The sequence below is a fragment of the Actinopolymorpha pittospori genome (assembly GCF_014873875.1).
GTDB classification, from domain to species: Bacteria; Actinomycetota; Actinomycetes; order Propionibacteriales; family Actinopolymorphaceae; genus Actinopolymorpha; species Actinopolymorpha pittospori.
The window spans coordinates 9838707-9950750 of record NZ_JADBEM010000001.1; the positions used below are offsets into that span (position 1 = coordinate 9838707).

Here is a 112044-nt window from a genome sequence, read left to right on the forward strand (position 1 = left end):
CAGCGGGGAGATGATCGACCGGGGCGACCACCGCGAGGCGCTGTTCTGGATGGCCGTCACCTACGGCAAGTGTCTGATGGTCCTCGACCACGGCGGCTCCGCGGCCGCCCTGGAGCGCTTCGAACAGGGCAACACGGAGTTGCTCGCCGACCTCGGTCTCCGCTCCTACGCCGACTGCCAGCGCAGGATCGCGGAGATCGAGGGCCTCCTTCCCCACATCGAGAAGGTCGCGGAGCAGATCATCGCCGCGCATACCGAGATCAAGGACTAGTGCCCATGCAGCCCGGAGGACCTGAGATCACCAGACTCACCCGCACCGCGGCGTCCGAGGCGGTGTCGGATCTCGGCTGGCGTTACGTGCTGGGCACCCTGTTCGCCTGGGTGCGGGTCGAGACTTTCGCACGGTCCGTCGAGGTCGCCGCGTGGGTGGTCGAGGCCGCCGGTGAGCACGCGGACGACCATCTGCGCATCGACCTGCGCCGGGACCGGGTGGTCCTGATGCTCCAGACGTCCTCGGTGGCGGCGGTGACGTCGCGGGACGTGGACGTCGCGCGGCTCATCTCGGCTGCCGTACGGGATCGTGGGCTCCGCACCGAGTCCGGCGACGACACCGTCCGGTCGGTACAGGCCATCGAGATCGCGATAGACGCGATCGACATCGCGGCGGTCCGGCCGTTCTGGAAGGCGGTGACGGGCTACGTCGACGAGCCCGGTCGGTCGGGGCCGACCGACCCGCTGGTCGACCCGATAGGTCAGGGGCCGGCGATCTGGTTCCAGCGGATGAGCGCGCCGCGCCCGCAGCGTAACCGGATCCATCTCGACGTCTCCGTCCCGCATGACGAGGCGCCCGCACGGATCGCCGCCACGCTCGCGGCAGGCGGCGTCCTCATCGACGACGAGGCCGCCCCGGCCTTCTGGGTCTTTGCCGATGTCGAGGGCAACGAGGCGTGCGTCACCACCTGGCAGGGCAGGGACAACTGATGCGTTCGCGGGTGACGTGCCGGCGGGTGGGCTGATGTGGACGACACGGGTGACGGGATTCGCGCTGGTCGAGAATGCCGGCGCGCTGCTGATGCTACGGCACCAACGCCTCGGCGTCACCCGGTGGGAGATACCCGGTGGGCACGTGGACGGCGCCGAGAGCGTCGAGGAGGCCGCGGCGCGCGAGACGTTCGAGGAGGCCGGCCTGGCGGTGGAGGTCGGTCCCCTCGTCGCCACCTGCCTGCACGAATGGCCCGAACGTCACCACCGTCGCCTGATCCTCACCTTCGCGGCGTGGCCGAAGGATCCGCTCGCCCCTCTCGTTCCGCTGCTGACGGACGGGATCAGTGCGGTCGCCTGGCTGGACCCGACCCGGTTGCCGCGTTCGCAGGTGTCACCGCTCCTGCATCCCCTGCTCGACGACTGGCCAGCGATCCTGGCGGCAGACGACCGTCCGCCGCCCTTCCTTCGGGCCCACCACGTCCTCGATGCCGACGGCAACTGGCAACCGGCGATCCTGCCGACGTCATAGCCCGCCAGCCTCCGCAAGGCTGAGTTGACACGATGCTTTCTCTCGTGCGGGAGCACCGACGATCAGGACATGAGCGCGAGTTCCGCCTCGACGGCGTCGACGGTCTCCTCGACGGTGAGAACGCCGTTGTCGATCACGTGGGCGGGCCGGCTCCGGCGTACGCACCACTCGAAGTCGTCGTAGTTACCGCGAAGGCGCTCCTCCTCCAGGAAGGGCTGCCGGTTTCGCGTCCTGTTCCGGTCCACGCAGACGGCGAAGCTGGGCAACAACACCACACGTTGGATGGGGAGCTCGGCCCTGGCCTTCTCCCACGGGTCGCCAGGACCTGGCGGCGCGTAGACGTCGACGACACAGTCGACTCCATCGGCCAGATAGACACCGGCCATGGCCATCGCCAGCTTCGTACCCAGGTTCCACTGGCGTTCGGTCTCCGCCGTCCAGCCATGCTCAGGGCGTGCCACACCGGCCCGGATCAACAGACGTATCGCGTCCACGTCGATCGCGGCTCGGGGCGAGCCGCCGCGCGCCGCCCAGGCGGCCGCGGCCGTGGACTTTCCTGAACCGGCCGGTCCCGTGAGCAGAAGAAGCGTCGGTGGCACGGAGTCTCCTCTTGTGTAGGGAGCAGCTACCCGCGCCAGATCATGACACGAGCATCTGTGTCGCCACCTCACCTTTTGGTCGGTCCGGACGCCCATGTCGGTGGGCTGGGCCATACTCCGGGGATGCAGACTCACCCGTCCATGCCGCGTCTCGTGATGTGCGACGACGCTGAGCTGGCCAAGGTGGTCGGCGCGGAAGTGGCCAGCCGGACGACGATCCACGCATGGCCGCTGTCGTGGGTGCAGCGGCTGGAGTTCACCGACGGCCGAACCTTCGCGTACAAGTCCCAACTCCCGCCGACCGTCGAGCCCGAGTTCTACCAAGCGGCGACCTCTCCACTCCTGCTCGGGCATCGCGTCCTGGACCGCTACGCCGACTGCCGGACCATACTGATCGACTGGCTGGACGCGCCCGGAGTCAACGATGCGCACCAGACCGAGGACCAACTCCTGCACCGCGCACGGGAGGTGGTGAATCAGATCGGCGAGATCGCGGGGGACCTCCCCGTCTATCTCGATCTCGGTACGCCGCAGGCCTGGGCCTCAGCTGTCGAGGGCACCCTGGCGAAGCTGCACGAGCTCGTCGTCAACCGGCGCTTCCCGTCCACCGACGTCAGCATGGTCGAGAAGTTGGCGGACTGGGTCGCCTCGCCGCCGGTGCTCGCCAAGATCACCGAGTCCCCGCGCCTGATACACGGCGACCTCAGGGCTGACCAGATCTTCGTCACCGACGCCGGCTACCGGATCGTCGACTGGCAACGCCCGGTCATCGCGCCGCCGGAGGTCGACCTGGTGTCCCTTCTGACCGATCTGGGGATCGACCCGAGGCCCCACGTCGACGCGAGCACCCGTGGCATCGAGAGGTTCGTCCTTCTGCACTGGGCGGTGGTGGCGCAGTACGACCTCTTTCCCACCCTCGACGGGTCGCTGTTCGACGAGTGGTCCTCGTCCGCGATCAGAGCGATCCTGGGCCTGAAGGAAGAGCAGCGCCGATGAGACTTCGATCCCGGTGAAGCGCTCCATTCCCTTGTTCTCCCTCCCCCTCGACGTCGGCGCATCCGCCGCGAGGGTTGCCGGTTGCCGGCTGCCAGGAGAACCCACCAGGATGGCGGGGTGCATCCTGTCGACGAGCCGATCGAGGTCGTGGCCGCGCGGTCGGAGTGGCTGGCGGAAGGCCGGGCGCTTCGGCACGATCTGTGTGCCGCACTGGGAGTGGCGCCGGCCACCGTTGAGCACATCGGTTCGACGTCCGTCCCAGGGCTCGCGGCCAAGCCGGTGATCGATCTGATGGTGGGATGCGCCGAGACCGAACGGCGCGCAGTCGCCGAGCAGATCACCGATCTGACGGGTTACGAATACCTACGCGGCCACGGCGCGCCGGGGCGAGAGTATCTGCGGCGACGGACCACGCTCCCCTGGTCCAACGCCCACGTCGTCGAGCTGAACGGCGACCTCTGGCGTGACAACCTCGCCTTGCGAGACTTCCTGCGAAGTGCCCCTGAAGCGGTGCAGGAGTACGCCGCCGCCAAACGACTCGCGGCCGAAGGGACGGGATGGCTGCGGGCCTACTCGGCAGCGAAGGCGGACACGGTGGTGGCACTCCTCGAGCGCGCCAGACACTGGGCGCGCGCACAGGGCCATGCCCGAAGCTGACCGCCCTTCGGACGACCGGCTGGTCGTCCTCGTCAACGGCCTGCCCGGGGCGGGGAAGAGCACCCTGTCGCGCCCCCTGGCCCACCTGCTCGGGCTGCCACTGTTCAGCAAGGACCTGATCAAGGAGACGTGGGCGGACATCCTCGGAGCCACTCCACCGGACGGGCGATCGCAGCGGGAGTGGAACGCACTCTTCGGAGCGGCCGCGAGCCAGACCATGTGGAACCTCCTCGGCACGTCTCCCTGCGGCGGCATCGTGGACAGCCCGCTGCCCGCCGGTATGCGTCACCACGTCGAGGCTGGCCTCGCGAACGCGGAGGTGGCCCGACCGCTGGAGATCTGGTGCGACGTACCGCCGGAACTCGCCCGGAGACGACGCGAGGAACGCTGGCCTTCCCAGCACCCCATCCACGGAAGGCTTCCGCGGACCCCCACGAGGAGGCACGTCCAGGAGCCCGATCCGGCCGGGGCGCAGAGCGGGCCGCTCGGACTCGGCCCGGTGCTCCGCGTCGACACCAGCGGACCCGTCGACGTCCAAGCCGTCGCCTCCTGGTGTCGCGGGCAGTAGGCCGAGCCGACCCCATCCCGAGCGCAGCCCCGTCACCGAGGCCGCATAGGTTGAGAGCCCACTCGTGCACGAGAGGACGGGAGCGTATGCCGGAAGGCATCGACCACCAGGTTTCCCACGAGCGTCGCCTCGGCGTGTTCGCCGAGTTGGACGGCCGCCACGGCGCGCGACCGGACCGCGTCGCGTTGCTCGAACTCGCCGCCGCCTACCACGACCGCCGTACGACGCTTCTCGGCCTGGACGACCTGGGCGGGCAACTGACGAAGGTCTACGCCATCGAGGCACCCGGCCGGACGGTCACCCTGGACACGTGGGAACACGCCCTCCACCTCGCGACCGACCAGCTGTGCCAGGACCTCGACATGGGCTCGCTCGGCCTCGGCTGCGTGATCCTGCATGCCGGCGGCGACGGCGACTACGTACTCGTCCACAGCTGGGTCGAGGGGTACATGTCACGGCTGGCGATCTTCACCGGACCCGTCCGAACCCCGACGTCGCTGCGTCCGGCCGCCGTCGGGCTGGCGCCGTGCGTGTGGGAGGCGGCCGTCCTCGCCCACGAACGGGACGCGTACGTCCGGCACGTCCTCGCGGGCAGCGGACCACTCGACCAGCGGCTGCGCGCCTGGAGTTCCGACGCTTTCGCCGTGTCACCCAGCGACAACTAGACCTAGTCCTGCCAGTACGACTCTGGCGGCTGCAGAACGCAGAACTCGTTGCCGTCCGGGTCGGCGAGCACGTGCCAGAGCCAGCCCGACTCCTCGATCGGTTGGTCCGTCACCAGCGTCGCGCCCAGTGCCAGGACGCGATCGACCTCGGCCGCGAGATCCCGCGTCCGCAGGTCGAAGTGGAGCCGATTCTTGGCACGCTTCTCGTCCGACACCCTCTGTAGCAGGATCTCGCAGCCGGCACCTTCGGGCGGATACACACTCAGGTACGTCGGGCCCGCGGGGCCGGTCCTGACGTACCCGAGTGCGGCGGTCCAGAAGTCCGCCGCCCTGTCGAGGTCCGCGCAGTCGAGCACGACGACCAGGTCGCCGTGAGAGTAAGAGTGTCGCGTCCGAGTCATGGCAGCCACGATCGCAGCCGCCCGCTGGTCACCGCACAACGGGCGGGACCCCGCTGTCGGCAGCCGCCGCGTCAGAGCGCCTTGAAGTACCGCGCGATCGGCAGCAGCGTGTAGCCGGCCTTCTCATACGTACGTCGCGCCGGCGCGTGTCCCGGATCGCCGCCGGTTTCCACGATCGCCATCGTCATCCCGGCGTCCTTGATCCGGGCGAGCGCGAACTCCGTCAACGCGGTTCCGACGCCCTGCTTCTGAGCGTCAGGGTCGACCGCCAGCATGGAGATCTCGCCCGTACGACCGTCCTGGTGGAACTCGATCGCGACGAAACCGACGACCTGCGCGCCGACCTCGGCGACCCACACGTTGCCCACGTGGGAGGCGCAGACGTCCTTGACGGCCTGGGCCTGCCCGGACTCCCAGTCGGGGTGCAGCTGGGCGAAGATCGCCGACCCCAGGACGTTGGCCATGGAGGTGAAGACCGGTCCCCACGCACGGAGCGAGAGCCCGACCACGGGGTCCACGTCCCGATCCTCGAACCGCCGGATGTTCGCGGTCACGTCACGCCTCCCAGTCGGCCGTGCGTACTCGATTCGCGGCGACCCTACCGTCTCGTCGTGGGCCAGGCCGTGTCCCGCCGATTATGGTCAAGCAGCATCCAGCTACGTCAAGATCGTCTTGACGACTACTTGGACCGGGACGTCGGCGTTTCATCGCGCCGACGCTACCCCGGCTCGATATTGCGTTGCCGCCTCGGTCACACGGCTGGGACCATGACCCCAACCATCACGGACGAGTGCGAGAGGAGACCGGCAACCATGAGATGTGCACACGCGACGGTCACCTCCGCGGCTTCCTGCCGCTGAGCTTTCCCTCATCCCCGCTGCGACGCGTCCAACGACGCGATCCGCCGCGGCTCACGCGATTCTTCGCGCTCTGGGCGACCGGCCTCGCCAGCCCGTTTCGTACCGACTGCTTGGCGCGCCCGCCTTCTTCTCCTTTGCACACAGGAAAAGAGTCTCGTCATGACGGTTGCCACGGTCCATCTCACCCTCCGGTGCGGTGTCAGACCGACGGATTCTCGCCTCGTTCCGTAGGCGATCCCAGCATCCAGGCTCCTCCGTAGAACCTGCTGCGGCGGTCTTCTCCGGCGCTGGAGGGACTCCGTCCCTTCTGACGCTCCAGGGAGACGTTCACCGTGCGTTCCAACGCGCGGCGCTGTGGCCTGCCCGCCTTCGGTGGGCAGGCCTGAGATGCGCCCGGCAAAGACGAAGATCAAGAAGTTCCGCATGGATCCGAAATACGTCCACCACAGATCCGAAGGCCTCACCCGTCGACAGAACGCGGGCACCAAGGCTCTGGTCATCGACGATCGGCGAGAGGAGCGCAGGCGGCCGAGCCCGGAGGTCGACGACGACCTCGAATGAAGGTCTATTCTCACCAGCGTGCTGGCCGACCCGATCAAGCTGGATCCCGAGGCGTGGGACGCCTGGGACCCCCCCGACCATCGCTTGCCTGCTTCACGATCTACCCGCGCGCTGGTGCGTCGTGGGCGGATGGGCCCTCGACCTGTTTCGTGGCCACCAAAGCCGGGAGCACGAAGATCTCGAGATCGCGACACCGCTGTGGGACTTCGACCTCATCCGGGAGCGGCTGAAAGCGTACGAGTTCTTCGTCGCCGGCAGGGAGGGCTTCTGGCCCGTCGACGGCGCTGGTAGCGCGTTCTTCGAATATCAGCAGACCATGGTGCGCGACCCGGCGAGCGGCATGTGGCGGATCGATGTGATGCGGATCCCCGACGACGGCAAGAACTGGATCTGCGCAAGTGACCGCCACATCCGCCGCCCGTACGACGAGGCAGTGGCACACAGCGCGGACGGCATCCCGTATCTCCGTCCCGAGTTGGTCCTGCTGTTCAAGGGGCTGCAGACGCGCCCCAAAGATCAGGCGGACTTCGAGGCGACGCTGCCCCTGCTGCCCACCGGGGCCCGGGTGTGGCTCGCGCACGCCCTGACCGAGACGAGGGGCGACGGCCATCCCTGGCTCGCGGCTCTCACCTGACCCTCACACCGTCCGGCGTCATTCGTCGGTCAGAACACCCACCGCTCGGCGTTCCCGCAGGTAGCCGAGGGCGAGTTCGAAGCAGCGCCGCGGCTCTTGCGTGGTGTCCAGCTGGAGCCACGGACCCGCCGGGTACTTCGTGTCCAGCACCGCCGCGCCATTGGCTCGTACCTGGGCCGCGACGGTGCGCTGGGCGGGTGCGTCGGAGGACGAAACGCCGACGTCCACCATCTGGCTACGCAGGCGAGGCCGCGACCGAAGGCGCTGCCGGAGTTCGTCCGTGTCGGGCATGACGCACTCGATGAAGCAGTAGGCCGCGGCACGCCGTTGGGCGATCCGGGTCGTCTCCTCGATGATCCGCTCGAACCGACAGGGGCTGTCGAGGATCACGCTCGTGCCGTTTGCGAGCAGCGAGTCGGCGAGCGACCAGGAGAGTTCGAAGCCCAACCGGCCCGCGACGTCCCACTCGAGGCCGACATCCAACGCTGTCGACTTCATGATGTCCAGGTCGAGGACCGCCGCGCCGGTCTGGCTGGCGAGGTGACCGGCGATCGTGCTCTTTCCCATCCCGCTCTGCCCGGCCATCTGGAGCAGAAACAGCCCACCCGAGCGCTGCCCACCGACCGCACCGTCGTTCTCCCGCGTCATGACCGGCCATTGTCCATGACGTCCTGCCGAAGCGCGGGCCGGGCGTAGAGACCCTGGACGAGTACGACCGTGAACGCCAGCAGCACACCGCAGCCGACCAGCGCCAGCGGGAGCCCGGACAGCCTGGCGACCATGGCGACGGCGAACCCGCACACGATCTCGCCGAAGTATTCCGCCTGGGCGAGGAACGAGTGCACTGTCGCGCGTACGTCGTCACTCGTCTCCCGGTTGACCCAGATGGTGCCGATGACCCGCAGCAGCGGCAGGGCGATGCCCGAGACGAGCAGAACGGCGGCACTACCTGTGACGTCCTCGGGGGCGCCGGCCAGTCCAACCAGTCCGACCGCACCCAGCGCACAGGACAGGACGTACCAGCGCAGCACCGCGCGCGCGTCCTCGATGCGACGCTCGACCATCCGGAAGGCAACCGCACCCACGAGGAGGGTCGCGACGCCGAGGCCGGTGAACCATGCCACCGGGTCAGCGGGGAATCCGAGGTCGACGAGTTGCCGGGGATACATCCGGCCAAAAGCGTCCGCGGCACCGTTGACCAGGAACGTCGCGGCGAAGATGACCAGGATCGCCCGACTGCGGCGCACGAGCGTCGATCCACGGACGAGAATCGACCACGACGCCGACCACCGCCGCCCGGAGGCGGGCACAAAGCGCGCCTCGCGGAAGCGGAACACGACGTACAGGCCGAGCAGCAGCATGGCCACCCCGGCGACCACCATCGCCGTACTCCGCTGCGTCAGCGACGCCAGGCCGGCAAGGGCCACCATCCCGACCGCGGCGCCGGTCAGCTGGGCGCGCCCGGACCGCATCAGCACGGTGGAGATGCGGGCGGGCTCGTTGAGTTCGTCGGTGATCCACGCGACGTCGGCGCCGCTGGCGAAGGTCCAGGACAGGCCCCACAGCATCTGCGTCGCGACCACGAGCCCGGAGTCGGTGACGAGTCCCGTCGCGATCATCGCCGTACCCATCAGCACATGAGAGATGACGAGGGACCACTTCCTGCTGATGGTGTCGGCGACGACACCGGCTGGGACCTCGAAGGCGAGAGCGACGATTCCCTGGCCGACTCCGACGAGTACGAGCTGGGACGCCGAGAGCCCCGCGTCCACGACGAGATAGACGCTGGTGACCAGCCACCAGCCGTTGTGGAGCAGAGCCCGATACCAGATCCACCGCAGGAAGACCGCGACGAGGTCGGGGGCTCCACTCACTCGACGCATTCCTTTCGCAGGTCTTCGGCCGCGACACGTGCCGGAGCGAGAGGATGCGGAACGCGAGCCGACGGGCAGCTCAGCCCGGCGAGCCGCAGGTTACTCGCGTCGACGCCGAGAGCTCACACCCTTTTCGACGCACACGTCACACGTGATCGCGTTCAGCTCAGGCGCTGGAACGCCGACGGCGGTGGTCCGTCCTGGATGCGCCGGCGAATCAGGTCGGCGCACTCTCGCGGCCTGAGCACGGACGTGTCGACCTCGAGGTCGTAGCCGCCGTGGGCGTGGACCGCCTCGTGCCACAGGCTCACCGGGTCGGCGATGGACGTGCTCTCCCGGTAGCCGACACCGCCCCAGGTGGCGCGTCGGCGTTCGAGGGCAACCTCGACCGGACAACGGACGCCCACGAACAGCACGAAGTGGCCTCGCAGCCGATCGGCGCAGTCGCGAAGGATTCCGAGCGGGGCCGAGTAGTGGTCGTGGTGACCCGCGTCCACCACGACGTTCAGACCGAGCCGACTGTGTGCCGCGATGGCGTCGTACATGGCGCGGTACAGCGTCACGACCAGCGGCTCGAGGTCCGGCCGTTCGGCTCCCGGTCGCAACCCGATTCCCGGTTGGAAGCGTTCGGGAGTCATCGCCTTGAACCGGTCGACCCCGAGGTTCATCCACACGCCGTCGAAGCTGTTCTGGATCTCGGTGACGATGCTGGACTTCCCGGCCCGTGGAGGACCGTTGAGGATGACGATCTTGCCCGGAGCGTCCGGTTGTGGCATGCACTGCGTCATGCGGATCCTCTCCTCCGACGACAGGTAGGGCCAGGTCGGGTCCGGTGGAACCTGGGTCGCGTCCTGGGGCGTGTCGTGGCCGAACACGACCTAGCCGAAGCGGGCGACGAAACGGCGCTGCCAGGGCGTCTCGACGGCACGGCGCGCGTAGTGCTCGCGGACATAGGCGACGGCCCGGTGGTTCGGAACTCCGTCGAGGACGGCGAGGCAGGCGAGCGCGGTGCCGGTGCGTCCGAGTCCGCCGTTGCAGGCGATCTCGACACGCTCGGTCTCCGCACGCACCCAGGTGTCGCGGAGCGCGTCCGCAGTCGTGGTGGGGTCGGCCGGGAGCCAGAAGTCCGCCCACCGAAGCCAGCGAAACTCCCAGGTCACCTGTGGCGGCTGACGTCCGAGCAGGTAGAGCGCGTACGTCGGCTGCGGCCCCTGCGGGAGCGGCCGCCTCAGTCCCCGTCCGCGCACGATCCGCCCGGAGGGCAGCCGCAGAACGCCGGCCGTCGAGGGGTCCCACGTCTCCGTCACGTCGCCGAGCCTAGGACACGTCCGCCCCTTCGTTCCCACCGATGAGTTTCGCGCGGCCGCGTCGTCTGCACCGGAGAACGACGTCACGAATCATGAGGAGGCACTCCCTTGCGTACGCTCGCGATCACCCAGAACATCACCGTGGACGGCTCGATCGAGATGCTGGGCGAGTGGTTCGATCCCCAGGGGCAGGGCGAGGTGGACAGCTCGGATCTGCTCGAGGAACTCCACCGCCAGGACCGCGACGCCGACGGGTTCCTCGTGGGACGCCGGACGTTCGAGGACCTACGTGGGTACTGGCCCGAGCAGTCCGAGGACTCCACCGGGATCACCGACTACCTCAACAGCGTCCAGAAGTACGTCGTCTCCACGACGATGACCGACCCGCGGTGGCAGAACACGACGATCCTGTCCGGCGACCCCGTTGACGAGGTTCGCGCGCTGAAGGCGAAGCCGGGCGCGGACATCGTGATCACCGGGAGCATCACCCTCTGCCACACCCTGATCCAGGCCGGGCTGGTCGATGAGTACCGGCTTTTTGTCTACCCCGTGGTGCAGGGGCGCGGGCGGCGGTTGTTCCCGGAGGGTTTCGAGGTGCCGGCGCTCAGGCTCCTCGACGCGAAAATCTTCCGCTCGGGGATCACGTTCTCGCGCTACGCCCCAGCCTGACGCCCCGCCGAGCAGTAAGCAACCTTGGTTGACTACTTCGAGATTAGTCAACTAAGGTTGCTTGCATGTCCGCTGTCGAGACTCCCCTCACTCAGGATCCCGCCGACGGGTTGGCCGCCGTCGCGGCGCTGCGGCGTCTGGCCGACCAGATCGAGGACGCCGCCGTCGAGCAGGCGATGCGGACGGGCTGGAGTTGGCCGCAGGTCGCCGAGGCACTCGGAGTGACGCGCCAGGCGGTTCACAAGAAGCACGCCAAGCGGCTCATCACCGCCGGCGTCACCCTGAGGAGGCGCTGAGGATGATCGCGGCCGGCAAGTTCGTCCAACAACTCATCGAGCAGGGGATCCGGGAAGCCCGCGACGACAGGTCACCCGTGGTCGAGGCCCACCATCTGCTGCTCGCGATCCCGGCCGAGCCGGAAGGCGACCCAGCACGGGCGCTGGCCTCGGTCGGTCTTGACCGCCCGTCGATCCGCGCCGCGCTGGACCACGAGTTCGCGCACAGCCTGCGCACGGTCGGGGTCTCCCTCGCCGACTTCGAGCTGCCGAGGCCGGCCAACTCCCCCGAGCCGCCGAACCAACTCGGAGCGTCGGCCAAGCTCGCGCTCGAACGCGGCTTCGCATCCGCAGCCCGCAGGAAGGAGCTGCGACCGGCGCACCTACTTCTCGGCATCCTGCAAGCCGAGGTTGGCACCGTCCCGCGGGCGCTCGCCCTGGCCGGCGTCGACCGTTCGGAGCTGATGGTCCGCGTCCTGGACACCCTCACCGACACCGGCGACTGACGAGCAGAGGCGGACGCGATGCTGTCAAACGAGCAAGTCGTGCTTGACGTCGCCCGGCTGCGGATGCGGTACGGCACGAAGGAGCTAGGGCAGTCCTGGCGGCACCTGGAGACCGTTGGTGTCCTCGGAGTCTGGGCCGTGCTCGGTCTGGTCGTCGCGCCGCTCGTCCTGGGCCGCATGGCGCGCCGGGAGTCCGGTTCGAGGGTCGCCGAGCGTCGCGAGCGGGCACTGCAACGGGTGGGGTGAGCGAGGTTCGCGTGGGGCGTGCGCCGAGCAGGCTGGACGTCTCGCCTGGCCTGGGCTGGTCTGCGCGGCCCGGGTCGTCAGGACCGGCGTTCGACGAGCTCGATCGGGTTGTCGTCGGGGTCGGCGATCCAGGCGACTCGGAGGGTGCCGAGCCAGTCGTGCGGCTCGGAGAGAACCCGCGCCCCCGCCGCCACCAGCGAGGCGAACGCCGCGTCGGCGTCGTCGGTCCACAAGACGATCTCCATGCCGCGACCGGGTTTGCTCAGGTCGAGGTCGAGTCCGTGGTCGGCAACGGCGGAGGTCACCGCGGCGATGCCGATCGTGAACCCGTCGAGCTTGAGCTCGACGTGCAGCGGAGCGCCTTCGCGGGGCGTCCGGAAGCTCTCCTCGAAGCCGAAGCGGCGGTAGAACTCGACCGAGCGAGCGACGTCCGCGGCGTAGATGTTGACCTGTGGGGTGGAGAACATGCGCGAGACCGTAACAGTGGATTCCGACATTCGCGCCCGTCGTCTCACCTGTTCGTAGCTCCGCCCGCCCGCGGCTTACCCACGTGGTCGGCGTAGGTCGAGGCTAGGCTTCGGGATCATGTTTCCGGTGACGCTGGCAGGTCCTCGTGTCATGCTCCGCGAGTTCCGCGCGGACGACGCTTCGGCCGTCTTTGCCTACGCCTCCGATCCGGTCGTGTCGGCGTACGTCCCGTGGGACACCCACGCCGACATCGAGGTGACGCGAGGGTTCCTGTCCGGCGTCCTCGCGTCGGCAGATGCGGAGGAACGCACACGCTACGAGCTCGCAGTCACCACGTCGGGCGGTGCCGGCCGCGCGGGCGAGGACGGCGAGGAGGCGCGGCTCATCGGTGCCGGTCGGATCTCGGTCCAGGACGCCCGGCACCGGAGGGGAAGCATCGGTTACGTACTCGCTCCGGACTACTGGTCGAAGGGCATCGGCACCGAGGTCGCCCATCTCCTGCTCGCGTTCGGTTTCGAGCGGCTGAACCTGCACCGCATCGAGGCGACCGCCCATCCGGACAACATCGGCTCCCAACGGGTCTTCGAGAAGGTCGGGATGAAGTACGAGGGACGGATCCGGGACCACCTGCTGTTCGGCAACGGCTGGAGGGACTCGCTCAGCTACGCGATTCTCGAAGGCGACCCGCGCCCAGCCGCCGCGACCCGACCGTAGACCCACAAAGCCCGGACGCCTGTCCCGCGAAAGGAATCGGTCATGGCCGAGGAGATCGTGTGGTCGACGACGCAGCCGGCTCTGGAGGTCCCGCATCGCATCGAGCTGGTGCGCTCGACCCTGCTCCCTCCGACTGACCTGGTCTCGTGTGCGTTCGTCCTCGCGGTGGACCGGTCCGCCCGGGTGCTGCTCGCCCATGTCGACCGACCGGGCCGGGGCTGGGACGTTCCCGGCGGCCATCTCGAGCCCGGCGAAACACCACAGGCCGCCGCGATCCGCGAACTCCGTGAGGAGACGGGATTCGCGGTGACCGAAGCGGACCTGTCCGTCGTGGGCTGGACCCGGATCAGCCTGGACGAGCGGCCACCCGCCTACCGCTATCCCTACCCGGTGAGCTTCATGGTCTTCTTCCAGGCTCGCGGCGAGCACGACGGACCACCGACCAGACCAACGCCCGGTTCGGAGTGCACCGCGGCTGCCTGGCTGAGCGCCGCCGAGGTGAGGGCGAGGTGTGCGAACCCGGACTGGCTACCGCTCCTGGGCGTGCCCATCCGGGAGTCCCGGTGAGATCGCTCCGCCTTGGTCCTCTTCAGAGCCGGTCGACCTCGACGACGGCGCGGGCGAACGCCTCCGGCGCCTCCTGCGGCACGTTGTGACCGATCCCCTCCAGAGTCCGATGCTCGTACTTGCCCGAGAACTTCTCGCGGTACGACGTACCGTTGCCGGGCGGTGTGAACGGGTCCACCTCACCGTCCAGAGTGATCGTGGGAACGGAGATGACCGGACTTCGAGCAAGCCGCCCCTCAAGACTGGCATAACGCGGGTCACTTCTGACGAGGCTCAACCGCCAGCGATAGTTGTAGATCACGATCGCGACATAGTCCGGATTGTCGAAGGCCGTGGCCGTACGATCAAACGTCGCGTCGTCGAAATGCCAGGTCGGGGAGTTGAATCTCCAGACGAGCTTCGCGAGCTCGTCCCGGTTCTCCTGGAGTCCGAACCGGCCCCTTTCCGTGGCGAAGTAGAACTGGTACCACCACGCCCACTCGACTTTCGGCGGCAGCGGCTTCTTGTTGGCCTCCAGGTTGGTGATCAGATAGCCGGTGACCGAGACCAGGCCGCTGACTCGCGCGGGCCAGAGCGCCGCGATGATGTCGGCCGTCCGCGATCCCCAGTCGTATCCGGCGAGAACGGCCCGCTCGATCCCGAGCGCGTCCATCAGGGCGATGATGTCGAGAGCGAACACGGACTGTTCGGCGTTCCGAGGCGTACTCCTGGACAGGAAACGTGTCGTACCGTAGCCGCGTAGGTAGGGAACGATCACCCGGTAGCCGCGGTCGGCCAGCAAGGGCGCGACGTCGACGTAGCTGTGAATGTCGTACGGCCAGCCATGCAGCAGAATGGCGACCGGACCGCGTGCGGGGCCAACCTCGACATACCCGACGCTGAGGACGCCGGCGCGGATCCTCCTCAACGGACCGAAGGACGCCGTCCCGCCCGCTCTGGGTGGTCCGAGCGTCGGCGGATCTGTCGGATCGCGCCCGCCCGGAACCGAGGTCGTGCACGCCGAACCGAGTCCGACCAGAGACGCCGCGGCCGCTCCCGCACCCAGCAACTTGCCGAACGTCCGTCGGTCGATCATGGAAGCCGCCCCCTGGAGGCGTCGCGCGCACCCGAGCCACTCAGAGGAAAACAGTGCCCGCTGCGCCCGCTCCGGAACCGGTTTCACCTTGCGCTCCGGTCCGGGGAATCACGTACATCACTGACTCGGCCTGGTCTCCGAAGGACTCGAGGAACCTCCCTCCGATCGCCTCCAGGAATCGGCGGGACGGCTCGTTGTCGGCCCTGGTGTTGGCCGCGATGAGTTCCGCCTCGGGGCGCGCTCGAACACCCACACGAGTAGGGCGTGGACAGCTTCGCGTGCGTACCCTCGTCGCCAGTGCTCCGGGAGGAACCCGTAGGAGACCTCCCAGTTTCCGCTGCGCCGGTCGGCGCCGATACCCAGAAGCCCGATCGGCTCGCCGGTCGCCCGAATGGCCACACAGTACTTCCCGGGCTTGCCTACGAAGTCGGTGTTGCGATGCCGGACCACCCCGGGCTCGAGCGGTCCACCCATGTAGCGGCGTACGTCGGGGTCGGTCCAGATTCGCGTGAGCATCTCGTCATCAGCGGTTTCGACGCTACGAAGGACGAGTCTCGCCGTCACGATCGGGGCGGTCAGTCCCAGGTGCGAGCGGTCCATGTCTGCCATCGCCCAAGTCTTCCGTGCCGTGCGGCTGATCGCGCACTCCAAGCACACACAGCGCCGGGACGGCTGACGCCGAGCACTCTGGCTGTTGCCGGCGCCACGCTCAGGTCTCGACGACGCGGTGCGGCTCATCGGGACCGAGCGGTTCTACTCGCTCCTTGAGTACGTCGAAGGTGTTGCGCACCATGCGGATACTGCCCGACGGATCGGCGTTCCGACTCTCGACCCGGCGCCACGCGGTCTCGTCGTCGCATCGAACGTGATAGAGCCGCCGGTCTGCCCCACACTCCTCGACGACCTTGCGCACCGCGTCGCGATCAGCGCGGCTCCAGAAACCCAGGTCCAAGATCACGTCGAGACCGAGTACGAGGCATCGAGTCCAGACCGGTTGCATCGCGGCCGCGAGCCTGGCATTGACCGTCGCGACGTCCGGCTTGATGGCTTCCTCGTCGTCGCCGAACAAGGTAGTGAGCCACTCGTCGGACGTGAACCGAACCGCCGCGACATCGCGTTCGAGCTTTCTGGCGAACGTCGTCTTGCCTGTTCCGATGTAGCCGTAGATCAGGTGCGCTGTCGCCATGGCCGCCGATGCTAGTCGGGAAGGATCGGCCGCTTGCTACGCGACCAGCCCTCAGCCCGAGGAGATCCAGCACGGTGAGGCGAACCGCTCCCGAGCAAGGGTGCCTATCCTGCCGTGATGGTTGAGATCCCGGCCGCATTCGTACGGACCACCATCGAGCGCGAGGGCGATCCTGGCCGAACCTGGGTGGCGTCCCTGCCCGGCCTGGTGGATGAGTTCCTGCAGCGGTGGGGCTGCATACCCGCGGCACCGATCAGGTTCGGCCAGGTCGGGATCATTCTGCCCGTACAGCGTCATGACGGCGCCCCCGCTGTCCTGAAGATCTCCTTTACTCATCCCGGCAACATGTACGAGGCACACGCCCTCGCCGCCTGGGACGGTCGGGGTGCGGTGCGGCTGTACGAGCGGGACGACGCCAGGTTCGCCATGCTGCTGGAGCAGGCCGAGTGGAAGACGCTCGACGATCTCGGGGACGTCGACCAGGCGACCGCCGTGACAGGACAGCTGGCCCGACGACTGGCCGTCCCGGCGCCACCCGACCTGCCTCGGCTGTCCGATCGGGCGGAGGAGTGGGAACGAACGCTCGGCGAGGACGCCGCGAAGCTGGGCCACCGGCTGTCGCAGCGTGCACTGGGCGCGGCGCTCGCCACCATCCAGGACCTCGGCCGCAAACAGCCCGACACGATGGTTCACGGTGACCTGCACTTCGGAAACATCGTGCGCGCCGAGCGAGAGCCGTGGCTCGTCGTGGACCCCAAGGGATGCGTCGGAGATCTCGCGTTCGACGCATCCAGGGTGCTCGTCCGCGGTGTCGACAGCCTTCGCGAAGCCGACGATCTGGAAGCTGAGCTGAGGCGCCGGCTGGCGATCTTCTCCGACGCGGCCGAGATCGAGCGCGAACGGGCCATCCGATGGCTCCAGGTCGACGCCGCGATGGGTGCCTGTCGGGGCATCGACTACGGCGAGGAAGCCTGGGTCGTCTCATTCCTCGTGCACGTTGCCGAGCTTCTGGCTTGACACCCTGCGGGTCGGCTGAGAGTCGGTGGGCTCTGATGGTCCGGGCGACATCCTGTCACCGGGAACCGCACCCGGCGACCGTCGACGCAGCGCCGCTGGGCCGACGGTAGGGTCCTGCGGTGACGTCGGTCAGGAGGGGGGCCCGGCCGATCTCGTAGCGGCGTTACCCGCACCCGTCCATCTGGCACTGGATGAGTGTCTGCCCGAACATCGACGTGATTCGTGGTCCCTCAGGAGCCAGTTCTGTGCTGACCTCATTGTTGTGGCGGGCAAGATGGCCGGCCGACGCGACGCGGACCTACTACGCGATCACCGGGTTCTCGAGCCTGTTCTGGGTGCTGAACTCCACACTCAGCCTGGTCTATATGGCCACCACTGTCGGGCTCAGTCCCTTGCAGATGGTGCTTGTCGGAACGGTGCTGGAAGCGGTGACCTTCCTCTTCGAGATTCCGACCGGGATCGTCTCCGATCTGTACAGCCGACGCTTGTCCGTGATCATCGGGTACCTGCTCATGGGCGCGGGATTCCTCCTGCAGGGGCTGGTGCCAACGTTCGAGGCGGTCCTGCTCGCCCAGGTCATCTGGGGTATCGGGTTCACGTTCACCTCCGGGGCGGAGGAGGCGTGGCTCACCGATGAGATCGGTCAGGACAACGTCGCACAGGTCTTCACACGGGGCCAGCAGGTCTATCTCGGCACCACCTTGGTGGGTACGCTCGCGGCCGGGGCCCTGGGCCTGATCGACATTCGCGTTCCGCTGGTGGCGTCCGGCGCGGGCTTCATGGTCCTCGCGGTCGGGCTGCTCCTGGTCATGCCGGAACAGAACTTCACCAGGGTGCCCAGGGATGAGCGGGAGACGTTCCGTCACATGGGAAGGACGCTTGCGGACGGAATCGCGCTGGCACGACGGCGTCCCGTGGTGCGATCGTTCCTTCTCGTCAGCCTCTTCGTGGGCCTGTCAAGCGAGGCCTTCGACCGGCTGTGGACGGTACGCGTTCTGGAGGACTTCGACTTCCCTGATTTCCTGGGTACCGACAATCCCGTGGTCTGGTTCACCGCGTTCAGTGTGATCGGCACCTGCATCGCACTCGGCGCATCGCTGGTGGTCAACAAGGTGAGTCCAGCCAGCGTGAACGCGCTCCATCCCCGAGGCATGCTCGCGTTGCTCGCGGCCCTCCAGGTCCTGGGGGTCGCCGGCCTCGCGGTGCTCGGCAACCTCTGGCTCGCACTCGCCGCGATGTGGCTACGGGACGCCGCGGTCGCGCTGTCGATGCCCGTCCAGGCCGCCTGGCTCAACCGCAACGTCGACTCGCGGGTACGAGCGACCACGCTGTCCATGAACAGCCAGGCCAACGCCATCGGCCAGGTCGCAGGTGGCCCACCGTTGGGGGGACTCGCGAATCGCACCTCTGTCTCCACGGCTCTCGTCACGTCCGCGGTGGTGCTCGCCCCGATCGTCGCCATCTATGCCAGGTTGAAGCCGCCCGCAGAGCCGAAGTAGACGAGGCACCGCGAGTGAGGCGCGGCGACCAGGTGCTTGCCGCGCCTTCACCAGGCGCTGGAGATTCTCTGGACGGTACGTAGCCAGGCCCTGATGCCTTCGAGACGGTCCGGCTGGTCCGCCCATCCGTACGACATCGCCAGGCCGTCGAGCACGAGCATCAGCTTCCCGCGCCCGATGGCCTCGACGCATTCAGCGTCGGACAGGCCGTAACCGTGGAAGAACGCCGCCACCCTCGGGTTCTTCATGGACATGGGTCCGCTCTCGAAGAGCTTGATCAGCTCCTGGTGAATCCCGGTTCCGGCCAGGGAGAGACCCCAGTCGAGCACGGTGATCTCGTCCGCGTCGACGACGAGGTTGTCGAGCCGGTTGTCGTAATGCGTGAGGACCGACCTGACCGGCCATTCCTGTGCTTCGCGCACCTTGGACGCCACCGCGGCGAGGTCTGCTTCTGTGACGATCCGCTGGGCCAGGAGCAGATTCAGAACCTTCTCGTCTTCGGGCCTGAACTGTCCGACACACAGGTGAACGCCGAGCCAGCGGTTCAGATAGTCGGTCCAGGTCGCGAACCGGCCCCGGTAGCCACCGGACCCGTCCGGTACGAACATCCCGAACCCCGTCGTCTCGACGAGGTTGGTCTTCCGAATCTCCGCTCCGAGTTGGCCGAACCAGTTGGCCGCGCTCTCCGTAGCGAGCGGGTGCGCCGAGGCGAGCGTGCCGTGGGCGCGTTGGATCAGCGCGTACGGACGAGGGTCGTCCCCGATCGCGAGGATCCTCGGCGTCCGCACCCCGGCATCGGCCGCCCGGGCAGTCAGCCACTGGAGTACGGCATAGTCGTTGCACGACGTGGCGGCGTCGCTGCCGGGGATGACATGGCCCGTCAGGTGCGCGACGCTCTCGCCAGCATCCGATCGGCTGAGCAGGACCGCGACGTCCTTGGTGCCGTAGCAAGCGCTCTGCTCGCCCGCGCCGATGAAGCCCAGATGCGCTGCGGACCAGCCATGGCGCGCCAGGATCTCCCCGGCCTGAACGTACAAACTGTGCTCGCACACCCGGGCGACCCTACCGATCCGGCTCGTACCGCTCCCACCCCATTTCCCCGACCGGCGTCAAACGGGATCCAGCGGATCACTCGGCGCCGGGCGGAATGACATCCCATCCTCCGTGGTGCCAGAGCCACTCGTGGGCGTACCTGTCGAGGAAGGGTGTGTGGTACCAGACGCGCACCCATCGCGGCGCGCGATCCAACCGCGGCCGCATGCCGTGCGGTGGCGTCCAGGTCCAGGCTGGTCGCGTGCCGGCCGGCGCGGTCCATCCTCCGGGTGACGGCGCAGCCCGGGTGGCCCACAGCTTGCGAGCGCGCTCCCCCCTGCGGCGATGCTCCTCACGCGATGGTTCCTCTGCCATGGAGTCATCATCGCTGGTCAGGTACCGGTCGTCGGCCGCTCGGACGGATCGGAGGGGCGCGGTCCCGAAGATGTGGAACCTTTCGTGGGCCTGATCGCATCTAGGGGATGCGATCACATGGGAGGGGGAGTCGGTGGCAGACACCGCGGAGGAGTTCAGCTCCTACGTTGCCGCTCGGCATGGCGCGCTGACGCGCACGGCGTTCCTACTGACGGGGGACCATCACGCGGCCGAGGATCTGGTGCAGACCGCCCTGGCCCGCACCTACCTGGCGTGGAGTCGCATCCACAACCAGACGGCCCTGGACACCTACGTACGACGGACCATGGTCAACGAGCACACCTCCTGGTGGCGGCGGGCCTGGCGCCGTGGGGAGGCGCTGACCGCCGAACTGCCAGACCACCCGGCGACCGATCCACGCGCTGACCCTGACGGGTTGGCCGAGCGGGACGGTGACCTGTGGCGCCTCCTTCGAGCCCTCCCGGCACATCACCGTGCCGCGGTCGTACTCCGCTACTTCGAGGACCTCAGCGAGGCCGAGACCGCCGAAATCCTCGGCTGCTCGATCGGCACCGTCAAGAGCCGCACCCACCGCGCTCTCGCGACGCTGCGTGCCGGACTCACCCCGCCCACAGAACCGGCCGCCGTTCCCGACACCGAGCCCGTCAGGAGGGACGCCCGATGAACCACCACCAGCACGACCAGGACCTCACGGACAACGACCTCCGCGCCGGCCTGACCCGCCTCGCGGCACACGCCAAAACCCACCACGACCCAGCCGCCGATGCCATGCGCCGCGCCCGCTCCCTGCGGTCGCGCCGGCGGGCCACCACGGTCGTCGCCGGCCTGGCCGCGATCGCGGTCGCCCTACCGCTCGGCCTGAACCTCCTCAACCCACGCGGCGACCACACCAGGGTGGACTCCACGACCACGACACCGACACCGACACAAACGCACGGGCCGACGCCAACCCACACGCCGGCGCCCGCTGTCACCCCGACGGCCGGCGCCTCACCGGAACCCACAGCCGGACCTGTCGTGCCCCTCTATGCGCCCAAGGAACTCTGGTCGGACAAGGACTTCGCTGGTCTTCCGCGTGGCGAGGACCCGAAGGTGCCCTGGTACGCCGACGGCGAGATCCACGACGGGGCGACCACCACACCAGTCGACCTTCCGGACTGGACGCCCTTCGAGCTCGTGGATGAGGGCTACCTGGCCAACCGCACTGAGAACGAACAGTGGCGCCTCCAGCTCGTCGGGCTTGACGGCACGCAGAAACTGACCGCGCGAGGCCGAGCTGTCGTGTCAAACGACGGGCGGCAGATCGCCTGGGCGACGCCGGAAGGCACCGTGAACGTCGCCGACGCGCACACCGGCAAGATCCTCCATTCAATCCATGTGGGAAAGGGCGGCCCGGGCGGCTTCCTCGGCAAGCGGGTCCTGCTCACCGTCGGTCCCGAGACGCCGAAGTCTTCGGAGGTACAGGTGTGGGATCCCAGGACCGGACAACTCACAGCGTGGACTGACTTCGCCGACGTCCAGTCCACATACAGGGGCCTTGCGGCGGTGGTACCTAAATTCGCTCAGGGGCCCGTCATAGACCGGGAGGATTGCTCGGCGGTCATCGACACCGACAACGGCAACAGAGAACTGTGGCGGGTCTGCCCGAAGCAGTACGGCGGCGTAAGCATCCGCGGGTTCTCACCCAACGGCCGCTATGCGGTCGTGTGGATCATGAACGAAGGCCAGACTGTGCCCAATTACACGATCGCCGATGCGCGGACCGGCAGGCCGGTTCTCACCATCCTGGGTTACTCCGGGACCATGGAGTGGGAGGACGAGGAACACTTCCTCCTCACTTCCTACAGCAGCCTCCAAGGAGAGCGGGGCATTGTCCGGTGCACCGTCGCGGGCACATGCGAACTTGCCACCCACGGACGGCCCGCAGACAGCCTTTCGTACAAGCTCCCGGGTGACTATTAGGAGGTCTGTCGAGGCCGCAGGCGTCAACCCTGACTTGCGCCAGGATAGGCGCTCATCGGTCCGGCTCTCTCTGCCGGCTGGTCGTGGGCGACGGCTGCGGGTTGTCAGACGTCGAGGGTGACGGCACCGAGCTGGACCAGCATCTTCAGCAGGTTGCCGACGCCCCAGTGGTCGGTGATCTTCCCGTCCACGACCTTCATCACATCCACGGTCTCGAACTCGACGGCCCGCCCGGTTGGCGCGACGCCGAGGACCCGACCGGTCTGCGTACCCCTGTAGATCTTGAAGGTCGTCACCATCCCGTCCTTCGCGATCTGCCACTTGATGTCCGGCGTGAAGTCAGGGAAACCCTCGCGCAGGGCCTGGTAGAGGAAGAGCACGCCGGGCTTGTCGGCGGTGGTGCCAGGTTGGGGGGTGTGGTCGACGAAGTCGTCGGCGAACAGTTCGTCGAACAGCTTCCAGTCGCCCTTACCCTGTACGTCCTCGGTGTTGCGGCGGACCACGGCGATCGCTTCGGCGTCGGTAGTCATGTCTTGAGCTCCAATCATTGTGGGGTTTCGGTCACACCTCGAGCGAAGGCCCGGTGAGGGCACGCTGTGCCCGTCGGCCTGCGATCGAGGCGAAGAGCGCGGAGGTGATGACGATCGCGCCGCCGATGACGTAGACCGGCACGAGGCCGGCGTTGTCGACGAGCAGGCCGCCGACGGCGGACCCGATCGCGATTGAGATCTGCATGTTCGAGACGTTCACGGCCGAGGCGGCTTCCTGGGCGTGCGGCATGGCGCGCAGCATCCAGACCTGAGCGGTGAGCGGGATCAGCCCCCAGATGACGCCCCAGGCGACGACGGCGATGCCGACGGCGACCTTGGTGGTGCCGAGCATGGGCAGGGCGATCAGCGCGACACCGACGCCGGCCGCCGCGAGCGCGAACGTCGCGACACGGCTGCGAGCCACAAGGGGTCCGCCGACCAGAGTGCCAAGGATGCCGCCGGCCCCGTATCCGAACAACAGCGCCGTGACCGCGCCGCCCTCGCCCATGTGCACGTGCTCGGTCAGCAGCGGCGTGATGAAGGTCGAGGCGCCGAACTGGCCGATGAACGCGACCGCGGTGGCGATGATCCCGACCAGTGCGAACGGCGCCCTGAGCACCTGCACGAGGTCGCGTACTCGGGTGTGCTCGTCGGAACTGATGCTGGGCAGCAGGAACAGTTGCGCAACGACGATGACCGCTGCGGCCACGGCGGCCACGGCGAACGTCAACCGCCAGCCCAGCAGGTTGCCGAGCACCTCCCCGGCCGGCAGCCCGACGACCGTGCCGGCGGAGACACCGGTCACGATGATCGAGGTCGCATGAGTACCCGCGCGCGGGCCGACCAGTTTGGGTCCCACCGGGGTCACAACGGTCCAGAACCCTGCGATGGCGACGCCCAGCAGGATCCGGCCGAGCAGTACGACGGCGAAGTTCGGGGCGATCGCCGCGATGGCGTTGGAGAGGGCTACGAGACCACCGAGACCGGCGATCACCTTGCGGCGGTCGATCTTCCCCGCGCGTACGAACATCAGGGGTGCCGCGATCGCCGCGCTCAGCCCCGGCATGAGGACCATCAGGCCCGCCGTCCCGAGCGACACATCCAGACTCTCGGCGATGCGCGGCAGGAACCCGACCGGAATGAACTCGGCCGTCACGATGACGAACGCGCCGAGCGCAACCGACATGACGGCGAGCCACGCCCGTCGGGCCGGCAGCGCTGTCGGCACGGCGCGCTGTTCGCAGGTGGTTGTCATGGTTCGGGCTCCCGGACAGGCACGTAGGCAAACTATCTGCTTGCGCAAGCAAACATATGTCCGTTGTATTTGTTGGGTCAAGCAAATATGATGTGGGTCATGCCCAGTGACACGCCCCGCGTCGAGCCCCTCACTCCGAAGGAGGAGGCCGCGTGGCGCGCGCTCGGGCGCGCCGTGCTGGTCATCCCGCGCATGTTGGACGCGGACCTGCTCTCAGCCCAGGGCCTCAACGTGACCGAATATTCGGTCCTGATGAACCTGTCCGAGGCGCCCGACCGGTCGCTGCGGATGACCGACCTGGCCAACTATGTGTCGATTACGGCAAGCGGGCTGACTCGTGTCGTCGAACGGCTGAGCCGTGACGGGCTGGTCATCAGGGTCAAGGCAGACTCGGACGGCCGCGGCCAGGTCGCCGTCCTCACCGACGCCGGCTTCGCGCGACTGCAGCAGGCTTGGCCGACCCATCTCGCGAGCGTCCGCCGCCACGTCATGGACCACCTCCAGGGCCTGGATCTGGAGGCCTTCGCCACTGCGGTCAACGACATCGCCTGCGCCGAGGTCGGCCCACCGGTCCGGCGCGCCCAGCGAACACCCGGATAGATCGTCTCGACTGAAACAACGCCTACGACGGACTGGCACCAGCGCACCGCCTCGCCGGCGTTGTCATCGACGCGGTCCGTCCGGGCGGCGACGATGGATTCACATCAGAACTGTCGCGACCTGTTCGGCGACCTGGGCAGTCCGCGGCGGGCCGGGCATCCTGCGGTCCCAGCACGCGTGCAGAAGGGCGTGGGCCTGTGCCCAGCGAACCACCCGGTCGCGGTCGAGCTCGGCAGCTTCGGCGAAGATCGCCAAGCGGCGACGGAGTTTGGCACAGAGATCGTCAGTGGGAAGTTGACGCTGGAAGCCGCCGATCACCACGCTTATCGCGTCGTTCGCCGGGTCCCCCGCGACTCCCTTGGGATCGATGGCCAGCCAGGGTTCGCGGGTCCCTCGTCCGACGTTCTTGTAGTGCAGGTCTCCATGGACGAGCGTGTCCGGTTGTTCGCGGCCGAGTTCCCGGATAGTGCCGATTGCCACCTCGACGACCCGGCGCGGCACATGGCCGCTCAGCTGCTCCGACGCATCACGGAGTTCGTGCTCCTGCGCCTCCGCGCGTTCACTGAGTCGTGGAACGTCCGGCGGCGCTGGAACCGCGAGCCGGCGCGTGAGCCGTCCACACACGGCGGCAGCCTCGTCGCCATCGTCGAGATCGACCAAGGTAGTGGGCTCGACCTGCTCGAGAAGCATCGCGAATCGGGCATCGTCGCGCTCGAACAGCAGGACCACCCCACGGCCCGACCAGGTGGCGTAGGCAGTCGGTCCATGCACGTTGCCAGGGTGGGGAAACGAGACCTTCAGGACCGCGGAAGATCCATCGCGACGACGCGCGGGAACGACGACTCCAACCCTGCCGTGCATCACCGGTCCGGTGGGCGCACAGGCCCAGCGCTCGAGAAGCTCCTCGACGAGGCCGGCGAGCGAGGCGATCCATCGCGCACCTTCCACGCCTTCGCGATCCACGATCTCGCGTGCGAACACCTCGGGCACGTCGATCATCAGCGCAGCCTAGACCGTGCTCACCTGTCTTCTCCTTCAGCGCCCGGCACGGCGAGGAATCGGTCGAGGACGGCAGATGAGTTGCCGCTCGACCAGGCAAGCGCCAGATCCCAGGTCGGGAGCTCGTCGCTTATCGATCGGTAGACAACGAGTCCGGGATCCGTAGGTGGGGTTGGGCTCAACAGCAACGAGACACCCAGATTGGCCGCGACCAGCGCGACGATGGTCTGCGCGTCGGCCGCTTCCTGGATGATGCGTGGACTGAAGCCGGCGCTCCTGCAGTGCTCGAGGATCAGCTCGTGTCCGGTCGCGCCTTTCTCGTTGGGATACAGGATGAAGTCATCCTCGGCGAGGGCCGAGAGCGGCACGTGTTCATGGCCCGCCATCGGGTGAGCCGCTGGAAGTACTGCCATCAACCTGTCCTGGGACAGTACGCGGGTTCGTAGCCCGGTCTGTGCCGTCGACGGTTGCTGCGGCCGCAGGATTCCGACATCGAGGTGGCCCGCTCGCAGTGCCGAGACTTGTTGCAGCGTGGTCATGAACCTGGCTTCGAGCCGGACATCCGGGCAGGCCTTGCGGAACTGGCCGACCAGTCGGGGGAAGACCTCGAAGGTCGCCGACTGGACGAAGCCGACCCGCAGAGTGCCCACCTCGCCGCGGGCGGCGCGTCGTGCGTCCTGCGCCGCGACGTCGGCCCGGCGGAGGATCTCGCGGGCGCTGGCCAGGAAGACCTCGCCGGCGGAGGTCAGGGTGAGACGACGGCGGGCCCGGCTGAACAGCTCCACCCCTACGTCCCGCTCGAGTGCCGCGATCTGCCGGCTCAACGTCGGTTGCGCCTGATGCAGCCGGGCAGCGGCGCGACCGACATGCATCTCGTCGGCGACGGCCACGAAGGATCGCAGCTGGTAGAGCTCCATGGGGGCAATGATGCATCAGACGTATGGGATCGGCCCACCACATCGCATTGGACGCATCTGTCGGCACGCCCCTAGGGTCGAGGAACACCGCGACGAGACCGCCGCGACGATCGACCTCAGGAGAGGAATCCCTTGTGGAGCAGCGCTTTCTCGGCCGAACCGGCCTGAAAGTCTCCGAACTCTGCCTCGGCGCCATGACCTTCGGTGGAGCGACCGACGAGCAGACGGCACGTCAGATGCTGGACACGTTCGTCGACTCAGGCGGCACGTTCATCGACACCGCCGACGGCTACACGGGCGGCGCGTCGGAGGAGATCCTCGGTCGATGGATCAAGGAGAGGTCCCGCGACGATCTCGTGCTCGCGACGAAGGTGTTCCACAGGACCGGCTCAGGACCCAACGATCACGGTGGCGGTCGCAAACACATCCTGTCGTCGGTGGAGGCCAGCCTTCGTCGTCTCGGCACCGACTACATCGACCTCTACCAGCTGCACGTCTACGACGACGCCACACCCCTCGAGGAAACCCTGTCCACCCTGAACACCCTGGTGACCAGCGGGAAGGTCCGATTCATCGGAGCCAGTAGCTACAGCGGCTGGCAGCTACAGAAGGCTATCGACCTGGCGCGCCAGCATGGATGGGAGCCGTACGTCTGCCTTCAACCGCTCTACAACCTGCTCGACCGGGAAGTCGAGTGGGAACTGCTGCCCCTGTGCCAGTCCGAAGGCCTCGGGCTGATCGCCTGGAGTCCCCTGCGTACCGGATTCCTCTCCGGCAGGTACCGTCGCGGCACGCCGGCCCCGCTGAAGGACACCCGGATCGAGCACCTGAACAACACCGGCGACCAGATCTGGGCCAACTACGCCACCGAGCGCACGTGGCGCGTCATCGACGTCGTCGAGGATGTCGCCCGCCAGGCAGGAAAGACCGTGGCACAGGTCTCCCTACGTTGGTTGCTCCAGCGACCCAGCGTGACAGCGCCGATCATCGGCGCGCGTACGTTCGCCCACTTCCAGGACAACCTCGGCGCCGTGGGTTGGTCACTCACCGCCGAACAGATGAACCAGCTCACGACCGTGACCGACCAGCGCCTCCCCTACCCCTACGACGTGATCTCCATGTTCAGCCGGCACAGTTGAGTAATCGGTCCGTCCCAGCCCCGTCCATGTCAGTGCAGCCAGGTCACCTTGTCCAGGTCGGTGGTGAACGTGATGGACTGCCAAGCCTCTCTGACGCCTGGGGGCGCATCGATCGTCGGCTGAATGACGACGCGGACCGACCCGAGCGTCCGGACCAGATCCCGCCCTGGCAAAGCGGGGCACCAGTTCTCGTCATCGTCTGCGTCCTCCACACAGAGCGAGACACCGCCCGGACCGGACCCCGAGCTGGTACCTCCCGTGGCCGGAATGTGGGCATGCCGAGCGAGCGCGCGCTCATCCTTGCCCAGGACGAGCTCACGCACGAAACTGCGCGCGTGGTATTCGGCCGTGGCGCTGTAGTCGTCTGGGAGGCCGTACCCAGGCGGCAACTTGCCTGGCAGCGCCATCGGCGGCCCCTCGACCGGGTCAAGCTCCTCGCGGACCTCGTGACGCTCGTCGATCACTGGCCGCGGTGGAGGCGTACCTGTTCCTATGGCGTAGCCCGGGAATGGATCCGTCGTGAGGTCGACGACAACCCAGGCACCGCCAACGATCAGTACGGCGACGGCGCAGAGCATCCACGGCACCTGTGCACGTCGGAACTTCGGCGCCTTCATCGCATCATGATCTCAGCAGCCTGGCCGGCAGGAGCCGTTTCGCAGGCGGGAACTCGACAGCCACCACCTCTACCTGGCCGAATGCAGTCTGGCCTGCGGTTGAGCACACCGCGTCGCTGCGCGGGACCTGGTCTGCGTTTGCCCAGCCCGGTTGGTCTGCCCCCCGGTGTCGCGCCGCGTTCGTCAAGTGCGCTTGCGACTGGCCCCTCGGATGTACGACCGGGGTCTACCCATTCACCCGACGAATAGCTCTACGGACCGATGACCTGCTCGCCGCCGACCGGCACGGTTGAGGCACGTTGTCCACTACGTGGGGAGTGCACATGGCAGCACCAATCTGGGCGCGCTTTGACCGAGTACGAATGACACGCCGGCAAGCACTGGGGGCCGCGCTGGCAGCTGCGGTTGCCCTGCCGGTCGGCGCCGCAAGCGAGGCGCCGGCCTCTGCGGCTGCGGCCAACTCGGGCCCGGTGCGGCTCACACTGCCTTTGCCCACTGGACCGTACTCGGTGGGTACGGTGCCGCTGCACCTCGTCGACCGTTCACGTCCGGATCCCGCGGCTGGTCCGGGGCGTTACCGCGAACTGATGGCCAGCGTCTGGTATCCCGCCGGGAACGTCTGGCGGTATCCGTTGGCACGGTGGATGCCGCCCGCCGCCCTGCGCGCCTACCTCGTGTCCGGTGGGTTCGAGGCCGATGTCGCCGCGGCGCCGGTCACGGCCGGCCACGAGGGCGCCCCGGTGCGACGGACCGGTGGACGCCTGCCCATCGTCGTCTTCTCCCACGGCGCGCACGATCACCGATCCGACACCACCATCGTGGTCCAGGAACTCGCCAGTCACGGGTACGTGGTGGTCACGGTGGACCACACCTACGACGCGTTCAGCGAATTCCCCGACGGTCGGCTCACCGTCCCGTCGCTGGACCCGAACAACGCGTTGGTCCCCTCGGACTTCGCCACGGACATGCGGTTCGTGCTCGACCGCATCGAGGACCTCGCCGCAGGGCACAATCCCGACGTCGAACACCGGTCGCTGCCGCCGGGTCTGTGTGGCGCGCTCGACCTCCACCGAATCGGCATGTTCGGCTGGTCGAAGGGCGGGACGGCGACCGCCCTCGTCATGAACGAGGACCAGCGCGTCCGCGCCGGTCTGAGTTTCGACGGTCCGATGCAGTCGGATCCGCCGATCAGCACCGATCTGGATCGCCCGTTCATGCTGATGACCGCGGTCTTCACCCGGGCCGCGGAGCCGAGTGTGGCCGACTTCTGGTCGCACCTGCGCGGCTGGCGGCTCAACGTTCAGGCCGCCGGCGCGGTCCATTCGTCGTACGGCGACACCCAGGTACTGGTCCCACAGCTGGCCGACGCTGTCGGCATGAGCGACGAGGAGCTTCGGGGCTGGATCGGTACCCTCGATCCGACCCGGGCCATGCGGATCCAGCAGGCGTACCCGCTCGCGTTCTTCGAACTGCATCTGCGGGGGCGACGGGCACCGCTGCTCGACGGCCCGAGCGCGGCCTTCCCGGAGGTCACGTTCGTTCCGTGATGCGCTGGATCGGGTCAGACCTTTTCATCCAGGAGGTCGTCCAGCAGCTGCTTCGGGAGGAGCCGGGCGCAGCCGTCCCAGTACCGAGCCGCCGTGCAGATCCGACCCGGGTGTCTATTCGGGCAGATCCGCGCGAACGCCTCGGCTACCGTCTCCGGTTCCTGTGCGGTCACGATCGATTCCTTCCCCCACAGGAGATCACCAAGCCCTGAGCTCCTCCCCTGCAGCCGACTTGGCTGCGAGTGGCCACAGAAACCCAGCCGCCGACCTAAGGACGTCGACGACGATCCGCCGGACCCTTCGCGCGCGATGTGGCTGATCGCGTTCGAGGCGTCCGCGCTGCACCGGGCTGGGTCAGCAGCGGCGTGAGCAGTTCCATGGCCGCGTCGACCCGGTCCCGTTCCCCGGTCATCAGCACATCCATCAGCAGTCCCCGCGACACCCCGAGAGCCAGCCGGGCCCGGTCGGCCGCCTCGCCGTGGGCGAAGCCGTGCTTCTCGAACAGCTCGGTCAGCGGCTGTTCCCACGCCGCGATCAGCGACTCCCGAAACGACCTGGTCCACGGCCGGTCGTACAGCGCGTGCGCGTACACCTCGAAGAACAGCCGCTCCGCCGCGGCCAGACTCGGGTCGCTGACCCGTCGCCAGAACGCCCAGCAGATGTCGACGAGTTCGCCCGGCTGGCTCGCGACGTCCGCCAGCAGGTCACGCGTCTGCGCCTCGATCCGGCCGACGATCTCGGCGAGCAGGCCCTCTCGGCTGCCGAAGTGGTAGATCAGCATGCGGTGGCTGGTACCCGTCCCCGCCGCGATCTCACGCAGGCTAAGCTCGCTGAACCCGGCCTGGAGAACGTGGGCCACGCAGCGCTCCAGCAGTCGCTCGTGTGCCTCGCCTGGTTCGGTTGCCACAGTCGTCCTCGTCCGTCGTCGTACCTCGGGAACACTACCGCGCGCTCCGACCCGCGCCGAGGCGATGTACCATCTGGTACATCGCACGATGGAGGTACTCGTGACAATCGAGACGACCACGACGAGCAGTGCCAGCCTCGCCGCCACCTGGGCGGCGCTGACCGACGTCAACGACTGGCCGCACTGGACGAAGTCCATGACCTCGGTGGAGCGCCTGGACAGCGGCGACCTGCGGGTGGGTAGCCGAGCACGCGTCAAGCAGCCGGGCATGCCTTCGATGATCTGGCAGGTCGACGACCTGCGCGAGAACGAGGGGTTCAGCTGGGCGGCGACGTCGCTCGGGGTCCGCGTCACCGGTCACCACTGGCTGTCGCGCAACCCGGACGGCACGACCCACATCCGCCTCTCCGTCGAACAGCGTGGGCCGCTCGCCGGGCTGGTCAACGCGCTGACCGGCAGCCGCACCCGGCGGTTCATCGACATGGAGGCGGCCGGGCTGAAGGCTGCCAGCGAGGCGTACGAGTCGAAGGCCGGCTGAGCGGCGACCATGCCACCGAGCCGGTAGCGGACGACGAAGCCGAGCACGGGCTCATCGTTCGGGCTGTCGCTTGTGGGTCTCGGCGCGGTCTGTTGTTCGGCCCCCACTTCCCTGCCGAAGATCCGAGGTCGGGAAGGATGGCTGGATGCGCGGACAGCCTGGGAGGTCCTGACATGGCCAGTAAGTTCACCGAGCTCGCGATCGACTGTGCCGATCCCAAGAGCCTCGCCCGGTTCTGGTGCTCGGTCCTTGGCTATGAGGTGCAGGAAGAGGACGACGAAGTCGTCACCATTGGCTCGCCGATGGCACCTGAGGGCAAGAGCCGCCGTGGCCCGGTGCCACCGACGTTGACATTCGCGCACGTGCCCGAGGGCAAGGCCGTCAAGAACAGGCTGCACCTCGACGTCAACCCAACCGACAGGGAGCAGGCGGAAGAGGTACGTCGCCTCCTCGACCTGGGTGCTCGCCACGCCGACGTCGGCCAGACCGGGGATGAGAGCTGGGTCTGTCTTGCCGACCCGGAGGGGAACGAGTTCTGCGTCCTTGCGAGCCGCCACCCCTGATCGGAGGCCGCCGGACGTCCCTTCATCGCGCTCCTAGAAGCGCGTGCACGTCCGGGGTCTCGTCGGTGCCGAAGTCGGCGAACCGGCTCACCGGCGCCCATTCCCGCGCCCCCGCCGCGCGTTCATTGGTCGCCTTCGCGGTGGACTCGACCGCGCCGGCGCCCAGCAGGAGTCGAAGCGGCGGTTCCTCGAGTTCGACGATGTCGGCGATGATCCTTGCCGCCTTGGCCGGATCGCCTGGCCATTCCCCGAGGTTGGCCTCCCAGGAGCGGTTCGTCGCGCCGCCCGTCTGGTCGTAGTCGGCGCCGGCATGTGCCTGCGCCAGGCAGGTGCCGGCCCAGTCGGTGCGGAACGCGCCGGGCTCGATGATGGTCACCTTCACGCCGAAGGGCTTGACCTCGTTGTGGAGCACCTCGGAGAAACCTTCGACGCCCCACTTCGCGGTCTGGTAGGCGCCCATCCCTGGCGTGCCGCCGACTCGAGCGCCGAAGGTGGAGAACTGGATGAAGTGGCCTCCGCGCTGCCTCCGCATTATCGGCAGAGCGGCCTTGGTCACGTTGATGACGCCGAACAGGTTGGCCTCGATCTGGGCCCGGAACTCATCCTCCGAGGTCTCCTCGATCGCGCCGGATGCGCCGTTGCCCGCGTTGTTCACCAGGACGTCGAGCGTGCCGAACCGCTCGACCGCCTGCCGGATGGCGGCCTGGATGGCGTCGGTGTCGGTGACGTCCAGCGCGACGGCGAGTACCTGGTCGCCGTACTCCCGCTCGAGGTCCGCCAGTTGCTCCGGCCGCCGCGCGGTCGCGACCACCCGGTTCCCCCTGTCGAGTGCTGCCTTGGCGATCTCCCGTCCGAACCCGCGGGAGCTGCCCGTGATGACCCAGGTCCTGGCCATGAATGTCGTTCCTTCGTCTCCGTTCCTCATCTCCCTCGCAACTACCACGGGGTCGAGTCGGTCTGGTTCCTTCGTTCAGAATGGTCGACACAAGCGAGGCTGACGCGAACCACGCGCGTTCAATGAGGTTTCCCGAACGCTTCGTCGTCTTGCGCGTCACGCTGTTCAGCCTGCCCCGCTCGAACACCGATGTCCAAGGTCTTCGCGGCACCGATCGATATCTGAACGGCATGAGCGCTCAGGCCGTGGAGGCCGCGCCATTGCCGCGCGATTCGTGGTTCTCCGCGATGCATGTCGCGCTGAGCCGGTCTCGGCGTCTGTCACGGTGGTCTAGTCTCGACAGAGAGACCCGGACCAGGGTCTCGCTGCTGTGGCGGGCCTCTCGATGGTGCTGAACGAGACAGGGAGTGCCCGTTGGCCAGGGTTGACGTCGATTTCATGGCCGATGGCTGTCGGTGACCGGGATTGCTACCGGACCGGGCGAATCACGTGCGCCTTTGTTGGTCGCGCTTCATGGCGGCGGCTACAACGCGCGATATTACGATTTGCCAGGCCATTCGCTGCTCGATCTCGCTGAGGCGACCGACTTCCAGGTCATCGCCCTGAACCGGCCCGGTTACCGAGGTAGCGAGCGGATTCCCGCAGATGGCATTACCTTCGCCGACAACGCCGAGATGCTCGACCGCGCGATCGACATGTTGTGGCGCCGGGCTCCTGACCAGTGCCCGGGAGTGGTCGTCATCGCTCACTCCGTCGGAGCGGCCATCGCCGTCCACCTCGCGGCGAGGCACCCACACTGGCCGCTGCTCGGCGTCGCACTCAACGGGCTGATCGACTCCCCACCTCAGCGCTTCGTCGACCTGTTCCACGGGACCCCGCCGGGACAGCCGGTCACTTTCACGCCCGAGCAGCGTCGCGGGTTCATGTACGGCCCGAACGACACGATCGACCCCGACATCATCCAGCGAGCCGAGCCCTCCACCGAGCCCGCTCCCCGGGAAGAACTCCTCGAGATCAACGACCGCTGGCCTGCCGACGCACCGGGTGAGACCGCGCGAGTCACGGTCCCGATCCACTGCGCACTCGCTCGATTCGACGTCCTGTGGGAGATGAACCGAGCGAACATCGACACGTTCACGAGACGCTTCACCTCCGCACCCTCGGTCGAGACAACGGTGTTTCCGCGAAGCGGTCACAACATCGACCACCACAGGGTCGGGCGTGAGCTTCATCTGCGACAACTGGCCTTCGCCTGGCAGTGCGCCTTCGACCGTTGAGGACAGGCGGCTCGGGTCGGCTCGAATCGGCTCGCCTCGACGATACGGTTTGCCCGCCCCTCGCCGATCCAGGCGGGCAACTTGGACGGCCCCTGGGACGTCCGCAGGAGTGTCCCGGTCAGAGCAGGTCGTCAGGAGGCCCCCAGATGGGCATAGCTGGATCTCGCCGAGTCTTCGCGACCGCACTGTGCGGGCTGGTGCTCGGAGGTTTGGCCGTCGTCGTCGCACCGTCGGCGTACGCATCATGTGCCGCGCCACCCGTACCCTCACCGCATCGGTTCACCGGCACGGTGATCGCCGTCGAGGACGATGGCTCGCTGGCGACCGTCAGGGCCGACGATGGCCGCGTGGTCACCGTGTTGGGCGGACCCGGCGCACCGGAACGCAATATGTCCAGCTCCATCGACCGCAGTTACACAGTTGGCGGACATTACGAATTCCACCCCAGCAACAACAAGGACCCCTACCAGGACAACATCTGTACCGCCACACACCTCGTGGAGGAGCCGCGGCGCGCACCCGTCGAGCCAAGCGATGACCTGGTTCCGGCGGCACTCTCGACAGACCAGTCCGCGGGGCAAACCAGCTCCGCGCTGCTTGTCGGCGCTGTTGCAGCCCTGGTCGTCATGGCCGGAGGCGCAGTATGGCTGGTGCGGGTGAAGCGGATGCGTCGTCCCGTCTCACACATGTGACGTCGTGAGTTGACCGGCCGTATTCTCACCGCGTGACTGCCGATGGTGCCTGGTGGGATGTCCCGCCGTTGATCGCGGAGGGTGACTTGCCTCCGCTGCCTGCGCGCCTTGTGCGGCTCGAAGGGTTGACCGGACCAACACGGGTGTCGGAGTACACCGAGCGGTTCGGTGCCTGGGAATGGCCCTCGGCATCTGATCTGCCGGAGATCGAACTCCTGCGGAGCCAAGACTGGCACTTGGCCGAGCAGGACATGGTGATCATGCTGTCCATGTGGTGGGCAGAGCACCGAGGTTGGGTCCGAGATCGCACGCCCTCGGTGTGGGGGTCAGTGGAGGAACCGGCCGGCAGGACGCGATGGAAGCCGTGGCGGCGGCGACGCGACGCGCTGTCCATGCTGGTGCCGCAGACCGACGCAGAGAGGGAGTTCGACGTCGATCGGTTGGAGCTGTCTGGGACCTGCGAAGAGGCTGGATTGCCCGTGCCGCCCCAGCGACAGTGGCTGTGGCTGATGCGCTCACCGTTTGTGGATGTCTCCGTACCGCAGATGTACGACGCACTGAGTAGTCACGCCCATCGGCGCGCACGAGAGCGAGGCCTCTCGGACTACTACGACGACAAGTCGATCTTTGTCGAGGTATGCCGCGAGGTGATCGGCTCGGACCGGGCGGCCTTCGAGACCTGGTGGGCACACAACCACCTCTGACTACCGCGCCCCGGTCGATGCGTGCTCACGTGCGGGGATGAGGCGTAGGTGCTCGGCGGCTCGATCGTCGGCGGCAACTTGGCGATCAGAGAACGCCCGGTGGGAGCACATCGAACCCGCCTCGGCGCCACATCCACGCGTAGGCGAACCTGTCGAGGAGCGGTGTCCGGAACCAGATCCGCACCCAGCGAGGCATTCGGTCCGGCCGAGGACCGTGCTTCGGGGTCCAGGACCATCCTCGTAGCTGGCCCGCGGGCACAGTCCATCCGCCTGGCGATGGCATGGCGTAGCGCTTCCAGATCCGACGCATCTGGGCGTCCGACGGAGGCTGCTTCACGCACCAATCGTGCACCGTCGGTAGCCGGATCGGCCAGGTGCTCGAGGTCGTGGGAGCGCGCGGACAACGCGTGCCGGGGTCGCGCGTATGTCTGGTGGCCCGGCTGGCTTCGAGTGGGGAGCTGGCACCGGCTCAGTGCAGCCAGCGGACCTTGTTGAGGTCGGTAGTGAAGTCCACGGTCTGCCATTCATCCGTCTCCGGTACGTCGACCATCGCGTGGACGACGACAAGAACAGGACAACTTGACGTTCGACGCGGAGACCAGACGCCGCGTCGGGACTGGCCGGGTCGCTGCCGACGGGCACGTTGCATGGCTTGTCCGGGTCGTCGATGAGTTGCACACACAGTTGGGCCTGTGGTGGGTCGTGTTCGAAGAGGTCCGGGGTTGATCGGCTCGAAGTTGACCGCCCGGGCGGCTGCGACGTCTTGGCCTGGGCCGGCCCGGACCATTCGGTCGTTGTCGGGGAGGAAGTAGTAGTAGTCCGGGACCGAGTAGCCAGCCGGCAGCTCGACAGGCAGGGCCATGGGCACACCCGCGGCCTGGTCGAGCTTGGCCTGGACGTACGCACGATCGGTCGGGCCTGGTCGTCCGACCCCGAGGACGAAGTAGGCGATCAGTCCGAGCGCGACAGCGACGATGACGGAGACGCCGATCGTTCCGGCCCTCGGGCGGGCGTGATCACCTTCACGGTCGAATGATGGCAGTGGCCCAGCTACCGCGGGGACGGTTTGGGTGAAGCGCCCCGGGTTTCGTGGAGACTCGGTTACTTGGATCCGACCGCTGCGGGGACGGGTGTTTCAGGGTAGTGCTCGGTCGTGAGGCTGGCCCAGTGGTTGGCCTCGAACTCTGCCGGCGGGATCAGTCCGATCTCGCCGTGGAGGCGTCGGTGGTTGAACCAGTCGATGTACTCGGCGACGGCGATCTCGACGTCACCGACGGACTTCCAGCCCCCGCTGGGGCGCATGGCCGGGTTGCGGATGCACTCGGCCTTGAACAGCGAGTTGAACGCCTCAGCCATCGCGTTGTCATACGAATCGCCCTTGGAACCAACCGAGGCGACGGCCTCGGCCTCGGCCAGCCGCTGGGTGTAGCGGATGGCTCGATATTGAACTCCGCGGTCTGAATGGTGGGTGAGCCCGGTGACGTCCTGCCCGGCTCGCTGCCGGGCCCACAGACCCATGTCGAGCCCATCCAGGGCCAGGTCGGTGCGCAGTGAGGTAGACACCTGCCACCCCAGGACCATGCGGGAGAACACGTCGAGCACGAACGCGGCGTAGACCCAGCCCGAGTGGGTGCGGACATAGGTCAGGTCCGCCACCCAGAGCTGGTTGGGAGCCTGGGCGAGGAACTGACGCTTGACCAGATCCTCGGGACGCTTGGTCTCGGCGCCCTCGCTCAGCGTGGTCTTGCGGGTCTTGTCCCGCCTGATCCCGGCCAGCCCCTCGGCTTTCATCAGGCGTTCGACGGTGCACCGGGCGACCAGGGTGCCCTGCCGGTTGACCTCGGCGTGGACCTTGCGGGCGCCGTAGACACCGAGGTTGTCGGTGTGGACCTGACGGATCACGGGCACCAGTTCGGCGTCTCGGATCGCTCTGGCCGAGGCCGGTCTGGTCTTGGCTGCGTAGTAGGTGCTCGGGGCAATCTTGGTCCCGCCAGAGGACAGGACTTCACAGATCGGCTCGACCCCGAACCTGTCGCGGTGGGCGTCGATGTAGTCGACCAGCACCGCTGTCGGCACGCTTACTTGATCTTGCGGTCGAGCTCCGCGGCCGCGAAAAACGCCGACGCCGTTCGCAGGATCTCATTGGCTCGCTTCAGCTCACGGTTCTCTCGCTCCAGGTCCGCGATCCGCTTGGACTCGTCGCTGCTCGTGCCGGGCCGGACCCCGCCGTCGATCTCGGCTTGGCGCACCCATCCACGCAACGTCTCCGGATGCATCCCCAACTGCTCCGCGATCCGAGCGATCGCACCCGGCCGACTCGCCGGGTCCTTACGCGCCTCCACCGCCATCCGGGTGGCCCGCTCACGCAGCTCGTCGCCGTACTTCCTCGGTGCCGCCATGACTCTCATCCTCCATGGATTGAGAGCCTCCACCAGACCCGGGGCGCTTCAGGGACTACCGAAGGCCCGGCCGGGTTGGCCGGTGGCCTGGCTTGGTTCGCGAGGCCGTGGGCGCGCAGCCGGTCCCGGCTCGGCGGGCCCGCGAAGCCGTCTCAGGCCGCGACGGCGGCCTTGCATACGTCGACCAGGTGCCGCCGCTCCCGCTGATACAGGTCGAGTCACACGGACGGCTTCGCCGCGTAGGTCGTGTCGGTGCCGGGGAACTCGCCCTGCTTGTCGACCTTCTCGGTCATGCCCCACACCAGGTCGTCACGCTACAGATCGGCCACGGGCTCGCCAAGCCACGCGACGTGCGCGGCGGTGCGGTGCACCTCCTGCAGCAGCGCCCGATGCGGGTCGCGGCACGGCGGCAGGCCTGCCCCGCGGTCGCCGCAGTACCGACTGTCATGGTCATCGCCGCCGCCGGCCGGTGTCGTGGCCCGTCGGTCACGCGTCGACCTCGGTCCCGAGCGCCCTCATGTGGACGCGGTCGACGTGGTCGAGGAACGCCTGCAGGGCGGTCCCGGTGCCTCCGTTTCAGGTGCTCGACCGCACCCCAGGGCAGCGAGCGCAGGCCCGCGTACTTCGGGGAGTTGTCGATCCAGTCGCTGATCGCCGTGACCTTCGCGGCGGCCGCTTCTACCTGCGAGAGCTTGGCCTGACTGATGTCGTACGCCGCGATGTCGTCGGGGTTGACTCCGGCAGTTGACCCTCCTGGCAAGGCATGTTCGGCTGCCCATCGCGAGCGAGCGGAGCGCCAAGATCATTGCCAACTTATGACATATGACATTACACATCGATCGTTCCGAGCAGGCTACTGTGCCGGAATGGTGATCGACAGGTCGATTCGGCAGACCCGCGTCGTCCCCGGCCATGGACCCGGCCACACCGCCTGAGCTGCACCAGGAGGAAGTCATCTACAGCGTCGAGGACTACGCCCGGGCGGAATCGTTCCTTCCCTGGCAGATGGAGACTCGGGTGCCCGGACAGGTCACCGAGATCGCATGGTTGCCGTCCTCAACCCGGTACCGGTTCAAGTTGAGTACGCTGAAGGGCTGGCGTTACCGGATCGCCGATGCGTCGGCCGGTACCGAACACCAGGATGCGTTTAATCATGAAGGCCTGGCTGCCGCGCTGGCCGAAGCAACCGATGAGGAAGTTGATCCCAATCGCCTGAAGCCGACTCGGATCGACTACCGGGGCGCTGATGATCTTGAGTTCGACTTCAACGATGCCCGGTGGCGTTGGGACGGCAGCGCGCTGCGGCAGTTCAGTGAGGAAGATCAATTCGGGGTGCGCTCCCCGGACGGTACCAAGATCGCCTTCAATCGTGATCATGACCTGTGGGTCCGCGAGGTGGCGACAGGTATCGAGCGCCGACTGACCCGCGGCGGCAAGGAAGGGTCGTTCTACGGCGCCGTTCTGCCGTCCCCGTTGCGCGCGGCCGGACTGCCCGGTGCGGGGCAGCCGTGGAAGGACACCAAAGTCCTGTGGTCGCCCGACAGCAGCCGGCTACTGACCCATCGGGTCGACACCGCGGGCGCCGGGACCGTCACCATGAGCCTGTCGACGCCACTGTCCGGCAGCATTAGACCGGAGGCGGTGGAGTACTTCTATCCGTTGCCCGGCGATGACCCGCTGCCGACGGCGACCTTGATAATCATCGACCTCGCATCCGACGACAGCACCCCGGTTGAGATCCCACCGCTGGAGCTCTACTACTACGGCAGCCCGATCCCGGGTGCCGACAGCAGTTCGCGCAATATGTGGTGGCGGCAGGACGGGTCATCGCTCTACCTGTTGCGGTTGTTCCGCGGTGACCGGCACGCGACCCTGTACGAGATCAGTGCCGACGGTTCGAGCCGTGTCATCGTCGACGAGGAGGCGGAGACGCCGGTCGACTCCAACCTGTCGACCTCGGGTCCGGTGAACCACCGCACCGTCGAGGACCAGGATCTGACGCTCTGGTATTCGCAGCGTGACGGTTGGGGCCATCTGTACACCTACCGCACCTCGACAGGAGCGCAGCTGAATCAGCTGACCTCGGGTGAGTGGGCAGTCGCCGATGTGCTCCACGTCGGCGACGGGTACGTCTACTTCACTGGAGTGGGTAAGGACGTGAGTGAGGATCCGTACATCCGTCGGCTGTATCGCGTACGGCTGGACGGTTCGTCGGGCGAACCGGAGCTGCTGACACCACAGGATGGCAGCCACGAGGTCAGCTTCGCGCCGGACGGCGGCTACTTCATCAGCACCTGGGCGAAGATCGACAGTGCCCCGGTGGCGGAGCTGATCCGTTCCCCTGGGGAGAGCATCGGCGTCATCGCCGAAGTGGACCTGTCCGCGCTGACCGAGTCCGGCTGGCAGTTCCCGGAACGCTTCTCGGCTCCGTCCCGGGACGGCAAGACCCAGGTCTACGGCGTGATCGTCCGACCGACCAATTTCGACCCAGACAAGAGTTATCCGGTGATCGATTCGATCTACGGCGGCCCGCAGATGAACCAGGCTCCGGTGGCGCTGACCGAAGCGGCGCGGATCTGGACGGCACAGGCGATCGCTGAGCTCGGTTTCGTCGTCGTGCTGATCGACGGATTGGGCATGCCGCACCGGTCGAAGGAATTCCGCGACGTCTCCTATCGCAATCTCGGTGATGCCGGCCTGCCGGATCACATCAGCGCGATGTGGGACCTGAAGACCCAGTACCCGAATCTAGATCTCGATCGGGTCGGCATTTTCGGACACTCGGCTGGTGGATACGCCTCGACGCACGCGATCCTGGCACATCCGGAGTTCTACAAGGTCTGCGTGTCAGGTGCCGGCAACCATGATCATCGGACCGACAAGGCGTGGTGGATCGAGCGCTACCAGGGCTGGCCGGTCGGTGATCACTACGTCGAGCAGGCCAACCGGACGCTCGCCGGCCAGTTGCAGGGCAAGCTGCTGTTGATCCACGGCGAGGCCGATGAGAACGTGCCCGTCGCCTCGACACTGTCGCTGGCCGACGCGCTCATCGCGGCCGACAAGGACTTCGACCTGCTGATCCTGCCGAACCGGTCGCACGCCTGCGGCTCAGAGCCGTACGTGATCAGGCGACGGTGGGACTACTTCGTCCGGTACCTGGCCAGACAGGAACCGCCGAGCTACAGCATCCGCAAGTCCTGAGACAGGACCCGGCGGCGCTGAAGACTGACGCCGCCGGCAACTCAACTACTTGTCTGTCGCACTGGATATCGTGGCCTGGATCTGAACGTGCTGCGGCGGATACCGAAGGGCGTATCCGGGGTGCCGATGAGTCTCGAACCGGCTGGTCGCTGCGCGCGCCGGGATGTTTGTGATCGGGGAGTTTCTCAAGCTACTGCAGTGGATTGCGATCGCCTGCATCGTCGCGGCCACAGTCGGTACGACTAGCCTGCTTCGCCGCTCGCGCCCCAGGATCAAAACAGTGCCGTGCTGACGAGACCCTCGGGATCCCTGCGTAGTAGGCGATCAACCCACCATGAGCACCGAACATGGACCGTCACAAGGTTGTCGTCAGATTGAAACATCGAGGTCTAGACAGCCGCAAGGGGCCAGTGTAATGTCACATAACATTCCGAGGTGGTGGATATGACCGGTCCGACAAGCCCAGAGCGCAGCATCAATCCTCTAGCCCTGCTTGGGATTCACGCTTGATCTGTAGGTCGCCCGATTCATGTCATCTCGCAAGCCGAAAATTTCGGCTACCGCTGACGATTGATTGGCGTTCGGTAGAGAAGTCAGGCTGTGATGCCCTCCGGGAGTTGCGAAAGTGGTTAAATACTTAGCGCGCCGCATTGGTGGCTGGTTGTTGATGGCTGTCGTGGCAACCAACATCACATACTTCTTGGCTAATTCCTTTCTTGATCCGCGCACACTGTTTGTCGGTCGGCGGCCACCGCTGACCGAGGAGCAAATCGACACTCTGCTGCAGGCGAACAACCTAAACAGTCACGAGAGCATTTTCCTGCGCTGGTGGACGTGGGCGAAGGACATCGTTCTGCACTGGGACTGGGGTAACAGCCCCACTGGCGATCCGGTGAAGGCCCAAATTGCCTTCCGCATCGGGGTGAGCGCTGAGTTGCTGCTCGGCGCCTTCGTGCTGTACACGATCATCGGGATCAGCCTGGGCATCTACAGCGCATCCCGGCAGTACAAGGTGTCAGACCGCATCGTCCAGGCTATCTCGATCGTTACCTTGAACATTCCGGTCGTTGTGATGTCGCTGGCGATCGTGCTGGTTGCAATCTGGTTCAACCAGAAGGCCGGGGCCCGGGTGTTCTATGTGACTGGGTCGTCGTCAGCCGATGCGCACGGGTTCGGCAAGGTCATCGATCTACTGCAACATTTGACGCTGCCGACGATCTCGCTGGTGATCATCAGTTATGCGGGCACCCAGATGTTGCAACGGTCCTTGCTGTTGGACAACATATCCGCCGACTACGTGCGAATGGCGCGGGCCAAGGGGTTGACCAAGGCGCAAGCGATCCGCAAGCACGCTTTGCGGACATCGTTGACCCCGGTCGCCACCCAAGTGGCTTTCTCGATTCCCGGCTTGTTCACCGGTGCGGTGCTGACTGAGACGATCTTCAACTGGCAGGGCATGGGCCAGTACTTCATCGACACGCTGAACAAGATGAACATCAACGGAGTGGTCGCGGTCGCGGCCTTCGGCGCCCTGATGACGGCGATAGGTGCGGTCCTCGCCGACATCGCCGTGGTCGTCCTGGATCCGAGAGTGCGGGTGCATTGAGATGAGCACCAGTGACGTCGAAGACCACCTCCCGGCGCATGCGCCTACGTCGGAAGGCTCGACAGACGCCGCAGTGAGGATCAAGCGGAAGCGGTTGTCCCGGGGTGCGCTTTACACCCGCCGGTTCCTGCGGAACCGCCCGGCCGTGGCAGGCTTGATCATCTTCGCCGTGATTGTCATATTTTCGGTCTTGGGAGGTTTGCCTGCCAAGCACAGCTATTTGGAGACCGACTTCCTGAATCTTTCGGCAGCGCCATCCTCGAAGCATTGGTTTGGCACGAATGATGCCGGAAATGATCTGTATGCAGAAACGGTTCACGGCCTCCAGCGGTCGTTGATCATCGCACTGGTTGTATCGACCGGCACGACCGTGATTTCTGCGGTCGTCGGTGCCGCTGCCGCATACTTTGGAGGATCTCTCGAGCGCGTGGTGCTGGGCATCATTCACTTCCTGATGGTTGTTCCTACCTTCTTGATCCTGGCTCTTTTCTCGAACCATTCCGGCGGCAACTGGATCGTGATCGCCATCATCATGTTGCTGGTCAACTGGTTCTGGCCCGCCCGCGTCATCTGGACATTATCACTGTCGATTCGCGAACGTGATTACGTCAGCGCGTCGCGCTATATGGGAGTGTCCGGACTGCGCATCGTCGTCCGGCATATCATTCCCAATATCGGCTCGCTGCTCATTATTCAATTCACTCTCGGAGTTGTCGGTGCGGTGATGTCGGAGACCGGACTGTCGTTCATCGGATTCGGTGTCAAGCCGCCGGATGTCTCGCTGGGTGCCTTGATCGGCAGCGGCGCGGACACAGTGTCGAGTGCACCCTGGCTGTTCTACTTCCCGGCAGCCGCCTTGACCTTGTTGACGGTGTCGATGGCGTTGGTCGCGGACGGCCTGCGGGATGCCTTCGATCCCACCTCTGCTGCGGGAGGCCGCGCATGACCGAGACCATGACGGCCGACATGCCGCAGTCCAGTCGGTCCGATGCGCTGCTCGCGGTTCGGGACCTGCGGGTGAGTTTCCCGTCCGAGGCCGGCCGGGTGGACGCTGTCGGCGGCGTCTCCTTCGACCTTCAGCCCGGTCGTACGCTGGGGGTCGTCGGCGAGTCCGGTTCGGGCAAGTCGGTGACTTCCCTGGCGATCATGGGGCTGCTCGACGATGCCGCCTCGGTGCACGGATCGATCAAGCTCGGCGGCCGGGAACTGCTGGGCCTGGACGACCATGCGATGTCTAAGATCCGTGGCAAGGACATCTCGATGGTCTTCCAGGATCCACTGTCCACGTTGACCCCGGTATTCACCATCGGTGACCAGCTGGTCGAGGCACTGACGACTCACAGCACGATGGGGAGGCGACAGGCAGCAGAGCGGGCCGTCGAACTGCTTCGGCTGGTCGGGATCCCGCAACCGGAGAGCCGTTTGAAGTCCTTCCCTCACGAGTTTTCCGGCGGCATGCGGCAGCGGGTCGTGATCGCGATCGCGATAGCGAACAACCCGAAGGTGATCATCGCCGACGAGCCAACGACGGCTCTGGACGTGACGATTCAGGCCCAGATCCTGCAGGTGCTCAAGCGGGCCCAGGAGGAGACGGGTGCGGCGGTCATCATGATCACGCACGACATGGGCGTGGTGGCCAGCGTCGCCGATGACGTCGTCGTGATGTACGCCGGCCGGCCGGTCGAGCATGCCTCGGTCGATGACGTCTTCGCAACGCCGAGGATGCCGTACACGATCGGGCTGCTGGCCGCGATTCCGCGGGCGGATCGTCGTGACCCGCAGTCCCTGGTGCCGATTCAGGGCAACCCGCCGATCCTGATCAACCTGCCGGACCAGTGCCAGTTCGCCGACCGCTGCCCGATCGCGATTGATGCCTGCCGGGGCAAGGTTCCCGAACTCGTGGCGGTGCTGAACAGTCCGAACGATGACAACGGCGAGCGGCGTGATCAGGAGTCGGGACATCAGGTCGCATGTATCCGGGCCGGTGAGATCGAAGGCTGTGGCACGATCGACGGCCGGCCGATATTCCCGGTCCCCGAGATCGCCAGCAGTGACCTTGCACGGGTTCCCCGTGGTGAGCGGAAGCCGGTTCTGGCCGTCGACAACCTGGTGAAAGAGTTCCCGCTGATGAAGGGCGCGGTTCTCAAGCGACGCGTCGGAACGGTCTATGCGGTCAACGGCGTCTCGTTCGACATTCGCGAAGGGGAGACGATGGCGATCGTCGGGGAGTCGGGCTGCGGCAAGACGACCGCCCTGTTGGAGATCATGGAGTTGGCGCCGCAGCGTGGGAGCGACATCCGGATCGACGGTCGCAGCATGACGGGCTTGAGTAAGCGCGAGATCACGGCTGTCCGCCGCGACCTGCAGATCGTCTTTCAGGATCCGATGGGCTCGCTCAATCCGCGATCGACCGTGTTCGACCTGATCGCCGAGCCGATGCGGGCTTTCCGGTATTCGTCCGACGAGGTCGAGACGCGTATTGAGGAATTAATGGATCTGGTCGGCCTCAATTCGGAGCACAGCGACCGGTTCCCAGCCGCGTTCTCCGGCGGGCAGAGGCAGCGGATCGGCATCGCGCGAGCTCTTGCGACCAATCCGAAACTGATCGTACTGGACGAACCGGTATCGGCCTTGGACGTGTCCATTCAGGCCGGTGTCATCAACCTTCTGGAAGAGCTGAAGGCCAAGCTCGGCATCTCGTTCCTGTTCGTGGCGCACGACCTGTCGGTGGTCCGACACATCGCCGACCGGATCGGTGTGATGTATCTGGGCAAGTTCGTCGAGTACGGCGAGGTCGATGCAGTCTTTGAGGATCCACAGCATCCGTACACGGCGGCGTTGCTGTCGGCGATCCCGCTGCCCGACCCGGTGAAGGAACGCACCCGGGAACGAATCCTGCTGACCGGTGACCTGCCGAGCCCGATCGACAATTCCCCTGGGTGCCGGTTCGCCAGCCGCTGCCAGCTCTACCAGAGTCTCGAACCGGATCGCCAGGCACGCTGCCGGAACGAGACGCCGACGCTCAGTGGTGTTGAAGATTTGCATGTCAATGCGTGCCATTGGCGGTGACGAGCTGTCTTCGTGCTGCCACGCCGATGCTGAGAATCACGACGGAGTGCAAGAAGCCGGGTGGCACCGTAGACCCCCGGTTCGTCGGACGGAGGGAGAGAAGAAATGGGCCTTCGCAAAGGGGTCTTCGGCGCAGCGGCCGGTGCGCTGGCCGTGGTGCTGACGCTGTCGGCGTGCGGGGCCAGCGGAAGCAAGGGCGCCGGCAATGGCGACGAGGCCACGAAGAAGCTCGCTAACAAATTCACCGTGGACTGGAATCCGCAGCCGCGGGACAAGATCAAAGATGGTGGGACCGTGACTATCCCAGTCACGGAAATTCCGTCCCAGGAGAACACGATGGCCGTCGGTACAACGACGGCGAGCGCGGCGATCTGGAACTGGTACAACCCCCAGTTGACCTTCCTGACGCCGGAGGGCAAGTGGTCGTACAACAAGGACTACCTGACCGACGTCACGCACACCGAAAAAGGTGGCAACACGGTCGTCACGTACACCCTCAATCCCAAGGCTGTCTGGAATGACGGCACACCGATGAGCTGGAAGAGCTTCGAGCTGACCTGGAAGTCCTGCAACGGGTCGGATTCGAAGTACCAGACGACCGGCGACTGCTCGAACATCACGTCGGTGAAGCAGGGCGAGAACAATCGGCAGGCCGTGGTCACCTACGACGGCCCGTACGCCTGGTGGCAGAGCGGGTTCGGGGCGATTCTGAATCCACACATCACCAACGCGGACGTCTTCAACAATGCCTACCAGAACAAGCTGCAATCAGACTGGGGCGCCGGGCCGTACACAGTGGACAGCGCCAACTTCAAGACCGGTCGGATCACGTTCAAGCGCAACCCGAGGTGGTGGGGAAACAAGGGGAAGCTGGACCGGGTCGTCTATCAACAGATGGAGGAAACCGCCGAGATCAACGCTTTCAAGAACGGCGAGGTCGACATGGCGACGACGGCTACCAAAGACCGGCTGGCCCAGGTCCAGAGTATGTCGGACGTCACCGTCCACCGCTCGACCTCGAACGCCGTCGGCCTGCTCATCCTCAACGCTGATCGTCCTCAGCTGAGAGATGTCAACGTGCGGAAGGCCATCCTGGAAGGGATCGACCGCACGACCTTGGCCAAGATTCAGTACAACGGCCTGGGGTACACCGGCGCGGTCGGCGGATCGTTGATCTTGCTGCCCTTCCAGAACGGCTATTCCGATTCGGTTGGCAACGCCGGGTACAAGTACAGCCCCGATGAGGCGAACAAGCTGCTCGACGCAGCCGGCTGGAAGAAGGGGGCCGACGGCATCCGCGAAAAGGACGGCCAGAAGCTCACACTCCAATTCCCTCTGTCCGGAGACGATCCCAGTACTGTCGCCCAGGGCAAGGCGATCATCTCGATGGAGAAGCAGATCGGCGTCAGTGTCAACATCAAGCAGATCGCCAGCGCGGACTTCATCAAGACGCTCACCGGTCACGGCTGGGACGCGTTCATGTCCGGTTTCTCCATGAGTGACCCGTACGGCGCGAATTACATCTGCTACTTCTACTGCTCCAAGTCCGCTGGCCAGGCAGCCGCAGGCAATAACAGCGCCGCCGGAACCAAGGCCCTGGACACGCAGATGCGGGCACTAGCCAAGATCCCGGATCCGATGAAGCAGACCCAGGCGGCGATGAAACTCGAGTCGGACTGGTACAGGCAGACCTGGGGTGAGCTACCGACCACCAACGGCCCCGCGGTGGTCACGACCAAGAGTGGATTGGCCAACCTCGCACCGGTTCCATTCTTCGGTCTGGCCGCGTACGGATCCGTTCCGGTGGAGAACTTCGGTTGGCAGAAGTAAGGATGTTTGTGATCTTGTAGAGGGGATCGTGTTTGCGGCACGGTGTCCGTGGATGGTTTGTTGGACCTGGCGGCGGACCCGTCGACAGCCTGGCCGCCGAGCTTGAGGACGTGAAGGCGTCCTGCACCGCGAAACCGGAGCGACTGCGTGCGACAAGATCAACGCGCAGGAGACGCCGTTGACGAGCACATCCCAGCTGGGAGCCGCAGTGCCAGAAGATCGCCAGTACCAGGTGCCCGACGGCGAGATCATCGCGTCAATGTCTCGGAGGATCACCATGCCTGACGTCATCGCCGAGTACACGATGCCCGGCATCCATGTGACCGAGCGAATGATCAGCGTCCCGTTGGACTGGAGCCGGCCCGACGGCGAACAGATCACTGTCTTCGTACGCGAGTTGGTCGACCCGCCGCGACGCCGGGATGACCTTCCGCTGCTGGTGTATTTGCAAGGCGGTCCCGGCGGCAAGTCACCGCGACCTGTGGATCGGTCCGGGTGGCTCGGGGTCGCGTTGGAGCGCTACCGCGTCGTATTACTTGATCAGCGTGGCACCGGGCGCAGTACACCGATTGATGCCGTGACGATCCAACGGCGCGGTTCGGCTTTGGAGCAGGCGGAGTACCTCACCATGTTCCGGGCCGACTCGATCGTCCTGGACGCCGAGGCCGTACGCACCAAGATCTATGACGGACGGCGCTGGGCGACTCTTGGACAGAGCTTCGGCGGCTTCATCACGCTCACCTACCTGTCCTTTGCCCCGGAAGGGTTGGCTGCCTGCTACGTCACCGGTGGCATCCCGGGAGTGCCGCCGGTCGCAGCCGAGGTGTACCGGCGAACCTTCCCCCGGGTGATCGCCAAGACCCGCGCGTACTACCGCCGCTACCCGCAGGACGTCGACACGGTTGCGGCGATCGTCGATCGGCTGGCGGCCGGGGATGTGGCGCTACCCGACGGTGATCGGCTCAGCGTGCAGCGGTTCCAGTCCCTCGGCGGTGATCTTGGCATGGGACCTGGAGCGCAACGCCTGCATTGGTTGGTCACCGAGGCGTTCGCGGAACGGAGCCGACTGTCGGAGGACTTCCTGCAGCAGGTACAAGTACGTACCGCCCAACGTGGTGGGCCACTGTTCTGGACACTCCAGGAGTCGATCTACGGCGACGGCGACAACGGGCCGATCGGTTGGGCGGCGGAGTCCGAGGCTCGCAAGCACCCGGAATGTTCGCCGGATGCCAGACCGTTGATCTTCACGGGCGAGATGACGTATCGGTGGATGTTCGACGAGATCGCGGCGCTGCGGCCGTTCGCCGCAGCGGTTGATCAACTGGCCCAACGCACCAACTGGACACGGCTCTACGATCCTGATCGCCTCGCAGCCAACGAGGTTCCGTTGGCCGCCGCGGTCTACCACGACGACATGTTCGTCGACTCCGGTCTGCAGCTTCAGTCCTTGGCCGGGATCGGCAACAGCCGAGCCTGGGTCAGCAACGAATGGGAACACGACGGGGTGGGTGACGTGCGGGTACTGCGTGGCCTGCTGCAGCGGATCGATGACGACGGAGGTGAGCGCCGATGAGTATCACCAACAGCGATCAGAAGATCCCGTATCTGGGAACGCGGCCACCCAGATTGACCGAGGTGCCGGCGTTCGTCGACAGCATCGGTCGTGGCTGGGAGGACCGGACGATTCCGCCGGTGGTCATCGATGGCGCCGCCGCATCGGCGGCCGCGCACCGTGACAAGCTGCGTGCCACGCTACCGGGAAGGACGGTGCTCGTAGCCGCCGGCCGAGCGCCGGTTCGGGTCAATGACACCTCCTACGATTTCCGGGCCGACAGCGACTTCTTGTGGCTGACCGGCGTCGGCATCGAGGATGCGTACCTGCTGGTCGGTGCCGACGCGTCGGCGGACACGCTGTTCATGCCGCCACCGTTCCGGCCCGGTGAGAACGGCTTCTTCTCCAATGCACTGCACGGTGAGCTCTGGATTGGTCCCTCGGCTGGGATCGCCGAGTGGTCCCAGTCGCTGGGGATCGCCGTGCGGCCGGTCGCGGAGTTGGATTCGGCGCTGACCGGGGCCGGTACGGTCCTGGCCGGCCGGCGCGTGCCGACCTCGGAACTGGCGGTAGAGCGGTCGGAAGATCTGGATCGGGTGTGTTCCGATCTTCGGCGGATCAAGGACGATTGGGAGATCGGCCAACTCCAGTTCGCCATCGATCAGACTGTCGCTGGCTTCGCCGCTGTCGCCCGGGAGATCCCGACGGCGATCGGTGCGACTGGGCCGGTTCGCGGTGAGCGTTGGCTGCAGGGCACCTTCGATCGGTACGCCCGGGCCGTCGGCAACGGACCCGGCTATGCGACCATCGTCGGCTCAGGTTCGCACGCCCCGATCCTGCACTGGGTGCGCTGTGACGGCCCGGTGTACAGCAACCAACTGCTGTTGCTCGACATGGGCGTCGAGGCGGACAGCGGCTACACCGCCGATGTCACCCGGACCATCCCGGCCTCTGGAACCTTCAGCGCCGATCAACGCCGTGTTCACGATCTGGTCGAGGAGGCTCATCGGGCAGGACTGGCACACGTCCGTCCTGGCAACACCTACAGCGACTTCCACTTCGCAGCGATGGAAGTGATTGCTCGTGGCCTGGACGACTGGGGCCTGCTGCCGGTCTCGGTCGACGAGGCGCTGTCGCCCGACGGGCAACAGCATCGCCGGTGGCTGGTCTGCGGCATCGGTCACCATCTGGGGCTGGACGTCCATGACTGCTCGCAGTCGAACTGGGAGAGCTATCAGGGAGCTCCGCTCGAGCCCGGCATGGTGCTGACGGTTGAACCCGGCCTCTACTTCCATCCGCACGATCTGACGGTGCCACCGGAGCTTCGGGGAATCGGTGCGCGGCTGGAGGATGATGTCCTGGTGACTTCCGAGGGGTCGGAAGTTCTGAGCGACGCGCTCCCGATCGACGCCGATGGGCTGGAGATCTGGACGTGCGAGCGGCTCAACCAGGACCGGTAAGGAGTGATGAATGGCTGCCCGGACGATCACCGGTTTCGCGCGGCTCGAGAAGCGGGAGTCGCTGCGCGATTCGGTCGGCAATGCCGTACGCGCCGCGATTGTCTCCGGCGCCATGCGGCCAGGAGAAGTGCACTCCGCCCCGGCAATCGGCAACATGCTCGGCGTCTCTCCGACGCCGGTTCGCGAGGCCATGTTGGACCTCGTACGCGAAGGCATGGTCGAAGCGCTGCCCAACAAGGGTTACCGGGTCACGGAGATCAGCGACGCCGATCTGGACGCGATCGCCGCGGTCCGCCAACTCCTGGAACCGCCGGTCGTCGGCGAACTCACGACCACGATCCCCGTCGAGGAGCTACCAACGCTCCGGAACCTGGCTCAGGCGATCGTCGAGGCGGTCGAACGGGAGGACCTGGTCGGCTACATCGAGGCCGACCGGGTGTTCCATCTCTCGTTGCTCGACCACGCGCAGAATCCCGTGCTGAGCAGCATCGTCTCGGATCTCCGGACCCGGACTCGACTTCTTGGCCTGACGCCGCTGCTGGAGTCCGGGCAGTTGCGGGCGTCGGCTGCCGAGCACCACGAACTCCTGGATCTGATCGAAGCACGAGACGGTGCCGCCGCCGAAGCCCTAATGCATCGCCATATCGCGCACGTCCGCAGCGATTGGGCGGGTCCACGCGCCCACGATGCCAACGACGAGAAGTCAGGTTCCTGACCGCAGGGGCAGCCAACACCCGAAAGGATCGAATCAGGTGACGACCGAGAAGTTCAACGACGACAAAGCCGAGGATGCCGGGGCTGCGAAGGTGTCGAAGGACAACCTGAATGATCACGGCGAGCAGCAGCCGTACGACACCTTTCGCAAGATCGCCGATGATGAGTGGGCCTGGCGCCGGCAGGAGCTTCCGGACCGGTCGCTCGACGAGCCGCTCGAGCCCCGGCTGCCCGACGTCGGACCGGAGCGACAGGAGTTCCGGGCCACTCGCTGGCGGGAGGTCGACGATCAACTCGGAAGGATCGACTGCTCCCGGCTGACGTCCGAGCAGGCTGAGGATTTCGACGTGTATCGCTTCCAGATCAAGACCTTGATCGGCCGACAGGCGTACCGGATGTTCGAGCGGCCGGCCAATGCGGATTCCGCTTTCTGGATGGACCTGACCAGTCAGTCCCGGCGCCGGCTCGGCTCGGCCGACGACGCCGGGACCTACATCGAATGGCTGCGGCAGCTCCCGGGCTACATCGACCAGAACATCGAGAACATGCGGGCGGGCGTCAAGCGCGGCTTCGCGCCGGCGCAGGTCTCCATGATCGGGAGGGAGGCGACGATCCGGTCGGTCGCCGAGTCCCGGCCGGAGAACGTGAGCTTCGCCCAGCCGTTCGGGACGTTGCCCGAGGCACTCGACGGGCGTGATCAACTGATCACGGCGGGACGCGACGTGATCATCGGCGACGTACTGCCGGCCTTCCGTAGGCTCCTGGATTTCTTCACCGGTGAGTACTTTCCGAGCCTGCCCGTCGACATCGCGGCAGTCAACGGGCCGGACGGTGAGGAGTTCTACGCCTCCAAGCTGTACGAATACGCGACAACCGAACTGACCGCCCGGCAGATACACGAGATCGGCCTGGAGCAGGTGGCCTCTATCCGCGCTGAAATGGCTGAGATCGCTGCGAGCGTCGGCTTCGTCGACGCCGACGCGATGCTGGCGTTCATGCGGACCGACCCGAAGTTCTACGCGACCACGGCGACGGAGTTGCTGCGGTTCGCCGCCTGGCAGGCCAAGAAGTTCGACGCCGTGGCGCACCACTACTTCGGCCGGCTGCCGCGGATGCGGTTCGGGATCGAGGAGCCGCCGCCGGACCTGGCGCCGTTTTACACCTTCGGTCGCGGCGGCCCGCACCGCTACATCCTCAACACCTACAACCTTGCCGCCAGGCCGCTCTACTCGATCCCGGCACTCACGCTGCACGAGGCCGCGCCCGGGCACGCGTTCCAGATTCCGTTCGCACTCGAGCAGACCCAGCACCCGGAATTCCGGCAGAAGGTCTACATCTCGGCGTACGGCGAAGGTTGGGCTCTCTACAGCGAGCGACTCGGCGTCGAGATGGGTATGTACGAGACGCCGTTCGAGCTGATGGGCATGCTCAGCTACCAGATGTGGCGCGCGGTCCGGCTGGTGATCGACCCTGGGATGCATGCGCTCGGCTGGACCCGCGAGCGGGCGCAGGACTTCCTCCGGGACAACACCGCGATCAGTGATCATGAAATCGTGACCGAGGTCGACCGCTACATCGCCTGGCCGGGGCAGGCAACGGCGTACTACCTCGGAATGCTCAAGATCACCGAGGCGCGCCGCCGGGCCGAACAGGCACTTGGTGCCGACTTCGACGTCCGCAACTTCCATGATCAGATTCTGAGCCTCGGCAGCGTCCCGCTTCCGGTGATCGACCACGCTGTTGACAGCTTCATCGCCCGGGGTGGGTCGTCACCGTTCGCCGACCTGGACACCACGAACTGAAATCTGCAGTACCGCAGTGCTGAACTGCGCATACGCCGTTGACTCCGTACACAACGATGGCCTGGCGGCAGCGTTGGCCGTCCCCAACCACGGTGACCTCATGCTGGGTGGCCGGAAGGCCAAGGGATGTGAGTGCCGCGTTGACGACCAGGCGCAGCGGGATGCGCGGCGCGTCGGCGAGGCGCCGGGCACGCCGCAGACGTGGGCCCTCGGGAACTCCCATGAGCCACTCCACTAACCAGGGGCTCAGGCGGTTCGGTGGTGTACGTGATCGGCGCCCTCATGCGGCCCCCCGGGCCGACTCAACGCTTGGTCCGGGAGGCCGGGGCCTGTAGCTGTCCCGGCTCGGCGGGCAGCCAACCCGCACCAGCATTTCCGCAGGTCAGGTCCCATGTCAGATGGACCGGCAAGTGGGAGTCACGCCCAGGACCCACGCATTACGAGGCAGCACGGAGGTTGTTCGCGGAGCCGATTTCGTCCACGCTGGCTTCGAGTGGGGGCCGGAGCGGGCACGGGCTCAGTGGAGCCAGCGGACCTTGTTGAGGTCGGTGGTGAGTTCGACGGTCTTCCAGGCGCTCAGGTCCCGGTTGCCGTCGCTCGCGGCGTAGAAGGTGAGCAGGCCTCGTCCGTACCGCCGCTGAATGTAGGCGTCGCGTGCGCCGGGATGGGGGCATGCCGATCGTTTGGCGGAGGCGTCTTCCACGCACAGCGCGACAGCGGGCAGGTCGCCGTCCTCCCCCACCCCGTCGTGTGGCATGAACATCACTTCGCGGGCCTGGGCAAACGTCGGTTCGCCGTCGATGGCGGTAGCGTGTTCGTCGTTGGGGGTGTAGCTGTAGTGGCGCCCATAGTCGTACCCGTCGGGGAGCCTCACCGGCAGGACCATCGGCGCGTCGACCGCCTCAGCCAAACGGGACTCGACGTACTCGCGACTGGCCAGGTCGGGGCCGTTGTCGACGGTCAACAGGTCGCCGGCGAGCCACCAGAACGACCAACCGACACCCGCGGTCGCCACGGCGAGGGCGATCCAGGCGGAGTGGGGTACGCGTCGGCGGCCAGGCGTCATTGCGTGATCATGGCAGCTCGCGGGAGGCCCTGGAGGCGAAACCGACTTCGGATGCGCGGGATTCCGTGAGCTTCGTCGTCAGACGATGGCCGGTATGGTGGTCACGTTGGCGGGCATGGTGGGAAGCGTCCAGGTCTGGTCTCTCTGCCAGCTCGTCCAGCGCTCTTCGAACGGGCCTCTGCGCTGCTCGAGCAGGGCAAGGACCTGATCCTTCGCCTTCTCGATCTGTACGTGGTCGGTGTCGTCGACCAGGCCGAGTTCGCGGCCGTACTCGTACTCGTCCTCGTCCTTCCACCGGTACGTCCGATCCGGTTGAACAACGAGGTCGAGCAGGAGATCGTGGGTGTCGAAGCCGATAGGCGTTCGCCGGTAGGGCCGTTCGAAGTTGACGTACCACTTCGCAAACTGGCCATCCGTGTGGAAGAACAGCAACACGCTGAAGTACGCGTCCGGGATCTGGAAGCCGAGGATGGTGGCCCCCATGACGTCGGTGGCCAGCGTTTTTCGACCTTCAGCCGCCTCCAGTACCCCCTGATATCGCGGGCCTTCGCGTACGGTGCGCACCGACTCGATCTGGGTGGTCGAGGTGAGGATCTCGACGCCTGGCCAGATCGACCACGCGAGCTCGTCTCCCGTGTCGTGCACGACGCGCCCCTGCCACGCCGACGAGAGACGGCCGCGAAACGCATCGCGTCGCACGATCGCCTGGCCTGTTTCGAACAACTCGGCCCTCCCTACCTGTCGTGCTGTCGGCGCACCATCTCGGTGATCCAGATGGGTGCGAACGGAGACGTGCAGCCCGGGGAGGTCGGGTAGTCCTTGAGGACTTCCAGGCGCTCACCGATGTCGAGTGCGCGGGCGCGGTGCTCGGCGTGGTCGATCCCGATCTGAGCCAGGCAGTGGTTCATCGCCCACTGCAGGCGGTCGGGGGCGTCTTTCATCTCCGCCTCGATGACGTCGAGCAGTGCCGCCAGGTCGAGGCCCTCAGGCTTCTTCGTCACGCGTTCGGTGGTCAGCGCCCAGCCGGCACTCGCGACCTTTGGATCCGGATCGGCGAACCAGGCCAGGCGCAGCTCTTCGGCGTGAGGACTCTTCTTCACCACGTAGCTCACGAGCCAGTCGTGCACCTTGGGTGGGCGCGCCTCGCGCACCATGACGTCCAACTCGTCGCGCTCGAACGCCTTCGGGCGGCAGATCAGGATCGCCAGCAGCCTCGCCGCGGTGTCAGCCGTATCCCAGAGTTGGCACGCGAGTTCCTGCTGCGTCTTCAGCCGCTTCGCGAGCGCACGCAGCTTGCCGAGGTTCACACCGTGATCGTCACCGTGTTTCTCGTTCACCTCGCGTATCTTCGGGTCCTCGAGCTCGGCCAGCTCTGCCATGACCTCGGCCACCTTGCTCTCGGTGAGCGCCGTCTCAGCCACCTCAGCCTCCTGTCCATCAGGTGCGGTCAGCCTATGACGGAAGTCGGCCTCCCTCGCGGACTCGAATGGCGGCACCGCCTTCTCGACCTGAGTTCGACGCGCCGGCCGCCGTGGGCAGACAATGGCACCGTGAGCGTCAAGGAACTGAGCCAGGAAGAGGTCGTGGCGTTCCTGGCCGGACGGCCGGGTACCGCAACGGACCTGCAGGCACTGTCGGGCGGGGCGTGGTCATCGGCGTGGGCCTACCGGGTAGGCGACGAAGAGCTGGTGGTCCGCTTCGGTCCGGAGGTGGCCTGGTATGAGGCCGACCGGATGGCCATGGCCTTCGCCGGCCCAGATCTGCCCGTGCCGGAGGTCAGGGAGGTGGGCACCACCCCGTCCGGACGGGCCTATGCCATCTCGGTGCGTCACCACGGGGGGTTCCTGGAGGACACGCCTGTGGAGATGGCCGACGTACTCGCTCCCACGCTCACCCGCCTGCTCGTCGCCCTCTATCGGGTGCCGCCGAGTCCGGGTTCCCCGGTGGTCTGGCACGAAGCGGGCGGGTCCACCAGGAGTTGGCGGGAGTTCCTCCTCGCTGGCCTGGTCGACGATCCGGCGAACCTGGTGCACGGATGGAGTACCGCCCTGGCGGACGACCGGAAGCTGGCCGCGCTGTCCGCGGCGGTCACCGAACGCGTGTCGGCCCTGATGGATGCCTGCCCGGAGCGTCGGGACCTGATCCACGCCGATCTGCTGCACGGCAACGTACTCGTGAGTCCGGACGCCCGCCGGGTCGAAGCGGTGCTGTCGTGGAAGTGCTCGGTGCGGGGCGACTTCCTCTTCGATGCCGCCTGGTGCAGCTTCTGGGCACCGTTCCACCCGGGGATCGCCGCTGCCGACCCGCTGTCCGGGCTGCTCCGGGACCCGAGCGTGCAGGCAGAGCCCGACGCCCTCGTCGACGCCGCTGTCCGCCACCACTGCTATGAGCTGCACATCGGCTTCACCCATCTGGGGTGGAACGTGTGGACCGGAAACCAGGCCGCTCTCACCGAGACAGCACGGTGCCTCGCCGAGGTCCTCGAGCGCGGCCCCCTGCCCCTGACCGGCGACTGAAGGCAGGACGGCTAACGGTTCTGGTCGTACCCCTGCAGCATCGCCTCGACGAACCGGTCACGACGGTTCGCCGGGCCGGTCGCCGTCCTCGGTGAACGGGCGGCGATACCTCGGCCTCCTGAGTACCTCGCGGTAGCCCGTGCGTTCGTAGAAGCCGACCGTCTGGTTGGCGTTCTCCAGGACCGTTGAGATCCGTACGCGCTCCAGCCCAGCCGCAGCGCACCGCGCCAGTCCGGTACGCACCAGCGCCGTCGCCAGACCGCGCCGCCGATACGGTGCCCGCACGGCAACCCACGGTGTCACGCCGGTGCCGGAATCACCCATCTCGTTGATCACCACGCCGGCCACCTGTTCGCCGTCCCAGGCGACACACCACAGGGCGGTGTCCGACTGCCGTTCGGCCACGTCACGTCGATACTCCTCAAAGGTGCGCGGCACGTGTGCGTGTGCGCCAGTCGCGAATGACTCCTCGATCGCCGCGTGGATGAGGCGGTGCTCGGCCTCGCCCAGGTTCCGTTCGACCAAGCCGTCGGGAAGAGGCACCGGCGCCGGGGCGGTCTCGGCCAGGTCGCACTCCAGCTCGACCACGGTGAACACCAGCCGGAACCCGGCCCGCTCCAGCAGGTCTCGCACATCGGGCTGATCGGTGTCGGCGTTGCCGCCGAACACGTACGGCCCGTCGCCGTGGAGCACCGGCGGATCCTGTCGCGCTGCCCGTATCTGCCAGGCCAGAAGGCCACCACCGATGCCGCGCCGCCGCCATCGCGGATGGACGTACCCGAGCACAAGCAGCAGCCGCGTACCGTTCCACTCGGTCCACCAGTCCATCCAGGTGTAACCGACCGGCGTCTCACCGACGCGCGCGATCCGGCAGTACCGCAGCCGCTCGGGCGCCGGGTCAGTGTCTGGACCGGGCAACCAGGCATCCGGCTTGATGGTGCGGACCGCGGAACGCACCGCCTCGATGGCCCTCAGGTCACCGTCACCGGTATAGGCCGACAGCGTCAGCTCGGCAGGCATCGTCATGCCCGAGGACACTTACGGACGCGCCGCGCACGGTCAACAGGTTTCGGCAGCCGTGGTTCGGCGGAACCGAGACCCCGCCACCGACAGCCAGCCACCGAGTCAGCCGACCGTTGACCTGAGCCCTGGGTCAACAGTTCATTGACCCAGAGGATCGGTCAGCTTACTGTTGACCCATGATTCAGCGACCCAGCCTGCAGGACTTGATCGGGATCGTGCGGGACGAGGCCGGCGACGACGTGGGCGAGCAGCTCGCGACCGCCCAAGCTCTGGTCACCGAGCTCAACACGACCGGCGATGCCGTCCTGGACCACTTCGTCTTCCGGGCACGTCGTAGTGGCTGGAACTGGGTGCAGATCAGTGACGCCCTTGGCGTGACGAAGCAGGCTGTGCACCGACGCTTCGCCACGAACGTCGCCGGTTTGACGTACGAACGTCTCACACCACGCGCGAAACGCTCGTTGGACGCCGCGGCCGAGCACGCCAAATCACTCGGGCACGGCTATCTCGGAACCGAGCACATCCTGCTGGGTCTCTACAGCGAACCCGAGAGCATCGCGGCGAAGATCCTGGTCGCCGCCGGCATCGGCCCGCAGGCCGCGGAGGCCGCGGTGCTGGCACTCGCGCCTCGAGGCGGCGGTAAGCCCAAGCGAACGGACCTGCCCCATACGCCTCGGACCAACGCGGTGCTCTCCAGCGCCGTGAACGAGGCGCTCGAGTTTGGCCACAACTACGTGGGGACCGAGCATCTTCTTCTTGGCCTTTACCAGGTGCCGGCCGGCCTCGCGGCGCAGATCCTGCAACGCCTGGGGCTGGATGGCGACACCGCGCGGCGGGAAGTCGTCACAGCCCTCTCCACGCTCCAACAAACCGCACCTCAGCGAGAGGACGAAGACTGATGTCGCTGAACAGGCTGGAGACTGGGCACGACGGGGGCGGGCCGGAGGATGGTCGGGCCACCATGCGGCGGATGGTGAGGTTCGTCCGGCCGTACCGGTGGCGCCTGGCTGGATACGCAGCCCTGCTGGCCGCCTCATCCTTCGCCGGAATCGTGCCGCCGCTGATCTTCAAAGCGCTGCTGGACACGGCCATCCCGCATCGCGACGTTGTGCTGCTCAACCTGCGGTGCCCGACTTGTCCGCGTTCGGACGGCAACATTGACTGCTCGTCCACCAGGACTACTCTCGGCCGAAATGGATGGGAGGGGTCGCATCGCGGAATACTCCGTCAGCGACTTGTATCGGATCCGTATCGACTATCGGCCATCCCTAAGAGAGTGAACGAGGATGTCGGGAAAAAAGTCCCGTAGAGATCTTCTCACGCTGGGCGCGACAGTTGGTGGCACTCTCCTGCTCGGCGGTTGCGACTTCCTCGCGACCGATCCATCCCGGGACGATAGTCCAGGTAGAGGGACGAGTGCTGGCGAAAGGCAGACGGAAATCGAGGCGCCGACGCTTGCCCAGCGAGTCAAGGCCGGCGACTTGCCACCACTAAAAGAGAGACTTCCGGACCAGCCGAGGGTGATCCAACCGGTCGAGCGGTTGGGAACATATGGTGGGACCTGGCGCAATGCGCTTATCGGATCGGACGTCAACTCGATCATCGGGACATGGAAGTACGACCCGCTGGTCATGTGGGACCGCAAGTGGGAGAACGTGGTTCCGAACGTTGCGGAGAATGTCGAGATCTCCGGGGGCGGCCGCGAGTACCTGTTCACACTTCGGCGGGGGATGAAGTGGTCCGACGGCGAGCCGCTCACGGCGGACGACATCATGTTCTGGTACGAGGCAGTCTTCAAGAACAAGGAACTGACTCCGGTCATCTCCAACTGGCTCCAGTTCGGAGGAGAGCCGCTGCTCGCGGAGAAGGTCGACGACTACAAGGTGCGGTTCAGCTTCGCACAGCCGTACGCGCTGTTCCTCCAACAGCTCGCCGACTGGGATCCGATCGTCGAGCTACTCCCGAGCCACTATCTGAAGCAGTTCCACAAGGACCACAATCCCGAGATCGATGCGCTCGTAAAGAAGGAGAAGCTGTCAAGCTGGGTCGACCTGTGGTACCTGCGAACGGACATCTACAACAATACCGAGTTGCCCACTCATCGTGGGTGGCGGCTTACCAACGGGCTCAGCAGTGGCGACCGGGTCGTCTACGACCGTAACCCGTACTACTTCGCCGTCGATCCGCAGGGCAGGCAGCTGCCATATATCGACCGTATTACGTACCAGATCTTCAACCAAGACGAGGTGTTGATCCTCCGGGCCGCCAGCGGCGAGATCGACATGTACCACCATGACCCGATCGCGAACCCGAGGAACCGACCCGTCCTGGCGCGAGATGCCGAGCGTGGCGGATACAAGCTGTGGCGCATGAGGGATACACAGATGAACGCCATGGGAATCTGCCTGAACCTCACTCACAAGGATCCCGTCAAGCGAAGCATGTATCAGAACAAGGACTTTCGCATCGCCCTTTCGTACGCCATCAACCGTCCGGAGATCATCAAAGCGGTTTATCAGCGCCAGGGCAAACCGTGGCAGACCGCTCCGCGGCCCGAGGTGCCGTTCTACGATTCCGACGACATCGGAACCCAGTACACCGAGTACGACCTCGATCGGGCGAACGAGCATCTAGACAAGACGGGTTATCAGGAACGGTCCAGCGGCGGAATCCGCCTTGACCCAAACGGGAACCCGATTGCCATCACCGTTCTGACGGATGTTCGATACTTCGAAATGGCTGACGTGCTGCAGCTCATGAAGGGGTCGTGGAGAGAAGTAGGAATTGATCTGAGGATCGAAAATCTCGACACCTCTCTGTATGGGCCACGCAAGCAGACCGGCGACTACGACTGTACGACGGACATCGGGGAGTACGGATCCAAGGGGATGATTCTGGACCCTCGCTGGTTGTTCGCTACCTCAGGCTCGTCATTCGCCCCGTTGTGGTCGAACTGGTATGAGGGCGCAACTCCGAGCGAAGAGCCACCGGAGCCCATGAAACGCCAGATGGCCATCTATCACGATGAGGTCGAGGGGTCGCTCGATCTGGAAGCGCGATACGAAGGCATGCGAAAGATCATCGAGATCGCCCGGGACGAGTTCTGGACCATGGGAATCAGCCTTCCCGCTCAATCCGTGGCACTCGTGAAGAACAACTTCCACAACGTGCCGAAGGATATGTGGTACTCCACATCGTGGCCAACGCCGGGGCCTTCCAACATCTGCCAGTACTTTATCACCGAAGAATGACAGAACTCCGCGCGGTCGGGCCGCGGGGTCAGGCGAGGGGGTGACCAGCAGGGCGAAAGGTGATCCCGCCACCAGCGAAGCCGCGATCGGCCGCCATCGGCCTCACGACCCGGCGCCGCCCGGGGTGAGGATTTCCATGAGATGTCCGTCGGGGTCGTGGAAGTAAGTGCCCCTGCGGCCTTTGGTGTTGCTGTGATATCTGCCCAATCTCTTGGCATGCGGGATCGCCGTAGTGGGTGATTCCACCGTGCTGGATGCGGGCGAGGGCGGCGTCGAACTCCTGCTCGCCGACCATGAACGCGTAGTGGTGTGGCTCAAAGTCGTCCAGCTGGTCGTAGTCCAGGCTGACCTGGTTGGCCAGCGTGACCGGCGTGAAGTGCGCCACCGGCGGATCGACACTCAGGCCGAGGATGTCGGCCAGGAACTGCGCCGAGGCTTGCGGGTCACGGGCGGGGACGATGGTGTGATTCAGTTCCACGGTCATAGTGACTCCTGCTTCAGGTTCGGGGCTACGCGTGGTGGGGTGCTCGGGGGCCTTGGCGACCCGGCATGGTGCATGGATGCGCGGCTGCCCGGGGGAGGGCAGGGCTTCTCCGGCTGCCCTCCCCCGGCTGCAGCCGCCGTGTCATACGTCGATCTGCTCGAAGATGTGCGGGTACGACACGATGTCGTCGGGGAACTCGGCCGCCATGCGCTGGAACTCCGGGCTGCCGAACGCCGTGGCGAGCGCCTCGGTCGACTCCCAGACCGCGACGTTCATCAGAAGCTGACTGTCCGCCGTGCCCTTGTGCATCTGCAGGGAGACGAATCCTGGCTGAGCCTTCATGAACTCGGCCTGCTTCCGAAAGAGGTCCAGGAACGATTCAGTCCTCTCCTTCGGGACGACGAAGGAGTTGGCCAGAACGATGGGCCCGGTCTTCTCCTTGAACTGCGCGAACATCGGCGTGTGCGGGTCGAGACTCTGCAGCTTGGCCATTTTCGGTACTTCCTCTCGCTATCGGTCAGTGGGTGTCACTGGGGCCCTGCGTCCTGCGGATACCAGCGGACTTCGAGGGTGTTGGTGTCCGGACCGGGCGGGTGAGCCCGTGGGCTCAGGTGAGGGCAGCGACCAGCAGGGCGAAGGCGGCGATGATGACGGCGACGCGGACGTAGTGGAGGCGGTCCCAGCGGTTCATCTGCTGCTTCCAGTCGGCGGGCCGGTTGTCAGGGGTCCACGTCTTGCTCTGGTTGTTGATCGGGACGAGCAGCAGGATCGACATGATCACGCTGAGGATCAGCAGCGCGTCGGCGGTGACGACGAGGCCGGTGCCGCGGTGGTGCCATCCGGCGATGGCCCAGATGGCGACGAGGACGAGCGAGCCGATGTACCAGACCGGCATCACGGCGCCGAGCATCCGGCCCCCGTGGGCGCGGCCGCGTTGACCACTGTCCTCTGGGAGGGCGTTGAGGATCGGGTTGATGACGAAGGCGACGGAGAACTCCACCCCCACCATCACGCCGACGACCACGGTGGTGAACACCTCGAGTGCGTTGAGCATGGTGACCCTCTTGGAATCTAGTGCTGCTAGCTGACGTGGCAACACTAGCAATGCCGCTGCTCGCCTGTCTAGCGATGCTAGGATCGAAGCATGTCGGTGCAGGAACGCAAGGAGCGCGAACGGGCGGACCGCGAACGCCTCATCTTGGCGACGGCCCGCGAACTCGCCGAGCAGCAAGGCTGGGACGCGGTCACCACCCGCCGGCTCGCCGAGCACATCGAATACAGCCAGCCCGTCCTCTACAGCCACTTCCGCGGCAAACGCGAGATCATCGGCGCCGTCGCCCTCGAAGGCGCCGCCGAGATGGCCGCGGCGCTGCGGGCCTCGGCCTCCACCGCGGACGGCCCGCGCGCCCGGGTCACCCCCCTCGCCCGCGCCTACCTCGACTTCGCCGCACGCAACCCGGCGGTGTACGACGCCATGTTCCAGCTCGACGGCGGCCTGGCGTTCGCGAAGGCGGCCACCCCCGAACCTCTGAAGGACGCCTTCGCCGCCCTGCTGGTGAGCCTCGGAGAGGTCGCCGGCGACGGCGTCCACCCGGCGCTGTTCACCGAAGTGTTCTGGGCGTCCCTGCACGGGCTGGCGACCCTGGCCCGGTCGGGACGGCTGCCGCCGCAGGACACCGAGCAGAGGACGGAGCTGCTGGTGAACCGGCTCGCCGTGCTCTGACGCACCGTCCCGGCGGGCACACAGCCGGGGTCCGCCGCCTGCCCCCACGTTGAGATGCGCCTGGAAGAATCCGCCGACTCCGCGGACCAGCGCCTCGACGTGGCCGGATCCGGCCGGCGAAGACGTCGTGCGAGCACGGACTGGACCCGCCTAGCGTGCCCTCCATGGATGAGTACGCAGCCCTTGAGGCCTGGAAGTCGGTCGTCGGTGCGGCCCGAGCCGAGCCGATGAACAAGGTTCACAACCCGATCTGGAAGGTCACGGGCGAGGACGGCCGGGAGTGGGTACTCAAGCATCTACCGGAATGGTCACCCGGAGTTGGTCCGGTCGAGGAGTACCGGGTGCTGTGTTACCTGCAGGCCGGTGGACTGCCCGTGGCAGTGCCAATCGTCACCGATGCCGGGCTGATCGTGCACAACGCCGACAACCTCGGCACCGATCCGAGCGAGAAGCGACCGACTGGCACCCAGGCGTACGCGCTCATTCCTCTGCTCCCCAACGACCCTGAGCGCCACGAGTCGCCGGAGCTGGCGCACACGATCGGCGACGGCATCGGCCGGCTCGACCGAATGCTCGCCGAGTGCCCCTGGCAGGTGACCTCATTCACCGACGACCCCGCGCCGGACATCCTCGGCGATGATTACGCCAAGCTGCCGGCCGAACTGCGTGACCTGGTGGATCCCCTGCGAGCCCAGCTCTGGGCCGCGCTCACCGACCTACCCACCCAGCTCACCCACGGCGACTGCAACGCCGGCAACGTCCTCGTACACAACGGTCAGGTCACCGGATACATCGACCTCGACCACCTGCCCTACGGCCCACGAGTCCGCGACCTCAGCTACTACCTCGCCAGCCGCCTCCTGGACCACATCATCGACGGCGATGCCCATGCCATGGCCGCCGTACTGCGGCACTACGTCGCCGGCTATCACTCGATCCATCCGTTGACCGAACGCGAGTTGGCTGCTGTCGTACCGCTGCTCCTCACGGCCTCGGTCGGCAGCGCCGGCTGGTGCCTCCACGGTTGGGTGCCCAATCCCACCGGCTACCAAGGAAATCTGCGGACCGTCGAATGGGTCGTGCAGCGCTACGACGCCCTGGTCAGCGCAGCCGCACTTTGAAGTCAACGACGGCCGAGCTCGGCGACGAACTTCTTCGGCGCGACGTTGCGGTAGCTCTCCTCCACCCAGTCGCGCACGAGGTCAAGGTCCGCACCCGCGAGAGGGATCGTCAGCCAGCCCCATTGTCCGAGACCGCTCATCGTCATCGGTGCGGCACCGCTGAGCGCGACTGCCTGATCGTAGGAGGCCGTGAGCTTCACAGACACAGCCGGCGCGACGGCATCACGCGAGCCGAGCCACAGGAACATCGGGCCGCGCACGAGTCCGTCCCTTGCGGGCCCAGGCGGATGATCGACCTTGATGACAGCTTGACCCCAGGGGAAGTCCTCGATCGCGCACGGCAGGCCGAGCGCGAACTTGCGTACCTCATCCCATGCCTGCGCGCTCATTGGTTCTTCCCGCCAGTGGCATCCACGCCGGAAGCGTACATAACCACTCTCGCAAGAGAGCTGCCAAAGTCGGCCAGGACCCAGCACCAACACCGATGCCGTCTGGGGCCGGTTTCCCGGCCCCAGTGTTGAGCGACGGACAGTACTCGCGAGATGGATCCGAGCCGAGAGGAGGTCATCCAAGTGGCGAACGCAAACGAATCACGTCCGAGGGTGGAGTGGGGAAGCGTCTGCATCGATTGCGGGAATGAGCCCAATGCTCAGAGCAATATGATGCATTTCGAGATCGCTGTCGACGACCTTGAAGCTAGCTGAATGGCTCCGACGCCGCGGCGAGCGGCAAGGTGCTTAGCCGCCGGTGCTTTGGGCGAGTTCGGCCATGGCGTCTTCGACGTCGATGTCGCCCCGCGCCACGGCATCGAGGAGTTGGCGGCGCCTCGTCTGCCGGTCGGCCGGAGGACTGGCCACCCCGAGCGCCGTGAGGAGTTCGTCCAGGCGGGCGCGCGCCGTCGGGTAGCTCACCCCCAGGTGGCGTTCGAGTTCCTTGGTGTTGCCGCGGGCCGCGAGGAACACCCGCAGCAGGTCCCGCTGGGCATCATCGAGCGCACAGAACTCGCAGTGACGGAAGTGGCCGCGTACCTCCGTGTCGCAGTGGTCGCAGTGCAGCCCCGAGACCGACAGCGGTGCCTGGCAGGTGGGGCATGCGCTCGGAGGTGTGTGATGGACCGGCGTCGCCATCGCCTCAGCCCACCCGGACCGCGAGTTCGGCGAGATTGCCGTCGATCTCGAGACGCGCGGTTCCGTCGCCGAGCGCCCACTCGCCGCGGCCGACCTTGTTCAGTCGTTGGTCGATGTCGTACTCCGCCGGGCATCGCGCGGTGACCCGAACGTCGGAGTCGGGCGAGAGTACGACGGTGACGTTGCCGGCGTTGGCGTCGATCCGGGACTCGCCTTCGGTCAGTTTGGCCTCCACCCGGACATCTCCCACGTTGAGCTGCGCGTGGAAGGGTCCGCCGACTCCGCGAACCAGCGCGTCGCCGCCGTTGAGCTCCAGATGCAGGTGGGCGTTCCCCGGTACGACGAGGAGTGTGTCGTCGCCTACCTGGCCCTCCACGTGCACGTTGTCGCCGTCCCGGTTCACCTTGCCCCGATGCGGGCCCTCGAACCAGACGTCGTCGGTGCCCTCCTCACCGGCGATCTCGATCGTTCCGGCCGCGTTCAGGCTGACGTGAACGCGCAGTGCCGCAAGGGCCGCCGAACCGGAGGGATCCTCGTCGGCAGGCTCGTGGTCGGTGGGCATCGAAGCAGGGGGCCAGGGAGCGGGGGTCATCGGCGCGGTGGGGGGCTCGGGCGGCGTCGACGGGACGGGCACCGGTGGAACGGGCACCGGTGGAGCAGGCACCGGGTCGACCACGCCGGCCGTAGCCGCGGGCGACGGCGGGTTGCTCGGGTTCACCTGCTGACTCGGGTCCAGTGCCGCCAGCTCGCGCTCGGCTTCCTCAGGCGAGAGCTCACCTCGCGCGACTCTCTCCAGAACTGATCTCTGCTGCGCAATAGTCATGACAGGTAGTAAAGCGTCACTTCTCAGAATGTCAACGTCTGACGCCCGGAACTTGCCATCTTGATAACCGGCGAGCCGCCACCGCGAACCGCGGCACGAGCGATGGTCGGTCCATCAGCGACGACCAGGAGCTCAGTGGATGAGGAACCTCGACCATGAAGAGGACCTGTGTGGTGCGTGTCGACCGGGGTCGGCGCGCGTCCAATGGTGAGGTTGGGTGTGGTGCTCGGCGGCTCAGTCCAGCCAGGCAACGTCGTCGACGTGGGTGGTGAACTGTACGGACTGCCAGTCGGCTCGGGTTGCCGTGCTGTCGTCAGGCAGGGAGATGACGATGCGTCGTCCGTCGACGACTCGCACGAGGTTGCCGGCGATCCCTGGACCGCAGGGGTGGTCGTTGTTGGCGGCATCGTCGACGCAGATGTGGACCTGTCGACTGGTGTCCGCGGCGGCGTCCTCAGCGGCCTCGACGCTGATCAGGCTCTTGTCGGGTCGGCCCTTGGCGTTGGTGCCGTACCCGAAGCTGTCGGCGATGTCGTAGCCGACTGGCAGGTCGACAGGAATGGCTACTGGCGCACCTCGGTCGACACCGAGCTGCGTGCGCGCGCTGTCGCCAAACAGCCACCACGGTGCCACGCCCGCGGCGATGAGCAGCACGCCGAGCAGGAGCCCGAGCCAGCCGATGCCGCCAGTGAGAGTCGGCCGGACGGCTCGACTCTTGGGTGGCTCCAAGCGGGTGCTCGCGTTCACGGCGCGATCATGGCAGACCGCGGGCCCGACGAGAGGCGGAACGGGAAGGCTCGACGTTCCGCCGCTCTCTCTGCACCCGTCACCTGTACGGATCTCGTGCGGCGCCCGTCCTGGGACAGTTCAGCGCAGCCAGGTCACCTTGTTGAGGTCGGTGGTGAGCTCGACGGACATCCATTGGTCGAGAGTGGCCGTTGGTGGGTACTCGGCCCACATGACCAGGCGGGTCTGGCCCATGGTTCGTTCCACGTGCCGCACCGTCGGAGGTGCAGCACACGCGCGGACGGGATCGTCAACACGCTGCGCACACAACACGACGGTTGCAGGCACACTCGCCGGTGCCGCCCCAGGGATTGGGCCGAATCGGGTGGAACGCACGTCCGCGATGCCGTCCTCACCGACCGAGGTCGAGTACTCATATGGAGCCTCATAGCCGGCCGGAAGCCGAACCGGCAGAGGCAGGGCGACACCTTCCGCCGAAGCGAGCTGAGCTGCGACGTACTCGCGACTGGCCGGGCGCGGTCCGCTGTCAACGGTCAGAAGGTCGCCGGCGAACCAGACCAGCCCCCAACCGACAACTGCAGTCCCCACGGCCGAAGCGATCCAGGTGGAGTGGGGTACACGTCGGCGGGCCAGAGTCATGGCGTGATCTTTCCAGGCCGCGAGCCAGGTGGTGCGCGAACTCGACACAGCGGGCCGGCGGGAGACCATGCCCGAGACCACAGTTCGCGCCAGCGGTTTCCCGTTCGGTTGGCGCGTACGTGTCAGCCACCTTGCACATGGGGCCAGTGCTGTTCGAAAGGCAGGCCCTCGCGCCTACCCTGCCGACATGGGCTGGCGGTGGTCCAACTCGAAGTATCTACTCCGATGGACATTCAGCAAGCCCGGCCGCGTCCTCCAGGTGACCTTGTGGGGCGCCACAGAGGTAGCAGGAGAGATGATCAGCCTGTACTACTACTCTTGGCCGTGGTGGCGTATCCCTCTCGGCCTGGCGATCTGGTTCATCGGCACCCTTGGCCTGCTGAGCACGCTGCCGACTCCCCCTTACGGCCCAAGCACGGGCAAGCACCGTGCAGGAACTGGCCCGGCCACCAACCCACCGCCGGAACCACCACCGTCCCGCTGACCTGCACATGAAACCGCGCGCCAGCGTCCGCGCCCCCTGCGATCACGCCTGCCACGAGACCACCGAGGTGCCGCAGAAGCCCGATCGCGCCTTTTGAGGCTCGCGTTCTCGATATAAAGTCGCGTCGGTCGTCGACCCTTAGGACGCTCGACAATTTGTTCACTCCGAGCATTTGGGCGGAGGAATACTTATATGGGCATGTTTACATGTTTACCCTACATACTTCTGCGGGTGTGGTAGAGGAATACCGTTCCAACGGTTGGTGGCGGGACACCGGCCTCACCACCGATCTTCGGAAGTGGCGGGACGGGACTCCCGATGCGGTAGCGATCGACGCCTTCACATCGGAGGGGCAGCGAACGACCATCACCTACCGTGAGTACGCGCACCTGGTGGAAAGATTCGCCGGAGCGCTGTACGAGCTCGGGGTCAGGCCGGGACAGGTTGTGGCCATGCAGCTGCCGAACTGGTGGCAGGCCTGTGCCCTGTATCTCGCGGCAGCCCGGCTTCGCGCCGTGATCGCTCCGGTCATGACGACGATTCGTCGCCGCGAACTCGAGCGGCTTCTCTCACGTGTGGGGGCCAGCGTGTTCGTGACCGTCGACCGGTGGGACGGCTTCGACCACGCCGACTTGGCGCGATCGGTCGTCCCGGATCTGCCTGGACCGTGCAGGCTCGTCGTCCTTGGCCAGGTTGAATCCGACCTCGAGATCGATTTCGGTGAGTCCTTTGAGGCCACACCGTGGGAGCAGCGGCATCCGGTCGCGTTGGATGACGCCGTGGAGGACCCGGACGCGGTATTCATCGTCCTTTTCACGTCGGGGACCTCGGGGGAACCCAAAGGAGTCTTGGGAACGCAGAACACGTGGTACGCGGGCTGCTTGGGAGTGATCGAAGCCGAGTCGATCAACGAAACGGACGCCAGTTTCACCCCGAACAGCACGATGTACAGCCTCGGACTTGGTTTTTCCGTGTGCATCCCGCTGATTACCGGGGCTCGCGCCATCCTGCTGGATTCCTGGTCGGGTGCGGCGGGGCTGGCGGTGCTCGAGCAGGCACGGGTCGCGGTCATGATGGCCGGGGCGAGGTACTACGACGAACTGGTGGCCGCGGCGGCGGAGCGTCCCACCCCGTTGCCGTCGCTGCGCGTCATCGCCGCCACCGGCACCAAGATTCCCGGCCGGCTGGTGAAGAGCGTGATTGCGGCCTTCGGAATCGGCCTTCGTGCGGAGTGGGGCATGACCGAGTGCGGTTGTGCGGCCATGACCAGGGCCGATGACCCGATCGACTGGGCGCTACAGAGCGACGGGCGACCTTTTCCCGGCTACGAGTTCGACATTCGCTCCGATACTCCGGTCACTCCGGAGCAGCCGGGTCGGCTTTTCGTTCGTGGTCCCGCGGTGTGCCTGGCCACCGCCCGTGGGAAGGACGACCAGCTGACCGTGATCAGCGAGGATGACGACGGCTGGTACGACACCGGCGATCTCGCGACCCGTGACGGGCACGGCGGAATTCGACTGATGGGAAGGGTCGCCGACCGGATCGGCAAGGGATTCATGATTCCGGTCGCCGATGTGGAAGACCAGTTGATGCGACATCCCGCCGTTGCGGACGTCGCCGTGGTCGGCTACCTCGACGAACACGATTTCGAGCTCGCCTGCGCCGTGATCACGGTCCGAGGCGAAACCACACCGACCCTGGACGAGCTGCGCGCGTACCTCGCCGAGCAAGGCATGACGGAGTGGTATCTGCCCACCCGGCTCGAACGACTGGACGAATTGCCAAAGACATCGACCGGAAAGATTCGAAAAGAGGCGCTGCGGTCCTGGCTGAACGCGGACCTGGAGCACCCCTCATGACGGTTTCGGACGGGTCAGCAGCACTGTTCCAAGCTCCGGCGCCATGCGGAGCCAACGAGGGGACTTGAACCCCTGACCGCCCACGACAAGTCCCCCCAATGATCATGTTTGGGCGTCTCCTGGCGAACGCGAGGATTTTGCCTGAAAGGGATACCTGTCCCGTGACGTCCGGTTGAGGAGGTCTGTGCGCACCAGACCCCCGGCATCGTGCCCTATCGGCTGTGGCTCCCATTGACACATATGCCGACGCATGTGAGCCTCTTCCCACGATGCGGGAAGCTGTGCAGTGCGCCCATCCAGCTGGCTTCTGTGACTCTGCGTCTGTGTGGCGGTGACCTTTGCGAGGTGGGCGTCGGATACCAGGAGGCGATTTGTCGGTTCTGCACTACGTGCGTCGATCCCTGCCCACGCGCGCCCTGATGGTTTCTCTTGGCACCGTCCTACTGGCGACCTTTGCGCTCGGGGGCGTCGCGTCCGCACACGGATCGGTGGTCGCACCGGCCTCGCGCAACTATGGCTGCTTTCAGCGCTGGGGCGACGACCACCAAGCGCCGGAAATGCGGACCAAAGACCCGATGTGCTACCAGGCGTGGCGCACCAACCCCGCCGCCATGTGGAACTGGAACGGTCTGTACCGGGAGAACCTGGCCGGTAATTTCAGGGGAGGTATCCCTGATGGCACGCTGTGTAGCGGTGGTCACGCGGAGAACGGTCGCTATGACGCACTCGACAAGGTTGGACGATGGGTCACCACCCCGGTGTCGAACAACTTCCGGGTTCGGCTCTTCGACCAAGCCAGCCACGGCGCCGACTTCATCCGGGTGTACGTGACACGCCAGGGATTCGACGCTCTGAAGCAGCCGCTGCGGTGGAGTGATCTGGAGCTGGTCGGGCAGATTGGCAACACGCCGGCGTCCAAGTGGGATCAGGCCGGGCGAGGGGTGTCCATCGACGTCCCTGCCAGCGCGCCGGGCCGTACCGGGCAGCACATCGTCTACACCGTGTGGCAGGCGAGTCACCAGGATCAGGCGTACTTCCTGTGCAGCGATGTGAACTTCTCCGGTGGCTCGGGTAAGTCTGCGTCCGTCCAGCCCGAAACCGACGAGGGGCATTCCGCTTCAGTTCTGGACCGAATTGTCCAAACGGTAAGTGCATGGCTCCCGTCAACTTAACCCGGCCCTGAAGGACCGGGTTTGGAGGTAGCGCCCAACTGGCTGCTGGGTTGGCTCCTCCGTCCAGACACTCCTTGTGGGGTGGCAGGGACGCGTGACTCACGCCCCGCAGTCCACACAGCCTCGCCCTTGCGGGCGATGTTGTGGGAAGCGTTCCGGTCGGCGTGGGCAACGACCCCGCAGTTCCGGCAGATGAAAAGCCCCTGGTCGACACGGTTGCGTTTGTCGACGTGGCCGCACTCAGAGCACTGCTGGGAGGTGTAGGCGGGATCGACGAAGACCACGGGCACGCCGGCCCTGCGGGCTTTGTAGACGATGAAGTCGCCGAGTTGGGCGAAGGCCCAAGAGTGGAGTGCGACCCGTTGGGGCTTGCGGAGCCGTACCCTCTGCCGGATTCCCTTGAGTTCTTCCAGGGAGATCCCGGCTGAGGTGCGTTCAGCCTCGATCACGATCGTCTTGGAGATGATGTGGTTGGTGTTGGCGACGTGGCGCTGTTCGCGCCGGTTGCGCTACTTGAGGAGGCGCTTGGCGGACTTGGTGCCCTTGCGCTGCAGCTTGCGGCGCAGGTCGAGCTGCCGCTTGCGGTGCCGGTTCAGGCCGCGCCCGGCAGCCTTGTAGCCGGTGGAGGTGGTGGCGATGTTGACGACGCCGAGATCCACGCCGATGAAGCCGTTGGGCTCGTACTGCTCGGCCTCGGGAACCTCGCAGGTGGCGTACAGGTAGAAGACACCGTCCCCTTCGATCAGGTCGGACTCGCCCTGCCGGTGCTCCCGCAGTGTCTTGAGCGCGCCCGCAGAACACGCGAACCGCACGTTCTTCAACCGGCCCGCGGTAGTCCAGATGGACACCGTCTGCGTGTCGTACTGCCAGGAAAGGCAGCGGTCGTCGTATGGCTGGGCCGCCTCGGGGCGGAACACGATCGGCTTCGTCTCGGCCTTTCGACCTCCCTTCGATCCGGGCTTACCGAGGTGCCCGGCCTTGACGTTGGCGTTGAGCGCCGTGTAGGCGTCCCGGACCTTCTTGATCACGTGCTGGGCGGCTTGGGCACCCAGCCCCCACGACCTCAGCTCGGCATAGGTGTGCTTGCGCAGTTCGTACTCACGCGGAACACCACGCTCCAACGCCACCGAAGACACCCAGTTCGCGGCCTCGTTGACCGTGTGCACAGTCCCCGACAACGCGGCGGCCTGGTCGGCCTCCGGTATCAGCTTCACCTGCACGACGATCTCCACGGACCTGATCCTATCGTTTGTCTATGTCACCACGATGGGAGCCAAACCCCGATGTCCGCAGGGGTCGCACGGTCGTCTACACCCTCCATGCACACTTGGTCTTCACTCCGAAGTACCGGCGACGTCGACGGAGGCTTCATGGCATGAGGTCGCGGTGAGAGACATCGGAGCCGATCGCACGTGGCGAGGGGGCGCTATAGCCGTCTGAGCGCTGCGTGTAGCACGTTTACGACTCGGGCAGGCATGCCTTGAGGATCGGTCGGGGCACGTCCAGCTACAAGCTGTGGAATGAACGTCGCCCAGCTCGGGCCGAAGTCGAGCAGGGCGCGGATGTCGGCACGCGGGTCGATGCGCACGCCGGCCTCGGCTTCGTACATCCGCAGGAAATCCTCGGCGGCATCGGTGGAGAACAGGGCAGCCAGCATGAGACGGCAGTGTCCGACGTCGATCTCCCGGAAACCGGCACCGGTGTATGTCCAGTCGACGATGCCAGAGATCTTTTGGTTGCTCCACAGGATGTTGAGTTGATGGAAGTCGCCATGGACGAGCCTCGGCGCGGACGGCGATGTCGGCAGGGCGGCGGCCTCAGCGACAGCCCGTCTGAGCGCCGGGTCGCCGATCCACGCGTGGTCTGCTTGCTCGTCGAGGCCGTAGGGATCAGTTGCGGTGAGACCAGCGGGAGCGAGGTCGTGAACGCGGACCAGAACACGTGCTGTCTGGTACAGGCAGTCAGCAAGGTCGGGCGATGCGAGAAGGGGTTCGCCAGGGAGCGCGGTCATCAGCAGGCAGGTGACGCCCGCTTGGTCGCCGGTGTGGTCGGCAGCCAGGAGTCGCGGGACCGGCAGATCATGGTTGGCGAGTAGGGTCAGCGCGGCTGTCTCACGATCAATGATCCAGGTCGCCCACGGATCATTGGCCATGCGGCGCAGCACGACGTCGAACACCTGCGCGCCGGCGACGATGGTCAGCCGGTCCATGTGGGCAGTCATGCCACCGAAGAGGCGCGATACGGCGACTACTCGAGCATCCGAACCCAGCGCGATCTCGATCCAGCGAACCACGTGCGTGGATGGTCGCCTGTAGCTATCGGACATCGTACGAGTTTGGGCACCTGTCCCCCTCCATGCAACTGGGTTCTGTTGTGGATTCGCGTCGCCCGCCAGACCAGCCAGGCGCTCGTCGTCGCCGCCGGGAAACTCGGTGTCTCGTCGCTCAGCCTGGGGCTAGGCCACGTGCGTGTTCAGCCGACGCCGACGGTCTGTCGCTCGGGCTCGATTGCGGCCACGACGCGCTTTTGTCCTCGGTCGTAGGGCGCACCGGTGTATTTCGTGGACAGCTGGTCGACGATCTCCCAAGCCGCGTCGCCCTCGATCCATTCGACGACCCGCCCACGTACGACGACTGGCGTGAACGGGTCGTCGACCGGAGCGATGGACAGCGCCACCCGAGGGTCGCGGCGAAGGTTGCGTGCTTTGCGCGAGCCAGGACCGGTGAGGAAGACGATCCGGTCGCCGTGGGTGCCGATCCAGAGGGGAACGGTATGGGGCGAGCCGTCTGAGAGGACGGTGGCGAGGTGAGCGATCGAAGTGCCGTCGAGTACACGGCGCACGTCGGGGTCAAGCATGTGCGTGCTCCTTCAGCGGGGGTTGTCGGCGCGCCAAGGGACGTAGTCGGCGACCGCCGTGGCGACGTGGAACCTCGGCGCGAAGCCGGTCTCGTGGGTGAGCCGAGTGGTGTCGAGGAAGGGGTTGTCGCCGGGGCCGGTCGGCCGCTGGTGACGTTGTAGGTGTCGTGCCGCAGGGTTTCCGCGGTCGTCAGCAGGGCGATCGCGCGCCCGGCCCGAGGTGCGTAGCAGCTGTCGCCGCCATCGTCCGCGTACAGCGACCGCGGTTCCTCACCGCGGAGTGCAGCACTGATGTACGGACGACGATCACCGGACCACCTCGTAGTGGAGGTGGGTCACGCCGGGCGCCGGGACGGCTTCAACCAGGCGCAGGCGCACGTGCTTCGGGAGCTCCTGGAAGAAACTGCGACCGCCGCCCAGCAGGACGGGCACCTGGTGGAGGATCACCTCGTCGACGAGGCCCGCCTCCAGCGCCGAGGTCAGCACGCCGCCGCCCATCAGGCCGACGTCCTTGCCCCCGGCGGCCTCGCGTGCCGCCGCGATCGCGTCCTCGATGCCGGTGGTGACCATGGTCTGCCGCTCGGATATCTCCGGCGCCGCTCGATGGCTGAGGACGAACAGCCGGGCCATCGGGTGCGGGCTGCCGCCTCTGAAATGGTCGGAGTCCTCGTAGGCGTTGCGCCCTGCCACGACCGCACCCACGCGTCCGGCGTGGGTGTCGAAGACGCGGGCACTGGCCCCACTCAGCTTGAACCCGTCGAACACCTGACTGGGTGTGTCGCCATCGAAGTACCAGTCGAACAACATCGTTCCCTCGCCCAGCCCGCGCCCAGCGCCCGGGTCGCGCCCGGTGATGTATCCGTCGACCGACACCGCGTGGGCGCTGAAGACCTTGCTCATCCTGGAGACTCCTCTTCGGGTTCCTTCAAGAGACTCCACGACCATAACATTTAGAGTTTCGTAAGGGAACCCCAATCGCTAGACTGACCTCATGCAACGCACGAAGTTCGGGGAAATGGCCTGCTCCATCGCGCGCACCCTCGACGTGATCGGGGAACCGTGGTCCCCGCTGGTCCTGCGTGATGTATGGGTAGGCATGAGTCGGTTCGACCAGCTCCAGGCCGACCTCGGGATCTCGCGCAAGGTTCTGACCGAACGGCTCAACCACCTCGTCGACCAGGGCGTGCTCGAGCGCCGTCCCTACGACCAGCGGCCGCGCTATGAGTACCACCTGACGGCCAAGGGCACCGAGCTGGTCGACCTGCTCATGGTCATGACCAGCTGGGGGGACAAGTGGCTCGCGGGCGAGGCTGGGCCGCCAGTGCTCTACCGCCATCACGCGTGCGGGGAGATCAGCCGTGTCGACCTGCGCTGTGCACACTGCGGACAGCCGATGCACGCCGGCGACGTCGAACTCCTTCCCGGACCAGGCTCGGCAGCGTGACGCGATAAGCGACCCAGCTCCCAGCATCGGAGCGAGCAGCTGATCGGACGACGCGCCACACCGGTGCTCATCGTCGTCCGGCTCGCAGCCGTTGGGTCAAGGGTTGTGGTCGACCTGGCGCTGCGGTTTGCTGTTGGCCCTAATCGACCGAGACCGCGATCGAGGTGGAACGTGTATCAGAAGCCAATGCCGCGCCAGCCCGATGAGTATGGGGATCATTGGACACCTCAGGAACTCGCGGGACTCCTGGACGGGGTGGACGTCCGTTGGTGCGTGGTGGGCGGCTGGGCACTCGATCTCGCCAGCGTGCGGCCGGAACGGGCCCATGATGATCTGGAGATCGCCATCCCGCAGTTCGAGCTCGATCGGCTGCGCGCATGGCTTTCCGACTACGAGTTCTTCGTCATGGGTCCCAACTGTCTGTGGCCGGCTGATGCGGCCGGTGGGGCCTACTTCGACAACCCGCAGACATTCGTCCGAGACCCTCGGACAGGCGCATGGAAGGCCGACATCATACGCAGCCAATACGACGGTGAGACGTGGGTGTGTCAGATGGACCGATCGGTCCGTCGCCCGTATGACGAAGCCGTCGGCGTTACCGATGCTGGAATCCCGTACCTAAGGCCGGAGCTTGTGCTCCTCTACAAGGGCCTCACCAGGCGACCAAAGGACGACGTTGACTTCGAGGCCTCTGTGCCAGCGCTGGCCAGCCAGGATCGGAACTGGCTTGCCGAGACCCTCTCTAGCCTCGCCGGAACGGATCATCCGTGGGTGGCCAAACTCGCCTAATGGCGAACATGTGCTGGCGTCCGAAGACCTGACCGAGGTAGCCGTACTCCAACATGCCGAGGTGTTTCACAACGCCGAGAAGATTGGTGCCGGTCGGTGTCATGGGTCGCCGTAGCGAGTGTTCGCCGAGGCCGTCCAGTTTGCTCAGCACGCTGCTCCTGGCGCCTTGCAGGCACCGGTGCAGCTCGCTTTTGATCATCGTGGCGCGCTCTGTCGCATCCATGATCGAACCCCTCCGCCGCTCTGGTCGCCGGCATGCTAGACCGTTGCGCCGACGGCGTGGCAGGTCAACGTGGCGACGCCTTTCGGCGGCATACCCGCGCTGCTCGCCCTGGGGCCGGCTCTCAATGACCGCGTGCATGTGCCAGGTGATGCGCGGCCCCCCGGTGTCGAGGACCTGACCGCCTCCGTGGCGTCCCTCGCTGACGAGCGGGGTGCGGGAGTCTAATGGGCAAGCTCCGAGACGACGTGCAGTCCGACAAGCAGTGCGATCCTGCGCCGCCGCCGGATGTCGGGCTCGCCGAGTGGGACGCGATAGCGCAGGCCGGTGTAAGCCTCGCCAATAACGACTCCGGCGATCGTGCCCGTGTACACCAAAGGGCCTGCGACGACCTGGGCTGATACTGGCGGGATGGAACAGCCCACGTACGAAGAGGTCGCCGAATTCCTCGCCCAGCACTCCGGCGGCACTCCCAGCGACCTGGAGCCACTCGCCGGCGGGGCGTGGTCATCGGCATGGGCCTACCGCGCGGGCGAGGAAGAGTTGGTGATCCGCTTCGGTCGTGAACGTTCCTGGTACGAAGCCGACCGGATGGCTACGGCCTTCAACGGAGCGGATCTGCCGGTGCCGCAGGTCAGGGAGGTGGGCACCACACCGACCGGGCGGGCCTACGCCATCTCGGTACGTCATCACGGGCGGTTCCTCGAGGACACACCGGTCGAGCGCGCCGATGCCGTCGCCCCCACCCTTGTCCATGGCCATGAAAAAGTCCCCACTGGTGGCCAGTTCTAGGTCCCCACTGGTGGCCAGGTAGAAGTCCCCATCCTCGCTGCTAGTCCCGCGTGTCGGCCGGGGGTTGTGGCCCTGAGCGGTGACGGTGGCGGTGTCTAGCCAGTCACCGCACCGCTCAGGGAGCTCCCCAGTGATTTCTGCGAGGGAACGTATGGACATCATCGCTGCCTACCGTGAGGTAGGCACGTATCGGGGCGCGGCCGCGATGTGCGGCGTGTCTCACAAGACCGTGAAACGGGTGATCGAGCGGCAGGAGGCCGGCGGGGACGTGGCCTCGGAGCGCGAGCCGCGCGGGCACAACTATGACGAGGTCGCTGACCTGGTGGCCGCACGGGTGGAGGCCACGAGCGGGAGGATCTCGGCCAAGCGGCTGTTACCGGTGGCGGTCGCGGCCGGGTATGCCGGGTCGGCGCGGAACTTCCGGCGTCTGGTGGCGGATGCGAAAGGCCAATGGCGTAAGGACAATCACCGTGGACGCAGGCCCGGGGTATGGGCGCCGGGCCAGCATCTGCTGATCGACTGGGGAGTCGAGCTCGGGGTGCACGTGTTCTGCGCGGTCCTGGCGTGGTCGAGGTTCCGGTTCGTCCGGTTCGCGTCCAACGAGCGGGCCGAGACCACGTTGGGGTTGTTGGCCGAGTGCTTTGAGACCGTTGGTGGCGTGCCTGCGGTGGTGCTCGCGGACCGGATGGGGTGCCTGCGCGCCGGCATCGTCGCGAACGTCGTGGTGCCAACGGCTGAGTATGTGCGGTTCGCCGGCCACTACCGGTTCCGCCCGGACTTTTGCGAGGCCGCGGATCCACAGTCCAAGGGCATGGTGGAGAGGCTGGTCGGCTACGCCAAGACCGATCTGCTGCTTCCGCAGGCACCGTTAGGCGACCTGTCCGCGGCGAACGCCGCCGCGGCCCAGTGGTGCCAGGAGGTCAACTCTGTACGGCATTCAGAGATCTGGGCTGTGCCGGCGGAGCGGCTTGGCATCGAGCGCGGGCAGCTGGGCGAGCTGCCTTCGCTGCGCCCGCGGCTGGGCTCTGCGATCTGCCGGAAGGTCGACCGGCTCTCCTGCGTGCGGTTCGGCTCGGCCCGGTACTCAGTGCCAACATCGATGATCGGCGCAACCGTGGAGGTGGTGACCGACACCAGCCCCGCCGCGAGCCAGACCGGCGGGGGCAGGCTGGTGATCCTCCACCCCGGCACCGGGCAGGTCCTGGCCGAGCACCGGCTCGTGGCACCGGGCGAGGCCAGCATCATCGACGACCACTACGGCGGCCCCCGGCCCAACGTCCCGGCGCGCGCGGTGAGAGCCAAGACCCAAGCAGAGAAGGACTTCTGCGCACTCGGTGAGCCCGCGCAGGCGTTCATCAAAGGCGCCGCGGCGTCCGGGAACTCCCGCCTGCAGGGCGAGCTCGCCGACATCGCCGCGCTGCAGGCCGCCCACGGCCGCGACGCCGTGCTGGACGCATTGAGGCGAGCCGTCGCGTTCGGCCGATTCAAGTCCAGCGATGTCCGCTCGATCCTGGCCGCCGGGCCAGGCACACCACAGCCAGCCGAACCGGGCGAGGCCCTTGTGCTGGACTTCCCGCCGGTCCCGACCCGTTCTCTGGCCGACTACGCGATCACACCCACCACCCCCCACAACCAACCCACCACCAATCCTGCAAAGGAGATGAGCTCATGACCGCGGCGACCCCGCCCGCCCTACCAGCGGACCTGACCGACGGGCTGCGCCGGCTGAAGCTGGCCGCGATGCGCACGCTCGCCCCCGAACTGCTCCGCACGGCCAAGACCCAACGCTGGACGCCGGAGGAGCTGCTCCGCACTCTCGTCGAGGCCGAGATCACCGCCAGGGAGGACTCCAACGCCCGCAACCGTCTCAAGGCCGCGACATTCCCGGTCATGAAGACTCTGGACGAGTACGACCTGAGCGTCTCCTCCGTCCCACAACCAACCTTCGACTACCTCACCTCCCTGGAGTGGATCCCGGCCAGGGAGAACCTCTGCCTGATCGGCCCGGCCGGCACAGGAAAGTCCCACCTACTCGTCGCGCTCGGCGTCACCGCCGTCCAAGCCGGCCACAGGGTCCGCTACACATGCGCCGCCGACCTCGTCGAAACCCTCTACCGAGGACTCGCCGACAACTCCGTCGGCAAGACCATCGAAACCCTGCTCCGAAACGACCTCGTCATCATCGACGAACTCGGCTTCGCGCCCTTGGACAACACCGGCACCCAACTCCTCTTCCGGTTCATCGCCGCCGCCTACGAACGCCGAGCCCTCGGCGTGGCCTCCCACTGGCCCTTCGAACAATGGGGCCGGTTCCTACCCGAACACACCACCGCCGTCAGCCTCCTCGACCGGCTCCTCCACCACTGCAACACCGTGGTCACCGACGGGGAGAGCTACCGCATGCGACAAGCCCGAACCCGAGGAGGCAACCACCCCACAACAAGCTGATCACGACAAGGAACGGGGACTTTTAGATGGCCACCAGCGGGGACACGCACTTGGCCATTGACAACCCTCACCCGCCTGCTCGTCGCGCTCTACCGGGTACCCGCATCACCCGGCACCCCGGTGATGTGGCATCCGGCAGGCGCGCCGGTCCGCAGTTGGCGGGAGCTTGTCCTCGCCAGGCTCGTGGACGATCCCGGCAATCGGGTGCACGGATGGCGCGCCGCCCTGGACGCCGACCCGAAGCTCGCGGCCCTGTCCACTGCAGTCTGCGACAGGGTGAGGACGCTGGTCGCGGCCTGCCCCGAGCGCCGCGATCTCATACACGGTGATCTCCTGCACGGCAACGTGCTGGTGAGTCCGGACTGTCGCCGGGTTCAAGCGGTGATTTCCTGGAAGTGTTCGCTACGCGGTGACTTCCTCTACGACGCCGCCTGGTGCAGTGTCTGGGGGCCCGTGTTCTACCCGGGGATCGCCGCCACCGACCCGCTGTCAGGACTGCTCCAGGACCCAGGCTTACGAGCCGACCAGAGCGCCCTCGTCGACGCCGCCATACGCCACCACTGCTACGAGCTGCAGATCGGCTTTACCCACCTGGGGTGGAGCATATGGACCTGGAACCAGGAACATCTCACCACCACCGCCGAACTCCTCGCCGAAATCCTCGAGCGCGGTCCCCTGCCCTCGACCGGCTGAGAGCCGTGGACCTCCGGACGGGCGTCATTTCCAGAACGACGCCGCATCCGACCACGTGGTCAAAAACAAGGATGCCCGCAACGGGTACGCAAGCGGATCCCCAGGTCTCAGGACCTGTAAGCCGATACCTCCCGGCCCCTCAAAGAATGAGGCCGTTGAGTCCACAGGGCTATCCACAGATATCGGACAAGGGAACTAAAGGCCCTGAGTCGGCTGAGTTCAGCGGGTAGGCAGACCCGTGAACGGGTCCTGCACACCCCTCTGCCGCCTGTGCTTGACCTCAGCTTCCGGCGCGTAGGCGGCCACCTGCAGGTTGTTCTTAGTCCTCGCGCATGCGGGGGATGCAAGAAGAAGCCCCGCGCCGGTGATGGCCGGGGCTCTTCTGCGTTCTATGGTCGGTCGGCGCCCAAGGTCGACAGCGGCGACAGTTGGCGCTTCACTCGGCGCGGCGTCGGCCACGTGGACGGCGTCGCCCTCGCGGGCGCCCTGCACGTCGCCCGCACCCCGCCGGCGCCTCGGCCTCGGCCACCGGTGCAGGTCAGTCGCTGCCGCGCCGCCGCCGCGTGACTACTCGGCCACCGTGAAGGGCCGCTCGCGCAGTCTCTGGGCGATCACGTCATGGGCGCGTTGGAGGCCGGCGCGCACGCCGAGGTCGAGCAACTGCAGCTCGCGCTCGGTGAGGTTGTCCCGGCCGCCCGCCGTCTCTATCGCCTTGCCCAGCGCCAAGGGGCATGTCTGTTCTGGCATGTCGCCCCCTTCCCCGATAGTTGATCTTCCTCGCGAAGACCTCTTGATTACATGGTGCGCACAGATCGGCGTGCGACCCCGCCTTGATCTGGCCAGGAACCACTTACATCCGGACACGGTTAGACGGGGCCGCGGAGAGAGAAAGCGAGGCGCGCTGATCCTTAAGCTGCGGCCGAAGCGGCGCGGGAGTGAGCGGACTCTCGAGCTGCCGTCCTGGGCGGTGAACATGCTGAGCGCAAGGCGTGAGCGTCGCGACAGCTGGGTCCTGAAGGTCAACGTCCTGCAGGACGGCGCGGTCTCGGTCCGGGAGGTCGAGCCGGTGTTCACCGCACCGATGGGCGGGCTACGGGACCCGTCGAACACCCAGGCAGAGCTACGGGCGGTGTTCGATGCGGCCAGCTATGACTGGGTGAGCTCGCATGTGTTCCGGAAGACGGTCGAGACAGCGGCACCGGTCCGGCACCGCCTCTGACCTGCGGTTTTGAGCCAGCGAGGGGACTTGAAGCCCTAACCGCCCGATTACAAGCAGGCAGCCCGGCGCTCCACTCCCGGAGTGAGGACCGGGGGTCAGGGGCAGCGCCCCTGGAGAGACCTCAGCCTGAGATGACCCAAGCCAGCCATGCCGACCGCCTGTGGCCGCGCCGGCCCGTCCGAGGACGGCCGCCAGGCCGCCCGCAGGACGAGGACGAGGACGGGGCGGTGCGCGCCGCTCGCGGCGCGCCTTGACCTCTAGGAGGTCACGGCAGCAGAGCAGGGGTGCCGTCGATGTGCTCCGTCGGCTGATGTGCGACAGTCGTCGGCCACCTGATCCGCGACACCTAGGCGCACGGATCTTGCCGATGAGCGGGCACGTCGTTCTGCGCGCCCGCCGAGAAAACCCATTGCGAGTGGCCGGCACCGAATGTCTGATTGATCGGCCGCCAATCACCGGAGGGAACATGACGCCCATGTCGCTGCCCGCCCCCACGCTGCACACCGCTCGCCTTCGGCTGCGTCCCTTCGACGACGCGGATGCGGACGACCTCTTCGCGCTGCACAGCAGCGCGTACGTCCTGCGCTACTGGGACTCGCCGCCGTGGAGCGAACGCGTGCGTGCCCAGCGGTTCATCACGGCTTGCCGGCAGATGGCAGAGGGGGGCACCGGGGTGCGGCTGGCCGTGGATCGTGTCTCCGACGGGGCGTTCATCGGCTGGTGCAGCCTGAACCGGTGGAATCCGGACTACCGCAGCGCGTCGCTGGGCTACTGCTTCGACGATGCAGCCTGGGGCCACGGCTACGCGACGGAGGCCGCGCGCGTGTTGCTACGGTGGGCATTCGACACGCTGGACCTTAATCGCGTCCAGGCTGAGGCCGATACGCGCAACGTGGCATCTGCCCGCGTGCTGGAGAAGCTCGGGTTCGTGCGTGAAGGGACGTTGCGGGAAGACTGCGTCGTGAACGGCGAGGTCTCTGACTCGTGGGTCTACGGGCTGATCAGGCGAGAGTGGCGGCCGTCGTCCGAGCCGGTTCCCGCCCGCTGAGTGTCGCTCCCTCGCGAGACATCGCCCGGCATCCGGGTGCTTCGCTTCGCCGCGTCGAGGGGCCGTCACCGGGCACTCTCATGCCGCGTTGAGTGCGCCCCGGGGAGCATCCATCGCAAGCGCCAGCTCGCCGCACAGCTTGTCGCGGGCGCTGCGTGGCGCGGAGACGAGTTCGTCACCCTCGTCACTCACCAGTGACGCTCGGCTCGTCGCGACGGCGCGCCGGGTTGCCACCGCAGCCACCGCGGCAGCGCCCAGGCGCGTACGCCCAGCAGCGCCAGCGCCGCCGGCAGGAGCACACCGCGTATGACCGTGGCGTCGATCAGGATCGCCACGGCCATGCCGACGCCGAGCATCTTGTACTCGATCGCGCTGAGCGTGACGAAGACGCTGAAGACGGCCGTCATGATGACGGCGGCGCTGGTGACGACCCCCGCGCTGCAGGCGATGCCGTCGACGATGGCGGCGCGGTCGGCCGCACCGCAGGACCAGCGTTCGCGGACCCGGCTGAGGATGAAGATGTGGTAGTCCATGCTGAGGCCGAACAGCAGCACGAACATGAAAAGCGGCAGCCAGCTCACGACGCCCCCGTAGGCGGAGAAGCCGAGCAGCGAGGCCAGGTGACCTTCCTGGAAGATCCACGTCAGCACCCCGTAGGCGGCGCCGACCGAGAGCAGGTTCAGCAGGATCGACACCATCGGGATGGCTAACGAGCGGAAGGTCACCACGAGCAGGACGAATGCCAGCACGAGGACGAAGGCGAAGACGATCGGCGTACGGCTGGCCACGGTATTGGCGAAGTCGTACGCGAACGCCGTGCGGCCGGACACTGCGTAGTCGACGCCTGCGACCTGGCCGATGGTCGCGGGCAGCACGACGTTGCGGAGTGTCTCCAGTGCCTGATTGGACGTGGCGTCGGTGCCGGACCCGGCCAGCGGGACCCGCAACACCAGTACGCGGTCGACAGGCACCACCGCGATCGGCTCGGCGAGCCCGTCCGCGTCGGTGGCGACCCGGCCGCGCAGCTCGTCGATCGCCTTCCGGACGGCGGGGCCGTCGACCTGACCGCCTTGGTCGCTCCAGATCACCACGTGGGCCGGCATGGCCGCGCCCGGGAACGCCTCCTGCATGCGGATGGCGGCGTCCACGGTGGGGACACTCCGGGTCAGGCTGTTGGTGGGCGCAGCGTCCTGCAGCCTCATCCCGAGCGCGGGTAGCGCCGCCAGCACGAGCGCCAGGGTCGCCAGACCGCCCCACAGCAACGGGCGGCGGACCACGGCACCGGCCACAGCGGCCCACGTACGGGATCGAACGGCGGAGGCCCGGCGCCGGCCCAGCCACGGGATGCGCCCGGCGTCCACCCGCCGGCCGAGCAGAGCGAGTATGGCGGGCAGCACGCTGACCGAACCGACCATCGCCAACCCGACCACCGCGGCAGTGCCGACCGTCAGCCCCTTGAAGTTGTCCAGTCCGGTGAAGACCAGCCCGGCCAGACACAGCATCACGGTCAGGCCCGAGAGGATCACCACGTGGCCCGAGGTGCGCGCGGTTACCCCCAGCGCGTCGGCGACAGCTCGTCCCTTCGTCCGTTCCTCCCGGAACCGGCGTAGGTAGAACAGCGAGTAGTCGATCCCTACGGCGACTCCGATCAGCAAAACCAAGGATGAGGTGGCGCTGTTGACCGGTACCCAGTGGCCGATCGTCATCAACAGGCCAAACGTGCCCGCCACGGTGGTCAGGGCGAGCAGCACATCGATGCCGGCAGCGAGCAGCGAACCGAACACGGTCAGCAGGATCACCACAGTCAGCGGAAAGGAGAAGAACTCGGCCCGCTTGAAGTCGCCTTTGATGCCCTGATCGACCGCGACCGAGAGGCTCTCGTCCCCTGCCTCGGCGAGCCGTACCCGGGGGTGGCCGGCGGCCAGGGTGCTCACAACCTTGACCGCGGCGTAGTAGTGGGCGCGTATCTGGTCGTCCGGGGTCAACTGGAACGTGACGAGGACCGAGCGGGCGTCCGCCGACACGAGCCGCTCACCGCCCGGTTCGAGCGGTGAGCGTACGTCGGTCACCCCGCCCACCTGGCGCAGAGTCGTCACCAGTTGTGTCACGACCGCGCGCAACTCCGGATCGTCGGTCAGCCTCGGCCCGCCCGGCTGGCGGGCCTGCACGAGCACGCTCTCCCGCAGTGGCTCGTACACCCGCTGCGCACGTAGTGCCATCTGCGCCCGTCCCGCACCACCCGGATCGGTGGAGTGGGCATCCTCGCCGCTGATCAGCGCGCTCGACAGCAGCGCCACCACGATGAGGGCGAGCCAGCCTGTGATCGCCAGCACCGGATGCTGGGCCGACCATCCCACGGCTCGCTCGATCAGCGAGCCCCGATGTGGTGGACCATCCGTGACCGGCGAGAGGCCCTGGGCGCCGCCGTCCGGGGCATGACTGGTCGACTTGCCAGCGCGCAGCATGAACTGCTGTCCTTTCCCTGAAGGAGTGATCCCGAGAGAACTCGCCCGTGGGCGAGGTGGTCCTTCTTCCTCAACCTGGGCCGCCGAGTTGGCGCTCGGCGGCCCAGAGCCTTACGGCGTTACTCGACGTCCTTGAGGACCCGCTCCATGGCGGCCATCCGGGTCTCCATCTGCGTGAGCCGGCCACCGACCTCGGCCAACCGACGCTCGATACCTTCCTGGGTCTGCGCCGACGTTTCGGCCAGCCTCCGGTACTCGCCCTCGCGGGCGACAACCGCCCGTTCTCGGGCAGTCCGTGCGACCTGCACGATGATCGTGACGATCACCGCGATGACCAGGGTGAACATGCCGATCGTCCCGATGACCTCGACCGCGTCGTTCCCGCTCATACCTGTGACTCCTCCTGCCCGTCCCGCTCGCTCCCGCCCGAGATGCGCAGCGTTCGCGCGGCCTCCTGCAGCGCCTCTGGTGTCAACGTGAACCGGAACGGGTTCACCTCGTAGAACTTCATCGCCTTTCCGTCCTCCGATAGCTCAAGGTGCGACGACACGAGGCCGGCCGCCTCCAACTTCCGCAGGTGGACCTGCAACAACGGGCGGCTGATGCCCAACTCGCGGGCCAGCCGGCTCACGTAGTTGCGCTCGCGTGCCAGCACCGCAACCACCCGCAAGCGGTGCGGGTTGGCCAGCGTTGCCAGCACCGCGATCAGCTCGTCCCCGGTCAGTCCGGAGGCGCTCAAAACTCACCTCTGCACATGCAAAGGAAAATTAGCACATGCCAATACCTACGCGAGTGGGTCATTTCAGCATCACAGTGAGTGAGCGCAGCGGCGCTGTGATGCTGGCCCTCGCTTCGCTCGGGCTGCGCGCGAGCGGATACCCGCCGACCTGGAGGATCGCGTACTGCAGACGACGCGACGAGCGCTACCAGCAGCGGGCGCTGATCGTGTTGGACGACGCGCTAACCGCGCGCTTCGCGTTCGGGCGGCTAATCGAGGAGCCGCAGCACCTCTGACCGCATCTTGGCGTCAATCTCGTCAGCGCTCGATCGGCTGGCCTCGTATTCGAGGGCATGGTCTTCTTCGTCGTCCAGGAGCGCCAGCGGTTCCGCGAGCGGCAGATCGAACTGCATGAACGCGTAATGGGTCCAGGCGGACCGCTCCCTCGGCGGAAGCTCGCCAGCCACGCCGCCGGGATCGTTAATTGGCTGAGCAGCCAGGTGGCGAGCTTCCTGATGGCGCTGGCGCCTGGCGGCATCGAGGGGTGTTTGGCCCGACCAGGGTGCGAGCCAGTTCAGGTCGGCGCCGTGCACGAGAAGGTGGCGGACAACCGCGAGTTGGCCGGCGCGGCAGCCAGAAGAGGCTTCTGACCTGGGCTTTTAGGTGGAGCCAGCGAGGGGACTTGAACCCCTAACCGCCCGATTGCAAGCAGGCTTACGACCTGCCGGCCGGGTCTATGATCGTCCAGCTTGCGCGAGAGCCCCGGGCGTGAGCGGCCCGCACGAGCGATAGCTGTCCGTGATCGTCCAGACCTCGTGTTAACAAGGGCGTTAGCAGGAGCGACGCATTGCGAGTGGGTTCTCGGGGTCTGTCCCAAGTTCCGTGAGGCGGTGGGGACGGTCGGTGATTGTTGGTGGTGGTGTCATGTGAGTAGTACTCGTTTCCGGAGGAGGTCGAAGTTTGCGCGGCCGAACATTTGACGTTTGAGGTATTTGATTTTGTTGACGATGCCTTCGACGGGGCCGGAGCTGTGGGGCAGGGTGAGGCCGTTGATGACGGCTTGCAGGTCTCGGCGGAGTCCGGTGGTGAAGGAGTGCAGGTGGGGTAGTTCGTCGGCGTCGACGGTGTTCATCCATGCTGTTAGTAGGACTTTGTCATGTCGATCATGGTGGGGCGAGTGCTTCGATGTGGTCGATGGTGACTTCTTGTCGGCAGGTGGGGCATGCGCCGGCGATGAGGGCGAGCACGATTTGTAGCTCGTGTACGACTGCGTACAAGCTCAGGCCGGCGCATCCTGTTTTGGGTCGAGTCTGACCATGGTGCAGAAAGCTTGGGCGATCGCGACGAGTGTGACGTGGCGGTTCCAGCCGGTCCAGGAGCGTCCTTCGAAGTGGTCGAGTCCGAGCCCGGTTTTCAGTTCGCGGTAGTCATGTTCGATCCGCCACCGGATCTTTGCCAGGTCGACGAGCTGATCGATCGGTGTGTCGGCAGGCAGGTTAGAAAGCCAGTAGTCGGTAGGCTCGTTCGCCTCATCGGGCCATTCGACCAGCAGCAGCTTCGCCGGCAAGGTCCCATCGTCTGCGCGAGGGATGTCGCGGTTGGCCGGACGTACCACGAACACCGCGAACTTCGAGGTCATGGCAGCACTCGGATTACCTTTCGTTTTTCTGGTCCCCTGCCGCCACGCCACCTCCTGGTAGGCATCGCGGCCGGCCGCCATGGCGATCTCGCGCAGACTCGATGCCGGCTTCGGGTAGTGGGGCTTGGGACGTCTGCCACGACCACCGTTACGTGGCGGTCTCACCGGCTCCGCTTCGCCGGGGTGGGCGCTGGTGCCGGCTTTGAGTGCGACCACATAGTCCAGACCACGTTCTTCCACGCCGAGCCGGAACCTGGTGCAATCCCCATATCCGGCATCGGCAACGACGGGAAGCCTCGGCGACCCCCATTCGGCTTGCTCATCAAGCATGTCCAGCGCGAGCCGCCACTTCTCGACATGCCTCACGTCGTCAGGGACTTTGGATTCGGCTCCCTTCCGGCGGACCTTCTCGGCCTGCTCAGGATCATCACAGGCCTTGTCGTCCCAGCTTTCCGGGCAAAACAACCGCCAGTCAACCGCCGCCGAGCAGGTGTCGTTGACCGCGTGAACACTCACCCCGATCTGGCAGTTGGCGGTCTTGCCCAACGTCCCGGAATACTGCCAGGCCACACACGCCGAGGCAGGCCCGTCCTTGGGGAATCCGGTGTCGTCGATCACGTATGCCCGCGGCCCAATCGCCTGCGCAGCCCACGAGCTCAACCTGCGCCGCACCGCGGTGAAATCCCATGTCGAGGAAGTGACGAACTGCTGCACCCGCTGATGATCCACACCCAGCCGCTCCGCCATCGGCTGCATCGACTTACGCCGACCATCAGTCAACAGGCCACGCAGATACAACTCACCCGTGGCACGCTGATCCGAACGCGCAAGACAACCCAGCATGTCGGCTGCGAACTCGCCAAGCCTCGGCCGCAACTCCGCTATCTGATCAGGAGTCATGCACCGACCATGTCAGAACATCAACCACAGAACACGAAACGACATAACAAGTACTATTAGGCGGTTGCCGTGTAGGCCGGTCATCATCTCGGCGAACGCGGTGACGTGGGTCGCGGTGGCGGCCAGGTGTGGGCAGGCTGCCAGGGCGTGTTTCAGCTTGTCTTGGTCGTCGTTGTCGAGGTTGTCGGGGTGGCGGAGTATCCAGGAGGTGATGTGGCGGACCTTTGGTATTGGGGGTGTTGGCGGTGGTGCGGCGCGGAGTGGACGGAATGGTGCGAGGTAGCGGGCGACGGTGGCCCGGTTGCCCCGGTATCCCTGCTCGGTGATTTCTCGGTAGAGCTTGCTCGCGTTGGTGAGTCCGGTGTTCCATCGTTGGTTGAGGTAGGCCTTGTAGGGGTCCAGGGCGCTGGGCCGGCCGGCGCGGGGATGGGCCAGCAGTTCTTCGGCGGTGCCGGCGTGGTAGAAGCGCCGAACGGTGTCCTTGGACAGCCCGAGTTCCCCCATGATGGCTTTGATGCCCTTGCCTTGGGTCTTCAAGGCGTGGACTGCCTGATAGCGGGCCTTGGTGCGCGTGACCAGTGTGGAGTTCTCCCTTCGGCTGGCTTGGGCGAGGTTGGCTGCCTGGATGAGGTCGGCGGCCGGGCCTGATCCGCCGGGCGGCTTCGATGGGATGTCGTTGTGGTGGCGGAGGCAGCTGTGGTGTGCGGCGACGGTCTTCTCGACGTGTTCGGCGAGGTTGTGCCAGAGGTGCCAGCGGTCGGCGACCTGGATCGCGTTCGGGGCTGCCTTGCGGGTGGCCTCGGCGTAGGTGGTGGCTCGGTCCCGGCAGACGACCTCGATGCCCGGGTGTTCGTCTAACCATGCGGCGAACGTGTCGGCGCTGCGATCAGCAAGCAGGTCGACCGGTGTGTGGGTGTCGATGTCGACCAGGACCGTGCCGTAGGCGTGCCCACGACGCAGCGCGAAGTCGTCGACGCCGAGGACTTTGAGGGAGCCGATCTGCGGGTCGGGTAAGGCTCGCACCAGGCGTAGCAGGCTGGAGCGGCTGACGGCTATGCCCAGGTGCGTGGCCAGCCGGGCACCTGCGCGACCGGCCAGCGCGACACCGATTCTCTCCAACAGTGTGCGCAGTAACGGGGTGCGACGCGCATGCGGGATGTCAGTCCTGGGACCTGTTCGGCGAACGTCACCGCGGGACAGGTGGCAGTTGCGCAGAAGAGGCGACGCACCTGCAGCTTGATCAGGACCGGCCGGCCACCCATCGCCGTGTCGGCGAGCTGGCGTAAGTAGCGGCTGTGCACCCGCCGCGATACGGATCCACACCGTGGGCACGCGGCACCTGTGCTTCGGGTTCGTGCCGATACCTCCAGTGCGGATGTGAGTTCGACGCCAGTAGCGATGACATTGGTCAGATGCGGTAGCAGCAGCGGCAACGAAAGGTACACTCAAGGTCGCCCTTCTTGTGGAGCCGGGTTTCTTGGTCGAAACCGAACCTGCACAAGAAGGGCTCTTCTTATCCCGACTAACACGCGCCGACATAGTCAAGAGTTGGTTATTACAAAAACTGTCGGGGTCGCTTAACGTGCATCCACCGCGCCCGCCGCCTCACGGAATTTGGGACAGACCCGGTTCTCGTGCGCAGGTCACCGCCTCGTCCTGGTGCCGCTGAGCGTGGTCTGGTGCTGGCGAGTGTTGGTCATTGACGGCTGGCGAGGGCCGTTCGGGGGCACGTCAGGGGCACGGTCCCGAAGGACACCGTGATCATGACCGGATGGCCATGGGACACTCCACGGTCGTGGATGAGCTTCCGGTGGAAAACGTTGACGGGCCCGTACTAATAAGCTTCGAGCGGCTCCGCGAAGAGGGCCTATGTCGCCTAGATCGATCCGTGCGGTTAACGGGCTCGCTGGTTGTGCTCTGGTGCGCCGGCAAGTGCCTCATCGTCTTCAATCGATCCCGACAGGCGTGGGAGCTACCCGGCGGCATGCTAGATCCGGGTGAGTCACCTCGGGAGGCCGCGATTCGCGAACTTGACGAAGAGAGTGGGCAGCGCCCAGACACCCTCGACTTCGCCGGCGTGGCTCAGACGCGGGGGGCACCCGACCACCGACCCGCGTTTCTGGCGATCTATCGAGGACAAATCGCTTCGCCGCTCACTTTCACACCGAATGACGAGATCTCTGAGTGTGCGTGGTGGGACCCGCGTGGAGACCTGGCCGGCCTCTTTCCCGGAGCCGCCGCCCTCGCAAGGCTCTGCCAGTGACTGCCTGAGGGCTGCTCTCCCTGAGGAGGACCGGGGGTCTGGGGGCAGCGCCCCCAGGGAAGACCTCAACCTGGGATGACCTCAACCAGTTGGGCGAACCGTCAGTGGCCGCGCCGGCCCGTCCGAGGACGGCTGCCAAGCCGCCACGGACGGCCACCTCAGTTTCCTAGACGAAGTGTCAAGCATCAGGTGATGAACAAGCTGTCCGACCCGCCGATTCGGCGGATCGCCTCCAGGGGATACGGGGTCTGCCTGCTCTCAAGACAGAACTCGCGGTAGTAGTCCGTCATCACTGCGGCCACCGGGGCGTGGCGGATAAGGATCGCCGCGACCTGCGACGGAATTCCCGTCGGAGGTTCCCCTCGGGCGCAGGCGTGCACGAACGCGCTGCGCTCGTCCCCCTCGTACCCGTACAGGGCGGTGACGAGCCACTGCACCAGGTGGGTGACGGTGTAGTAGCGGTCATAGGTTTGGTGTTCGGCGAAGAAGTCGGCCTCCTCCTTCGACAGGTCGAACCGGGAGGACATCGCGAGGCCGTAGTCCGTAAAGAACAGACGCTTGCCGTCGGTGAGGATGTTCTGGAAATGGCCATCGAAATGCAGGAGCCCGCGGGCGTTCATGAAAGACGTCCCGGCCTCAAGTTCCCTCGCCACCATGGTGCATGCCTGCTCGACCGTCTCATCGTCGGCTTTGACCTGAACGTCCAGCCAGTCGTGCAGGTTTTGTGGGATGTACTCCAGGAACAGCGCGACGCTCGCCGAGGCATCCCGCAGGGCCTCGATTCGGTCGCGCACTTGCTGCCCGCCTCCCCAGTAGGCGACAACCTTCTCCACGTCGGCCAGTTCCTCCGGCAACGCCTGCCCGGGGTGCGGCAGCACACGCCAGTGGTAGATCAACGGAAAGCCCTCATGGTCCTGTGCGAGCACCCAGTTCGTCGTCATGGTGTGCACGGCCAACTCCCGCCAAGCCCCCCACCCCGGCCCTCCGGGGACCCCGAGGCCGGGATGGCAGAAGGCAGGTAGCCCGAAGAGGTTCGCCGTGGACCGGACGTTCTCCGGCTGCCTTTCCAAATCGGTCAACGGCAGCCGCTTAACGAAGACTGGGGTCCCGCCGACCTCCAGCAAAGCTGAGGTCCCGCCGATGCCAGAACCAATTGGCGCAGCCGTATCCACAAGGTCGCGCAGTTCGCGATCACTGCACAGCGCCAGCGATGTGGAGACGGCACTGTAGGCAGCCAAACGCGCACCACGCGACGCGTCGAAGCTCTCGACGGCTATCTCCACCAGGCCACCAACCTCTCTGAAATACCCGGGACGTGCAAAGAGCGCGCACACTACCGGAGCCGACCATTAAGCCGGGTCAGGCAAGACATTCTCCGTCGTGGCTGCGGATGGCTGGCCTGGGCTCGTCTGTGGGGAGGGCGTCGAGGAGGCGGATGGCGTAGGCCTCGCTCATGCGGTCGCGGACCTGGTCCGGGGTGAGCCAGGTGACGCGGTCGGTCTCGACGCTGGTCTGCTCGGTTCCGCCGGCACGCCGGTCCATGTCGTGGCGGCTCGCCTCGGCCACGCGGACCCGGCGATCACTCTCGGGGTGTACGCCCATGTGATCGTGGAGCATGCGTCAGGCGTGGCCGACCGGTTCGCTTCGGAGGTCCAGACCGACTTCGACGACGATCCTCCGGACACGGAGCCGCCGACGGCGACGGGCTCCTGTTAGCAAAGGTGTTAGCAATCCGGCGCTCAGACGTGAAGGAAGCCCAGGTCAGATGCTCTCTGACCTGGGCTTTTGGCTGGAGCCAGCGAGGGGACTTGAACCCCTAACCGCCCGATTACAAGTCGGGTGCGCTACCAATTGCGCCACGCTGGCGAGGCGCGGCCAAGCCTAGCCGCGCGCCCGGCCGGACCCGCGCGCGACCCGAGCGAGTCCCGCCGCCCGCTCGCACGGGGACGGGACCGCGACGGAGGGGACCCAGCCGATCGGCCGATCAGTGGGTGCGCGCCGCGCCGGTCGAGCCTCGTACGACGAGTTCCGGACAGAAAAGGTACTCCGAGTGCGGCGCTCCGTGCCCGTGGATTTCGTCGACCAGGGCGCGAACGGAGGCCAGCCCCATCGCGTGCACCGGCTGCCGGATGGTCGTCAGCGGCGGGTCGGTGAACGCGATCAGCGGCGAGTCGTCGTACCCGATCACGGACACGTCCCGCGGTACCTCGCACCCGCGCTGGCGCACCGCCCGGATCGCGCCGAGCGCCATCAGGTCGGAGCCGCAGATGATGCCGGTGACCCCCTCGGCGAGCAGCCGGGTGGCCGCGGCGTGGCCGCCCTCGACGGAGAAGAGTGACTGCTCGACGATGCCGGTGACGCCGTTCGCCTTCAGGGCCGGCTCGGCGACGCACGAGGCGAACGCCGCCAGTTTGCGTTGCGCGGGCACGTAGCGGTCAGGGCCGCACGCGAAACCGATGCGCTTGTGGCCGAGGCTTGCCAGGTGCTGGACGGCGAGCTCGATCGCGACTGCGTCGTCGGTGGAGACGAACGGTGCGTCGACCTGCTCGACGTACCCATTGACGAACACGACGGGCAGGCCGCGCCCGGTGAGCTTCTGGTAACGCGCGGTGTCGGTGGACAGGTCTGCGTGCATGCCAGAGATGAAGATGATTCCGGAGACGCCGCGGTCGAGGAGCATCTCGACGTATTCGTCCTCGCCCACGCCGCCTGGCGTCTGGGTGCAGAGGACCGGGGTGTAGCCGTGGTGGCCGCAGGTCGTCTCGATGACCTGGGCGAACGCCGGGAAGATCGGATTGTCCAGCTCTGGTACGACAAGTCCGATGAGTCCCGCGCTGCGTTGTCGAAGCTGGGCTGGCCGTTCGTAACCGAGCACGTCGAGTGCGGTGAGGACCGCCCGTGTGGTCGCCGGACTGACGCCGGGGCGTCCGTTGAGGACGCGCGAGACTGTGGCCTCGCTCACCCCGGCCTGCGCGGCGAGATCGACCAGCCGCGCGCGCTTACCGGGGCCACTCTGCATGCGGTCCTCCTGTCGGCATCCGATCAGCATCAGCATGCACGGATCGGGCGACTCTTGCTGCAAACCGGTGCAAGAAGTGGCCGTCCGGCTGCGGCTTGCTCGCACGCCATCACCCTCCGTCAGTGACAGGCGGCGATCGTGTCCCTTCCAGGACAGCCAAGGCCCCGGTCAGCCCGCCGGCCGGGCACAAGTCAGCGCCCTGTCAGACCCCGGTCGGAGCCCGGCCGATTTTGGGCCACCTGGTCTTCACCCCGTGACATTTGGACTGACCGCGTGCCAGCATTACCATGCCCGTGGCGTCCTGGAAGGGACGGCCAGAAACCCTTTGCTCGGATCGTCCGGCACGTTCCTGCCGGTGAAGGGATGGAAGCTTCAATGGCTACCGTCACGTACGACGCTGCTTCTCGGATCTACCCCGGCTCTGAGAAGCCCGCGGTGGACAAGCTCAACCTCGAGATCGCCGATGGCGAGTTCATGGTCCTCGTCGGACCGTCCGGTTGCGGAAAGTCCACCTCGCTGCGGATGCTCGCTGGCCTCGAGGAGATCAACGACGGCGCGGTTCGCATCGGTGACCGCGACGTCACGCACCTTCCTCCGAAGGACCGCGACATCGCGATGGTCTTCCAAAACTACGCTCTCTACCCCCACATGTCCGTGGCGGAGAACATGGGCTTCGCTCTGAAGATGCAGGGCATCCCGAAGGAGCAGCGGCTGCAGAAGGTCCGCGAGGCCGCTCAGCTGCTCGGCCTCGAGGAGTTCCTCGACCGCAAGCCGAAGGCGCTCTCCGGTGGTCAGCGCCAGCGCGTCGCGATGGGCCGCGCGATCGTCCGGGAGCCGAAGGTCTTCCTCATGGACGAGCCGCTGTCCAACCTTGACGCCAAGCTGCGTGTCTCGACCCGTACGCAGATCGCCGCGCTCCAGCGCCGTCTCGGCATCACCACGGTCTACGTCACCCACGACCAGACCGAGGCCATGACGATGGGCGACCGGGTGGCGGTCCTCAAGGACGGTCTGCTCCAGCAGAACGACACCCCGCTGAACCTCTACGACAAGCCCAACAACGTCTTCGTGGCGGGCTTCATCGGCTCCCCGGCGATGAACCTCATGGACGGCAAGGTCACCAGCGAAGGCATCGACGTGGGCAGCTACGTCGTTCCGCTCGAGGCCTCGGTCCGCACCAAGCTCGGCCAGGACGCCGCGGCGACGATCGGTATCCGGCCGGAAGCGCTCCGGATCGTCTCCAACGAGGAGAACGGCCTCACGGTCGAGGTGGCGGTCGTCGAGGAGCTCGGCGCCGACGCCTTCCTGTACGGCCTGATGGGCACCGGCAGCGACGAGCAGAAGGAAATCATCGCTCGTATCGACGCCCGTCGTCCTCCGGAGAAGGGCAGCAAGGTGAAGCTCGCGGCCGACCCCGAGCGGATCCACGTCTTCTCCACCTCCACCGGCGACCGCGTGAGCGGCTGACGTCGCAGGACGTAGGCACCATCTGACAATCGGGGGTCCGTCGGCACGGCCGGCGGACCCCCGACGTTTTGTCTCACCGACACCCTTCCGGATTTACTGGCTCCTATGCCTCGGTTCGTTTCCGTCACCGCCGACCCCGGCCTGCTCGCCCTGCCGTGGAACACGCCACTCGCGGAGTGGCCGCAGGAGCATCTGGTCGCGCTGCCGCGCGGTATCTCCCGGCACGTCGTGCGTTTCATTCGCACCGGCGGACATGTGTATGCCCTGAAGGAAGCCGCCGAACGCTACGTCGTCCGGGAGAACCGCCTGCTGCGTGACCTCGAGCGCCTCGACGTTCCTTCCGTGGAGGCCGTCGGGGTCGTCCTCGACCGCACCACCGCGGACGGCGAAGCACTCGACCCCATCCTGTTGACCAGGCACCTGTCCTTCTCGCTCCCCTACCGTGCGGTCTTCTCCCGTACGTTGCGGCCCGAGACCGTCGTCCGCCTGGTCGACGCGCTCGCGGCGCTGCTCGTCCGGCTCCACCTCGCCGGCTTCTTCTGGGGCGACTGCTCGCTGTCCAACACGCTCTTCCGGCGGGACGCCGGTGCGTTCGCGGCCTACCTCGTCGACGCCGAGACCGGCGACCTGCACGAGGAGCTGTCCCCTGGCCAGCGCGCGTACGATCTCGACCTCGCGCACACCAACATCTTCGGTGAGCTGCTCGACCTGCAGGCCGGTGGATACATCGCCGAGGAGACCGAACTCCTCACTCTCGCCGACACGGTGGTCGACCGCTACCAGCGGCTGTGGGCGGAGCTGACCGAGCCGGAGGAGTTCGACACCGGCGAGCTGTACCGGCTTGAGCAGCGGATCCAGCGGCTCAACGACCTCGGTTTCGACGTCGCCGAGCTCGACATCCACACCGACTTCGACGGACGGCACATCCGCATCCAGCCGAAGGTCGTGGACGCCGGGCACCACACCCGCCGGCTGCTGCGCCTCACCGGGCTGGACGTCGAGGAGAACCAGGCGCGGCGCCTCCTCAACGACCTGGACGCCTTCCGGGCCGCGACCGAGCAGCAGTACGAGGACGAGGAGATCGTCGCCCACCAGTGGCTCACCGAGGTGTTCGAGCCCGTCGTGGGCGCCGTTCCGGAGGAGCTGCGCGGCAAGCTCGAACCCGCCGAGGTGTTCCACGAGGTTCTCGAGCACCGGTGGTACCTCTCCGAGAACGCCAAGCACGAGGTCTCCCTGATCGACGCCGTGAAGTCCTACGTCGACAACGTGCTGCGCGCCCGCCCGGACGAGCGCGAGGCGTTGCCCTCCCCCGACGACATCACCGGGATCATCGAGCTCGGCCCCTGACAGGCGCGGACGGCTACCGGTCGCCGTCGGTGGAGACCCGGCCGGCCGCCGCGGCCGGGTCGACGGCTCCGCCCGCTCCGGCCGCCATCGCACCACCCTGCGTCCACCACGTGGTCTGGCGGAGGGCACCCTCCCAGCTGAAGCTCAGGTGGATGTGGTCGGTGTGCGGGTTGGGTGTGCCGGTGTAGGGCTGCCAGCCGTCCTGCGGGCGGTAGGAGCGCCAGATCTGGCGGTTCCAGATCACGTACATGACGCCGAGCCGGCGGGCCATGGCGTGCTGGTTGCCGTCCTGGTCGGGTGCGAGCAGCCACCGCAGGAAGTCGTCGGCGGCGGCGCGCTCACGCGGTGACGCCGCGTCGAAGGCGATGTCGAGGGCGCGGCCCTCCTTGTGTTCGCTGGTGCTCGTACTCGCGCAGGTGCCGGCGATCCCCCACCAACGCGGCCGGTAGGCGGCACGGACGAGGTTGAGGACGTCCACTACGCCGGCCTTGGGCGCGGGGTCACACAGCCACTGGCCGACGTAGGGCGCGTAGGGGTCGACCGGCTGCGCGAAGAGCGCCGAGGCCCGCGGCACCGAGGCCCGCCCGGGTGTGGCGAGCGCCTGGCCGCCGGACGGTGCGATGACCGCGACCAGTCCGGCGACCGCGACCGACGCGGTGACCATCCGGAGCGACCGGCCAGGCCGCGTACCCGAACGCCTCATGCCTCCACGGTCCCGTACGACAAAGGGATGTGTCAGCGGAACTCCGCGATACCCTCACCCCCTCCGCGGCCGGGACGAGCAACGCACGACACAACGCAGGTGCCGAACGGGGCGGAACGTGTCGGCGTCACCGGCATCACGGGAGGTCGGCCGGGCGTCGCAGTCCTTCGATCGTGTCCGGGTCCATCGCCGGTGGCACGGCACCGGTCCCGCCCAGGGTCCACCAGGTGGTCCCGCGCATGGCGCCACGCCAGCTGAAACTGATGTGGACGTGGTTGACGTGTGGATCCGAACCCGTGTAGGGCTGCCACCCCCTCGGGTTGTAGGCGCGCCACATGCGGCGGTTCCAGATCACGTACATGACGCCGAGCCGTCGGGCCATCGCGTTGGCGTTGCCGTACTGGTCGGGAAAGAGCAGCCAGTGCAGGAAGTCGTTGCCCTGGTTGTATCCGGTGGTGGTCCGCGCGTCGAAGCCGATGTCGAGTGCGCGGCCCTCCTTGTGCTCGTTCACCGAGGACGAGCAGGGCTGCTGGACGATCGCCCAGGACACCCTGCCGTACGTCCGCAGGACGAGGTCCCGTACGTCGACCACACCGGCCTTCGCCATCGGGCTGCAGGTGGTTCCGCCCTGATAGGTCGCGTAGGCGTCGATCGTCGGGGGGAAGTTGGGCGTCCTCGGGTAGACGTGGGTGCGGGCCGCGCCGACGCCGCCGTCCTCGCCGGGACCGGTCCCGGGAAGAGTCCCGGGGACAGTCCAGGTGTCGGCGGGGTCGGCCTCGGGGTCGGCGGATGCGACCTGCGAGGTGGTGGTGATCGCGACTGGCGCGATGAGCGCCAGGACGGCGACGAGGAGGACCGCCGGGCGGTGACGCCGCCGCAGTGGGACAGTCGTCGCTGGCATGCCGGGTCCGTTGTCCATCCCCCAAGCGTGGGAGCGAGTGGGTGAACCCGGGCTCCCCCGGAAGGCCTGGTTTCGCGGCCGGTCCCGACCGTCGCGGCCGGCGCTACCTGGCCCGGTCGGTCCCGTACCGGGCGGGCCGGACCTGCCGGACGCTTCGGTCGAAGCTGGACGTGCGCGAGGTGATCGGACGTGACGCGAGGCAGCCGGACGTAGCGGGACGAGGGGCAGACGCGCCGCTGGACAGGACGGCCCGGTTGTCCGACCCGGCTGGTCGGTCAGCCCGCCAGCGCGCGACCGATGACCAGGCGCTGCACCTGGTTGGTCCCTTCGAAGATCTGCAGCACCTTCGCCTCCCGCATGTACCGCTCGACCGGGAAGTCGCGGGTGTAGCCGTAGCCGCCCAGCACCTGCACGGCGTCCGTCGTCACCTTCATCGCCATGTCGGTGGCGGTCAGCTTCGCCACCGCCGCCTGGGTGGAGTACGCCATGCCGCGGTCGCGCCGCCGGGCCGCGTCGAGGTAGGTCGCGCGCGCGGCCTGCACACCGGCGGCCATGTCGGCCAGCAGGAACGACAGGCCCTGGAAGGAGATCACCGGCTGCCCGAACTGGGTGCGCTGCCGGGCGTAGTCGACGGCGGCGTCAAGTGCTGCTTGCGCCAGCCCGACCGCGCAGGCGGCGATGCCGAGGCGGCCTGAATCCAAAGCGGACAAGGCGATCCGGAGCCCGTCGCCCTCGGCGCTGATCAGCCGGTCGGCGTCGACGCGTACGTCGTCCCAGTGCACCTGGGTGGTCGTGGACGCGGTGAGGCCCATCTTGTGTTCGGGTGTGGCGAAGCCCAGGCCGGGGGTGTCCGCGTCGACGAGGAAGCAGCTCATCCCGCGGGTGCGGTCGGTGGAGGTACGGGCGAAGAGTGTGTAGAAGTCGGCCTCGCTGCCGTGGGTGATCCAGGCCTTCGTGCCGTTCACCACGTAGCCCGACTCGGGTTCGGTTCGTGTCGCGCGGGTCGTCATCGCCGTGACGTCGGAGCCGGCCTGCGGCTCGGACAGGCAGTAGGCGCCGAGCAGGTCACCCGACAGCAGCCGCGGCAGCCAGCGCTCCCGCTGCTCCTGCGTACCGTGGTGGGCCAGCGGATAGCACGCGAGGGACTGCACGGAGGTGCCGACCGCGACGCTGAGCCAGGCCGCCGCCAACTCCTCCAGGACCTGTAGGTAGACCTCGAACGGCTGGCCACCGCCGCCGTACTCCTCGGGATAGGGCAGCGACAGCAGGCCCGCCTGGCCGAGCAACCGGAACACGTCCCGGGGGAAGCGGCTCGCGGCCTCGGCCTCGGCCGCGCGCGGGGCGAGTTGCTCGGCGGCGATCTCCCGGGTGAGTTCGAGAAGGTCGTGGGCCTCCGGAGTGGGGAGCAGGCGCTCGACGACGGGCATTGCTGGTCCTCCGCGGGGGAAGGGCTTCCTGGGGTACGTGGGTACGTGCGTACCTTGTTGTCTCTCCCGCAGTGTGAACGTCGTGTACTCGGCTTGCTACCCAGTCACGCGTCTTACGGAGTGAGACGAGCGGACACGATACCGCGTCGACGCCAGGTGTAGGTGACGGCGATCCCGTCGCCGTCCCGGACCGCTGCTGGGTAGGAGAACTCCACCCGCTCCCCTGGCGCCTCGTCCTCCAGCGTCGCCCAGTGCCGCCAGGTCGTTCCGTTGTCGTCGGAGATCGCCGCCGTGAGCGGCGTCCTCGGCCCCCAGGAGACGCCCACCGGGTTGTGGACGCAGACGAGGCGTCCGTCGGGAAGCTCGGCCAGGTCGAGTCCGCTGTTGTTGTTGGGCAGGCTGGTCGCTTCGGCGGGTGCCCAGGTGCGGCCGCCGTCGGTGGAGTCGCTGCGGCACACCCAGCCGTTCGTACTCCGGAGCAGCATGTGCACCCGGCCCGGACCCGACTCCCACAGGGTCGGCTGGATGACTCCCTTGCCCGGGAAGCTCGCGTGGTCCACCGGCACCGACTCGCCGCGCTTCCAGGTGCGGCCCGTGTCGTGGGAGAGGTCGGTGAACGCGTCCCAGGTCGTCTCGGTCTCCACCGACGCGGGGGCGAGCCAGCCGCCGTCGGCGAGCAGGATCGGCTTGTTCTTCACCGGACCGCGCCCGCCCTCGTCGCCGGGGACGAGTTCCTCCGGGTCGGACCAGGAGTGCCCCCCGTCGCGGGACCGGATCACCCGGGTCCGCCAGGCCGGGATCCGCCGGCCGACCTTGTAGAACAACGAGATCTCGCCGTCCGACGCCGCGAAGAGGACGGGGTTCCAGTGCGGGAGTTCGTCCTCGTCCGCGACGCTGACCGCGCGTGTCCAGCCACGCCCGGGTGTCCGCCGGGCCAGCCAGATCGCCACGTCGTCCGCGCCCTCGCGGCTGCCGCCGAACCACGCGACCAGCAGGCCGTCGGGGTGGGACAGCACGGTGGACGCGTGACACGCGGCGAACCTCGGGTCGTCGACGACCACGAACTCCTTGGTGACCTGCGCCACCTCGCGCCTCCTTCGCCGGGATCACGGGCGAGCGGCCAGGGACGATCCGATGGATCATCGGCCCGTACGCGGAACAGCCGTAGGCGACGGTCCTGCGAAGCGGCCGTGGGCCGACCCTGGACATCCAGGATGGGCCCTACGACGGGCTCCGTCAGGGCACGGTCAGGTCCTGGTCAGGACCGATCTGGTTTCGGCCAGGTGAGGTCAGGTCGAGGGCAGGTGAGGTCACTCGGCGGCGGGCCGCGCCGCGCGGTGGCGGGCGACCTCGTACAACGCGATCCCGGCCGCGACGCCGGCGTTCAGCGACTCCGTACCGGACCGCATCGGGATCCGGACCAGCTGGTCCGCGGTCTCCCGCACCAGCCGGGACAGCCCCTTGCCCTCCGAGCCCGCGACGAGGACGACCGGGCCGTCGAGGTCGGTCAGGTCGGCGAGGTCGTCCGCACCTTCGGCGGCCAGCCCGACCACCGTCAGCCCGGCCTGCTGGTAGGAGCGGAGCGTCCGGGTGAGGTTGACCGCGCGGGCCACGGGCACCCGGACCGCCGCGCCGGCCGACGTCTTCCACGCGGCGGCGGTCATCGCGGCGGAACGGCGTTCGGGTACCACCACGCCGTGCGCGCCGAAGGCCGCGGCGGACCGGACGACGGCGCCCAGGTTGCGCGGGTCCGTCACGCCGTCCAGCGCCACCAGCAGCGGGGGCTCGCCGGTGCCGAAGGCGTCGGCGACCAGCTCCTCCGGGTCGGCGTAGATGTAGGCCGGCACCTGCGCGGCCACGCCCTGGTGAACCGCTCCACTGGTCAGTCGGTCCAGCTCGCCCCGGGTGACCTCGAGCAGCGGGATGCCCAGGTCGGTCGCGAGCCGGAGGATCTCCCGCACCCGGTCGTCCCGCTCGATGCGTTCGGCGACCTGCACGGTCTTCACGGGAACGCCGGACCGCAACGTCTCCACGACGGGGTTACGCCCGACGATCCACTCCGGACGGTCACCGGCGCGGCCACCCTGACCGGCGCGTCCGCCGGCGCTGCTGCGGCGGGCCTCCCCGGTCGCGGCGGCGCGCTTTTGGGCCTGGATCCGCTTGTGGGCCTTGTGATAGGGCCGGTCCTCGGCGCGCGGCGTCGGTCCCTTGCCCTCCAGGCCGCGCCGGACCCGGCCACCAGAACCTGCGGTCGGGTTGCCCGAGGCCCGCTGCCGGGTCGCACCACGACGCTTGCTGTTGCCGGCCACGCCAGCCTCCACCCACTCGTTGTCGCTTTGTCGGCACCGGCACTTGCCCGGCGCCACTTGTCTGCCGCCGTCCGCGCGGTACGGCCCGACGGTCGCGGGCCCATGGCCCGCGCACCCACGCTCCGCCCCACACTGGTGCGGTGCGGAGCGCAGGGGCGAGAAGCCGTGGCTACGCCCGGCCGGGCCGCTCGGCGACGTCCCACCGCGCGCCGTGCGGGGTGTCGGTGACCTCCACCCCAGCCGCCCGGAGTTGGTCGCGCACCGCGTCGGCGGCAGGCCAGTCCTTGCGTGCCCGCGCCTCCTCGCGCTGGACGAGCAATGCTCGCACCAGCACGTCGGTGACCGCACGGAGGGAGTCGCCCTCCGCGCTGCTCCGGCGCCAGCGCGGGTCCATCGGGTCCAGGCCGAGCACGGAGAGCATCGACCTGACCTCGAGGAGGCGCGCCTGCACCGTCGCCTTGTCGTCGGCGGCGAGGGCGGTGTTGCCGTCCCGGACCGCCGCGTGGACGACCGCGAGGGCCTGCGGCACCGCGAGATCGTCGTTCATCGCCTCGACGAACGCCTCCGGAAGGGTGAGCTTCCAGCCGTCCGGCGCGTTTTGTCCCGCTTCGGTCCCGTCCGCGGCATTCAGGCCGAACTCCGCGTAGGGATCGGTGTCGGCGGCCACGTCGGTCCCGAGGGGCGCGGCGCCGAGCGACTCACCGACCAGCTCGACGGCTCGTTCGACGAAGTTCTCCACGCGCTGGTAGGACGCGGCCGCCTCGTGCAGCGCCTCCTCGCTGTACTCGATCATCGAGCGGTAGTGCGGCGAGGCGAGGTAGTAGCGCAGCTCCACCGGCCGGACCAGCCGCCGGACGACCACACCCACCAGCAGGGAGTTGCCGAGCGACTTGCTCATCTTCTCGCCGGCGATGGTGACCCAGGCGTTGTGCAGCCAGTAGCCGGCGAACGGGTCACCGGCCGCCTGGGACTGGGCGCGTTCGTTCTCGTGGTGCGGGAAGATCAGGTCGATGCCGCCGCCGTGGATGTCGAACGCCTCACCGAGGTACTTCGTCGACATCGCCGAGCACTCGATGTGCCAGCCGGGGCGGCCCGGTCCCCAGGGGGTGTCCCAGCTGGGTTCGCCGGGCTTGGCCCGCTTCCACAGCGCGAAGTCGCGCGGGTCGCGCTTGGCCTCGGCGTTCTCGGTGTCGCCGGCGGACTGGACCTCATCGACCCGCTGGCCCGACAACGCGCCGTAGTCGGCGAAGGAGCGGACGTCGAAGAGCACGTCACCGCCGCTCGCGTAGGCGTGACCGGTGTCGATCAGCCGTTGGATCAGCTCGACGATCTCCGGGATGTGCCCGGTCGCGCGCGGCTCCAGCGTCGCAGGGATGCAGCCGAGCACGTCGTAGGCCTCGGAGAAGGCACGCTCGTTGCGGTAGGCGAGCTCCCACCAGGACACCCCCTCCGTCTGCGACTTCGCGATCACCTTGTCCTCGACGTCGGTGACGTTGCGGACGTAGACGACGTCCTGGCCCTGGTGCAGCAGCCAGCGGCGGAGCAGATCGAAGTTGACGGCGAACCTCACGTGCCCGATGTGCGGGGGACTCTGCACGGTCGCGCCACAGACGTACATCGTGACCTTGCCGGGTTGCAGCGGCTCGAAGTCACGGATCGCACGCGCGCGCGTGTCGTACAGGCGCAGGTTCATGCACTTAGCGTACCGATCCGCCCACCAGAGCCTCCCGCTCCGCCAAGGCCGTCGGCAGACCGGCTGATCCGGGAGGTTCCAGGTGATCGGGACGATGCGGTCGGTGCCGGGTCGGGAACGACGGTCCGGACCGGCGGTCGGGGCGTGCTCAGATCCGCAGCCGGCGACCGGGTGAGATCGCGTTGGACAGGGCGGCGACGAAGGCGTCCAGGGAGTCGGGTACGTCGATGCGGTGCCAGTCCTCCGGCGCCCGGAACCACTCCAGCCCGGCGTCGGGGGCACCGGGGCGCCCGGACGCCGCGAACGTCTCCGCCCAGCGGTCCTCCAGCCCGAAGACCACGGCGTAGGGCAGGAACCGCGCGGCCAGTTCGGCGCGGTGGTTCTCGGGCAGGTCCGAACCGTCGGCAGTGGCGAGGTAGCGGCGGAGGTCCCGGAGCCGGGCGAGCAGCGCGCTGCCCTTCCCGGTCCGGCTGGGGGCGAGGTCACCGCCCCAGGCGAGCACGCCGCCGGCGAGGACGACGGCCAGGCCGACCAGTCCGAGCTCGGTGGTGATCGCCAGCACCACGGTCAGGACGACACCCACGAGCGCGAGGGCGGCACCGGCGGTGGTCCAGCGGGAGCGAACCGCGTCCGGTCGGTGGTGGAACCACCCGCGGGCGTGGACGTCGGCGTAGAGCTGGTCCCGGACGGCGTCCAGGCGTTCGGAGGGCGCCCCCGCGATCTCGGGCAGGCTCACGACATCCCGGGACCCGCTGTCGAAGAGCAGGTCGAGCACGGCCCGCTCGTACGGCGCCAGGTCGTCCGTCGCGGCGCCGGTGCGGTGGATGAGCCACTGCGGACCGCGATGCCGAGAGGGACGCCCACCCTCCTCGATCACCAGCAGCCCCCGCATCGCGAGGTCGAGCACGGTCGCCACGATGTCGACCACGTCGGCGCGTTCGTCGACGAGGGTGCCCATCTGCCCCGGGCGGATCCCTTCCGGCGGGGCGAACCTCGTCCGTCCGTCGGGCTCGGCGACCAGGGGGCGGTAACCGTCCTCCTGACCGTCCTTCGGCGCACCCGTGTCGCGGCCGCGGGTCCACCACAGCGCGAGCACCGAGAGCCCGGCCAGGGCGACCAGTCCCACCAGCAGCCCGATGGTGAGGGGCGTCAGGGAGAACGCCGTTCGCAGCGACCAGCGTTGGTCGAGGCGCTGGTCGGGTCGGACGGCGGACGCGGTGGGAAGTCCCGCGACGATCGTCATCCGCTCGCCGCTGTCGAGTCCCTGCTGCACGAAGACGGGTGCGGAACTCTCACCGAGCTGGGCCGCGGTGCACGGCATGGTCGAGCCGGCGCCTCCGGCGAAGCAGACCGCCCAGGACACCGCGGGCGCGGAGAGGTTGACCCGGGCCGAACGCACCGGGGTGCTCAGGCCCTGGACGACGGGCCAGCTGACCTCCAACCCGTCGGAGGTACGGCGGACCGCGCCCTGGACGTCGTAGTCCCAGCGCAGGGTGTGCCGCCCGGTCAGTGGCCGGTCCAGGTCGACGGTGAGCGCGGCGAGGCCGTCGCTGTCGTCCCGACTCACCGGCACGGACCTGCCGTCGACGCTGGCCCGCACGTTGGTGACGGTGAAGACCTCGTCCTGGTCGGCGTCGAAGGGGACCCGGATGCGAAGGGTCCGGCGCAGGTCGGCGTTGGGGGTCCGGCCGAAGTCGTACCGCTGTGTCTCCGTCACCCGCAGGGAACCGTCGGCGTCGACGCGGACGCCGGCGACCAACTCGGAGACGACATCATCGGCCGGGGCCGCTGCCGCGGCCGCCGCGACTGGGACGAGGACGGCGAGCGCGGCTGTCGCGGCGACGGCCAGGGTCCGAAGGCGAGGCGCTCGAGCCATGGCCACACAGTAGTGTCGGGCAGCGCGGCGAGAGGAGGTAGGCGTGTCGTACGGATACGGCGGCTGGCCCACCAACCCACGGGCCCGGCGCCGCCGCCGGCCGGGGATCCTCGTCCGGGCGGCCCGTGGCCTCTTCGTCCTCGCGGTGCTCGGCGTCCTCGGTTCGGTCGCGCAGCAGTACCTCAGCGGTGTCGTGGGCGGTGTCATCCAGGGCGGCGACATCGGCGTCCCCCGCGACACTCCGCCCGACACCGGCACCCCTGGTTCCGGCGACGGTGGGGGTTCCGGCCTCCCGGACAACCAGGCCTCGGCGATCCTCGGCTCCAACCGCTTCTACACCGCGGGTGGGCTCTCCGACGTCGAGTGTCCCGCCCCCGACCTGACCAACGCCACGACCAGCGCCCAACGCGCCTACGACGAACACGTCTTCGGCTGTCTCGCCACCGCCTGGAGCGGGCCGCTGCGCCGGGTCGACCTCACGACGAACGCGCCCCGGCTGTTCGTCTTCGACTCCTCCGGCTCCAGTCCCTGCGGCACGTTCCGACCGCGCGAGGGAGCCACGCTCGCGTTCTACTGTCCGGTCAACCAGACGATGTACGCCGACGTCGCCGCGATGGCCCGCAGCTTCCCGACCGAGCACCACGTCGTCTACGCACTCGTCCTCGCCCACGAGTACGGCCACCATCTCCAGGCCAAGGCGGGCATCCTCCAGGCCGAGAGCTCGCTCGCCTACCAGAACCCCGCGCTGGCCACGGAACTGTCCCGGCGAACCGAGACCCAGGCCTCCTGTTTCGCCGGCATGTTCATCCGCTCCATCGAGGAGAGCTACCCCGTCACCGGCCTGCAACGGCGGGCGTTCGACTACTACGCCAGGAACGCCTTCGGCGACCAGGACGGTGCGACCGGAGAGGACCGCAGCCACGGCACCTCCCAGACCCAGGGCCGCTGGATCCTGCAGGGCTTCGAGGACAACGACACCGGCCGCTGCAACAGCTTCAGCGTCTCCGCGCAGGATGTCCAGTGAGTCCGGCGAGTCCGGAGACAGTGAGTCCGGCGAGTCCCGCTAGTCCGGCGACCACGAAAACGACCTGACCCCGGCACGACGAGGCGGGGTGGGCGGCGCACCTCCGCGCCGTCCACCCCGCCTCCCCCGTCTGTCCCCCCGGCTCCCCCGCTCCCCGCGATCCCCCGTCGGTCCGCCTGGGAACGCCGGTCAGTCCTGGTCGGCGCCGTGCGTCCACTCCAGGGTTCGCCGGCAGTTGCCCGGGGTCGGGTCAGCCACGGTGCCCTTCACCAGGACCTCCGTACCGGCGGGATCGGTGTAGCAGTCCTGACTGGCCGGCCCGTTCTTGCTCGAGTCGTAGACGACCTTTCCGGACGCGTCGTACCCCCGCAGGATGTAGCCAGGGCCGACGCCGATCAGGCCGCTGCCGGGGGTGACCTTGTCACTCGGCGCCGTCGGGTTGGCGTCCGGGTGGTTCTGCTCCACGTCCGCGGTGGGGAAGAACCAGTACCCGTCGCGGAGCACGGCGTCCTGTTCCTTCGCACCGTCCGGCTGCACCGTCACCCGGGTGACGGGCCCGGTGTACATGCCGGCGCCGTGCTCGCGTTGGTCCACGAGGGCGAAGAGGTACGGAATGTCCTTCGCCTCGGGGCCCCCGAACAGGCCGGCGCTGACCTCGCCGGACGGAGCGAGCGCGCACGCGAGACGTTCGCCGTCGCGCTGCGCGATCAGCCAGGTCGTCCAGCGCTTGGCGCCCGGCCGCGGCGCGACCTTCGCCCCCAGCACCGGCTCGAACCCGGTCCAGTTCGGCACCGGTTCCACGCACCGAGCCAGCGCCTGCGCCTGCTCGGCCGGCGGGAAGTCGAGCGCCGCCGGGGCCGGCAGGACCGACGACGTCGGCGTCGGCGTGGGACGGGGACTGGCCGTGTCGGACGCTTTGCCGGCCGGCGCGAGGGTCGAGCCGGTCGGTTCCGGCGCCTCCCGGAACAGCTGGACCCCCGCCGCCCCGCCGACGCTGAGCGCCACCACCGCGGCCGCGGCGACCATCGGGGCGAGCAGGCCGCGGCGTGGCCGCCGCCGCTTGCCCGCGACGGCGGCCACCAGCCGGGCCCGCCGGCGTTCGTGGTGGCCCGCCGGCATCCCCCGTTCCGGCGGCGGTGTGAGACGTACGTTCACGAGGGCTCCCTACTGATCAGATAGGTCGGAAGTAGCAGGCCGTGCAGGCGTTTACGGGCCCGTGACAAGCGGGACTTGACAGTGCCGACGGGTACGCCGAGCGCCACGGCGACGGCCTGGTGGTCAAGGCCGGTCCACACGCTCAGCTCGATGACCTGGCGTTCGTGGCGCGGCAACCGGTTCAGCGCCCGGCGTACCTCGCCCATCGCGCGCTCGTCGTCGACCCGCTCGGCCACCGTGTCGGCGTGGTCCGGCTGCACCTCCGGCGCGAGGTTCAGCCGGTCGATCGCGGCGCGGTAACGCCGCAGGGCGCGGCGTTCGTTGCGGGCGGTGTAGTCGGCGACCTTGAGCAGCCAGGGCAGCGCGCTCTCCCGGTCGAGGACGACCTGCCGCCGGCGCCGCCAGGCGTGCAGGAACACCGCGGAGGTGAGGTCCTCCGCCTCGCTCCACGACGCGGTCCGGCGGAACAGGAAGTTGTAGACCGTCCGGGCGTGCCGGTCGAAGAGCTGCCCGAAGGCCGCCTCCTCACCGGCACTCGCCCGCCGCCACAGCTCCTGGTCGCTGTCCAACTCCGTCAGGACGTCCACATCCCGTTCGTGTCCGCGCGGCCCGGCCGGGTTCCCGACCATCGCCATCGTGGTCACCGCAGGATCTCGTACGCGCGGACGACACTCTGCCGCACCCGGTTGCCGTCGGCGTCGCTCGCGTTCGCCCGTAGCGACACGAACGCCGCGCCGGCCGGGGTCTTCGGCACGACCGTGCGGAAGCCGGCACCCGTGCGCGTCACCGTGAGCGGGCGCCAGGTCCGCCCGTCGTCGAAGGACGCCTGAAGCGTGAGGGTGGTCCCCTTCGGCTGCACGCCGTCGGTGCGTTCGACCCCGATGCGCAGCGGGAACGCCCTGGCCGGGGCCCGGTCCCGCTGGTCGAAGTCACCCTCGATCCGGACGCCGAGCAGGCCCGGACCCTCGAAGTCCTCGAACGGCCCGCCGCTGAACGTCCAGCTCGCGTCGACCCGGGTGGCGAGGGTCGACCAGGGCACTGCCCGGGTGGCCCGCGTCGTGAGCGTGTACGTCCCGGGCTCCGACGGGATCTCGAAGGTGCCGCCCGACAGGTCCTCGTTGCTGCCCAGCGGTTGGCCGTTTCGACTCAGACTGGTCGTCGTGGTGATTCCGGTGGCGTCCCACGCGGGAGCGAAGCTGTGCCTGGAATCCGCCGGTGAGAACAGCCTGAGTGAGGGGAACAGCGTTCCGCCGTAGGAGAACGGGATCGCGATCGGGCCGATCGCGGCACGGTTCCAGTTCTCGACGTAGGTCCGGCCCGCGACGTACTCCCGGCCACGACCGTTGTCCTCGCCGCCCTCGTCGCCGGCGAGGCTGCGGGTCCAGGTCAGGTCGGGTCCGGCCGAGTAGTAGTCGATGCGCCGGCCGGGTACGCGGACGTCGTAGCCGATGTCCTGGGTCGATCCCTCGTTCGGCGCGGTCGCAATGCTCGCGAGGTGGGCGGTGCGGGTACCCGCGACGCCCTGGCTGTGGTAGGTGCCGGTGATGGCGGCGAGATCGCGGTCGTGGACGCGGAAGACCGGCGGGGAGGGGATCTGTCCCTGCTTCGTCTCGTGCAGGTTGTATCCGCGCGGGACGTCGCGGGACCCCTTCGCGGGCTCCGGCTCGGTGAGCGCTGACAGCAGCCCGAACGTGTACGGATAGGTCCGCACCTTCGGCGTGGGGGTGACGTAGAGGTCGCCGCTGCCGCGGTTCGGGTCGTCGCCGCCCCAGATCTGGTAGCCGGAGTGGTTGTTCGCGACCCAGATGGACTGCCTGCCCTGCGGTACGGCCTTCGCGGAGTCGACGACGGCTCGCACCGGACGTGCCTTGCGCGCGTCGAGGGTGACCGAGGTGTTCCGGTCCAGCGGCAGGTCGGGGCGGGCCATGAGGGTCGCGGTGCCCCGCTCGCCGGTGTCTGGTGTCGAGAAGGAACTGGTCGCGAGGTCGTAGCGGCCCTTGGGCAGCCGCACGGTGGTCGAACCTCCCGGGAGCGGGAGGTCACGGATCGCGCCGGTCGCGACATCGGTCAGCAGGACGACCGTCTCCGCGGGCTGCCCGTCGCGGTCGAGCGCGTCGACGGTCAGGTCGTAGGACTCGACCTCCCGGACGATGCCGATCGGGGTACGGCTGACCTGGCTTCCGCCCGCGGTGGCGGTGAGTTGTCCGCTGAAGGAGCCGTCCGCGGCCGGCACCGAGGTGTCGGTCACGACGGTGGCCCGCGCCGTTCCACCGGCGGGGACGACGATCCGGGCGGGCGTCACGGTGAACATCCCGGCCGGGGCCGGCGCTCCGTCCGAGCCGGTCGCCGTCACGGCGAGGTCGAGCGTGACGGCCACCTGGTCGGTGTTGCGGTAGGTCACGGTGCGGCTGATCGGCTGGTCGTCGGTGTGTGGCCAGTCGGCCAGACCGAGGCTGAGGGTCGCGGGTTCGGCCAGGACGTGCTGGTTGATCGCCCGGGCGAGGTCGAGCCGCCCGGCGCCCTGTTCGAACACGCTGAGCCCCGGCGTCGGTGTGGCGCTTGCCACCAGCGCGGACCGGAGTTCCTCCACGGTCCAGTCCGGGTGCTGCTGGACCAGGATCGCCGCGCCGCCGGCCACGTGTGGCGCCGCCATCGACGTGCCGGACATGACGGTGTAGTTCTCCTCGACGATCGGACCGGGGTTGGTCCCCTCGGCCCGCGCGGCGACGATGTCGACGCCCGGCGCGGTGATCTCGGGCTTGAGCGCGGAGCCGTCCAGGCTCGGGCCGCGGCTGGAGAACTCCGCCATTTGGTCTGACCGATCGACCGCCCCCACCGTGAGCGCGGCCGCGGCGCTGCCTGGCGACCCGATCGTCCCGGCGTCGGGTCCGGAGTTTCCGGCCGCCACCACGAACAGCGTGCCGTTCTCCTCGGTGAGCGCGTCGAGCGCAGCCTCGACCGGATCCAGCTCGGGGGTGTTGTCCTTGCCGAGGCTCATGTTGACGACGTCGGCACCTTGCGCGCTCGCCCACTCCATGCCGGCGATGATCCAGGAGTCCTGGCCGAACCCACCGTCGTCGAGGACCTTCCCGACGAGCAGTTCGGCGTCGGGAGCCACCCCCTTGTAGCGGCCGCCGGAGGCGGCTCCGCTGCCGGTGATGGTGGAGGCGACGTGGGTACCGTGACCGTCGCCGTCCTGCGTGCTGCCGGTTTCGGTGAAGTCCTTCGCCGCCGCGACGGCGTCGGAGAGGTCGGGATGGTGGGCGTCGATGCCGGTGTCGAGGACGGCGACCTTCACACCCTTGCCGGTGTATCCGGCCGCCCACGCGGTCGGCGCACCGACCTGCGGGACGCTCTGGTCGAGGGAGGCTCGCACCTGCCCGTCCAGCCACACCTTCGCGACGCCGGGGTCGAGCGTCCGCGCGTCCGTAGCACCGGCGGTGATCTCGGTCCAGAACCTCCCGGCCGCGGCCGTGGGGGTCCGCACCGCCTGGCCGCGGATGCTCGCGAGTTCGCGGGTCACCTTCGTCCCGGCCGCGGAGAGGTCGCGCCTGGCCGAGGCGCGCAGGGTCGGGTTGGTGGTGTAGGTGAGGATGAGCGGAAGTTCCTTGCCGGCTTGGCCGTCGGCCTGGTCGTAGAGCCCCTGCTCGGCCAGCGCCGTGACGTCGAACAGCCGGGCGTCCACCCTGCCGGCGGCGACCAGCGGGAGCGCGTCGGCGGGCAGCACGCTGAGGTGGTCGCCGCCGGTGCGCCGCTCCACGTAGCCGATGCCGGCCCGGCCCGGACCCGGTTCGAAGTCGGCACCCTGTCGGCCACCGGCGTACGTCGCGAGCTCGACCTTGTCACCGGTCACCAGCGTGACCGTCTTCACCGTCTTCGGTGCCACCGGTGGGTTCGCCGGGGTGCGCGCGCCCGTCACCTTCGCCGGCGTGCCGCCGGTGTTGGTGTTGGTGCCGGCGTTGGTGTTGGTGGTCGCCGCGGCGGTTCCCGCTGACCCGGCCACGGCCGCCGCGGCGAGCGCGAGGGCGAGCCATCGTGTTCTTCGCACGAACTTCCTCCCAGAACGATCTCGGTCCCGTACCTGGAATGTGTCCGCGACCACGGCAGGGGTTCCCGAAAGATGTGTCCACATGGCAAGGGCGCCGCCCACCTGTCGGTGAGCGGCGCCCTTGCTGGAGGAGCGCGAGTCAGTCCGGCAACTCGATGGACAACGAGTGGCGGAAGACGTCACGCGGGTCGAAGCGGGCCTTGATGCGCTGCAGACGTGGGTAGTTTCCCTTGTAGTACAGGGTGTGCCACGGCACGCCGGAGGTGTTCCACTCCGGGTCGGCGAGGTCGGAGTCGGGGTAGTTGATGTAGGAACCCTCGTTGGCGTCGTTCGGCACCGGTACGCCACCGGTCTCGGTGTAGAGGTCCTTGTAGAGGTTCCGGGTCCAGGCGATCTCGTTCTTGTCCTGCGTCGGGTCGGTCCAGCTCGTGGACAGGACCATCTTCATGAACGAGCTCCGCTGCGCCGTGGCGGTCGCGGCCGGGT

At 67.3% G+C, this 112044-nt stretch carries 119 protein-coding genes, 2 tRNA genes and 1 pseudogene (2 of these 122 running past the window's edge); 56 read left to right on the top strand and 66 right to left on the bottom strand.

The window, feature by feature from the left end:
* The 3 genes in view from HEB94_RS45390 to HEB94_RS45400 are tightly spaced (at most 34 nt apart) and all read left to right on the top strand, a layout consistent with a single transcriptional unit that may run on beyond the window.
* Positions 1–271, top strand: partial view of a hypothetical protein gene (locus HEB94_RS45390; RefSeq protein WP_192755568.1) — the final stretch only. It extends 770 nt beyond the left edge of the window; 271 of the gene's 1041 nt are visible here — the last part of the coding sequence; its start codon lies off the left edge, out of view; the stop codon is at positions 269–271.
* Between the two features lie 5 nt (positions 272–276).
* Complete coding sequence (locus tag HEB94_RS45395; protein ID WP_192755569.1) at positions 277–981, top strand: VOC family protein; 705 nt, start codon at positions 277–279, stop codon at positions 979–981.
* Between the two features lie 34 nt (positions 982–1015).
* Positions 1016–1513, top strand: a complete 498-nt coding sequence (locus HEB94_RS45400; protein ID WP_192755570.1) for an NUDIX hydrolase — start codon at positions 1016–1018, stop codon at positions 1511–1513.
* A gap of 62 nt (positions 1514–1575) precedes the next feature.
* Here the strand turns inward: HEB94_RS45400 and HEB94_RS45405 are convergent, their stop codons facing one another.
* The gene (locus tag HEB94_RS45405) at positions 1576–2112 is read right to left on the bottom strand and encodes an ATP-binding protein (protein WP_192755571.1); all 537 of its coding nucleotides are present in this window, start codon (positions 2110–2112) and stop codon (positions 1576–1578) included.
* A 123-nt stretch (positions 2113–2235) separates the two neighbouring features.
* Between HEB94_RS45405 and HEB94_RS45410 the strand changes: the two genes are divergently transcribed.
* The 4 genes from HEB94_RS45410 to HEB94_RS45425 all read left to right on the top strand — a co-directional run bounded on the left by HEB94_RS45410 (position 2236) and on the right by HEB94_RS45425 (position 4998).
* Entirely contained in the window at positions 2236–3108 is an 873-nt protein-coding gene (locus HEB94_RS45410) for a phosphotransferase (RefSeq protein WP_192755572.1), read from the top strand.
* Between the two features lie 117 nt (positions 3109–3225).
* Positions 3226–3765 (top strand): GrpB family protein, encoded by a 540-nt coding sequence (locus HEB94_RS45415; protein WP_192755573.1) that lies wholly within the window; start codon positions 3226–3228, stop codon positions 3763–3765.
* On the top strand, positions 3752–4333 hold the full coding sequence (locus HEB94_RS45420; RefSeq protein WP_192755574.1) for a P-loop nucleotide/nucleoside kinase family protein: 582 nt from the start codon (positions 3752–3754) through the stop codon (positions 4331–4333). Before HEB94_RS45415 ends, HEB94_RS45420 begins: the two co-directional genes overlap by 14 nt.
* Positions 4334–4419: 86 nt before the next feature.
* Positions 4420–4998 carry a hypothetical protein gene (locus HEB94_RS45425; protein WP_202896883.1) on the top strand — a complete coding sequence of 193 codons (579 nt, stop codon included), beginning with the start codon at positions 4420–4422 and terminating at the stop codon, positions 4996–4998.
* Between the two features lie 2 nt (positions 4999–5000).
* Here HEB94_RS45425 and HEB94_RS45430 read toward each other — a convergent pair whose 3' ends face one another.
* The gene (locus HEB94_RS45430; RefSeq protein ID WP_192755575.1) at positions 5001–5399 is read right to left on the bottom strand and encodes a VOC family protein; all 399 of its coding nucleotides are present in this window, start codon (positions 5397–5399) and stop codon (positions 5001–5003) included.
* 71 nt (positions 5400–5470) lie between these two features.
* A complete protein-coding gene (locus HEB94_RS45435) occupies positions 5471–5953 on the bottom strand; it encodes a GNAT family N-acetyltransferase (protein WP_337918429.1) in 483 nt (160 codons plus the stop codon).
* 729 nt (positions 5954–6682) lie between these two features.
* On the opposite strand from HEB94_RS45435, the gene HEB94_RS45440 reads away from it, so the two are divergent.
* Together HEB94_RS45440 and HEB94_RS45445 are read left to right on the top strand one after the other, a co-directional pair.
* A complete protein-coding gene (locus HEB94_RS45440; RefSeq protein ID WP_192755576.1) occupies positions 6683–6820 on the top strand; it encodes a hypothetical protein in 138 nt (45 codons plus the stop codon).
* 88 nt (positions 6821–6908) lie between these two features.
* Positions 6909–7454 (top strand): nucleotidyltransferase domain-containing protein, encoded by a 546-nt coding sequence (locus tag HEB94_RS45445; RefSeq protein WP_420481619.1) that lies wholly within the window; start codon positions 6909–6911, stop codon positions 7452–7454.
* Positions 7455–7472: 18 nt separating this feature from the next.
* Here HEB94_RS45445 and HEB94_RS45450 read toward each other — a convergent pair whose 3' ends face one another.
* The 4 genes from HEB94_RS45450 to HEB94_RS45465 all read right to left on the bottom strand — a co-directional run bounded on the left by HEB94_RS45450 (position 7473) and on the right by HEB94_RS45465 (position 10635).
* Positions 7473–8102 carry a P-loop nucleotide/nucleoside kinase family protein gene (locus HEB94_RS45450; RefSeq protein ID WP_192755578.1) on the bottom strand — a complete coding sequence of 210 codons (630 nt, stop codon included), beginning with the start codon at positions 8100–8102 and terminating at the stop codon, positions 7473–7475.
* Positions 8099–9328 (bottom strand): MFS transporter, encoded by a 1230-nt coding sequence (locus HEB94_RS45455; RefSeq protein WP_337918430.1) that lies wholly within the window; start codon positions 9326–9328, stop codon positions 8099–8101. The genes HEB94_RS45450 and HEB94_RS45455 overlap by 4 nt, the downstream gene beginning before the upstream one ends.
* A gap of 161 nt (positions 9329–9489) precedes the next feature.
* The gene (locus HEB94_RS45460) at positions 9490–10116 is read right to left on the bottom strand and encodes a chloramphenicol phosphotransferase CPT family protein (RefSeq protein WP_238361796.1); all 627 of its coding nucleotides are present in this window, start codon (positions 10114–10116) and stop codon (positions 9490–9492) included.
* Positions 10117–10206: 90 nt separating this feature from the next.
* Positions 10207–10635, bottom strand: coding sequence for a protein-tyrosine phosphatase family protein (locus tag HEB94_RS45465; RefSeq protein ID WP_192755580.1), 429 nt, complete (start codon positions 10633–10635; stop codon positions 10207–10209).
* 108 nt (positions 10636–10743) lie between these two features.
* Between HEB94_RS45465 and HEB94_RS45470 the strand changes: the two genes are divergently transcribed.
* The 4 genes from HEB94_RS45470 (at position 10744) to HEB94_RS45485 (ending at position 12331) form a co-directional block, all read left to right on the top strand.
* Entirely contained in the window at positions 10744–11304 is a 561-nt protein-coding gene (locus tag HEB94_RS45470) for a dihydrofolate reductase family protein (RefSeq protein WP_192755581.1), read from the top strand.
* A gap of 65 nt (positions 11305–11369) precedes the next feature.
* A complete protein-coding gene (locus HEB94_RS45475) occupies positions 11370–11600 on the top strand; it encodes a hypothetical protein (RefSeq protein WP_192755582.1) in 231 nt (76 codons plus the stop codon).
* Between the two features lie 2 nt (positions 11601–11602).
* Positions 11603–12085 carry a Clp protease N-terminal domain-containing protein gene (locus HEB94_RS45480; protein ID WP_192755583.1) on the top strand — a complete coding sequence of 161 codons (483 nt, stop codon included), beginning with the start codon at positions 11603–11605 and terminating at the stop codon, positions 12083–12085.
* Between the two features lie 39 nt (positions 12086–12124).
* Positions 12125–12331 (top strand): hypothetical protein, encoded by a 207-nt coding sequence (locus HEB94_RS45485; protein ID WP_238361797.1) that lies wholly within the window; start codon positions 12125–12127, stop codon positions 12329–12331.
* Positions 12332–12408: 77 nt separating this feature from the next.
* On the opposite strand, the gene HEB94_RS45490 is transcribed toward HEB94_RS45485, so the two are convergent.
* Positions 12409–12798: a VOC family protein gene (locus HEB94_RS45490; protein WP_202896884.1), complete on the bottom strand. Its 390-nt coding sequence runs from the start codon at positions 12796–12798 to the stop codon at positions 12409–12411.
* A gap of 127 nt (positions 12799–12925) precedes the next feature.
* Between HEB94_RS45490 and HEB94_RS45495 the strand changes: the two genes are divergently transcribed.
* Positions 12926–13513, top strand: coding sequence for a GNAT family N-acetyltransferase (locus HEB94_RS45495; RefSeq protein WP_192755585.1), 588 nt, complete (start codon positions 12926–12928; stop codon positions 13511–13513).
* Positions 13514–13555: 42 nt separating this feature from the next.
* On the top strand, positions 13556–14080 hold the full coding sequence (locus HEB94_RS45500; protein WP_192755586.1) for an NUDIX hydrolase: 525 nt from the start codon (positions 13556–13558) through the stop codon (positions 14078–14080).
* 22 nt (positions 14081–14102) lie between these two features.
* On the opposite strand, the gene HEB94_RS45505 is transcribed toward HEB94_RS45500, so the two are convergent.
* The 3 genes from HEB94_RS45505 to HEB94_RS45515 all read right to left on the bottom strand — a co-directional run bounded on the left by HEB94_RS45505 (position 14103) and on the right by HEB94_RS45515 (position 16341).
* Positions 14103–15155: an alpha/beta fold hydrolase gene (locus HEB94_RS45505; protein WP_192755587.1), complete on the bottom strand. Its 1053-nt coding sequence runs from the start codon at positions 15153–15155 to the stop codon at positions 14103–14105.
* Positions 15156–15272: 117 nt separating this feature from the next.
* Positions 15273–15893: a GNAT family N-acetyltransferase gene (locus tag HEB94_RS54990; RefSeq protein WP_420481560.1), complete on the bottom strand. Its 621-nt coding sequence runs from the start codon at positions 15891–15893 to the stop codon at positions 15273–15275.
* Positions 15865–16341: a P-loop nucleotide/nucleoside kinase family protein gene (locus HEB94_RS45515; protein WP_192755589.1), complete on the bottom strand. Its 477-nt coding sequence runs from the start codon at positions 16339–16341 to the stop codon at positions 15865–15867. Before HEB94_RS45515 ends, HEB94_RS54990 begins: the two co-directional genes overlap by 29 nt.
* A gap of 117 nt (positions 16342–16458) precedes the next feature.
* Here HEB94_RS45515 and HEB94_RS45520 point away from each other — a divergent pair, with 117 nt between their 5' ends.
* Complete coding sequence (locus HEB94_RS45520) at positions 16459–17358, top strand: aminoglycoside phosphotransferase family protein (RefSeq protein ID WP_192755590.1); 900 nt, start codon at positions 16459–16461, stop codon at positions 17356–17358.
* Positions 17359–17603: 245 nt separating this feature from the next.
* Positions 17604–18857, top strand: a complete 1254-nt coding sequence (locus HEB94_RS45525) for an MFS transporter (RefSeq protein WP_337918431.1) — start codon at positions 17604–17606, stop codon at positions 18855–18857.
* A gap of 47 nt (positions 18858–18904) precedes the next feature.
* On the opposite strand, the gene HEB94_RS45530 is transcribed toward HEB94_RS45525, so the two are convergent.
* Complete coding sequence (locus HEB94_RS45530) at positions 18905–19909, bottom strand: phosphotransferase (protein ID WP_192755592.1); 1005 nt, start codon at positions 19907–19909, stop codon at positions 18905–18907.
* Positions 19910–19985: 76 nt separating this feature from the next.
* A complete protein-coding gene (locus HEB94_RS45535) occupies positions 19986–20264 on the bottom strand; it encodes a hypothetical protein (protein WP_192755593.1) in 279 nt (92 codons plus the stop codon).
* A 133-nt stretch (positions 20265–20397) separates the two neighbouring features.
* Here HEB94_RS45535 and HEB94_RS45540 point away from each other — a divergent pair, with 133 nt between their 5' ends.
* Together HEB94_RS45540 and HEB94_RS45545 are read left to right on the top strand one after the other, a co-directional pair.
* Complete coding sequence (locus HEB94_RS45540) at positions 20398–20949, top strand: SigE family RNA polymerase sigma factor (RefSeq protein ID WP_192755594.1); 552 nt, start codon at positions 20398–20400, stop codon at positions 20947–20949.
* The gene (locus tag HEB94_RS45545; RefSeq protein ID WP_192755595.1) at positions 20946–22247 is read left to right on the top strand and encodes a hypothetical protein; all 1302 of its coding nucleotides are present in this window, start codon (positions 20946–20948) and stop codon (positions 22245–22247) included. The genes HEB94_RS45540 and HEB94_RS45545 overlap by 4 nt, the downstream gene beginning before the upstream one ends.
* 104 nt (positions 22248–22351) lie before the next feature.
* Here HEB94_RS45545 and HEB94_RS45550 read toward each other — a convergent pair whose 3' ends face one another.
* Positions 22352–22777, bottom strand: a complete 426-nt coding sequence (locus HEB94_RS45550; RefSeq protein ID WP_192755596.1) for an ester cyclase — start codon at positions 22775–22777, stop codon at positions 22352–22354.
* 31 nt (positions 22778–22808) lie between these two features.
* On the bottom strand, positions 22809–24032 hold the full coding sequence (locus HEB94_RS45555) for an MFS transporter (protein WP_192755597.1): 1224 nt from the start codon (positions 24030–24032) through the stop codon (positions 22809–22811).
* A gap of 99 nt (positions 24033–24131) precedes the next feature.
* On the opposite strand from HEB94_RS45555, the gene HEB94_RS45560 reads away from it, so the two are divergent.
* Positions 24132–24632 (top strand): MarR family winged helix-turn-helix transcriptional regulator, encoded by a 501-nt coding sequence (locus HEB94_RS45560; protein ID WP_192755598.1) that lies wholly within the window; start codon positions 24132–24134, stop codon positions 24630–24632.
* Between the two features lie 99 nt (positions 24633–24731).
* Here the strand turns inward: HEB94_RS45560 and HEB94_RS45565 are convergent, their stop codons facing one another.
* Positions 24732–25631: an aminoglycoside phosphotransferase family protein gene (locus HEB94_RS45565; protein ID WP_192755599.1), complete on the bottom strand. Its 900-nt coding sequence runs from the start codon at positions 25629–25631 to the stop codon at positions 24732–24734.
* Between the two features lie 20 nt (positions 25632–25651).
* A complete protein-coding gene (locus tag HEB94_RS45570; RefSeq protein WP_192755600.1) occupies positions 25652–26548 on the bottom strand; it encodes a LysR family transcriptional regulator in 897 nt (298 codons plus the stop codon).
* A 134-nt stretch (positions 26549–26682) separates the two neighbouring features.
* Here HEB94_RS45570 and HEB94_RS45575 point away from each other — a divergent pair, with 134 nt between their 5' ends.
* Positions 26683–27687 (top strand): aldo/keto reductase, encoded by a 1005-nt coding sequence (locus tag HEB94_RS45575; protein ID WP_192755601.1) that lies wholly within the window; start codon positions 26683–26685, stop codon positions 27685–27687.
* 29 nt (positions 27688–27716) lie between these two features.
* Here the strand turns inward: HEB94_RS45575 and HEB94_RS45580 are convergent, their stop codons facing one another.
* The gene (locus HEB94_RS45580; protein ID WP_192755602.1) at positions 27717–28304 is read right to left on the bottom strand and encodes a hypothetical protein; all 588 of its coding nucleotides are present in this window, start codon (positions 28302–28304) and stop codon (positions 27717–27719) included.
* 509 nt (positions 28305–28813) lie between these two features.
* Here HEB94_RS45580 and HEB94_RS45585 point away from each other — a divergent pair.
* Positions 28814–29851, top strand: a complete 1038-nt coding sequence (locus HEB94_RS45585) for an alpha/beta hydrolase (RefSeq protein ID WP_202896886.1) — start codon at positions 28814–28816, stop codon at positions 29849–29851.
* A gap of 14 nt (positions 29852–29865) precedes the next feature.
* On the opposite strand, the gene HEB94_RS45590 is transcribed toward HEB94_RS45585, so the two are convergent.
* A complete protein-coding gene (locus HEB94_RS45590) occupies positions 29866–30024 on the bottom strand; it encodes a hypothetical protein (protein WP_192755604.1) in 159 nt (52 codons plus the stop codon).
* Positions 30025–30119: 95 nt separating this feature from the next.
* Positions 30120–30758 carry a TetR family transcriptional regulator gene (locus HEB94_RS45595; protein ID WP_202896887.1) on the bottom strand — a complete coding sequence of 213 codons (639 nt, stop codon included), beginning with the start codon at positions 30756–30758 and terminating at the stop codon, positions 30120–30122.
* 100 nt (positions 30759–30858) lie between these two features.
* Between HEB94_RS45595 and HEB94_RS45600 the strand changes: the two genes are divergently transcribed.
* Entirely contained in the window at positions 30859–31296 is a 438-nt protein-coding gene (locus HEB94_RS45600; protein WP_192755606.1) for an SRPBCC family protein, read from the top strand.
* Positions 31297–31469: 173 nt separating this feature from the next.
* Complete coding sequence (locus HEB94_RS45605; protein ID WP_192755607.1) at positions 31470–31859, top strand: VOC family protein; 390 nt, start codon at positions 31470–31472, stop codon at positions 31857–31859.
* 22 nt (positions 31860–31881) lie between these two features.
* Here HEB94_RS45605 and HEB94_RS45610 read toward each other — a convergent pair whose 3' ends face one another.
* The gene (locus tag HEB94_RS45610; protein ID WP_192755608.1) at positions 31882–32754 is read right to left on the bottom strand and encodes an oxidoreductase; all 873 of its coding nucleotides are present in this window, start codon (positions 32752–32754) and stop codon (positions 31882–31884) included.
* A gap of 455 nt (positions 32755–33209) precedes the next feature.
* On the opposite strand from HEB94_RS45610, the gene HEB94_RS45615 reads away from it, so the two are divergent.
* The 3 genes from HEB94_RS45615 (at position 33210) to HEB94_RS45625 (ending at position 35427) form a co-directional block, all read left to right on the top strand.
* Positions 33210–34031, top strand: coding sequence for an alpha/beta fold hydrolase (locus HEB94_RS45615; protein ID WP_337918435.1), 822 nt, complete (start codon positions 33210–33212; stop codon positions 34029–34031).
* Between the two features lie 290 nt (positions 34032–34321).
* Positions 34322–34723 carry a hypothetical protein gene (locus tag HEB94_RS45620; RefSeq protein ID WP_192755610.1) on the top strand — a complete coding sequence of 134 codons (402 nt, stop codon included), beginning with the start codon at positions 34322–34324 and terminating at the stop codon, positions 34721–34723.
* A gap of 32 nt (positions 34724–34755) precedes the next feature.
* A complete protein-coding gene (locus HEB94_RS45625; RefSeq protein ID WP_192755611.1) occupies positions 34756–35427 on the top strand; it encodes a hypothetical protein in 672 nt (223 codons plus the stop codon).
* A 1101-nt stretch (positions 35428–36528) separates the two neighbouring features.
* On the opposite strand, the gene HEB94_RS45630 is transcribed toward HEB94_RS45625, so the two are convergent.
* Positions 36529–37826 (bottom strand): IS3 family transposase gene (locus HEB94_RS45630; protein WP_420481508.1). Its coding sequence is split into 2 segments (ribosomal slippage): positions 36529–37532 and positions 37532–37826, totalling 1299 coding nucleotides; the frame shifts between segments, so codons are not numbered across the junction.
* Between the two features lie 912 nt (positions 37827–38738).
* On the opposite strand from HEB94_RS45630, the gene HEB94_RS45635 reads away from it, so the two are divergent.
* From HEB94_RS45635 to HEB94_RS45675, 9 genes are all read left to right on the top strand, one after another.
* Positions 38739–41027 (top strand): S9 family peptidase, encoded by a 2289-nt coding sequence (locus tag HEB94_RS45635; protein WP_192755612.1) that lies wholly within the window; start codon positions 38739–38741, stop codon positions 41025–41027.
* A gap of 667 nt (positions 41028–41694) precedes the next feature.
* Positions 41695–42633, top strand: coding sequence for an ABC transporter permease (locus tag HEB94_RS45640; RefSeq protein ID WP_202897872.1), 939 nt, complete (start codon positions 41695–41697; stop codon positions 42631–42633).
* A 1-nt stretch (position 42634) separates the two neighbouring features.
* Positions 42635–43579 carry an ABC transporter permease gene (locus HEB94_RS45645; RefSeq protein ID WP_192755614.1) on the top strand — a complete coding sequence of 315 codons (945 nt, stop codon included), beginning with the start codon at positions 42635–42637 and terminating at the stop codon, positions 43577–43579.
* Positions 43576–45702, top strand: a complete 2127-nt coding sequence (locus HEB94_RS45650) for a dipeptide ABC transporter ATP-binding protein (protein WP_202896888.1) — start codon at positions 43576–43578, stop codon at positions 45700–45702. Before HEB94_RS45645 ends, HEB94_RS45650 begins: the two co-directional genes overlap by 4 nt.
* 105 nt (positions 45703–45807) lie before the next feature.
* Positions 45808–47532, top strand: a complete 1725-nt coding sequence (locus tag HEB94_RS45655) for an ABC transporter family substrate-binding protein (RefSeq protein ID WP_192755615.1) — start codon at positions 45808–45810, stop codon at positions 47530–47532.
* A gap of 277 nt (positions 47533–47809) precedes the next feature.
* A complete protein-coding gene (locus HEB94_RS45660) occupies positions 47810–49105 on the top strand; it encodes an alpha/beta fold hydrolase (protein WP_202896889.1) in 1296 nt (431 codons plus the stop codon).
* A complete protein-coding gene (locus tag HEB94_RS45665; RefSeq protein WP_192755616.1) occupies positions 49102–50544 on the top strand; it encodes an aminopeptidase P family protein in 1443 nt (480 codons plus the stop codon). Before HEB94_RS45660 ends, HEB94_RS45665 begins: the two co-directional genes overlap by 4 nt.
* Before the next feature lie 10 nt (positions 50545–50554).
* Entirely contained in the window at positions 50555–51259 is a 705-nt protein-coding gene (locus HEB94_RS45670) for a GntR family transcriptional regulator (RefSeq protein WP_192755617.1), read from the top strand.
* Between the two features lie 37 nt (positions 51260–51296).
* Complete coding sequence (locus HEB94_RS45675) at positions 51297–53060, top strand: DUF885 family protein (RefSeq protein ID WP_192755618.1); 1764 nt, start codon at positions 51297–51299, stop codon at positions 53058–53060.
* Positions 53061–53577: 517 nt separating this feature from the next.
* Here HEB94_RS45675 and HEB94_RS45680 read toward each other — a convergent pair.
* The 3 genes from HEB94_RS45680 to HEB94_RS45690 all read right to left on the bottom strand — a co-directional run bounded on the left by HEB94_RS45680 (position 53578) and on the right by HEB94_RS45690 (position 55547).
* Positions 53578–54126, bottom strand: a complete 549-nt coding sequence (locus tag HEB94_RS45680; RefSeq protein ID WP_192755619.1) for a hypothetical protein — start codon at positions 54124–54126, stop codon at positions 53578–53580.
* A gap of 78 nt (positions 54127–54204) precedes the next feature.
* A complete protein-coding gene (locus tag HEB94_RS45685) occupies positions 54205–54771 on the bottom strand; it encodes a DUF402 domain-containing protein (RefSeq protein ID WP_192755620.1) in 567 nt (188 codons plus the stop codon).
* 89 nt (positions 54772–54860) lie between these two features.
* Positions 54861–55547, bottom strand: a complete 687-nt coding sequence (locus HEB94_RS45690) for a DNA alkylation repair protein (protein WP_192755621.1) — start codon at positions 55545–55547, stop codon at positions 54861–54863.
* A 129-nt stretch (positions 55548–55676) separates the two neighbouring features.
* Between HEB94_RS45690 and HEB94_RS45695 the strand changes: the two genes are divergently transcribed.
* Positions 55677–56642 (top strand): phosphotransferase, encoded by a 966-nt coding sequence (locus HEB94_RS45695; protein ID WP_192755622.1) that lies wholly within the window; start codon positions 55677–55679, stop codon positions 56640–56642.
* 57 nt (positions 56643–56699) lie between these two features.
* On the opposite strand, the gene HEB94_RS45700 is transcribed toward HEB94_RS45695, so the two are convergent.
* Positions 56700–57668 (bottom strand): GNAT family N-acetyltransferase, encoded by a 969-nt coding sequence (locus tag HEB94_RS45700; protein ID WP_192755623.1) that lies wholly within the window; start codon positions 57666–57668, stop codon positions 56700–56702.
* A gap of 173 nt (positions 57669–57841) precedes the next feature.
* Between HEB94_RS45700 and HEB94_RS45705 the strand changes: the two genes are divergently transcribed.
* Positions 57842–58564 (top strand): Clp protease N-terminal domain-containing protein, encoded by a 723-nt coding sequence (locus HEB94_RS45705; protein WP_192755624.1) that lies wholly within the window; start codon positions 57842–57844, stop codon positions 58562–58564.
* A 387-nt stretch (positions 58565–58951) separates the two neighbouring features.
* Positions 58952–60916: an ABC transporter substrate-binding protein gene (locus HEB94_RS45710; RefSeq protein WP_192755625.1), complete on the top strand. Its 1965-nt coding sequence runs from the start codon at positions 58952–58954 to the stop codon at positions 60914–60916.
* Positions 60917–60944: 28 nt separating this feature from the next.
* Here the strand turns inward: HEB94_RS45710 and HEB94_RS45715 are convergent, their stop codons facing one another.
* The 3 genes from HEB94_RS45715 to HEB94_RS45725 all read right to left on the bottom strand — a co-directional run bounded on the left by HEB94_RS45715 (position 60945) and on the right by HEB94_RS45725 (position 62454).
* Positions 60945–61400 (bottom strand): VOC family protein, encoded by a 456-nt coding sequence (locus HEB94_RS45715; RefSeq protein WP_202896891.1) that lies wholly within the window; start codon positions 61398–61400, stop codon positions 60945–60947.
* Positions 61401–61541: 141 nt separating this feature from the next.
* On the bottom strand, positions 61542–61892 hold the full coding sequence (locus tag HEB94_RS45720) for an antibiotic biosynthesis monooxygenase family protein (RefSeq protein WP_192755626.1): 351 nt from the start codon (positions 61890–61892) through the stop codon (positions 61542–61544).
* Positions 61893–62007: 115 nt separating this feature from the next.
* On the bottom strand, positions 62008–62454 hold the full coding sequence (locus tag HEB94_RS45725; RefSeq protein WP_192755627.1) for an anthrone oxygenase family protein: 447 nt from the start codon (positions 62452–62454) through the stop codon (positions 62008–62010).
* Positions 62455–62544: 90 nt separating this feature from the next.
* Between HEB94_RS45725 and HEB94_RS45730 the strand changes: the two genes are divergently transcribed.
* A complete protein-coding gene (locus HEB94_RS45730; RefSeq protein WP_192755628.1) occupies positions 62545–63123 on the top strand; it encodes a TetR/AcrR family transcriptional regulator in 579 nt (192 codons plus the stop codon).
* A gap of 164 nt (positions 63124–63287) precedes the next feature.
* Positions 63288–64244 carry a phosphotransferase enzyme family protein gene (locus tag HEB94_RS45735; protein ID WP_192755629.1) on the top strand — a complete coding sequence of 319 codons (957 nt, stop codon included), beginning with the start codon at positions 63288–63290 and terminating at the stop codon, positions 64242–64244.
* A gap of 2 nt (positions 64245–64246) precedes the next feature.
* Here the strand turns inward: HEB94_RS45735 and HEB94_RS45740 are convergent, their stop codons facing one another.
* The 5 genes from HEB94_RS45740 to HEB94_RS53090 form a co-directional block, all read right to left on the bottom strand.
* Positions 64247–64633, bottom strand: a complete 387-nt coding sequence (locus tag HEB94_RS45740) for an MmcQ/YjbR family DNA-binding protein (protein ID WP_192755630.1) — start codon at positions 64631–64633, stop codon at positions 64247–64249.
* A 348-nt stretch (positions 64634–64981) separates the two neighbouring features.
* Positions 64982–65371, bottom strand: a complete 390-nt coding sequence (locus HEB94_RS45745) for a DUF2089 domain-containing protein (protein WP_192755631.1) — start codon at positions 65369–65371, stop codon at positions 64982–64984.
* Between the two features lie 4 nt (positions 65372–65375).
* Positions 65376–66194: a DUF4097 family beta strand repeat-containing protein gene (locus HEB94_RS45750; RefSeq protein WP_192755632.1), complete on the bottom strand. Its 819-nt coding sequence runs from the start codon at positions 66192–66194 to the stop codon at positions 65376–65378.
* 234 nt (positions 66195–66428) lie between these two features.
* Positions 66429–66941: a hypothetical protein gene (locus tag HEB94_RS45755; RefSeq protein WP_192755633.1), complete on the bottom strand. Its 513-nt coding sequence runs from the start codon at positions 66939–66941 to the stop codon at positions 66429–66431.
* Between the two features lie 120 nt (positions 66942–67061).
* Positions 67062–67187, bottom strand: a complete 126-nt coding sequence (locus tag HEB94_RS53090) for a hypothetical protein (protein WP_273377413.1) — start codon at positions 67185–67187, stop codon at positions 67062–67064.
* Positions 67188–68270: 1083 nt separating this feature from the next.
* Between HEB94_RS53090 and HEB94_RS45765 the strand changes: the two genes are divergently transcribed.
* Positions 68271–69923: an AMP-binding protein gene (locus HEB94_RS45765; RefSeq protein WP_238363201.1), complete on the top strand. Its 1653-nt coding sequence runs from the start codon at positions 68271–68273 to the stop codon at positions 69921–69923.
* A gap of 371 nt (positions 69924–70294) precedes the next feature.
* Positions 70295–71095: a lytic polysaccharide monooxygenase auxiliary activity family 9 protein gene (locus tag HEB94_RS45770; RefSeq protein WP_202896893.1), complete on the top strand. Its 801-nt coding sequence runs from the start codon at positions 70295–70297 to the stop codon at positions 71093–71095.
* Here the strand turns inward: HEB94_RS45770 and HEB94_RS54995 are convergent.
* The 5 genes from HEB94_RS54995 to HEB94_RS45790 all read right to left on the bottom strand — a co-directional run bounded on the left by HEB94_RS54995 (position 71092) and on the right by HEB94_RS45790 (position 74851).
* Entirely contained in the window at positions 71092–71544 is a 453-nt protein-coding gene (locus HEB94_RS54995; RefSeq protein ID WP_420481561.1) for an RNA-guided endonuclease InsQ/TnpB family protein, read from the bottom strand. The genes HEB94_RS45770 and HEB94_RS54995 overlap by 4 nt on opposite strands.
* A 60-nt stretch (positions 71545–71604) precedes the next feature.
* Positions 71605–72327: a transposase gene (locus tag HEB94_RS49875; protein WP_202896894.1), complete on the bottom strand. Its 723-nt coding sequence runs from the start codon at positions 72325–72327 to the stop codon at positions 71605–71607.
* A 194-nt stretch (positions 72328–72521) separates the two neighbouring features.
* Positions 72522–73304 (bottom strand): phosphotransferase family protein, encoded by a 783-nt coding sequence (locus tag HEB94_RS45780; RefSeq protein WP_192755636.1) that lies wholly within the window; start codon positions 73302–73304, stop codon positions 72522–72524.
* Positions 73305–73567: 263 nt separating this feature from the next.
* Positions 73568–73951, bottom strand: coding sequence for a PPOX class F420-dependent oxidoreductase (locus HEB94_RS45785; RefSeq protein WP_192755637.1), 384 nt, complete (start codon positions 73949–73951; stop codon positions 73568–73570).
* A gap of 306 nt (positions 73952–74257) precedes the next feature.
* Positions 74258–74851, bottom strand: a complete 594-nt coding sequence (locus HEB94_RS45790; RefSeq protein ID WP_192755638.1) for a dihydrofolate reductase family protein — start codon at positions 74849–74851, stop codon at positions 74258–74260.
* 91 nt (positions 74852–74942) lie between these two features.
* Here HEB94_RS45790 and HEB94_RS45795 point away from each other — a divergent pair, with 91 nt between their 5' ends.
* Positions 74943–75395: a winged helix-turn-helix transcriptional regulator gene (locus tag HEB94_RS45795; protein ID WP_192755639.1), complete on the top strand. Its 453-nt coding sequence runs from the start codon at positions 74943–74945 to the stop codon at positions 75393–75395.
* A 171-nt stretch (positions 75396–75566) separates the two neighbouring features.
* A complete protein-coding gene (locus HEB94_RS45800) occupies positions 75567–76184 on the top strand; it encodes a nucleotidyltransferase domain-containing protein (protein ID WP_192755640.1) in 618 nt (205 codons plus the stop codon).
* Here HEB94_RS45800 and HEB94_RS54025 read toward each other — a convergent pair.
* Both HEB94_RS54025 and HEB94_RS45810 read right to left on the bottom strand, forming a co-directional pair.
* Entirely contained in the window at positions 76138–76545 is a 408-nt protein-coding gene (locus tag HEB94_RS54025) for a mycothiol transferase (RefSeq protein WP_337918437.1), read from the bottom strand. The genes HEB94_RS45800 and HEB94_RS54025 overlap by 47 nt on opposite strands.
* A gap of 83 nt (positions 76546–76628) precedes the next feature.
* A complete protein-coding gene (locus HEB94_RS45810) occupies positions 76629–76778 on the bottom strand; it encodes a hypothetical protein (protein WP_192755641.1) in 150 nt (49 codons plus the stop codon).
* A gap of 37 nt (positions 76779–76815) precedes the next feature.
* Here HEB94_RS45810 and HEB94_RS45815 point away from each other — a divergent pair, with 37 nt between their 5' ends.
* From HEB94_RS45815 to HEB94_RS45830, 4 genes are all read left to right on the top strand, one after another.
* The gene (locus HEB94_RS45815) at positions 76816–77196 is read left to right on the top strand and encodes a phosphotransferase family protein (RefSeq protein WP_238361802.1); all 381 of its coding nucleotides are present in this window, start codon (positions 76816–76818) and stop codon (positions 77194–77196) included.
* Positions 77197–77326: 130 nt separating this feature from the next.
* The gene (gene istA, locus HEB94_RS45820) at positions 77327–78868 is read left to right on the top strand and encodes an IS21 family transposase (protein WP_192755642.1); all 1542 of its coding nucleotides are present in this window, start codon (positions 77327–77329) and stop codon (positions 78866–78868) included.
* On the top strand, positions 78865–79644 hold the full coding sequence (gene istB / locus HEB94_RS45825) for an IS21-like element helper ATPase IstB (protein ID WP_192753444.1): 780 nt from the start codon (positions 78865–78867) through the stop codon (positions 79642–79644). The genes istA and istB overlap by 4 nt, the downstream gene beginning before the upstream one ends.
* Positions 79645–79701: 57 nt before the next feature.
* Positions 79702–80337, top strand: a complete 636-nt coding sequence (locus HEB94_RS45830; RefSeq protein ID WP_238361804.1) for a phosphotransferase family protein — start codon at positions 79702–79704, stop codon at positions 80335–80337.
* A gap of 567 nt (positions 80338–80904) precedes the next feature.
* Here HEB94_RS45830 and HEB94_RS45835 read toward each other — a convergent pair.
* Positions 80905–81084 (bottom strand): hypothetical protein, encoded by a 180-nt coding sequence (locus HEB94_RS45835; RefSeq protein WP_192755643.1) that lies wholly within the window; start codon positions 81082–81084, stop codon positions 80905–80907.
* Positions 81085–81310: 226 nt separating this feature from the next.
* Between HEB94_RS45835 and HEB94_RS45840 the strand changes: the two genes are divergently transcribed.
* Both HEB94_RS45840 and HEB94_RS45845 read left to right on the top strand, forming a co-directional pair.
* Positions 81311–81556: a hypothetical protein gene (locus tag HEB94_RS45840; RefSeq protein ID WP_192755644.1), complete on the top strand. Its 246-nt coding sequence runs from the start codon at positions 81311–81313 to the stop codon at positions 81554–81556.
* A gap of 367 nt (positions 81557–81923) precedes the next feature.
* Positions 81924–82604, top strand: coding sequence for a GNAT family N-acetyltransferase (locus tag HEB94_RS45845; RefSeq protein WP_238361805.1), 681 nt, complete (start codon positions 81924–81926; stop codon positions 82602–82604).
* Between the two features lie 188 nt (positions 82605–82792).
* Here HEB94_RS45845 and HEB94_RS45850 read toward each other — a convergent pair whose 3' ends face one another.
* The 3 genes from HEB94_RS45850 to HEB94_RS45860 all read right to left on the bottom strand — a co-directional run bounded on the left by HEB94_RS45850 (position 82793) and on the right by HEB94_RS45860 (position 85808).
* Positions 82793–85069 carry an MMPL family transporter gene (locus HEB94_RS45850; protein WP_192755645.1) on the bottom strand — a complete coding sequence of 759 codons (2277 nt, stop codon included), beginning with the start codon at positions 85067–85069 and terminating at the stop codon, positions 82793–82795.
* Between the two features lie 119 nt (positions 85070–85188).
* Positions 85189–85458, bottom strand: coding sequence for a hypothetical protein (locus tag HEB94_RS45855; RefSeq protein ID WP_202896895.1), 270 nt, complete (start codon positions 85456–85458; stop codon positions 85189–85191).
* Complete coding sequence (locus HEB94_RS45860; RefSeq protein ID WP_192755646.1) at positions 85455–85808, bottom strand: ArsR/SmtB family transcription factor; 354 nt, start codon at positions 85806–85808, stop codon at positions 85455–85457. The genes HEB94_RS45855 and HEB94_RS45860 overlap by 4 nt, the downstream gene beginning before the upstream one ends.
* Before the next feature lie 74 nt (positions 85809–85882).
* Here HEB94_RS45860 and HEB94_RS45865 point away from each other — a divergent pair, with 74 nt between their 5' ends.
* Complete coding sequence (locus tag HEB94_RS45865) at positions 85883–86083, top strand: hypothetical protein (protein ID WP_192755647.1); 201 nt, start codon at positions 85883–85885, stop codon at positions 86081–86083.
* Here the strand turns inward: HEB94_RS45865 and HEB94_RS45870 are convergent.
* The 6 genes and pseudogenes from HEB94_RS45870 to HEB94_RS55000 all read right to left on the bottom strand — a co-directional run bounded on the left by HEB94_RS45870 (position 86057) and on the right by HEB94_RS55000 (position 89771).
* Positions 86057–86380 carry a hypothetical protein gene (locus tag HEB94_RS45870; RefSeq protein ID WP_192755648.1) on the bottom strand — a complete coding sequence of 108 codons (324 nt, stop codon included), beginning with the start codon at positions 86378–86380 and terminating at the stop codon, positions 86057–86059. The two genes, HEB94_RS45865 and HEB94_RS45870, sit on opposite strands and share 27 nt — an antisense overlap.
* Before the next feature lie 71 nt (positions 86381–86451).
* A tRNA-Leu gene (locus HEB94_RS45875) sits at positions 86452–86516 on the bottom strand.
* A 193-nt stretch (positions 86517–86709) separates the two neighbouring features.
* Positions 86710–86937, bottom strand: a pseudogene (locus tag HEB94_RS45880) (transposase); the annotation flags it as partial.
* Positions 86938–87066: 129 nt separating this feature from the next.
* Positions 87067–88326 carry an IS701 family transposase gene (locus tag HEB94_RS45885; RefSeq protein ID WP_192755649.1) on the bottom strand — a complete coding sequence of 420 codons (1260 nt, stop codon included), beginning with the start codon at positions 88324–88326 and terminating at the stop codon, positions 87067–87069.
* Between the two features lie 12 nt (positions 88327–88338).
* On the bottom strand, positions 88339–89484 hold the full coding sequence (locus HEB94_RS45890; protein ID WP_420481620.1) for an ISL3 family transposase: 1146 nt from the start codon (positions 89482–89484) through the stop codon (positions 88339–88341).
* Positions 89379–89771, bottom strand: coding sequence for a transposase family protein (locus HEB94_RS55000; protein ID WP_420481562.1), 393 nt, complete (start codon positions 89769–89771; stop codon positions 89379–89381). Before HEB94_RS55000 ends, HEB94_RS45890 begins: the two co-directional genes overlap by 106 nt.
* A gap of 332 nt (positions 89772–90103) precedes the next feature.
* On the opposite strand from HEB94_RS55000, the gene HEB94_RS53095 reads away from it, so the two are divergent.
* Entirely contained in the window at positions 90104–90589 is a 486-nt protein-coding gene (locus tag HEB94_RS53095) for an NUDIX hydrolase (RefSeq protein WP_273378943.1), read from the top strand.
* Between the two features lie 185 nt (positions 90590–90774).
* On the opposite strand, the gene HEB94_RS45900 is transcribed toward HEB94_RS53095, so the two are convergent.
* The 4 genes from HEB94_RS45900 to HEB94_RS45915 all read right to left on the bottom strand — a co-directional run bounded on the left by HEB94_RS45900 (position 90775) and on the right by HEB94_RS45915 (position 93608).
* Positions 90775–91872, bottom strand: coding sequence for a protein kinase family protein (locus HEB94_RS45900; protein WP_192755652.1), 1098 nt, complete (start codon positions 91870–91872; stop codon positions 90775–90777).
* A 76-nt stretch (positions 91873–91948) separates the two neighbouring features.
* The gene (locus tag HEB94_RS45905; RefSeq protein WP_192755653.1) at positions 91949–92206 is read right to left on the bottom strand and encodes a hypothetical protein; all 258 of its coding nucleotides are present in this window, start codon (positions 92204–92206) and stop codon (positions 91949–91951) included.
* Positions 92207–92379: 173 nt separating this feature from the next.
* Positions 92380–92455: transfer RNA gene (locus tag HEB94_RS45910), tRNA-Thr, on the bottom strand.
* A 118-nt stretch (positions 92456–92573) separates the two neighbouring features.
* Entirely contained in the window at positions 92574–93608 is a 1035-nt protein-coding gene (locus HEB94_RS45915; RefSeq protein WP_238361806.1) for a LacI family DNA-binding transcriptional regulator, read from the bottom strand.
* 375 nt (positions 93609–93983) lie between these two features.
* Between HEB94_RS45915 and HEB94_RS45920 the strand changes: the two genes are divergently transcribed.
* Positions 93984–95075, top strand: a complete 1092-nt coding sequence (locus HEB94_RS45920) for an ABC transporter ATP-binding protein (RefSeq protein WP_192755654.1) — start codon at positions 93984–93986, stop codon at positions 95073–95075.
* A gap of 105 nt (positions 95076–95180) precedes the next feature.
* Positions 95181–96422, top strand: coding sequence for a DUF4032 domain-containing protein (locus HEB94_RS45925; RefSeq protein ID WP_192755655.1), 1242 nt, complete (start codon positions 95181–95183; stop codon positions 96420–96422).
* Between the two features lie 13 nt (positions 96423–96435).
* Here HEB94_RS45925 and HEB94_RS45930 read toward each other — a convergent pair whose 3' ends face one another.
* From HEB94_RS45930 to HEB94_RS45960, 7 genes are all read right to left on the bottom strand, one after another.
* Entirely contained in the window at positions 96436–97125 is a 690-nt protein-coding gene (locus HEB94_RS45930) for a VldE C-terminal domain-containing protein (RefSeq protein ID WP_192755656.1), read from the bottom strand.
* Positions 97126–97261: 136 nt separating this feature from the next.
* Positions 97262–98026 (bottom strand): VldE C-terminal domain-containing protein, encoded by a 765-nt coding sequence (locus tag HEB94_RS45935; RefSeq protein ID WP_192755657.1) that lies wholly within the window; start codon positions 98024–98026, stop codon positions 97262–97264.
* A 275-nt stretch (positions 98027–98301) separates the two neighbouring features.
* Positions 98302–99453 (bottom strand): acyl-CoA dehydrogenase family protein, encoded by a 1152-nt coding sequence (locus HEB94_RS45940; RefSeq protein WP_192755658.1) that lies wholly within the window; start codon positions 99451–99453, stop codon positions 98302–98304.
* Positions 99454–99566: 113 nt separating this feature from the next.
* Positions 99567–100538, bottom strand: coding sequence for an exo-alpha-sialidase (locus tag HEB94_RS45945; protein ID WP_192755659.1), 972 nt, complete (start codon positions 100536–100538; stop codon positions 99567–99569).
* A gap of 225 nt (positions 100539–100763) precedes the next feature.
* Entirely contained in the window at positions 100764–101762 is a 999-nt protein-coding gene (gene rlmB, locus HEB94_RS45950) for a 23S rRNA (guanosine(2251)-2'-O)-methyltransferase RlmB (RefSeq protein WP_192755660.1), read from the bottom strand.
* Between the two features lie 169 nt (positions 101763–101931).
* A complete protein-coding gene (cysS, locus tag HEB94_RS45955) occupies positions 101932–103455 on the bottom strand; it encodes a cysteine--tRNA ligase (RefSeq protein WP_192755661.1) in 1524 nt (507 codons plus the stop codon).
* Between the two features lie 148 nt (positions 103456–103603).
* Positions 103604–105331, bottom strand: coding sequence for a DUF2207 domain-containing protein (locus HEB94_RS45960; protein ID WP_192755662.1), 1728 nt, complete (start codon positions 105329–105331; stop codon positions 103604–103606).
* A 43-nt stretch (positions 105332–105374) separates the two neighbouring features.
* On the opposite strand from HEB94_RS45960, the gene HEB94_RS45965 reads away from it, so the two are divergent.
* On the top strand, positions 105375–106355 hold the full coding sequence (locus HEB94_RS45965) for a neutral zinc metallopeptidase (protein WP_192755663.1): 981 nt from the start codon (positions 105375–105377) through the stop codon (positions 106353–106355).
* Between the two features lie 189 nt (positions 106356–106544).
* Here HEB94_RS45965 and HEB94_RS45970 read toward each other — a convergent pair whose 3' ends face one another.
* From HEB94_RS45970 to HEB94_RS45985, 4 genes are all read right to left on the bottom strand, one after another.
* Entirely contained in the window at positions 106545–107510 is a 966-nt protein-coding gene (locus tag HEB94_RS45970; RefSeq protein ID WP_192755664.1) for a hypothetical protein, read from the bottom strand.
* Positions 107507–108145, bottom strand: coding sequence for an RNA polymerase sigma factor (locus HEB94_RS45975; protein WP_238361807.1), 639 nt, complete (start codon positions 108143–108145; stop codon positions 107507–107509). The genes HEB94_RS45970 and HEB94_RS45975 overlap by 4 nt, the downstream gene beginning before the upstream one ends.
* Positions 108146–108150: 5 nt before the next feature.
* On the bottom strand, positions 108151–111558 hold the full coding sequence (locus HEB94_RS45980) for a S8 family serine peptidase (protein WP_192755665.1): 3408 nt from the start codon (positions 111556–111558) through the stop codon (positions 108151–108153).
* Positions 111559–111697: 139 nt separating this feature from the next.
* Positions 111698–112044, bottom strand: partial view of an FAD-binding oxidoreductase gene (locus HEB94_RS45985; RefSeq protein WP_192755666.1) — the 3' portion only. Its footprint extends 1297 nt past the window's final position; only the last 347 of its 1644 coding nucleotides appear in the window; its start codon lies off the right edge, out of view; the stop codon is at positions 111698–111700.

What these genes read in the sequence shown, in the direction of transcription:
- HEB94_RS45395 (WP_192755569.1), top strand. Translation starts at nt 277, where the DNA reads ATGCAGCCCGGAGGACCTGAGATCACCAGACTCACCCGCACCGCGGCG.
- HEB94_RS45400 (WP_192755570.1), top strand. Translation starts at nt 1,016, where the DNA reads ATGTGGACGACACGGGTGACGGGATTCGCGCTGGTCGAGAATGCCGGC.
- HEB94_RS45410 (WP_192755572.1), top strand. Translation starts at nt 2,236, where the DNA reads ATGCAGACTCACCCGTCCATGCCGCGTCTCGTGATGTGCGACGACGCT.
- HEB94_RS45420 (WP_192755574.1), top strand. Translation starts at nt 3,752, where the DNA reads ATGCCCGAAGCTGACCGCCCTTCGGACGACCGGCTGGTCGTCCTCGTC.
- HEB94_RS45425 (WP_202896883.1), top strand. Translation starts at nt 4,420, where the DNA reads ATGCCGGAAGGCATCGACCACCAGGTTTCCCACGAGCGTCGCCTCGGC.
- HEB94_RS45430 (WP_192755575.1), bottom strand. Translation starts at nt 5,399, where the DNA reads ATGACTCGGACGCGACACTCTTACTCTCACGGCGACCTGGTCGTCGTG.
- HEB94_RS45440 (WP_192755576.1), top strand. Translation starts at nt 6,683, where the DNA reads ATGGATCCGAAATACGTCCACCACAGATCCGAAGGCCTCACCCGTCGA.
- HEB94_RS45450 (WP_192755578.1), bottom strand. Translation starts at nt 8,102, where the DNA reads ATGACGCGGGAGAACGACGGTGCGGTCGGTGGGCAGCGCTCGGGTGGG.
- HEB94_RS45460 (WP_238361796.1), bottom strand. Translation starts at nt 10,116, where the DNA reads ATGACGCAGTGCATGCCACAACCGGACGCTCCGGGCAAGATCGTCATC.
- HEB94_RS45475 (WP_192755582.1), top strand. Translation starts at nt 11,370, where the DNA reads ATGTCCGCTGTCGAGACTCCCCTCACTCAGGATCCCGCCGACGGGTTG.
- HEB94_RS45480 (WP_192755583.1), top strand. Translation starts at nt 11,603, where the DNA reads ATGATCGCGGCCGGCAAGTTCGTCCAACAACTCATCGAGCAGGGGATC.
- HEB94_RS45490 (WP_202896884.1), bottom strand. Translation starts at nt 12,798, where the DNA reads ATGTTCTCCACCCCACAGGTCAACATCTACGCCGCGGACGTCGCTCGC.
- HEB94_RS45500 (WP_192755586.1), top strand. Translation starts at nt 13,556, where the DNA reads ATGGCCGAGGAGATCGTGTGGTCGACGACGCAGCCGGCTCTGGAGGTC.
- HEB94_RS45505 (WP_192755587.1), bottom strand. Translation starts at nt 15,155, where the DNA reads ATGATCGACCGACGGACGTTCGGCAAGTTGCTGGGTGCGGGAGCGGCC.
- HEB94_RS54990 (WP_420481560.1), bottom strand. Translation starts at nt 15,893, where the DNA reads ATGAGCCGCACCGCGTCGTCGAGACCTGAGCGTGGCGCCGGCAACAGC.
- HEB94_RS45515 (WP_192755589.1), bottom strand. Translation starts at nt 16,341, where the DNA reads ATGGCGACAGCGCACCTGATCTACGGCTACATCGGAACAGGCAAGACG.
- HEB94_RS45520 (WP_192755590.1), top strand. Translation starts at nt 16,459, where the DNA reads ATGGTTGAGATCCCGGCCGCATTCGTACGGACCACCATCGAGCGCGAG.
- HEB94_RS45535 (WP_192755593.1), bottom strand. Translation starts at nt 20,264, where the DNA reads ATGGCAGAGGAACCATCGCGTGAGGAGCATCGCCGCAGGGGGGAGCGC.
- HEB94_RS45545 (WP_192755595.1), top strand. Translation starts at nt 20,946, where the DNA reads ATGAACCACCACCAGCACGACCAGGACCTCACGGACAACGACCTCCGC.
- HEB94_RS45550 (WP_192755596.1), bottom strand. Translation starts at nt 22,777, where the DNA reads ATGACTACCGACGCCGAAGCGATCGCCGTGGTCCGCCGCAACACCGAG.
- HEB94_RS45555 (WP_192755597.1), bottom strand. Translation starts at nt 24,032, where the DNA reads ATGACAACCACCTGCGAACAGCGCGCCGTGCCGACAGCGCTGCCGGCC.
- HEB94_RS45560 (WP_192755598.1), top strand. Translation starts at nt 24,132, where the DNA reads ATGCCCAGTGACACGCCCCGCGTCGAGCCCCTCACTCCGAAGGAGGAG.
- HEB94_RS45565 (WP_192755599.1), bottom strand. Translation starts at nt 25,631, where the DNA reads ATGATCGACGTGCCCGAGGTGTTCGCACGCGAGATCGTGGATCGCGAA.
- HEB94_RS45570 (WP_192755600.1), bottom strand. Translation starts at nt 26,548, where the DNA reads ATGGAGCTCTACCAGCTGCGATCCTTCGTGGCCGTCGCCGACGAGATG.
- HEB94_RS45580 (WP_192755602.1), bottom strand. Translation starts at nt 28,304, where the DNA reads ATGAAGGCGCCGAAGTTCCGACGTGCACAGGTGCCGTGGATGCTCTGC.
- HEB94_RS45605 (WP_192755607.1), top strand. Translation starts at nt 31,470, where the DNA reads ATGGCCAGTAAGTTCACCGAGCTCGCGATCGACTGTGCCGATCCCAAG.
- HEB94_RS45610 (WP_192755608.1), bottom strand. Translation starts at nt 32,754, where the DNA reads ATGGCCAGGACCTGGGTCATCACGGGCAGCTCCCGCGGGTTCGGACGG.
- HEB94_RS45635 (WP_192755612.1), top strand. Translation starts at nt 38,739, where the DNA reads ATGGACCCGGCCACACCGCCTGAGCTGCACCAGGAGGAAGTCATCTAC.
- HEB94_RS45640 (WP_202897872.1), top strand. Translation starts at nt 41,695, where the DNA reads ATGGCTGTCGTGGCAACCAACATCACATACTTCTTGGCTAATTCCTTT.
- HEB94_RS45645 (WP_192755614.1), top strand. Translation starts at nt 42,635, where the DNA reads ATGAGCACCAGTGACGTCGAAGACCACCTCCCGGCGCATGCGCCTACG.
- HEB94_RS45650 (WP_202896888.1), top strand. Translation starts at nt 43,576, where the DNA reads ATGACCGAGACCATGACGGCCGACATGCCGCAGTCCAGTCGGTCCGAT.
- HEB94_RS45655 (WP_192755615.1), top strand. Translation starts at nt 45,808, where the DNA reads ATGGGCCTTCGCAAAGGGGTCTTCGGCGCAGCGGCCGGTGCGCTGGCC.
- HEB94_RS45660 (WP_202896889.1), top strand. Translation starts at nt 47,810, where the DNA reads ATGCCTGACGTCATCGCCGAGTACACGATGCCCGGCATCCATGTGACC.
- HEB94_RS45665 (WP_192755616.1), top strand. Translation starts at nt 49,102, where the DNA reads ATGAGTATCACCAACAGCGATCAGAAGATCCCGTATCTGGGAACGCGG.
- HEB94_RS45670 (WP_192755617.1), top strand. Translation starts at nt 50,555, where the DNA reads ATGGCTGCCCGGACGATCACCGGTTTCGCGCGGCTCGAGAAGCGGGAG.
- HEB94_RS45680 (WP_192755619.1), bottom strand. Translation starts at nt 54,126, where the DNA reads ATGACGCCTGGCCGCCGACGCGTACCCCACTCCGCCTGGATCGCCCTC.
- HEB94_RS45700 (WP_192755623.1), bottom strand. Translation starts at nt 57,668, where the DNA reads ATGACGATGCCTGCCGAGCTGACGCTGTCGGCCTATACCGGTGACGGT.
- HEB94_RS45705 (WP_192755624.1), top strand. Translation starts at nt 57,842, where the DNA reads ATGATTCAGCGACCCAGCCTGCAGGACTTGATCGGGATCGTGCGGGAC.
- HEB94_RS45710 (WP_192755625.1), top strand. Translation starts at nt 58,952, where the DNA reads ATGTCGGGAAAAAAGTCCCGTAGAGATCTTCTCACGCTGGGCGCGACA.
- HEB94_RS45715 (WP_202896891.1), bottom strand. Translation starts at nt 61,400, where the DNA reads ATGACCGTGGAACTGAATCACACCATCGTCCCCGCCCGTGACCCGCAA.
- HEB94_RS45720 (WP_192755626.1), bottom strand. Translation starts at nt 61,892, where the DNA reads ATGGCCAAGCTGCAGAGTCTCGACCCGCACACGCCGATGTTCGCGCAG.
- HEB94_RS45725 (WP_192755627.1), bottom strand. Translation starts at nt 62,454, where the DNA reads ATGCTCAACGCACTCGAGGTGTTCACCACCGTGGTCGTCGGCGTGATG.
- HEB94_RS45730 (WP_192755628.1), top strand. Translation starts at nt 62,545, where the DNA reads ATGTCGGTGCAGGAACGCAAGGAGCGCGAACGGGCGGACCGCGAACGC.
- HEB94_RS45735 (WP_192755629.1), top strand. Translation starts at nt 63,288, where the DNA reads ATGGATGAGTACGCAGCCCTTGAGGCCTGGAAGTCGGTCGTCGGTGCG.
- HEB94_RS45740 (WP_192755630.1), bottom strand. Translation starts at nt 64,633, where the DNA reads ATGAGCGCGCAGGCATGGGATGAGGTACGCAAGTTCGCGCTCGGCCTG.
- HEB94_RS45745 (WP_192755631.1), bottom strand. Translation starts at nt 65,371, where the DNA reads ATGGCGACGCCGGTCCATCACACACCTCCGAGCGCATGCCCCACCTGC.
- HEB94_RS45750 (WP_192755632.1), bottom strand. Translation starts at nt 66,194, where the DNA reads ATGACTATTGCGCAGCAGAGATCAGTTCTGGAGAGAGTCGCGCGAGGT.
- HEB94_RS45765 (WP_238363201.1), top strand. Translation starts at nt 68,271, where the DNA reads ATGTTTACCCTACATACTTCTGCGGGTGTGGTAGAGGAATACCGTTCC.
- HEB94_RS45780 (WP_192755636.1), bottom strand. Translation starts at nt 73,304, where the DNA reads ATGGACCGGCTGACCATCGTCGCCGGCGCGCAGGTGTTCGACGTCGTG.
- HEB94_RS45785 (WP_192755637.1), bottom strand. Translation starts at nt 73,951, where the DNA reads ATGCTTGACCCCGACGTGCGCCGTGTACTCGACGGCACTTCGATCGCT.
- HEB94_RS45790 (WP_192755638.1), bottom strand. Translation starts at nt 74,851, where the DNA reads ATGAGCAAGGTCTTCAGCGCCCACGCGGTGTCGGTCGACGGATACATC.
- HEB94_RS45795 (WP_192755639.1), top strand. Translation starts at nt 74,943, where the DNA reads ATGCAACGCACGAAGTTCGGGGAAATGGCCTGCTCCATCGCGCGCACC.
- HEB94_RS54025 (WP_337918437.1), bottom strand. Translation starts at nt 76,545, where the DNA reads ATGCACGCGGTCATTGAGAGCCGGCCCCAGGGCGAGCAGCGCGGGTAT.
- HEB94_RS45815 (WP_238361802.1), top strand. Translation starts at nt 76,816, where the DNA reads ATGGAACAGCCCACGTACGAAGAGGTCGCCGAATTCCTCGCCCAGCAC.
- istB (WP_192753444.1), top strand. Translation starts at nt 78,865, where the DNA reads ATGACCGCGGCGACCCCGCCCGCCCTACCAGCGGACCTGACCGACGGG.
- HEB94_RS45835 (WP_192755643.1), bottom strand. Translation starts at nt 81,084, where the DNA reads ATGCCAGAACAGACATGCCCCTTGGCGCTGGGCAAGGCGATAGAGACG.
- HEB94_RS45840 (WP_192755644.1), top strand. Translation starts at nt 81,311, where the DNA reads ATGCTGAGCGCAAGGCGTGAGCGTCGCGACAGCTGGGTCCTGAAGGTC.
- HEB94_RS45845 (WP_238361805.1), top strand. Translation starts at nt 81,924, where the DNA reads ATGAGCGGGCACGTCGTTCTGCGCGCCCGCCGAGAAAACCCATTGCGA.
- HEB94_RS45850 (WP_192755645.1), bottom strand. Translation starts at nt 85,069, where the DNA reads ATGCTGCGCGCTGGCAAGTCGACCAGTCATGCCCCGGACGGCGGCGCC.
- HEB94_RS45855 (WP_202896895.1), bottom strand. Translation starts at nt 85,458, where the DNA reads ATGAGCGGGAACGACGCGGTCGAGGTCATCGGGACGATCGGCATGTTC.
- HEB94_RS45885 (WP_192755649.1), bottom strand. Translation starts at nt 88,326, where the DNA reads ATGACTCCTGATCAGATAGCGGAGTTGCGGCCGAGGCTTGGCGAGTTC.
- HEB94_RS53095 (WP_273378943.1), top strand. Translation starts at nt 90,104, where the DNA reads ATGGGACACTCCACGGTCGTGGATGAGCTTCCGGTGGAAAACGTTGAC.
- HEB94_RS45905 (WP_192755653.1), bottom strand. Translation starts at nt 92,206, where the DNA reads ATGCTCCACGATCACATGGGCGTACACCCCGAGAGTGATCGCCGGGTC.
- HEB94_RS45915 (WP_238361806.1), bottom strand. Translation starts at nt 93,608, where the DNA reads ATGCAGAGTGGCCCCGGTAAGCGCGCGCGGCTGGTCGATCTCGCCGCG.
- HEB94_RS45920 (WP_192755654.1), top strand. Translation starts at nt 93,984, where the DNA reads ATGGCTACCGTCACGTACGACGCTGCTTCTCGGATCTACCCCGGCTCT.
- HEB94_RS45925 (WP_192755655.1), top strand. Translation starts at nt 95,181, where the DNA reads ATGCCTCGGTTCGTTTCCGTCACCGCCGACCCCGGCCTGCTCGCCCTG.
- HEB94_RS45930 (WP_192755656.1), bottom strand. Translation starts at nt 97,125, where the DNA reads ATGAGGCGTTCGGGTACGCGGCCTGGCCGGTCGCTCCGGATGGTCACC.
- HEB94_RS45935 (WP_192755657.1), bottom strand. Translation starts at nt 98,026, where the DNA reads ATGCCAGCGACGACTGTCCCACTGCGGCGGCGTCACCGCCCGGCGGTC.
- HEB94_RS45940 (WP_192755658.1), bottom strand. Translation starts at nt 99,453, where the DNA reads ATGCCCGTCGTCGAGCGCCTGCTCCCCACTCCGGAGGCCCACGACCTT.
- cysS (WP_192755661.1), bottom strand. Translation starts at nt 103,455, where the DNA reads ATGAACCTGCGCCTGTACGACACGCGCGCGCGTGCGATCCGTGACTTC.
- HEB94_RS45960 (WP_192755662.1), bottom strand. Translation starts at nt 105,331, where the DNA reads ATGGCTCGAGCGCCTCGCCTTCGGACCCTGGCCGTCGCCGCGACAGCC.
- HEB94_RS45975 (WP_238361807.1), bottom strand. Translation starts at nt 108,145, where the DNA reads ATGGCGATGGTCGGGAACCCGGCCGGGCCGCGCGGACACGAACGGGAT.